The 115,343-nt window shown below is 72.4% G+C and carries 98 protein-coding genes (2 of these 98 only partly in view); 55 read left to right on the top strand and 43 right to left on the bottom strand.

Annotation, left to right across the window (positions count from 1 at the left end):
• From ACZ69I_RS07015 to ACZ69I_RS07050, 8 genes are all read left to right on the top strand, one after another.
• Positions 1–530: the end of an N-6 DNA methylase gene (locus tag ACZ69I_RS07015; RefSeq protein WP_470830823.1), read on the top strand. The gene continues 532 nt to the left of window position 1, outside the view; 530 of the gene's 1,062 nt are visible here — the last part of the coding sequence; the start codon falls outside the window, past its left edge; its stop codon occupies positions 528–530.
• A 152-nt stretch (positions 531–682) separates the two neighbouring features.
• Positions 683–1,321: a hypothetical protein gene (locus ACZ69I_RS07020; protein WP_470830824.1), complete on the top strand. Its 639-nt coding sequence runs from the start codon at positions 683–685 to the stop codon at positions 1,319–1,321.
• On the top strand, positions 1,314–3,002 hold the full coding sequence (locus tag ACZ69I_RS07025) for a ParB/RepB/Spo0J family partition protein (RefSeq protein WP_470830825.1): 1,689 nt from the start codon (positions 1,314–1,316) through the stop codon (positions 3,000–3,002). Before ACZ69I_RS07020 ends, ACZ69I_RS07025 begins: the two co-directional genes overlap by 8 nt.
• 126 nt (positions 3,003–3,128) lie before the next feature.
• A complete protein-coding gene (locus tag ACZ69I_RS07030; RefSeq protein ID WP_470830826.1) occupies positions 3,129–3,335 on the top strand; it encodes a hypothetical protein in 207 nt (68 codons plus the stop codon).
• A gap of 113 nt (positions 3,336–3,448) precedes the next feature.
• Positions 3,449–4,264 (top strand): hypothetical protein, encoded by an 816-nt coding sequence (locus tag ACZ69I_RS07035; protein ID WP_470830827.1) that lies wholly within the window; start codon positions 3,449–3,451, stop codon positions 4,262–4,264.
• Positions 4,264–4,614: a hypothetical protein gene (locus ACZ69I_RS07040; protein ID WP_470830828.1), complete on the top strand. Its 351-nt coding sequence runs from the start codon at positions 4,264–4,266 to the stop codon at positions 4,612–4,614. The genes ACZ69I_RS07035 and ACZ69I_RS07040 overlap by 1 nt, the downstream gene beginning before the upstream one ends.
• A gap of 52 nt (positions 4,615–4,666) precedes the next feature.
• Positions 4,667–5,716 (top strand): YgjP-like metallopeptidase domain-containing protein, encoded by a 1,050-nt coding sequence (locus tag ACZ69I_RS07045; protein WP_470830829.1) that lies wholly within the window; start codon positions 4,667–4,669, stop codon positions 5,714–5,716.
• Positions 5,713–6,168 carry a hypothetical protein gene (locus ACZ69I_RS07050; protein ID WP_470830830.1) on the top strand — a complete coding sequence of 152 codons (456 nt, stop codon included), beginning with the start codon at positions 5,713–5,715 and terminating at the stop codon, positions 6,166–6,168. Before ACZ69I_RS07045 ends, ACZ69I_RS07050 begins: the two co-directional genes overlap by 4 nt.
• Before the next feature lie 45 nt (positions 6,169–6,213).
• On the opposite strand, the gene ACZ69I_RS07055 is transcribed toward ACZ69I_RS07050, so the two are convergent.
• On the bottom strand, positions 6,214–7,014 hold the full coding sequence (locus ACZ69I_RS07055; RefSeq protein ID WP_470830831.1) for an SAM-dependent methyltransferase: 801 nt from the start codon (positions 7,012–7,014) through the stop codon (positions 6,214–6,216).
• Positions 7,015–7,211: 197 nt separating this feature from the next.
• Here ACZ69I_RS07055 and ACZ69I_RS07060 point away from each other — a divergent pair, with 197 nt between their 5' ends.
• Complete coding sequence (locus ACZ69I_RS07060; RefSeq protein ID WP_470830832.1) at positions 7,212–7,544, top strand: hypothetical protein; 333 nt, start codon at positions 7,212–7,214, stop codon at positions 7,542–7,544.
• A gap of 835 nt (positions 7,545–8,379) precedes the next feature.
• Here the strand turns inward: ACZ69I_RS07060 and ACZ69I_RS07065 are convergent.
• The 3 genes from ACZ69I_RS07065 to ACZ69I_RS07075 all read right to left on the bottom strand — a co-directional run bounded on the left by ACZ69I_RS07065 (position 8,380) and on the right by ACZ69I_RS07075 (position 10,069).
• Positions 8,380–8,778 (bottom strand): hypothetical protein, encoded by a 399-nt coding sequence (locus tag ACZ69I_RS07065; protein ID WP_470830833.1) that lies wholly within the window; start codon positions 8,776–8,778, stop codon positions 8,380–8,382.
• Between the two features lie 266 nt (positions 8,779–9,044).
• Positions 9,045–9,572: a hypothetical protein gene (locus tag ACZ69I_RS07070; RefSeq protein ID WP_470830834.1), complete on the bottom strand. Its 528-nt coding sequence runs from the start codon at positions 9,570–9,572 to the stop codon at positions 9,045–9,047.
• Positions 9,569–10,069, bottom strand: coding sequence for a hypothetical protein (locus ACZ69I_RS07075; RefSeq protein ID WP_470830835.1), 501 nt, complete (start codon positions 10,067–10,069; stop codon positions 9,569–9,571). The genes ACZ69I_RS07070 and ACZ69I_RS07075 overlap by 4 nt, the downstream gene beginning before the upstream one ends.
• A 178-nt stretch (positions 10,070–10,247) precedes the next feature.
• Here ACZ69I_RS07075 and ACZ69I_RS07080 point away from each other — a divergent pair, with 178 nt between their 5' ends.
• On the top strand, positions 10,248–11,492 hold the full coding sequence (locus ACZ69I_RS07080) for a helix-turn-helix domain-containing protein (RefSeq protein WP_470830836.1): 1,245 nt from the start codon (positions 10,248–10,250) through the stop codon (positions 11,490–11,492).
• The gene (locus tag ACZ69I_RS07085) at positions 11,428–11,865 is read left to right on the top strand and encodes a GNAT family N-acetyltransferase (RefSeq protein ID WP_470830837.1); all 438 of its coding nucleotides are present in this window, start codon (positions 11,428–11,430) and stop codon (positions 11,863–11,865) included. The genes ACZ69I_RS07080 and ACZ69I_RS07085 overlap by 65 nt, the downstream gene beginning before the upstream one ends.
• Before the next feature lie 257 nt (positions 11,866–12,122).
• Here the strand turns inward: ACZ69I_RS07085 and ACZ69I_RS07090 are convergent, their stop codons facing one another.
• Positions 12,123–12,383: an ANTAR domain-containing protein gene (locus ACZ69I_RS07090; RefSeq protein WP_470830838.1), complete on the bottom strand. Its 261-nt coding sequence runs from the start codon at positions 12,381–12,383 to the stop codon at positions 12,123–12,125.
• 317 nt (positions 12,384–12,700) lie between these two features.
• Here ACZ69I_RS07090 and ACZ69I_RS07095 point away from each other — a divergent pair, with 317 nt between their 5' ends.
• Positions 12,701–12,883, top strand: a complete 183-nt coding sequence (locus tag ACZ69I_RS07095) for a hypothetical protein (RefSeq protein WP_467672461.1) — start codon at positions 12,701–12,703, stop codon at positions 12,881–12,883.
• A 129-nt stretch (positions 12,884–13,012) separates the two neighbouring features.
• On the opposite strand, the gene ACZ69I_RS07100 is transcribed toward ACZ69I_RS07095, so the two are convergent.
• Positions 13,013–13,729, bottom strand: a complete 717-nt coding sequence (locus ACZ69I_RS07100; protein WP_470830839.1) for a hypothetical protein — start codon at positions 13,727–13,729, stop codon at positions 13,013–13,015.
• 461 nt (positions 13,730–14,190) lie between these two features.
• On the opposite strand from ACZ69I_RS07100, the gene ACZ69I_RS07105 reads away from it, so the two are divergent.
• The 9 genes from ACZ69I_RS07105 to ACZ69I_RS07145 all read left to right on the top strand — a co-directional run bounded on the left by ACZ69I_RS07105 (position 14,191) and on the right by ACZ69I_RS07145 (position 27,812).
• Complete coding sequence (locus ACZ69I_RS07105) at positions 14,191–15,645, top strand: cytochrome P450 (protein WP_470830840.1); 1,455 nt, start codon at positions 14,191–14,193, stop codon at positions 15,643–15,645.
• Positions 15,646–15,942: 297 nt separating this feature from the next.
• Complete coding sequence (gene snpA / locus ACZ69I_RS07110) at positions 15,943–16,623, top strand: snapalysin (RefSeq protein ID WP_467672467.1); 681 nt, start codon at positions 15,943–15,945, stop codon at positions 16,621–16,623.
• A gap of 87 nt (positions 16,624–16,710) precedes the next feature.
• Complete coding sequence (locus ACZ69I_RS07115; protein ID WP_470830841.1) at positions 16,711–18,660, top strand: transglycosylase domain-containing protein; 1,950 nt, start codon at positions 16,711–16,713, stop codon at positions 18,658–18,660.
• A gap of 59 nt (positions 18,661–18,719) precedes the next feature.
• On the top strand, positions 18,720–19,634 hold the full coding sequence (locus ACZ69I_RS07120) for a MerR family transcriptional regulator (protein WP_470830842.1): 915 nt from the start codon (positions 18,720–18,722) through the stop codon (positions 19,632–19,634).
• A gap of 133 nt (positions 19,635–19,767) precedes the next feature.
• Positions 19,768–21,519 carry a trypsin-like peptidase domain-containing protein gene (locus tag ACZ69I_RS07125; RefSeq protein ID WP_470830843.1) on the top strand — a complete coding sequence of 584 codons (1,752 nt, stop codon included), beginning with the start codon at positions 19,768–19,770 and terminating at the stop codon, positions 21,517–21,519.
• A complete protein-coding gene (locus tag ACZ69I_RS07130) occupies positions 21,516–24,005 on the top strand; it encodes a tetratricopeptide repeat protein (RefSeq protein ID WP_470830844.1) in 2,490 nt (829 codons plus the stop codon). Before ACZ69I_RS07125 ends, ACZ69I_RS07130 begins: the two co-directional genes overlap by 4 nt.
• Positions 23,954–25,372, top strand: a complete 1,419-nt coding sequence (locus ACZ69I_RS07135) for a VWA domain-containing protein (protein ID WP_470830845.1) — start codon at positions 23,954–23,956, stop codon at positions 25,370–25,372. The genes ACZ69I_RS07130 and ACZ69I_RS07135 overlap by 52 nt, the downstream gene beginning before the upstream one ends.
• The gene (locus tag ACZ69I_RS07140; RefSeq protein WP_470830846.1) at positions 25,369–26,535 is read left to right on the top strand and encodes a hypothetical protein; all 1,167 of its coding nucleotides are present in this window, start codon (positions 25,369–25,371) and stop codon (positions 26,533–26,535) included. The genes ACZ69I_RS07135 and ACZ69I_RS07140 overlap by 4 nt, the downstream gene beginning before the upstream one ends.
• A complete protein-coding gene (locus ACZ69I_RS07145; RefSeq protein ID WP_470830847.1) occupies positions 26,532–27,812 on the top strand; it encodes an extracellular solute-binding protein in 1,281 nt (426 codons plus the stop codon). The genes ACZ69I_RS07140 and ACZ69I_RS07145 overlap by 4 nt, the downstream gene beginning before the upstream one ends.
• Before the next feature lie 9 nt (positions 27,813–27,821).
• Here ACZ69I_RS07145 and ACZ69I_RS07150 read toward each other — a convergent pair whose 3' ends face one another.
• Both ACZ69I_RS07150 and ACZ69I_RS07155 read right to left on the bottom strand, forming a co-directional pair.
• Positions 27,822–29,672 (bottom strand): MFS transporter, encoded by a 1,851-nt coding sequence (locus tag ACZ69I_RS07150; RefSeq protein ID WP_470830848.1) that lies wholly within the window; start codon positions 29,670–29,672, stop codon positions 27,822–27,824.
• Between the two features lie 188 nt (positions 29,673–29,860).
• Positions 29,861–32,188 (bottom strand): D-alanyl-D-alanine carboxypeptidase family protein, encoded by a 2,328-nt coding sequence (locus tag ACZ69I_RS07155; protein ID WP_470830849.1) that lies wholly within the window; start codon positions 32,186–32,188, stop codon positions 29,861–29,863.
• Between the two features lie 349 nt (positions 32,189–32,537).
• On the opposite strand from ACZ69I_RS07155, the gene ACZ69I_RS07160 reads away from it, so the two are divergent.
• The 3 genes from ACZ69I_RS07160 (at position 32,538) to ACZ69I_RS07170 (ending at position 34,902) form a co-directional block, all read left to right on the top strand.
• Positions 32,538–33,302, top strand: coding sequence for a GOLPH3/VPS74 family protein (locus ACZ69I_RS07160; protein WP_467672487.1), 765 nt, complete (start codon positions 32,538–32,540; stop codon positions 33,300–33,302).
• A 318-nt stretch (positions 33,303–33,620) separates the two neighbouring features.
• Complete coding sequence (locus ACZ69I_RS07165) at positions 33,621–34,478, top strand: helix-turn-helix domain-containing protein (protein WP_470830850.1); 858 nt, start codon at positions 33,621–33,623, stop codon at positions 34,476–34,478.
• Between the two features lie 214 nt (positions 34,479–34,692).
• Positions 34,693–34,902 carry a DUF397 domain-containing protein gene (locus tag ACZ69I_RS07170; protein WP_470830851.1) on the top strand — a complete coding sequence of 70 codons (210 nt, stop codon included), beginning with the start codon at positions 34,693–34,695 and terminating at the stop codon, positions 34,900–34,902.
• A 138-nt stretch (positions 34,903–35,040) separates the two neighbouring features.
• Here the strand turns inward: ACZ69I_RS07170 and ACZ69I_RS07175 are convergent, their stop codons facing one another.
• A complete protein-coding gene (locus ACZ69I_RS07175) occupies positions 35,041–35,880 on the bottom strand; it encodes a hypothetical protein (protein WP_470830852.1) in 840 nt (279 codons plus the stop codon).
• A gap of 90 nt (positions 35,881–35,970) precedes the next feature.
• On the opposite strand from ACZ69I_RS07175, the gene ACZ69I_RS07180 reads away from it, so the two are divergent.
• Both ACZ69I_RS07180 and ACZ69I_RS07185 read left to right on the top strand, forming a co-directional pair.
• Positions 35,971–36,765 carry an SDR family oxidoreductase gene (locus ACZ69I_RS07180; RefSeq protein ID WP_467672495.1) on the top strand — a complete coding sequence of 265 codons (795 nt, stop codon included), beginning with the start codon at positions 35,971–35,973 and terminating at the stop codon, positions 36,763–36,765.
• A gap of 297 nt (positions 36,766–37,062) precedes the next feature.
• The gene (locus tag ACZ69I_RS07185) at positions 37,063–38,640 is read left to right on the top strand and encodes a sodium:solute symporter family protein (RefSeq protein ID WP_470830853.1); all 1,578 of its coding nucleotides are present in this window, start codon (positions 37,063–37,065) and stop codon (positions 38,638–38,640) included.
• A gap of 409 nt (positions 38,641–39,049) precedes the next feature.
• Here the strand turns inward: ACZ69I_RS07185 and ACZ69I_RS07190 are convergent, their stop codons facing one another.
• Positions 39,050–40,525: an MFS transporter gene (locus ACZ69I_RS07190; protein ID WP_467672499.1), complete on the bottom strand. Its 1,476-nt coding sequence runs from the start codon at positions 40,523–40,525 to the stop codon at positions 39,050–39,052.
• A gap of 139 nt (positions 40,526–40,664) precedes the next feature.
• On the opposite strand from ACZ69I_RS07190, the gene ACZ69I_RS07195 reads away from it, so the two are divergent.
• Complete coding sequence (locus ACZ69I_RS07195; protein WP_467672501.1) at positions 40,665–41,090, top strand: MarR family winged helix-turn-helix transcriptional regulator; 426 nt, start codon at positions 40,665–40,667, stop codon at positions 41,088–41,090.
• 18 nt (positions 41,091–41,108) lie between these two features.
• On the opposite strand, the gene ACZ69I_RS07200 is transcribed toward ACZ69I_RS07195, so the two are convergent.
• Positions 41,109–42,227 (bottom strand): ADP-ribosylglycohydrolase family protein, encoded by a 1,119-nt coding sequence (locus ACZ69I_RS07200; RefSeq protein WP_470830854.1) that lies wholly within the window; start codon positions 42,225–42,227, stop codon positions 41,109–41,111.
• A 248-nt stretch (positions 42,228–42,475) separates the two neighbouring features.
• A complete protein-coding gene (locus ACZ69I_RS07205; RefSeq protein WP_470830855.1) occupies positions 42,476–45,805 on the bottom strand; it encodes a tetratricopeptide repeat protein in 3,330 nt (1,109 codons plus the stop codon).
• Between the two features lie 178 nt (positions 45,806–45,983).
• Between ACZ69I_RS07205 and ACZ69I_RS07210 the strand changes: the two genes are divergently transcribed.
• The 3 genes from ACZ69I_RS07210 (at position 45,984) to ACZ69I_RS07220 (ending at position 50,445) form a co-directional block, all read left to right on the top strand.
• Positions 45,984–47,414 (top strand): FG-GAP and VCBS repeat-containing protein, encoded by a 1,431-nt coding sequence (locus ACZ69I_RS07210; protein ID WP_470830856.1) that lies wholly within the window; start codon positions 45,984–45,986, stop codon positions 47,412–47,414.
• 80 nt (positions 47,415–47,494) lie between these two features.
• Positions 47,495–48,880 carry an FG-GAP-like repeat-containing protein gene (locus ACZ69I_RS07215; RefSeq protein ID WP_470830857.1) on the top strand — a complete coding sequence of 462 codons (1,386 nt, stop codon included), beginning with the start codon at positions 47,495–47,497 and terminating at the stop codon, positions 48,878–48,880.
• Between the two features lie 116 nt (positions 48,881–48,996).
• The gene (locus ACZ69I_RS07220) at positions 48,997–50,445 is read left to right on the top strand and encodes a hypothetical protein (RefSeq protein WP_470830858.1); all 1,449 of its coding nucleotides are present in this window, start codon (positions 48,997–48,999) and stop codon (positions 50,443–50,445) included.
• Positions 50,446–50,483: 38 nt separating this feature from the next.
• On the opposite strand, the gene ACZ69I_RS07225 is transcribed toward ACZ69I_RS07220, so the two are convergent.
• Positions 50,484–53,096 (bottom strand): bifunctional FO biosynthesis protein CofGH, encoded by a 2,613-nt coding sequence (locus ACZ69I_RS07225; RefSeq protein WP_470830859.1) that lies wholly within the window; start codon positions 53,094–53,096, stop codon positions 50,484–50,486.
• A gap of 105 nt (positions 53,097–53,201) precedes the next feature.
• The gene (locus ACZ69I_RS07230; RefSeq protein ID WP_467672515.1) at positions 53,202–54,065 is read right to left on the bottom strand and encodes a TIGR03619 family F420-dependent LLM class oxidoreductase; all 864 of its coding nucleotides are present in this window, start codon (positions 54,063–54,065) and stop codon (positions 53,202–53,204) included.
• Between the two features lie 103 nt (positions 54,066–54,168).
• Between ACZ69I_RS07230 and ACZ69I_RS07235 the strand changes: the two genes are divergently transcribed.
• Together ACZ69I_RS07235 and ACZ69I_RS07240 are read left to right on the top strand one after the other, a co-directional pair.
• Positions 54,169–54,615: an ankyrin repeat domain-containing protein gene (locus ACZ69I_RS07235; RefSeq protein WP_467672517.1), complete on the top strand. Its 447-nt coding sequence runs from the start codon at positions 54,169–54,171 to the stop codon at positions 54,613–54,615.
• Between the two features lie 96 nt (positions 54,616–54,711).
• Positions 54,712–56,256: a CehA/McbA family metallohydrolase gene (locus ACZ69I_RS07240; RefSeq protein WP_470830860.1), complete on the top strand. Its 1,545-nt coding sequence runs from the start codon at positions 54,712–54,714 to the stop codon at positions 56,254–56,256.
• A gap of 56 nt (positions 56,257–56,312) precedes the next feature.
• Here ACZ69I_RS07240 and ACZ69I_RS07245 read toward each other — a convergent pair whose 3' ends face one another.
• The 6 genes from ACZ69I_RS07245 to ACZ69I_RS07270 form a co-directional block, all read right to left on the bottom strand.
• Positions 56,313–57,797 (bottom strand): aldehyde dehydrogenase family protein, encoded by a 1,485-nt coding sequence (locus tag ACZ69I_RS07245; RefSeq protein ID WP_470830861.1) that lies wholly within the window; start codon positions 57,795–57,797, stop codon positions 56,313–56,315.
• The gene (locus ACZ69I_RS07250) at positions 57,794–59,533 is read right to left on the bottom strand and encodes an N-acyl-D-amino-acid deacylase family protein (RefSeq protein ID WP_470830862.1); all 1,740 of its coding nucleotides are present in this window, start codon (positions 59,531–59,533) and stop codon (positions 57,794–57,796) included. Before ACZ69I_RS07250 ends, ACZ69I_RS07245 begins: the two co-directional genes overlap by 4 nt.
• A 281-nt stretch (positions 59,534–59,814) precedes the next feature.
• Positions 59,815–60,942, bottom strand: coding sequence for an LLM class flavin-dependent oxidoreductase (locus ACZ69I_RS07255; protein ID WP_470830863.1), 1,128 nt, complete (start codon positions 60,940–60,942; stop codon positions 59,815–59,817).
• 136 nt (positions 60,943–61,078) lie between these two features.
• Positions 61,079–61,864 carry an SDR family NAD(P)-dependent oxidoreductase gene (locus ACZ69I_RS07260; RefSeq protein WP_470830864.1) on the bottom strand — a complete coding sequence of 262 codons (786 nt, stop codon included), beginning with the start codon at positions 61,862–61,864 and terminating at the stop codon, positions 61,079–61,081.
• A 51-nt stretch (positions 61,865–61,915) separates the two neighbouring features.
• The gene (locus ACZ69I_RS07265) at positions 61,916–62,839 is read right to left on the bottom strand and encodes an LLM class F420-dependent oxidoreductase (RefSeq protein WP_470830865.1); all 924 of its coding nucleotides are present in this window, start codon (positions 62,837–62,839) and stop codon (positions 61,916–61,918) included.
• Positions 62,840–63,323: 484 nt separating this feature from the next.
• The gene (locus tag ACZ69I_RS07270) at positions 63,324–64,553 is read right to left on the bottom strand and encodes an amidohydrolase family protein (protein WP_467673037.1); all 1,230 of its coding nucleotides are present in this window, start codon (positions 64,551–64,553) and stop codon (positions 63,324–63,326) included.
• 306 nt (positions 64,554–64,859) lie between these two features.
• Between ACZ69I_RS07270 and afsR the strand changes: the two genes are divergently transcribed.
• The 3 genes from afsR (at position 64,860) to ACZ69I_RS07285 (ending at position 68,598) form a co-directional block, all read left to right on the top strand.
• Complete coding sequence (afsR, locus tag ACZ69I_RS07275) at positions 64,860–67,838, top strand: SARP-family global regulator AfsR (protein ID WP_470830866.1); 2,979 nt, start codon at positions 64,860–64,862, stop codon at positions 67,836–67,838.
• Between the two features lie 205 nt (positions 67,839–68,043).
• The gene (locus ACZ69I_RS07280; RefSeq protein WP_467672533.1) at positions 68,044–68,211 is read left to right on the top strand and encodes a sigma-like protein; all 168 of its coding nucleotides are present in this window, start codon (positions 68,044–68,046) and stop codon (positions 68,209–68,211) included.
• Between the two features lie 189 nt (positions 68,212–68,400).
• The gene (locus ACZ69I_RS07285; protein ID WP_470830867.1) at positions 68,401–68,598 is read left to right on the top strand and encodes a hypothetical protein; all 198 of its coding nucleotides are present in this window, start codon (positions 68,401–68,403) and stop codon (positions 68,596–68,598) included.
• Positions 68,599–69,165: 567 nt separating this feature from the next.
• Here ACZ69I_RS07285 and ACZ69I_RS07290 read toward each other — a convergent pair.
• Positions 69,166–70,056 carry a hypothetical protein gene (locus ACZ69I_RS07290; RefSeq protein ID WP_470830868.1) on the bottom strand — a complete coding sequence of 297 codons (891 nt, stop codon included), beginning with the start codon at positions 70,054–70,056 and terminating at the stop codon, positions 69,166–69,168.
• A gap of 71 nt (positions 70,057–70,127) precedes the next feature.
• On the opposite strand from ACZ69I_RS07290, the gene ACZ69I_RS07295 reads away from it, so the two are divergent.
• The gene (locus ACZ69I_RS07295; protein ID WP_470830869.1) at positions 70,128–70,781 is read left to right on the top strand and encodes a hypothetical protein; all 654 of its coding nucleotides are present in this window, start codon (positions 70,128–70,130) and stop codon (positions 70,779–70,781) included.
• A gap of 72 nt (positions 70,782–70,853) precedes the next feature.
• Positions 70,854–71,246, top strand: coding sequence for a VOC family protein (locus ACZ69I_RS07300; RefSeq protein ID WP_470830870.1), 393 nt, complete (start codon positions 70,854–70,856; stop codon positions 71,244–71,246).
• Here the strand turns inward: ACZ69I_RS07300 and ACZ69I_RS07305 are convergent.
• Complete coding sequence (locus ACZ69I_RS07305; protein WP_470830871.1) at positions 71,227–72,843, bottom strand: FadD3 family acyl-CoA ligase; 1,617 nt, start codon at positions 72,841–72,843, stop codon at positions 71,227–71,229. The two genes, ACZ69I_RS07300 and ACZ69I_RS07305, sit on opposite strands and share 20 nt — an antisense overlap.
• A gap of 134 nt (positions 72,844–72,977) precedes the next feature.
• On the opposite strand from ACZ69I_RS07305, the gene ACZ69I_RS07310 reads away from it, so the two are divergent.
• The 4 genes from ACZ69I_RS07310 to ACZ69I_RS07325 all read left to right on the top strand — a co-directional run bounded on the left by ACZ69I_RS07310 (position 72,978) and on the right by ACZ69I_RS07325 (position 76,442).
• The gene (locus ACZ69I_RS07310; RefSeq protein ID WP_470830872.1) at positions 72,978–74,129 is read left to right on the top strand and encodes a lipid-transfer protein; all 1,152 of its coding nucleotides are present in this window, start codon (positions 72,978–72,980) and stop codon (positions 74,127–74,129) included.
• 203 nt (positions 74,130–74,332) lie between these two features.
• Complete coding sequence (locus tag ACZ69I_RS07315; protein WP_470830873.1) at positions 74,333–74,785, top strand: Zn-ribbon domain-containing OB-fold protein; 453 nt, start codon at positions 74,333–74,335, stop codon at positions 74,783–74,785.
• Complete coding sequence (locus ACZ69I_RS07320; protein WP_470830874.1) at positions 74,782–75,573, top strand: enoyl-CoA hydratase/isomerase family protein; 792 nt, start codon at positions 74,782–74,784, stop codon at positions 75,571–75,573. Before ACZ69I_RS07315 ends, ACZ69I_RS07320 begins: the two co-directional genes overlap by 4 nt.
• Positions 75,574–75,773: 200 nt before the next feature.
• Positions 75,774–76,442 carry a hypothetical protein gene (locus ACZ69I_RS07325; protein WP_470830875.1) on the top strand — a complete coding sequence of 223 codons (669 nt, stop codon included), beginning with the start codon at positions 75,774–75,776 and terminating at the stop codon, positions 76,440–76,442.
• Between the two features lie 21 nt (positions 76,443–76,463).
• On the opposite strand, the gene afsK is transcribed toward ACZ69I_RS07325, so the two are convergent.
• Together afsK and ACZ69I_RS07335 are read right to left on the bottom strand one after the other, a co-directional pair.
• Positions 76,464–78,842 (bottom strand): protein serine/threonine kinase AfsK, encoded by a 2,379-nt coding sequence (gene afsK, locus ACZ69I_RS07330; protein ID WP_470830876.1) that lies wholly within the window; start codon positions 78,840–78,842, stop codon positions 76,464–76,466.
• 205 nt (positions 78,843–79,047) lie between these two features.
• Positions 79,048–79,881 (bottom strand): VOC family protein, encoded by an 834-nt coding sequence (locus tag ACZ69I_RS07335; protein WP_470830877.1) that lies wholly within the window; start codon positions 79,879–79,881, stop codon positions 79,048–79,050.
• A gap of 157 nt (positions 79,882–80,038) precedes the next feature.
• On the opposite strand from ACZ69I_RS07335, the gene ACZ69I_RS07340 reads away from it, so the two are divergent.
• Positions 80,039–80,686, top strand: a complete 648-nt coding sequence (locus tag ACZ69I_RS07340; RefSeq protein WP_389714348.1) for a TetR family transcriptional regulator — start codon at positions 80,039–80,041, stop codon at positions 80,684–80,686.
• 91 nt (positions 80,687–80,777) lie between these two features.
• On the opposite strand, the gene ACZ69I_RS07345 is transcribed toward ACZ69I_RS07340, so the two are convergent.
• Positions 80,778–81,251 (bottom strand): nitroreductase/quinone reductase family protein, encoded by a 474-nt coding sequence (locus tag ACZ69I_RS07345; RefSeq protein ID WP_470830878.1) that lies wholly within the window; start codon positions 81,249–81,251, stop codon positions 80,778–80,780.
• Positions 81,251–82,528: an acyl-CoA dehydrogenase family protein gene (locus ACZ69I_RS07350; RefSeq protein WP_470830879.1), complete on the bottom strand. Its 1,278-nt coding sequence runs from the start codon at positions 82,526–82,528 to the stop codon at positions 81,251–81,253. Before ACZ69I_RS07350 ends, ACZ69I_RS07345 begins: the two co-directional genes overlap by 1 nt.
• A gap of 179 nt (positions 82,529–82,707) precedes the next feature.
• Here ACZ69I_RS07350 and ACZ69I_RS07355 point away from each other — a divergent pair, with 179 nt between their 5' ends.
• Positions 82,708–83,889 (top strand): thiolase C-terminal domain-containing protein, encoded by a 1,182-nt coding sequence (locus ACZ69I_RS07355; protein WP_470830880.1) that lies wholly within the window; start codon positions 82,708–82,710, stop codon positions 83,887–83,889.
• Positions 83,890–83,927: 38 nt separating this feature from the next.
• Positions 83,928–84,632 carry a pyridoxine/pyridoxamine 5'-phosphate oxidase gene (locus tag ACZ69I_RS07360; protein ID WP_470830881.1) on the top strand — a complete coding sequence of 235 codons (705 nt, stop codon included), beginning with the start codon at positions 83,928–83,930 and terminating at the stop codon, positions 84,630–84,632.
• Positions 84,633–84,650: 18 nt separating this feature from the next.
• On the opposite strand, the gene ACZ69I_RS07365 is transcribed toward ACZ69I_RS07360, so the two are convergent.
• Together ACZ69I_RS07365 and ACZ69I_RS07370 are read right to left on the bottom strand one after the other, a co-directional pair.
• Positions 84,651–85,562 (bottom strand): GNAT family N-acetyltransferase, encoded by a 912-nt coding sequence (locus ACZ69I_RS07365; protein ID WP_470830882.1) that lies wholly within the window; start codon positions 85,560–85,562, stop codon positions 84,651–84,653.
• A 36-nt stretch (positions 85,563–85,598) separates the two neighbouring features.
• On the bottom strand, positions 85,599–86,057 hold the full coding sequence (locus ACZ69I_RS07370) for a Zn-ribbon domain-containing OB-fold protein (protein WP_470830883.1): 459 nt from the start codon (positions 86,055–86,057) through the stop codon (positions 85,599–85,601).
• A gap of 284 nt (positions 86,058–86,341) precedes the next feature.
• Between ACZ69I_RS07370 and ACZ69I_RS07375 the strand changes: the two genes are divergently transcribed.
• From ACZ69I_RS07375 to ACZ69I_RS07385, 3 genes are all read left to right on the top strand, one after another.
• A complete protein-coding gene (locus ACZ69I_RS07375) occupies positions 86,342–87,499 on the top strand; it encodes a flavin-containing monooxygenase (protein WP_470830884.1) in 1,158 nt (385 codons plus the stop codon).
• 491 nt (positions 87,500–87,990) lie between these two features.
• Complete coding sequence (locus ACZ69I_RS07380; RefSeq protein WP_470830885.1) at positions 87,991–90,216, top strand: acetate--CoA ligase family protein; 2,226 nt, start codon at positions 87,991–87,993, stop codon at positions 90,214–90,216.
• A 28-nt stretch (positions 90,217–90,244) separates the two neighbouring features.
• Positions 90,245–91,138, top strand: a complete 894-nt coding sequence (locus ACZ69I_RS07385; protein WP_470830886.1) for an enoyl-CoA hydratase/isomerase family protein — start codon at positions 90,245–90,247, stop codon at positions 91,136–91,138.
• Between the two features lie 92 nt (positions 91,139–91,230).
• Here the strand turns inward: ACZ69I_RS07385 and ACZ69I_RS07390 are convergent, their stop codons facing one another.
• Positions 91,231–92,100 carry a hypothetical protein gene (locus tag ACZ69I_RS07390; RefSeq protein ID WP_470830887.1) on the bottom strand — a complete coding sequence of 290 codons (870 nt, stop codon included), beginning with the start codon at positions 92,098–92,100 and terminating at the stop codon, positions 91,231–91,233.
• A gap of 83 nt (positions 92,101–92,183) precedes the next feature.
• On the opposite strand from ACZ69I_RS07390, the gene ACZ69I_RS07395 reads away from it, so the two are divergent.
• Positions 92,184–92,885, top strand: coding sequence for a flavin reductase family protein (locus tag ACZ69I_RS07395; RefSeq protein ID WP_470830888.1), 702 nt, complete (start codon positions 92,184–92,186; stop codon positions 92,883–92,885).
• 83 nt (positions 92,886–92,968) lie between these two features.
• Here the strand turns inward: ACZ69I_RS07395 and ACZ69I_RS07400 are convergent, their stop codons facing one another.
• Positions 92,969–94,306, bottom strand: a complete 1,338-nt coding sequence (locus tag ACZ69I_RS07400; protein WP_467672575.1) for an MFS transporter — start codon at positions 94,304–94,306, stop codon at positions 92,969–92,971.
• 71 nt (positions 94,307–94,377) lie between these two features.
• Here ACZ69I_RS07400 and ACZ69I_RS07405 point away from each other — a divergent pair, with 71 nt between their 5' ends.
• A complete protein-coding gene (locus ACZ69I_RS07405) occupies positions 94,378–95,409 on the top strand; it encodes a GlxA family transcriptional regulator (protein WP_467672577.1) in 1,032 nt (343 codons plus the stop codon).
• Here the strand turns inward: ACZ69I_RS07405 and ACZ69I_RS07410 are convergent.
• The 4 genes from ACZ69I_RS07410 to ACZ69I_RS07425 all read right to left on the bottom strand — a co-directional run bounded on the left by ACZ69I_RS07410 (position 95,341) and on the right by ACZ69I_RS07425 (position 100,004).
• Entirely contained in the window at positions 95,341–96,273 is a 933-nt protein-coding gene (locus tag ACZ69I_RS07410) for an MFS transporter (RefSeq protein WP_470830889.1), read from the bottom strand. The two genes, ACZ69I_RS07405 and ACZ69I_RS07410, sit on opposite strands and share 69 nt — an antisense overlap.
• Before the next feature lie 438 nt (positions 96,274–96,711).
• Positions 96,712–97,761 carry a Zn-dependent alcohol dehydrogenase gene (locus ACZ69I_RS07415; protein ID WP_470830890.1) on the bottom strand — a complete coding sequence of 350 codons (1,050 nt, stop codon included), beginning with the start codon at positions 97,759–97,761 and terminating at the stop codon, positions 96,712–96,714.
• Between the two features lie 12 nt (positions 97,762–97,773).
• The gene (locus tag ACZ69I_RS07420; protein WP_470830891.1) at positions 97,774–99,075 is read right to left on the bottom strand and encodes an acyl-CoA dehydrogenase family protein; all 1,302 of its coding nucleotides are present in this window, start codon (positions 99,073–99,075) and stop codon (positions 97,774–97,776) included.
• Between the two features lie 14 nt (positions 99,076–99,089).
• Positions 99,090–100,004, bottom strand: coding sequence for an SDR family NAD(P)-dependent oxidoreductase (locus ACZ69I_RS07425; RefSeq protein ID WP_470830892.1), 915 nt, complete (start codon positions 100,002–100,004; stop codon positions 99,090–99,092).
• Positions 100,005–100,088: 84 nt separating this feature from the next.
• Here ACZ69I_RS07425 and ACZ69I_RS07430 point away from each other — a divergent pair, with 84 nt between their 5' ends.
• A complete protein-coding gene (locus ACZ69I_RS07430) occupies positions 100,089–101,027 on the top strand; it encodes a cyclase family protein (protein WP_470830893.1) in 939 nt (312 codons plus the stop codon).
• A gap of 362 nt (positions 101,028–101,389) precedes the next feature.
• On the opposite strand, the gene ACZ69I_RS07435 is transcribed toward ACZ69I_RS07430, so the two are convergent.
• From ACZ69I_RS07435 to ACZ69I_RS07445, 3 genes are all read right to left on the bottom strand, one after another.
• On the bottom strand, positions 101,390–101,992 hold the full coding sequence (locus tag ACZ69I_RS07435; protein WP_467672589.1) for an ATP-binding protein: 603 nt from the start codon (positions 101,990–101,992) through the stop codon (positions 101,390–101,392).
• A 529-nt stretch (positions 101,993–102,521) separates the two neighbouring features.
• Entirely contained in the window at positions 102,522–103,361 is an 840-nt protein-coding gene (locus ACZ69I_RS07440; RefSeq protein ID WP_470830894.1) for an acyl-CoA dehydrogenase family protein, read from the bottom strand.
• 7 nt (positions 103,362–103,368) lie between these two features.
• Positions 103,369–104,511, bottom strand: a complete 1,143-nt coding sequence (locus tag ACZ69I_RS07445; RefSeq protein ID WP_467672593.1) for an acyl-CoA dehydrogenase family protein — start codon at positions 104,509–104,511, stop codon at positions 103,369–103,371.
• Between the two features lie 186 nt (positions 104,512–104,697).
• Between ACZ69I_RS07445 and ACZ69I_RS07450 the strand changes: the two genes are divergently transcribed.
• The gene (locus tag ACZ69I_RS07450) at positions 104,698–106,269 is read left to right on the top strand and encodes a class I adenylate-forming enzyme family protein (RefSeq protein WP_470830895.1); all 1,572 of its coding nucleotides are present in this window, start codon (positions 104,698–104,700) and stop codon (positions 106,267–106,269) included.
• Between the two features lie 22 nt (positions 106,270–106,291).
• Here the strand turns inward: ACZ69I_RS07450 and ACZ69I_RS07455 are convergent, their stop codons facing one another.
• Positions 106,292–106,804 (bottom strand): EF-hand domain-containing protein, encoded by a 513-nt coding sequence (locus tag ACZ69I_RS07455; protein ID WP_470830896.1) that lies wholly within the window; start codon positions 106,802–106,804, stop codon positions 106,292–106,294.
• Between the two features lie 174 nt (positions 106,805–106,978).
• On the opposite strand from ACZ69I_RS07455, the gene ACZ69I_RS07460 reads away from it, so the two are divergent.
• Positions 106,979–107,443, top strand: a complete 465-nt coding sequence (locus ACZ69I_RS07460) for a hypothetical protein (protein ID WP_467672599.1) — start codon at positions 106,979–106,981, stop codon at positions 107,441–107,443.
• A gap of 16 nt (positions 107,444–107,459) precedes the next feature.
• Here the strand turns inward: ACZ69I_RS07460 and ACZ69I_RS07465 are convergent, their stop codons facing one another.
• Positions 107,460–107,834 (bottom strand): STAS domain-containing protein, encoded by a 375-nt coding sequence (locus tag ACZ69I_RS07465; protein ID WP_467672601.1) that lies wholly within the window; start codon positions 107,832–107,834, stop codon positions 107,460–107,462.
• A 287-nt stretch (positions 107,835–108,121) separates the two neighbouring features.
• Here ACZ69I_RS07465 and ACZ69I_RS07470 point away from each other — a divergent pair, with 287 nt between their 5' ends.
• Both ACZ69I_RS07470 and ACZ69I_RS07475 read left to right on the top strand, forming a co-directional pair.
• A complete protein-coding gene (locus ACZ69I_RS07470) occupies positions 108,122–108,706 on the top strand; it encodes an RNA polymerase sigma factor (protein WP_467672603.1) in 585 nt (194 codons plus the stop codon).
• Positions 108,703–109,992, top strand: coding sequence for a zf-HC2 domain-containing protein (locus ACZ69I_RS07475; protein WP_470830897.1), 1,290 nt, complete (start codon positions 108,703–108,705; stop codon positions 109,990–109,992). The genes ACZ69I_RS07470 and ACZ69I_RS07475 overlap by 4 nt, the downstream gene beginning before the upstream one ends.
• Before the next feature lie 15 nt (positions 109,993–110,007).
• Here the strand turns inward: ACZ69I_RS07475 and purU are convergent, their stop codons facing one another.
• Both purU and ACZ69I_RS07485 read right to left on the bottom strand, forming a co-directional pair.
• Positions 110,008–110,889 (bottom strand): formyltetrahydrofolate deformylase, encoded by an 882-nt coding sequence (purU, locus tag ACZ69I_RS07480; protein WP_470830898.1) that lies wholly within the window; start codon positions 110,887–110,889, stop codon positions 110,008–110,010.
• An 81-nt stretch (positions 110,890–110,970) separates the two neighbouring features.
• The gene (locus ACZ69I_RS07485; RefSeq protein ID WP_470830899.1) at positions 110,971–111,471 is read right to left on the bottom strand and encodes an SCO4402 family protein; all 501 of its coding nucleotides are present in this window, start codon (positions 111,469–111,471) and stop codon (positions 110,971–110,973) included.
• 118 nt (positions 111,472–111,589) lie between these two features.
• Here ACZ69I_RS07485 and ACZ69I_RS07490 point away from each other — a divergent pair, with 118 nt between their 5' ends.
• Positions 111,590–112,864, top strand: a complete 1,275-nt coding sequence (locus ACZ69I_RS07490) for an ABC transporter substrate-binding protein (RefSeq protein WP_470830900.1) — start codon at positions 111,590–111,592, stop codon at positions 112,862–112,864.
• Positions 112,865–112,908: 44 nt separating this feature from the next.
• Here the strand turns inward: ACZ69I_RS07490 and ACZ69I_RS07495 are convergent, their stop codons facing one another.
• Positions 112,909–114,876, bottom strand: a complete 1,968-nt coding sequence (locus ACZ69I_RS07495; RefSeq protein WP_470830901.1) for a DNA polymerase III subunit gamma/tau domain-containing protein — start codon at positions 114,874–114,876, stop codon at positions 112,909–112,911.
• Between the two features lie 159 nt (positions 114,877–115,035).
• A protein-coding gene (locus ACZ69I_RS07500) for a transcriptional regulator (protein ID WP_467672611.1) crosses the window boundary here: on the bottom strand, positions 115,036–115,343 show its end. The gene runs 1,081 nt beyond the window's last position; only the last 308 of its 1,389 coding nucleotides appear in the window; the start codon falls outside the window, past its right edge — the gene reads right to left on this strand; its stop codon occupies positions 115,036–115,038.

Below are 115,343 nucleotides of genomic sequence, written 5' to 3' on the forward strand. Positions count from 1 at the left end.
CGTTCCTGCGCTCGGCGACGGACGTTCTGTCGCCGGTGATGATGTGCCTGCGTTCCCACGGCGCCCGGCAGGGGCTGGGCGAGTACCACACCCCGGCGCCAGTGGCCGATGCCATGGCCGACATCGTCGCCGCGGGGCAGGTCATGGACATCAAACTCGCGGTTGACGAGCCGCGCGGTGGTGAGCACATCCACGACCCGTGCGCGGGCAGCGGAGGACTGTTGCGCTCGGCCGCGCAGCACCTGCGCGAGAGGGGCCTTGACCCCGCCGATTTCCAGTGGTCGATGGTGGACATCGACGCGATCGCAGCGGGCTGTGCGGCAGTCAACGCGATCGTCTGGGCATTGGGGTCTCGCGTGACCGTGGCGTGCGCGGATGCGCTGGCGAACCCAAACGCCGTCCAGGATGCGATGCAGCAGGCGCGCGCCGTCTTCGAGCACCGCGACGAAGTGCTCGGCCGGGCGCGGATCATCGCCGCCCTCCGCCAGGCGCGCGGCCTCATGGGCGCGGCCCTCACAGACGCCGCCTAGCTCCGCACCCCCCTGACCTGCGCAAACGGGTTTGACCCCATCCCATCGGAGAGTAGAATTTACTTATTGGTTGGGGTGAGAACCCCAACCAGCAAGACCCCTCCCGCCCGCAGGCAGCACGGCAGTTGCCCTCTTCAGAGAAGGACACCCTCTTGGACACCACCGCACCGCAGCCGGACGCCGTCGACCAGGAAGACCAGGGGCCGGTCAGGCTCTCCTCGGCCGACCTGCACCAGCTCGGCAACTCCCTGGCCGCCGAGCTCGATGACTGGGAAGCCACCACCGAGTACGTCCCGCACGGGAGCGAGGGCCTGCACCTCGTCGGCCCAGATGGCCGGGCCATCGGACTGCGGCTGCTGTTCGACGGCCGGGCGCTCCAGACGTTCGCCATCGGCGGCGCCCCGCCCGCTACGACGGCCACCGAGACGGTGGCCGCCCCGCTGGCCGAGGGCGTGCGCTACAGCACCGGCGTCACCTTCACCCACGAGCAGAGCCTGCTGGAGGCGGCCTTGACGGCCATCCGCACCGTGCTGGTTCCTGCCTTCGACGGCCACCGCCCGGCCCTCACCTCGCGCGGGCGCCGCCCGGTCCAGGACTCCTCCGCCGCCACGCCCGAGCAGGCCCCCACGCCCGCCGAGCCCGCCGCCGCGCCCCCGAAGGCGCGTGCCCGCAAAAGCACCGCCAAGGCCAAGACGGCCCCCAAGTCCGGTGCCCGGAAGGCCGCCGTGAAGCCGAAGGACGCCACGTCACCGCGCCGCACCAGCAAGAGGTCCACCACCTCCCGTGGCTGATGCCGCAACCACCTCAAGGAGCATGATGACGACTACCAAGACCACCGAGCCCGACGTCACGCAATCCGCTGTTGGCATCGAGGGGTTCGCCGGAGCCTTTGCCTGGATCGACCCGCGCACGCTGGTCATCGATCCCTACAACCACCGCAAGTCGCCGACAGCGGCCGCCGACAGCGACCGTGAGCCGAAGGACAGCGAGGTGGCCGAGGCCAGCCCGGACGTGGCGGACACGACCGTGCCGGATGCGGAACTGATCGCGTCCGTGGAAGAGATCGGCGTGCAGACTCCGCTGCTGCTGCGCCCGCAGGACGATGGTGTGACGCTCGGCGTGATCTTCGGTCAGCGCCGCTGCAAGGCCGCCGTACTCGCCGCGGAGAAGGCCATCGCCAAGGGCCGCCCCTTCCGCATGGTCCCGGCGATCATTCGCACCGACCTGGCGGGCGTGGACGACGACGCGCTGACGCTCAGCCTGATCGAGAACAAGCACCGCACGGCGCCTTCCGCACGCGATGACCTCGCGGCCGTCCGTCAGCTCTCCCTGATGAGCATCAGCAAGACCCGCAAGGCGAAGCACACGCGCGCCCTGGGGCTCACACCGAAGCAGGTCAAGGCGGCCGAGAAAGCCGATCAGCTCAGCGACGCCACCCTGGATCGCGCCCTGGCCTATGACTTCGACTTCGTCGAGATGGCCGATCTACACGAAGTCGAAGAACTCGAGTACGCCATCGACTGGCTGCGCCACGCCAAGCGGCGCGACACCGAGGAGGGCAGCGGACAACACGGCCACTGGGCACACGAAATGCAGGAGCTGCGCGCCCGCAAGGCCGACCGCGCGGCGTACAAGAAGGTCCGCGAAGAACTGAAAGCGGCCGGCGTGCCCTTGGTGGACTACTGCTGGGACTGGACGCGTACCCCTGCTCGCCCGCTCACCGATCTGGTGACGGCCGATGGCGCCGCCCTGGACGCGGAGGAGCACGCCGCATGCCCCGGGCATGCGGCTTTCCTTGACCGGGACGAGCCGGTGGCGGTGTGGGTGTGCCAGGACTGGAAGAAGTGCGGGCACCAGCTCAGCCCCAAGGCGCCGAAGGACGCCAGGGAGAACAAGAGCCGGGAGCAGGAGAAGGAGGAGCGGCGCACGGTCATCGCCAACAACAAGGCGTGGCGGGCAGCGAGGCCGGTGCGGCACGAGTTCCTGACGAGGCTCTGCACGAAGAAGGGACACGCTTCCTCTGCGGCCTGGTCGGTGATCTTGTCGACGCTGACCGGCACCATGTACCTGTTCGAGCACTTCATCGAGACCCACGACACGGAACTGATGGCCTCGTTCCTGCGGGTTCCGGACCCGAACGCGCAGCGCAGCAGCAAGTGGGATCGGGTCAAGGCCCCCTTCGCCGACGTGATCGCGGCGACTCCGGCAGCCCGGCGCTGGCAGATTCTGCTCGCGCTGACCTGTGCCGCCTACGAGCAGCAGGCGATGGGCGACAGCGCCTGGCGCGGAGAGCCCGGCAACGAGACCACCGAGTGGCTGGCCTTCTTGAAGGCGGAGGGCTACGCCCTTTCCGACATCGAAGCCGAGACCCTGGCGAGGGGCGAGGAGCAGGCGAAGCAGCGCGCGGAGGCTCTGGCTGCGCAGGAGGACGAACGCGCGCAGGACGAGGAAGCCGAACCCGTTGCCGCCTGACCGTCCCATCCCAGGAATGCCCATGATCACCTTCACCGTCCGCCCACGCCGCAACGGCGCCTCCGAACTGCGCCGCCAAAGCGCACTCGGTTCGCACAGCCGCCGCGAGCAGCACGGGGAGCGCACGTGAACTTGGCTGAGTACGCCGACTCGTTGGCTGACGCGATCGAGCTCAACGCGATGCGGCTGCGCCAGCTGCGTCAGGAGCGGGCCCGCGCCCTGGCCGATGGCGCCCCGGCCGCTGCGGCCGAGTACGCCGAGCGCATAGAGGACCTGGCGGCCGACCACCACTATCTGCGCCGCAAGCTCGACGAGCTGCGCCGCTACACCTGACCCCCTGCTGACCTGCATGTTTCGGGTTTGACGCCCCCTCGATAGAGAGTAGAGTTTAGTTAACTTCTGGAGGGGGCGTCACCCCGCACAACCCACCGAACGGACCACTCCCCATGACCACCAGCCCCGACCACGCCGACCGCATCACAGCCATCACAGCCCGCCTGGCCGCCGCGAACCTGCCACTCCTCGAACTCCACCGCACCCACTGGACCAAGAACGGCGCGCTCGTCGACGCCGACGACCCCGAAGCCGTACACACCTCCCTCGAACTCCTAGAACCCAATGGCGCCCGCGTCGCCGAAGTCCTGTGCAACCACGCCCCCGACGACGAGCAGCCCGCCCAGGCTCTCGCCGCCGCCATCACCGCCGCCGAACTCCTCGTACACGCCCCGGCCGACCTCGCCTTCCTCCTCGGCCTCGAACAACCAGACCAGCCGACGCCCCGCACCTACGGCGCATCCGTCTCCGGGAAGCCTCACCTCGTCACCGTCACCACCTGGCCGACCGACCCCAACCAACTCGTCCTCACCCACTGCGGGCGCCTCGCACTGCGAGAGATCCCCGAGCCCGTCCCCGAACACCTCTGCGGCAGCTGCCGACGGCTACTCGATCACGACCTTCGGCAGCGATCCGTCGACCGCCAGCACCACCAACGCCACCTCGAACCGGTGCGCCACCAACTCGCAGCCGAGATCCGCCGCCAGCAGGCCCACCTCCCAACCGACACCGACGCTCCAAGCGGCCAGGTCACGCCTCACGACAACGACGCCGAGCAGAACGCACTCATCCAGGGGCCGCTTCTCGCCCTCGCGATCACCCTCGGTGAGCCCGGCGACCTCGACGCCGCCCAGCAGTACGCCGCAGCCCGCGGGCACACGGAACAGCGAACATCTGCGCCGCCACAATCCGTGAGGCGAGGCCACTGATGGCCGCCCCGCATTCCGAGCGCGGCTTCATCGTGTCGGTCCCCATCACGAACAGGGTCGCCGCCGCCAGCTTCCGAGAGCGAGACGCCTTCGCTCTGCCCGAAGCACCCGATGACCACTTGATCGCTCAGTCCATCCAGTCCCACCCCACCGTGGGCACGCGCCTGACCATCCACGCCCTGGGCAGGACGGCACCGCTGACCGTGCATCCCGAGGAACCGCTGCTCCCCCTTCGGATGCTGCGCGCCTTCGAGCTGACCTGCCAGCTCTGCACGGCACGCACGCACCGGGTCCTCGACCTCGTGCTCCACGGCACCCCGCAGGCATGGGTCTGCGGCTCCTGCGCCTAGCTCCCGCCCAGCGGGGGCACACCGGCATCACCCGAAACAGGAAACTTAGATCGTGACCTATAACAGCGAGCGTGTGATCACCGTCGGCACCGCCCGCATCCTCATCCGCACCAGCCACCGCACCACCCTCGCGCTCACCGTCAACAAGGACGGCGCCATCATCGTCCACGGTCCGCACACCATCACCGACACGGACGCCAGCACCCTCGTCGAACGCCGCCGCTCCTGGATCTACCAACAACTCACCCACCTCGCCGCGACCACTCCAGACGCCCCGTCGAAGCAACTCGCCACCGGCACAGCCTTCGACATCCTCGGGCGCCCGCACCGGCTGCACATCGTCCCCAACTGCAAGCAGAACAGCCCCCTGCACCTTCACCAAGGCAGCGCATCCGAGGGACAGCTCCACCTACAGGAGAGCGCCGCCCGCGAACCGGACAAAGCGCGACGAGCCATCATCAATCTCTACACCAGCGCCGGTCGGAAATGGCTCGAAAACGATCTCCCTCAGATCTCCGCAAGCACCGCGAACAAGCCCTTAACCGGCACCTTCTCCAACCGCATGCGCACCACCTGGGCCCGCCACCACCCGACTCGCGGCCTCACCCTCCACTGGGCCACAGCACAACTCCCGCCCCCACTCCTCCACGAACTCATCCACCGCACCCTCGGCCTCCACACCGTCGCCAGCAACCACGACCTCAACAACGCTCTCCGCGCCCTGTGGCTCGGTCAACTCCTCACCCCCACCCGACCGACGAACACCAACTGCCCCAGCTGCGGAGCCTTCCCCGACACACTGCACGCCGACCACTGCGACATCGCCCGCTGCGCCCACACCGGCCTCCAGCGCAACGACTGCCATCCCGGAAGTACCTGCAACACCGCCTGGACCGGCCAGTTCCCCGGCCAAGCGGAATGCACGACCTACGGCTTCTACTGCCGCCCCACCCCCGGCGGTTACGAACCCTGCACCGCCGACACTCCCGGCGCCATGCACGACTTCAACCGCCTCTACCGCGAATGCCGCTGGAATCCCGAAACGCAGCGCATGACGCTGCCCCCCCACCCGCACCACTTCAAGGAAACGCACCACCCGTGACCACAACACGAGCCCCCCGCGCCAACGCACAACGCCCCGGACTCGGCGCCACCTGGCAGGCAATCTGGACCGTCACCTACTACGAAGCAGCCGACGACGGAACCGGGCGGGCACCCGACGCCCGCTGCTGGACCACCGAGCTCGAAGCGCACCCACTGACCTCGAACCGATACATCGGTCACCAGGTGTGGCTGTACATCAACCGCGAACGCCCCGACATCCCCGAAGTCGACCTCCACAACCCGCACATCCAACTCCAGGGCTACACCGCCGGCGAGCCCGGCGAGCTCGGCAACCGGCCGCGAATACACGGAGTACGCTGCACACAATGCGGCTCCCCCAACGTCGAGTTCACCGCACGCACCTGGGCCAACTGCCGAACCTGCGGCAAGGGCCAACCGCAGAGCGAGGCCGCGCTGTGCTCCTCACGCTGTGAGGAGTGCTCACCCTAGACAGCACGTCGCCCCGCGGGCCGCGCCCCGGGGCGACGAAGGCCGTCAAGGCTTGCGTGCCACCGCCCCGTACATCGCGATCGCCCGGTCATCGACACCATCCTGCTCAGCCCCCGGGCGCCACTTGTGAACCTGGGTGACGCCCGGCTCCACCAGGTCCATCCCGTCGAAGAACGAGGTGGCGGTCGTCAGGTCCCGCAAGGCCATCGGCATGCCCTGCTGCGCGTACTCCTCGGCGACCCGGCCGACCTCGCCGGGCGCAAAGTCGGCGGTGCCGATGGTCATCGCCAAGAAGCTGCCCGACGGCAGCGGATCCAACAGTCTCTGCACCAACCGCCGGTCGTCCGGCGGCAGGATGAAGTGGAGTATCCCGATGACCAGCAGGCCGACCGGCTCCTTCAGGTCGATCAGCGCGCGGAACTCGGGGCTGCCCAGGATGGCGTCCGGGTCGTGCATGTCGGCATCGACGTACGCGGTCGCCCCTTCGGGAGTGCTCTGCAGGAGAGCGCGGGCGTGAGCCAGGACGATGGGGTCGTTGTCGACGTAGACCACGTGGGACTCCGGCGCTACCTGCTGCACCACCTCGTGCAGGTTGGGGGCGGTGGGCAGACCGGTGCCGATGTCGAGGAACTGCCGGATGCCCTGCTCCTTGGCGAGGTATTGCCCGGCACGGTGCATGAACCGGCGGTTCTCCAGCATGTGCACAGGCAGCGCCGGCCAGTGCTCGCACATCTTGTCGCCCGCCTCAACGTCGACGAGGTAGTGGTCCTTGCCACCCAGGATGTAGTCGTACACCCGCGCCGAGTGCGCCGTCGAAGTATCGATCCGATCGCCTGCGCTGTGCATGGGCCTCTCCGCTCTTCACCGCTGCCTTGGCCCTCGACGCTACGCCGGACCGCCACCCGACCCGCCTGATGCCGTCACCGCACCACCGTGAGGGCCAAAAGCCATCGCACCACCAAGAACCCGCGTCACCGCGACAGCGTCCCCCCGACGCTCCAGTGGCACGATGACACCGCCACCGAGACAGGACGGAAGACCAAATGAGCGAGCTCGAAACCCTGCGCGAAGCTATCCGCGCGGAACTCGACAGCCTCTGGAGCGACCTCGACGCGGCCCGCCCCAATGCCCTTAACGGTCACTGGTCCATGCGCTGCGACTCCCTCACCGACCGCATCAAGAAGCTCACCGCACTCGTCGGCCCGACCCCGTGGCGCAATGTCGAACTCTCACTGCTCGAGGACGGCATCTACCAGCGGGTGCATGCCGAGCTCGGAGTGGAGGCGCCCGTCGACATGGAAGCGGTGGCGCAGGCCCGTGCGAGGCTCGATGAGGACCGCGAACGCCTGCAGCAAGGGCAGAAGAGCAGCAGGTAGTTTCCACAAGCCGCGAACCATGAACGGGAGTCGCTCAAATGCTCAACCGCGACTACCTGCACCTTCATCCGCGGCTCTTCTTATGGGATGCGGCACACGCGTGAGAGAGGCGTTCCGGGGGACACACGGGGGACAGAACCCCGAGGATGACCGAGGAAAGATAGGGACAGGCGGGGTAAGAACTCCCGGGCTGACCGAGGCCCCAGCTCCTCCGTGAACAGCCGTCTGACCTGCACTTATAGCCTCTGACCTGCGGGAACGGGTACGGTCGCCTGAGGACGACGAGACTGGTTCGGGTCGTGCTCCTAAAGCGGGTGTCGCAGGTTCGAATCCTGCCGGGGGCACCAGGTCAGAACGACAAAGGCCCAGGTCACGGAGCAAGTCTCCGGGCCTGGGCCTTAGTTGTGTGCGCTCTGGCTGCGCCCTCTGCCCCTGCGGCATATGCCAGACCGCAGGGCTAGAGCCCTCAAACGGGGCGACAGGGAACGGACAGGGCTCTCGCGGGGTGTGAAGCTCGAGCAACTTCCCCGATGCATCGCGCCCGCCGCCTCAGCCCACAGGTGGTCCACACCCCGTCCTTGACCGTCATCCAGCGGGAGTGCCGGACCCCTCGCACATCTCGCGCCCCCTCTCCGTTCGGCTGGTGCGGGGGCATCGGCTGCCCCGGCTTCACCCCGGAGTAGGCGCCGCACTTCTGACAGACCCCCGAGCAGAGCCCGGGATCGCACCGGTGGCCTGGCTGTCGTTCACACATGATCAGCTCTCCTTTTGAGTGGAAGGATGGATCTGATTGGTGTGATGCACTCCGCCGCCCGGCCGAAGCCTGCGGCGAGGGTCAGAGCTTGCGGACGAAGGTCCGTTCGCCGTTGTGCCACAGCACCGTGACGCCCTGCTGAATTTCGCCCTCACGGGTCGACCAGGCGTCGATAGAGGCGATCTCAGCAGACTCTGCCGCGCCGATCACGCCAGCCAGCCACGCATCCGGCGCGCCCGTCACCGGGGCGGCGACGAACGGCGCCGGCGTTGCCTGAACGTCCGCCGTGGGGGCGCCGTGCTTCGCACCCTCGGCGAGCTGGCCGTACACCTGCCACCGCCCCTCGCGCCCGGCGACGGTGACGGCCAGGCCGTAGGGGTACGCGGTTTCCCCTGCCTCGGCAAGGGTCTGCACACGCTGGACGTCGGGCGAGTTCTTCAACAGGTCGACAGCGAAGTCTTGGAACGCGGCGGGGCGCATTTGTGATCACTCCTCTCGTGGCGGCTCAGCCACCCTATGAGCGGGTGCCGACAGATCACGGGCTACTCGCCTCGCCGCTCTCAGTGCAGCGCTCTCCGGCTGGATCGGGCAGCGACACGGGCAACCCAGGGTGGGCCCGACAATGAGCCGGGCGCCCTCGACGGTCACGGTGGTCGTCTCCTGGCAGTCGTGCAGCCCGCCGTCCGTCTGCTCTGTCAGGAGCGCGCGTAGGCATGGCGGACACGGGACGCGGACCGGCGACTCGCTCATGACCCGAACCCACCGCACGGCGGATAGCGGAGCACATCTCGCAGGCGCCGGCCGAGCTCGGACACCCGCATCGCCAGCACCAGCGGGCTGGGGCACTCGCCGTCCTCGTCGCCCAAGGCGTCGTGACATCCGTCGATGGTTCGCTGGTGGGAGTGCCACGCCATGCTGCCCTCACCCGCTGCGTCGGCGGCGGCCGCCGCGGCGGGCAGACGGCGCCGGATCTCGTGGCGCAGCCTGCGACCGACATCACTCAGCGTCTCGGCAGGGGGTAGCACGCGGCACGCGGCGAACGCCGCGGTGAGGAGAACGTCAACGTAGCCGCCCCCGTTACACGGTCGGCATGCGCGGGGGAACCAGCGAGAGACTTCGTCGAGGCGGGTCAGCTTGTGCGGGCCGAGGTCGACAGCGGTGTCGGTGCTCAGGGTGACGCCGCAGAACACGCAGCTGGTCCCGCGCAGTTGAGCGTCGGAGAGCACGTTGACCGACGGCAGCAGCGGGACTGAGAGGCGGTCGGTGAGGGTCACGGATGGCCCCCCGCACGCGTGCCGATGGCGATGAGTGCGGCCACGGCCGGTACGGGGCACAGGGCGCCCACGGTGTGGGGGCGCACGGCCCAGTGCAGGCCAACCGGTGCGGTGAGATCGGCGGCGGGGACGCCGAGGAACTGGCCGGTGCCGAGCATGGGCGCGGTAGTGCCGTAGGCCCATCGGGCGGGCGGGCAGGGCTCGGTGAGCGCGTGGTAGATCTGCAGTGGTCTGTTGCGGATCACGGGGCCGTTGAGCAGCTCGGCGAGCGTCCGGGCCACGATGTCCACGTCGGTGCTCCCGACGCCCGCGTGAACTGTCTTCGCTGGAAGGCACACGGCGTTGAACCGTGTGCCGAGCGGCAGCAGCGCGGCGCCCCGCTCCCTCCACTCCCGGTGAGCCTGCTGCGGCTCTTGCTGGGCGCGCGCCAGCCAGTCGAAAGCGGCGCCCACCAGTGCGCTTCTCGCAGCCGGGGCACGCCCCGTACTGTCCGCCATGTCGACTCCTCGTCAGTCGGCCATGCCCCGGGGCCGGTTGCCCGGTCGCCGGGGTGCGCCATTTCCTGTCGGCGCTCAGGCCCTCACCTGTAGCGTTGTGTACACGGACAGCGATCACTAGGACCGTCGTGTCCGCCACCGTCCGCAAGGGAGCGGACAGCGGACACCGGAGGCGTCCATGGCTGAAACCTTCGGCAAGGCGCTGCGCCGATGGCGCGGCGGCCGAAGCCTGCGCGATGTCGCCACGCTCGCATCCTGCGGGAAGAGCTACGTCGCTGACCTCGAACAGGGCCGCCGCCATCCGGCAGCTCAAACGGCACGAGCTCTCGACGACGCGCTCGGCGCCGGCGGGGAGCTGATGGCGCTGTCCGAGTCCCGATCGGGCCGGTCGCCGACCGATCAGGCGGACGCCCTTCAGGCTGGTCTGGACGAGGTGCTCGCTGCGGGGCCACTCGCAGACAGCAGCCTCGATGAGATCGAGTGGACGGTGGCCCGGCACGGGCGAGCCACGCGTTACCGGCCTGAGGGCGCGCACTTCCCTGACCTGCTCGCCGACTTCACGGATCTACGGGTCCTTCTCGCCCACCGGCATCCGCATGCCGCCCGGCGGCGCCTTCTCGTCGCCACAGCCCAAATGTCTGGGCTCACCGCGCTCACCCTGCTCAAACTCGGCGACGAGCGGGCCCTGTCCTGGTGGCGTACCGCACGCAAAGCCGCAGCCGCCGCTGGCGACCGGGCGACCCTGTCGTGGGCGTATGCGCAGGAGGCGTATCAGGCTTATTACGGCGGAGACATGTACGGCGCCGTCGAACTGGCTGCCCGTGGTCAGCAGCTGGCGGGCGGTCTGCCGTGCGTCGGTCCGGCATTGGCCGCGCCGCTGGAGGCCCGCGCGCACGCCCAACTCGGCGACCGCTCCCAGTCGATGCGGGCCCTCGCAGCCGCTGAGGGAGCCCTGGAGCGGCTGCCTGCGGCCGAGCAGATCGGCAGCGCCTTCGGGTACAGCGAGTCGCAGCTCCGCTTCCATGCGGGCAACGCCCTGACACACCTTGGCGAGACGGCGCGGGCCCGCGCCGAGCTGGTGCGTGCAGCCGAGTTGTACCCGGCTGCCGAGCAAACGGACCGGGCCCTCGTCTTCCTCGACATGGCCATGTGCACCGTGACCGAGGGTGACCCCGCCGGCGCTGCCGACCAGACCACACGGACCCTCACGGACCTGGAACTTGAGCACCGCACCGCGCTGATCATCTACCGAGCACAGGAGGTCGCCGCTAAGGTGCCGCCTGGTGCACGTGGAGTGCACGAGGTGCGGGCGCTGCGTGAGTTCCTTGCGCTGCCCCCAGGCGAGACGGAGCGCAGGGGTGGAGATCAGCAAAGCGACAGTGGCCGACATAGAGGTGCTCTCGGTACTCCTCGGGGAGATTGAGGAGTACTACGGCGGCGAACCGGTGCCCGGTGACCCCGACCAGATCCGCGCAGCCCTGTTCGGCAACCCGCCCGCGGCCACCGTGCTCCTCGCCCGCGACGGTGCCGATGTCCTTGGACTCGCCTCGTACTCGCGGCTATGGCCGGCCGCCGGCGCAGACACCTCGCTGTACCTGAAAGAGCTGTACGTGAGGACGGCAGCGCGGCGCCGCGGTGTAGCCCGCACGCTCATGGACGCGGTGCGGGAGGAGGCCCAGGCGCTGGGCTGTTCCCGCGTCGAGTGGACCGCTGACACGGACAACCCGCCTGCGCTGGCGCTGTACGAGGCGCTCGGCGTCCCGCAGCACCGGGGCAAGGTGTTCTACCGGGTCTGAGCCGCAGACACGCGAAAGGGCTCCCTTCCGCCCGACTTCAAGTCCTGGCGGACGTCGCCCAGGCAGCGGACGACCTCCCCGGTGGTCCACTGCTCGTCAGCCACGTGTGCGGCCTCCCGTGAGATCCCCAGCGTCGCCGATACAGACGGAGGCGTCGGCGCTCGCCGCCACCCACGGGCGTGCCGGTGGGCAGCCCCCAGCCCCCACAACACATCGAGGCCTGGCCGGTGCCGGCCGGCCAGGCCTCTCTTCCAGGGCTACCCGCCGGGCCCGTCCGGCGTCGGGGCGTCCGTTCGGGCGGCCAGGGCCGTTGCGAGTGTGGAGCGGACTTCGGGGGGCAGGTCCGCGCCCTGGCCCCACGACACGATGAGGTCGGCGATCGAGCGCAGCTTGGTGTTGGTGTGCTGGGACACCTCCTGCAGGACGTCCCATCCCTGCTCGGGGGAGAGCCGTCCCAGGGCGACGATGACGCCGATCGCCTGGTCGACCGTGGCGTGCGAGACCACGGCTCGTTTCAATTGGTCAACTTGCTCCACGAGGTGCGCGACGGTCTTCGCTGACTGCTCGACATGCTCAGGCTCATTCAAATCGACTCTCCGGTACGGGGTCTGGGGACCGGTACGCCGTCGGCGTATGGGCGCCATCCTGCCGGAAAACCACTCGACCAGCGCAAAGACCCCCTCCTCCACATGAGTGGGAGCGGGGGTGGGGCACGGATTCCGCGGTGGGCGGGACATGGCGGCCGTTCGGATGATTTGAGGCTCAGGGCGATTGCTCGCCGGTCCGATTCGGGGAAGCCCGTGGTGTCCCTTCACCCCTCTCAGAGAGGCCACACATGCGTATCCGCACTGTTTTCGCTGCTGCCGCAATCGCCGCCCTCACCGTCCTGGGCGGCGCGGGTGCCGCGTCCGCCAACGACGGTTTCGACGGCTTCGACGGCATCAGCAACGGCAACGGCATCGGCACCCACATCTCCGAGACCTCCGTTGCCGCCTTCGGCGACCTGGTCATGGACTGACCGGTCCCCGTGTCTCGGCGTCGGTGACATCTGTGGTGACCGGCAGCTGATGTGCAGTGGCATGCGTCCCCTCTCTCCCTGTCGGGGAGAGGGGACGCACACGCATGTGCCGGGTACGGGTCGGCCCGGTCAGGTGCGGATCCGGACCCCGTACCGCGTACGCATGCGGCGCAGCTCCCACAGGGCCACCGCCGTGACCGAGACGGGGCCGCCCAGCACCGCGCACCACTGTGCCGCCGGCGGGCCGTGCGGCAGGCCGCCCTCCAGCGCGACGCTGCACACCGTCAGTTCCCAGACAAGTACGACGGTGAGCACGGCCGGGAGCGCGGCGTGCACGGTGGACGTGTTGAAGGCGTAGCGGGCCGCGTAGGCCGAGGCGAAGAGCAGGAACGGCAGGAGCCAGATCAGGCCGAGCAGGAGGGCGAGCGCCACCAGGCCGTTCACGAGCGTGCCGTAGTTCTGCTTCAGGAGCAGGGCGCTGCCCGCCAGTACGAGGCCCACGCCGGCCAGGATCCCGACGTACCAGCCCACGGCCTTGAGCGGTGTGCGCAGGCGGGAGCGGAGCTCGGTCCGGTGCTCGGCGGGTACGTAGCGGATGAAGCCGAGGACGGCCAACGGGCCGGTGAAGATCAGCAGCAGCGGGGCGAGGATCAGTTTCACGACACCGTCGTTGGCCACACCGCTCCAGCCCTCGTCCGCCCCGTAGGTGTAGATCAGGTAGAGGGTCGCGGCCGTGCCCGCGAGCGCGCGCCACAGCTGGACCCGGGACACCAGGCGGTCCGCGACGTGGCCCGCGCCCGGCCGGTTGAAGATCGCCTCGGCCCGGCGGCGGGCGGAACGGATCACCGGGATGAGCGGTGAGACGAAGAGGAAGCCGAGGCCGGAGCGTCGTCGCCGGACGGGCTGGGGGTGGGGGTGGGGGTAGGGGTGTGGATGTGGGTACGGGTGTGGGCCCTGGTGCGGGGGCATGGGTGGGTACGGGGACGCCGGTGGTGGGACGTACGGGTGTGGGGCGCCGCCGCCCTGGGGCGGGGTCGTCCGTGGTGCCCAGCCCTGCTGTCCCTGTCCCCCGTGTGCCACTGCTGCCCCTCGTCTTCCCGCGCCGTATGTCCGGATCGCTTCCGGATCGCCCAGGGATCGCTTCCGAATCGCCTCTGAGCGGGCGCAGTTTACTGGCCTGAATCCGACGGAGGGCACCTTCGCGCAGCGCTCGTCGGGAACCCGCCCGTACGAGGGGCGGTTACTCCGGTACGCGCCCCGGGCCGGTGGTGTGCGCCGACGACGGTGAGGAGCGGTGACGGGTGGACATGGGGATTCCTGGGCCTGAGCCGCGGGACGACGGTGGCGTCGGGGCCATCGCGGCGGCGGGCGGGCTGCACCTCTACCAGTTGTGGCTCCATGCGCGGTACGGGCCCGTCGCACGGTTCCAGTTGCCGGGCGCCGGCACCGCCGTGTCCGTCGCCGACCCCGAGCTGCTTGAGGCCACCGCCCGGATCGACGAACGGCCCGCAGCGCTGTTCGACTTCCTCTCGCCGTTGTGCGAGGCCGGGAACTTGCAGGTCGTCGGGGCCGAGGAGCACGGGCCCTGGCGGCGCGTGCTGCTTGAGGTGCTCGCCGGGCGGCCGTCCCACGAGCGGCACTTCGGGGAGTTCGTCGCCTTGGTGGAGGGGCTCGCGGACCGGTGGGGCGCGCTGGGCGACGGTGCGGCCGTCGGTCTGCAGAAGGAGCTGACCGCGCTGTCGCTGCGGATGATCTGCGCGTACGCGCTGGGCGTCGACGACCGGGGTGTCGTCGATCCGGACGGGGTCGTCGAGGCGTTCGAGACCGTGCTCACCGAGTCGTTGGGGCAGCAGTATCAGGTGCCGGGGGACGAGGAGGACCGGGCGAAGCGGGTCGAAGGCGCGCTGCGGTATCTGCGCGCCACCGTCGACCGCGTCCTCGACGCACGTCAGGGCGGCGCAGGGAACACAGGGCGCGCAGAGGCCACCGCACGGACCGACAGGACCGTCAGGACCGTCAGGACCGTCAGGACCGTCAGGACCGTCAAGAGCGACAGGAGCGACAGGAGCGACAGGAGCGACAGGAGCGACAGGGCCGACAGGAGCGACCTCATCGGCGCCCTCCTCGACGCCCGCATGTCCCCCGCCCGCATCCGCGACACCGTCATGGTGACGATGCTCGCCGCCCACCACACCACCGGCGTCGCCGTCTCCTGGACCCTGCACCTGCTCGGGCGCCATCCCGACGTCACCGCACGCGTCGTCGAGGAGCTGGACCGGGTCCTCGGCGACCGTGCCGTGCCCGACTACGCCGACCTGCGGAGGCTCACGTATCTGGACATGGTCCTGAAGGAGTCGATGCGGCTCCGTCCGCCGGGGCCCTACGGCGCCCGTGAGACGACGGAACCGCTCGTCGTCGGCGCGTACGGGATTCCGGCCGGGACCACCGTCTTCTACCCCTTCTGGGCGGTCCACATGAACCCCGACCACTGGCCGGAACCCGAGCGGTTCCTGCCCGAGCGGTTCAGCCCGGACGCGGTGGCGGCGCGGCCGCGGCTCGCCTACATCCCCTTCGGGATCGGGCCGCGCAGCTGTGAGGGCGCCCAACTCGCCATGGTCGAGGCCGAACTCACCCTGGCCGTCCTGCTGAAGCGGTTCCGCTTCCGGCCCGTGCCGGGGCACGAGGTGACGCCCGTCGAGCGGTTCGTGCTCTGGGCCGACGACGACATCCGCATGACCGTGAGCCCACGGGTTCCGGAGTAGACCGGCGCCGTCCGGTAATAGCGCACCGGCGCCTCGATCTCGGGCCCGTCCGGTTCCGTGCCCGGTCCGGCGAGGGGGGCCAAAACCGCAAATACCGTCCCCCCAACGACAGTTGATGTCATCGGGCTATCACGAAATGGCATCGGTACGAACACGCCCCGCCTTCCCGATACTCGTCCCGACCGGAGGCCGCACCCGCAGGCCCCCTGTCCCGGGACCCCGGGCACCCCGCGTACCGGCCCGTCCCGGCCACCCCCACGGCCCGTCCGCGGGCCATCCCGGAAGGGACACACCCCCATGAACAGATCCAGGACCAGCCTCGCCGCCGCCCTCGGCGCGGCCGCGCTCGTGGCCTCGCTGGCCGCCGCCCCCACGGCGTTCGCGGCACCGGCACCGGCGCCGGAGTCCGTGCAGCCCGCCGCCGCGACCAGCACGTCGTCGTACACGGGCGGCGACCAGGCCGCCAACCGGGAGTTCTTCGCCGCCGTCATGAAGTCGGCGCTGAAGAAGCAGGCGGCGCAGCCCGGCATCCAGGTGGTCACGGTCCGGTACAGCACGACCCGGGCCCCCAGCTTCCGCAGCCAGATAGCGCAGAGCACCCAGATCTGGAACTCCTCGGTCTCCAACGTGAAGCTGCAGGAGAGCAGTTCGGGCGCCGACTTCTCGTACCGCGAGGGCAATGACTCCCGGGGCTCGTACGCCTCCACGGACGGGCGCGGCCACGGGTACATCTTCCTGGACTACCGGCAGAACCAGCAGTACAACTCCACGCGCGTGACGGCCCACGAGACGGGGCACGTGCTCGGTCTGCCCGACCACTACTCGGGCCCGTGCAGCGAGCTGATGTCCGGTGGCGGACCCGGCACGTCCTGCACCAACGCGTACCCCAACGCGCAGGAGCGCGCGCGGGTCAACAGCCTCTGGGCCGCCGGTGTCGCCGTACTCAAGGACCAGGGCGAGCTGACGAAGGTCCGCTGATCCCGCGGCCTCCCCGCGGGCGGGCTGTTACGTACCGCTAACGGCCCCGGGGCCAACCCGGCCGCGTCCGGCGCGCTCTCCTCCGGCATGGGGACACATGCTCAGGAGAAGAAGTCGCGCCGGCGCGGCCGACGGCGGCTCGTGGACTACCCGCGCACCGGCCGGAGCGGCATCCGCCGCTGGCTCCCGTCGTGGCGCCTGCTCCTCGGCACGGCGGGGCTCTTCGGCACCGCCGTCGCCGTGCTCTTCGTCTGCGTGTACGTCAGCGTGGACATCCCGGACGAGAACGAGGCGGCCCGCCGCGAGGCCAACGTCTACTACTGGTCCGACGGCACCCAGATGGTCAGCACCGGCGAGGTCAACCGGCAGAACGTGGAGCTCGACCAGATCGCACCGTCCGCCGTGAACGCGGTGATCGCCGCCGAGAACGAGACGTTCTACGAGGACTCCGGGGTCTCCCCCAAGGGTCTGGCCCGCGCCGCGGTCAACATGGTCCGGGGGCAGGAGACGCAGGGTGGTTCCACCATCACGCAGCAGTACGTGAAGAACACCTACCTCTCGCAGGACCAGACGGTCACGCGGAAGGTCAAGGAGTTCGTCATCGCGCTGAAGCTGGACCGCAAGAAGAGCAAGGACGAGATCCTCAAGGGGTACCTCAACACCAGCTGGTTCGGGCGCGGCGCCAACGGCATCGAGGCCGCCGCCCACGCCTACTACGGCATCCCCGCGAAGAAGCTGAACCCCAGCCAGGGCGCGCTGCTCGCCGCCATGCTCAAGGGCGCCGACCTGTACGACCCGGCGGTCGGCGCCGCCAACCACGAGCGGGCGCGGGAGCGCTGGGCGTGGATCCTGGACCGGCAGGTCGGGGCCGGTCTGATGACGAAGAAGGAGCGGGCGAAGTACCGGACCTTCCCCGAACCGCGCAAACGGTCGCGCTCCACCAGCCTCGGCGGCCAGACCGGCTACCTCGTCGACGTCGCCAACCGGTACCTCAAGCAGCGCACCGGCCTCGCCGACCGGGACCTCGCCCGCGGCGGCTACGAGATCCACACCACCTTCGACAAGGGCAAGGTGCGCGCCCTGGAGCGCGCCGTGCGCCGCGTCCTGGCCCGCGACACCGACCCGGACGAGCGCCCGGCCGACCGGCACGTGCAGGTCGGTGCCGCGTCCGTGCGGCCCTCCGACGGAGCGCTCGTGGCGCTGTACGGCGGGCCCGACGCCACCGCGCACTTCACCAACAACGCCGACACCTCCGGCGTCCCCGTGGGCTCGGCCTTCAAGCCGTTCGTGCTGGCCGCGGCCCTGCAGCACGGGACGGCCGTACGGGAAACCCCGGTCACCGAGGCCGGGCTCGCCCGCGCGCCCGACCCGGGGCCGGGCAACCTGGCCGACAGCTATTACGCGGCCGACGGCACCCTGCGCCCGGCCACCGGCGACACCGGCGCCGACCACCCCACGCTCCGGCGGGCCCTGGCCTTCGGCGGCAACGCGACGTACGTACGCCTCGGCGAGGACGTCGGCCGGGACGAGGTCCGCCGCACGGCCATCGACGCCGGGCTGCTGCGGCAGAGCATGGCCCGCCTGGAACCGGCCTTCTCCATCGGCACGTCGACGCCCAGCGCGATCCGGATGGCCACCGCGTACGGGACCTTCGCGGCCGACGGGATCCGGCACGACCCCTACGCGGTGACCAAGGCCCTCAGGGACGGAGAGAGCCTGCCGGGCCTGACCCCGCCCTCGGCGAGCCGCGCCCTCGACCCGCAGGTGGCCCGGCAGGTCACCGACGCCCTGCGCGAGGTCGGCAAGGACCTGGGCACGGACGTGTCGGCGGGCCGCACCGGCGACCAGGACCGCCTCAAGTCGGCCTGGTTCACCGGCTTCACGAAGAACCTGTCGACGGCGGTCACCCTGTTCCGCCTCGGCCCCGACGACCCGCAGCTGCTCCCCCTGTCCGGGGTCGGCGGCAAGAAGTCCCGGCGCGGGAACGTGCTGCCGCCCCGGATCTGGCAGGAGTACATGGCGGGCTCCCGGAGCTGAGCGTTGACCTTGCCCCTGGGGCAGACCGCACCTTCTGCGTCATCGGGCCGACCGGCCCGATGACGGAGGATGACCTGGTGAACGTGGAACCACGACGGTCGGCGCGGTCCGGCGACGGCCTGCTGTCCATCGGCGAGTTCGCCGCCCGCGCGCGGCTCTCCCCGAAGGCCCTGCGGCTGTACGACCGGCTCGGGCTGCTCGCGCCCGCCCACGTCGACGAGGTCAGCGGGTACCGCTCCTACCGGCCCGGCCAGATCGAGCGCGCCCGCACGGTCGCGCTGCTGCGCCGCCTCGACATGCCGCTCGCGGCCATCGCCGAGGTCGTGGAACTGGACGGGGAGCGGGCGGCGCGCGTGCTCGACGGCTACTGGGCCGGGGTCGAGGAGCGCTTCGCCGAGCAGCGGACGCTCGCGCGGTACCTCCGTGGACGACTGTCGGGAAGGAATGCCGAGTTGTACGCGACGTTCGAAGTGCGGACCGTGGACGTACCGGAGATGTACGTCATCAGCGAGACCAGGCACGTGCGCGGCGGCGAACTGCCCGCCTGGATCGGCGCCTCGGCCGACCGCCTGGAGCGGGCCGCCGAGGAGTGCGGGGGCGTCGCCGCCCCGCCCTTCGTCGTCTACCACGCCGAGGTGACCGAGGAGAGCGACGGACCCGCCGAGTCCTGCGTGCCGGTCGTGGACGTGCGGGCCGCCCGCGCGTGGGCGGCGCGGCAGGGCCGGGCGTCGGACGTCCGGGTGCGGGTGGAGCCCGCGCACCGGCTCGCCTACACCCGGATCACCAAGGCGCAGGTCTCCTATCCGCAGATCATCGCGGCGTTCGACGCGGTGGAGGCGTGGGTCGCCGGGCAGGGGCTCGCCCTGGCCGGGCCGTGCCGTGAGGTGTACTTCGCGGACTGGGCGCGGACCGGGCCCGATGACCAGGTGTGCGATGTGGCGTTCCCGGTCGCGCAGGTGTTCCCGGGCGGGTAGCCCCGCGTACTCCCTCCGCGTGCAGCCGAGGCGCCTTTGGCCTCCCCCGCACCTATTCTGAGGAAACATGGAGGGGGATGCGGAAGCTGCGGACGGGGGCGTCAACTCTCCGATGGATCATTCGAGTTGGCGTGTGCGGTTGCGACGGTGGGCGGCCTCGGGGAGCGGCGACGTCCTGGGCGCCGGAGTGCTGTTCGGCACCGACCGGGTCCTCACCTGCGCCCATGTGATCCGCGACCCGGCGACGGGCCGCCGCCCGGACCGCGTACAGGTCGAGTTCCCGCTGCTCCAGGGCCTGGAGCGGACCCCGCACCGCACCGCGACCGTGGAGGCCGGTCACTGGGTGCCCGCCTTCGGCAAGGCGCAGGGCGACCTCGCGGTGCTCGTCCTCGACGGCCCCGCGCCCCTGCCCTCGCCGGTCACCCTGCACCGCACGCTCGACTACCGGGGGGCCACGGTCCTCATAGACGGCTTCCCGGCGCACCGCTCGGGCGGCCAGTGGCTCACCGGCGCGTGCCGGGGGCCCGGCGGCGAGGGCGACGAGCGGGTGCAGATCGACCTCACCGGGGCGGGTGCGGAGGCGGGTCCGGCGCCGCGCCTGCGGGGCGGGTTCAGCGGGGCGGGCGTACGGGAGGAGGGCACGGACCGGCTCCTCGGCATCCTGGCGCAGGCCGACGAGCGGGGCGAGCGCGGCTACATGATCCCGGCGGCCACCGTCGCCAAGTACTTCCGGCGCTTCGCCGAGCGGTACGTGACCGGGCCGCACGCCATCCCCGGCCACCGCGTCGTCTCGGCGGACGCGGCCCGCACGGCCCGCCCGCACGGCCTGCAGCGCACCGTCACCCGCTGGCTGAACGCCGAGGCGGACGCGTGGGACACCGAGGTGCTCTTCATCGCCGAGGACGACGACCGGGCGCGGCAGGCCCTCTACGTCGTCCTCAACATGGCCGACCGCGAACGCTCGCCCCAACTTCCGGTGCGCCCGGTGGAGTTGGCGGAGCGCGGCGACTCGCTGCTGTCCCGCGCCGGCATCGCGCCGCGGGTCGGCAGCATCGCCCTCGCCCTCGACCTGGAGGGCGCCGCGCTCGACGACCCCGACCGGCCGGAGCTGCGCGAGGCCCTCGCCGTCCTGCGGCACGAACTGCGCCACGCGGGGCGCGGAGACACCGCTCCCCGGCGGCGTCCCGCCGTCGCCGTCCTGCACACGGACCGCTCCGCCACCGATCCGGCCACCGCCGCCCGCGTACTCGGTGAACTGGCCGACGCGGGGGCGCGTCTGCTGCTCGTGGTGCGGTCGAGCTCCCATGGATTCACCTACGCCCTCGCGGAGCGGCTGCTGCCCGCCGAGCGCGCCGCGCAGTGGCTGCAGCGGATCGGCACCCGCGTCGACGAACTCGCCGACACCGAACGCACTGCCCGGCGCCTCTTCCACCGCGTGGAGCCGCACGTCGTCGACCCGCCGGTCGCCACCGCGTACGCGGCGCGGGCCGCGCTGTGGACGGTGCAGCTCAGCAACGAACTGCGGCCGTCGGCCGGGCGGGGCGGGCCGCGCCTCCTGGAGAAGCTCTCGTACGCCGAACAGGCCGTGGAGACCTATCTGCTGCGGGCCGAGCGCGCCGAGAGCGGGCTGCGCGGGGTGCTCGACGAGCACCTGCGGCTGCGCGGGCTGCTCCGGGACCATCTGGCCCGGCTCGCCCGGCGCGGCCTCGCCGAGCACCCCGACGCGGTCGGCCCCTACCGCGAGGCGCAGCGGCTCCTGATGGCGGGCCCCTGCCCGCTGGCCGACGCCGACCGGGCGGTCGCGGCGTTCACGCGGGTGGTGCGGCGCCTGGCGGACGGGGCGCCGGAAGCGGACCTGGACGCGGAGAAGGGCGGTGAGGCGTGACGCCCGTCAAGTCCTGTCCGCATCCGGGCTGTTCGGGCACCGTCACGCCCACCGGCTACTGCCTGGCCAGCGGCGAGCGCGTCGATCCGCGGACCGGGCTGCACTCCGCCGTGGACCGCCCGGCGAGCGACACCGGCCCGGCGGCCGGAACCGGCTCCGGCGACCGCTCCGGCGCCCAGGAGCCCGACGGCCGGGAGCCCGGCGCCCAGGACTCCGGCCCCCTCCAGTCCGACCCCCTGGACCAGGAGTCCTCCCAGCACTGGATCGTCGAACCGGGCTTCACCACCGGGCCCCCGCCGCGCCCCGCCCGCGTCGACCTGCCGCCCGAACACCCCGACCCCACCGTCCTGCCCGAGATCACCCTCCTGGACCGCGCGGACAGCGGCGGCCCCGCGCCGGACGCCCCGGGCGGCCTTCCGCTGCCGCCCGGCACCCTGCTCGCGGGCCAGTACCGCCTGGTGCGGCCGCTCGGGTACGGCGGGATGGGCGAGGTCTGCCTCGCCCACGACACGAAGGTCGACGACCGCGCCGTCGCCGTGAAGATGCTGCACGCGGAGCTCGCCACGGACTCGTACCGCCTCCTGGAGGGCGAACGCAAAGAGCTGGTCGAGCTCAACCACGACGGGTTCATCCGGGTGTTCAACTACGGGCACCACTCCGGCGTCGGGGACTTCCTCGTCCTGCAGTACGTCGACGGGCTCAACCTCGAAGAGGTCAGGGACCGCGCGCACGCCCACCCCGAGGAGTTCGGCCGCGAGCGCTTCCTGGAGTTCGTGCTCGCGTACGGCGTGCGGATCCTGGCCGCGCTCGCGCATCTGCACGCCCCCGAGCGCGGCAAGGTGTACGGCGACCTCAAGCCGCCGAACGTGATGCACGACGGCTCCACCACCAAGCTCGTCGACGTGGGCAGCGTGCGCCGCGCGGGCGCGCCCGGCCTCACCACCGCCCCCTTCCGCGCGCCCAGCGTCGGCGCCCGCGGCGAATCCGCCCCGCAGGACGACCTGTTCAGCCTCGGCGAGACGCTGCGCACCCTGTGCGGCATCGGCGCGACCCGGCACGACCTGGCGGACCTGGCGGCGCTCGCCCCGCTCGACGACGCCGTCGCGGACCACCGCGGGCTCGGCCTGGTCTCCCTCGCCCGGGTCCTGCGCCGTGCCACCCGCACCGGTCGCGCGGGCCGGTTCGCCACGGCCAGGGAGATGGACGAGCAGCTGCGCGGCGTCTTCCGCGAACTGCGCTCGCTGCGGACCGGGGCGGAGACGTTCGAACCCTCGCCGCTCTTCCTGCAGTCCGCGCACGCCCTGGACGGCGGGCTCGGCGCGGCCCCCGAGGTGTCGCGCTGGGCGGCCTCCCCGCTGTCGCCGCCCCGCTACCCCGCCCCCGATCCGCCCGAGGTGGCCCGGCGCCTGCCGGTGCCGCGCCCCGACCCCGACGACGACCACCACGGCGAGCTCAGCAGGCTCAGCGACGACGACCCCGAGGCGCTGCTCCAGCACACCGGCGACTGGCGGGACTCCCCCGAGGTGCACCTGCTGCGGTGCAGACTGCGGCTGCGGACGGCGCCGCGCACCGACCGCGGACCGCTCACCGGCGCCGAGACCGCGCTCGCGCTGGCCGAGGACGCCATAGGCCCCGCCCACGCCCCGTACGACTGGCGGCTCGACTGGCACCGGGGCCTGCTCGCGCTGGCCCGCTCGCGGGTGGCGGAGGCCCGCGGCCACTTCGACCGGGTCTACGCCGCGATCCCGGGCGAGTACGCGCCCAAGCTGGCGCTCGGCTACTGCGCGGAGCGGCTCGACCGGCGGCACGAGGCCCTGACGTTCTACGAGGCGGTGCGGCTGCGCAACCCCTCGCTGGGCAGCGCCGCGTTCGGTGCCGTGCGGGCACGGCTCGCCCTGGGCGGACCCGACGCCCTCACGGCCGCCATCGCCGCCCTCGACGCGGTGCCCCAGCACTCCCGGCACCGCACCGCGGCCCGTACGGCGGCGGTGCGCATCCGCGTCGACCACGCCAGGGACGCGGCCGGGCTCGGCGCGGCGGTGCGGGCGCTGGCGCAGCTCTTCTCGGCGCACGGCCTGACCGACGAACAGTCCCGCGTACGGATGAAGGCGGAGGTGTGGGGCGCGGCGCACCGCCTGCTCGCCGCGGGCGGAAGTGGCGAGGGCGGGGGCGGCGACGAGGGGGGTGGGCTGACGGCCGCCGAGCTGCGGGCCGTCGCCGCGCACGCCGACCCGCTGCTCGAATTCCCGGCGGACGAACGGGGGTTGCGCACCGACCTCGCCGGTTTCTACCGGGGCCTCGCCCACCAGGCGGCCCGCGACGCCCCGGCCGCGGCCGACGACACCGGCACCCCGCTCGCCGAGCTCCTCCTGGACCGCGCCTACGCGGTACGCCCCTTCGGACTCCGGCACTCCCGACTCGGCAAGGACACCCCATGGCTGGGCAGGAAACTCAGGAACCGGCCGCCTCGGTCGCCCTCGAAGTGAGCCAGGTCGTCGAGCTGCCCCGCCCCCGCTCGCCGGGCGCGGCGGAGACGGCCCGGATGTACGCCGTCCTCACGGTCACCGTGCGCCGACCCGGCGCGGCGCCCGCGCCACCCGGGCCCACCGCGCGCCCGCGGCTCGCCGAGGTCCTGCTCATCGACCACTCCTCGTCGATGGTGATGCCGCCGAGCCGGCTCGCGGCCGCCCGCGCCGCCGCCGTCAGCGCGCTGGCCCGCATCCCCGACGGCTCGCTGTTCGCCCTGGTCGCCGGGGGCGACAGGACCGCCATGATCTATCCGATGCGGCCCGGCCTCGCCGTCGCGCACGCCGAGTCGCGGGCCGCCGCGCAGGCCGCCCTGCACGACTGCACGCCGGGCGGCGGCACCGCGATGGGCACCTGGCTGGAGCGCGCCAGACACCTCTTCCACGACCTGCCCGCCCCCGGCGCGGGCGGTTACGTACGCCACGCGCTGCTGCTCACCGACGGCAAGAACGAACCCGGTTACGAGACGCGCGCCGAGCTGCGCGAGCGCGTCGAACGGTGCGCGGGCGCCTTCGCCTGCGACGTCGTCGGCATCGGGGACGCCTGGGAGACCGAGGAACTCCTGCTGATCGGCACCGCGTTGGGCGGCCGCACCCGCGCCGTCGCCGACCTGACCCGGCTGCCGGACGAGCTGGCGGCGCTCACCGGGCAGGCCGCCGACCGCGACGTCACCGGCCTGCGGCTGCGCCTCCACCACCGCGCGGGGGTGCGCCCGTACTCCTTCGAGCAGGTCCATCCGACGCGGGCCGCGCTCAGCCCCGACCACGTCGACCTGTCCGGCGCGGCCACGGGCGCGGGCGGACCCGTCGAGGAGTACGGCCTCGGGCCGTGCGGCGAGGAGACCCGCGCCTATCTGCTCTGCGTCGGCGCGCCGTACGATCCGGCGCAGCTCGGCAAGGAGCTCCTGCTCACCGACGTCGAGCTCGACACGGACGGCCCGGCAGGTCTTGAACTCCCGGCGCCACAGCCCGTGTTGATGCGCTGGACCGACGACGCCGACCTCTACAGCCGCCTCGACCCGCAGGTCGCCCACTACCGGCACGAGGAGGAGCTGCACCGCACCTTCGAGGAGGCCTGCGCGGAGCTGAAGCACGGCAGGCGCCCGGCCGCCGAGACGCTGCTCGGCACGGCCTGGCGGCTCGCCGCCGAAGCGGGCGACACCGCCATGCAGGAGCATCTGCGACGCCTCGTGCGCGTCCGCGACTCCGCCCGGGGAACGGTCGAACTCCGCGACCGGATCGCCAGGTTCGACGTGGAGGCGGCCCGTATCCAGTCGAGCACGACCGTCCTGCCCGGCACCTTCCCGCCCTCCGGCGGCACCCCATGACGGCCCGCCGCCGCACCGCCCGGCTGATCGCCTCCGGCGTACTGCGCGGGCTGCTGCGGCACGTCCGGCCCGCGCCGCTCGCCGAACGGCCGCACAACCGCGCCTACTTGCGCGAGCGGCTCGTCGCCCTGCCCCTGCTCACCGTCGTCGCGGCCGCCTCGTTCGGCTGGGCGTACGCCGGAATCCGCGACGACTCGGCGGCCCTGCGCGACAGCTTCACGCCCGCGCTCGTCGGCCTCGCCGAGGCCGAGACGTCCCTGCGCATCGCCGACCGCGAGGCCGAGCAGAGCCTGGCCGCCGGGGAGGCGGTCCAGCTCAGCGGCCTGAGCAAGCGGTACAGCACCCGCACCACGCGCGCCGTGCAGCGCCTCAACCAGGTGGCCCGCAGCGGCGCCCTGACCACCGCCGAGCGCCAGGAGCTCGACGTGGTCTCCGGGCTCGTCGTCGACTACGGCACGTGGATCGCGTTCGCGCAGAACAACGTCGCCGACCCGGCGCTGCGCGGCGCCGGGCTCTCGTACGCCCGCAGCATGCTCTGCTCGGCCCCCGCGACCGCCGGGCGGGCCGACCCGGACGGCTACCCGAGGTGCCGCCCAGGCACCGGTTCCGACGCGACCGCCGTCGTCGACCGCATCGCCACCCTGGAGAACCACCTGCGCGACCGGCTCGCGGACCGCGCGGCGCTCGGCGCCCCGGTGATCGCCGCGGCCGTGCTCGCCGCGCTCGCCCTCGCCCTGCTCGCGTTCGGCCTGTGGCGCACCCAGCTCTTCCTCCACCACCGCCTGCACCTGTACGTCAGCGTCCCGCTCCTGGTGGCCGCGGTGCCGCTGCTCGCCGTGCCCTTCCTGACCGCCGACGCCGTCCTCGCCCACCGCGCACAGCAGCGGGTGGTGGCCACCGCGGGCGACCTGGCCGACCGGACGTCGCCGGTGATCGAGTCGGCCGCCGACGACCATCCCTTCGGCCGCCGGGACCCGCTGCTCATCGCCTCCCTCGACGCCCGCGCGCGCGACGACCTGGCGGCGGGCCGCCTCGCCGCACTGGACGGGGCCGCGCCGATGGTGACGCCCGTCGGCCTCGCCTGCGCCGTCCTCACGGGCGTGACGCTCCACGCCTACCGCCGCGAGTACGTCCTCATCTCCCGCCCGGGAGCGGCCCCGTGAACCGGCCGCGCCACACCGTCCTGCGGGCCTTCCTCGCCGCCTGTCTGCTGGCCGTCACCGGCGCCTGCGGCGGCGCGCGGCCCGAGACGCTCGTCGTCCTCGGCCCCTGGACGGGCCCCGAGGGCGAGGCCTTCGAGGCGATGCTGCACCGCCTGGACGACGGCACCGGCAAGACGTACACCTACCAGGGCACCCGCTCCCTGCGCGAGACGCTCGGCGCGCAGCTGGAGGCGGGCGACCCGCCGGACGTGGCGATCCTCAACAGCATCGGCGAACTCACCGAGTACGCCCGCGCGGGCCGCCTCACCCCGCTCGGCCGCGCCGCCACCGCCCGCGCCTACCCGCCCTGGACCCCGCCCCTCTCCGTGGACGGCATGCGGCGCACCTACTGGGTGCCGCTGAAGGTCGACCTCAAGAGCCTGGTGTGGAGCAGGAAGGGGCGGTCGGCCGCGGCGCCCGCGTGGTGCGTGGGCCTCGCCTCGCAGGCCACCTCCGGCTGGCCCGGCACCGACTGGGTGGAGGACATCCTGCTCCACCAGGCGGGCCCGACCGCCTACACGGAGTGGGCCACCGGACACCTCAGCTGGCACGACCCGCGCGTCCGCAGGGCCTGGACGACCTGGGCGAGGCTCCTCGGCGACCGCTCCAAGGCGTCGGTCGACCAGTCACTGACCACGTCGTACGAGGGGACGCCCGACCCGGCGAAGGGCGGCGGCCCGCGCGGCCTCCTCGACTCCCTGACGCCCCGCTGCACGCACGAGCACCAGAGCGCCTTCATCCGCTACCTGTACGCGGACGAGCGGGTCCGCGTCGATCCGGCCGCGGGCTTCCTCGGCGGCCGTTCCGCCCACGACGGCGCCTACGAGGTGGCGGGCGACATGGCCGCGGTCTTCACCCGCGATCCGAGCGCGCGCGCCCTCGTCGACCGTCTTTCGGGCCGGCGGGCCCGCACGCTCTGGCGGGCCGAGGCGAGGGCGGAGCTGCGGCCGCTCTTTCCCGACGCGACCGATCCCCAGCCCACCGATCCCACCGGCCGGCGCATCGCCGGGATACTCACCACCGGCGCGCGGACGCTGTGCTTCGACGCCTCGGACGTGATGCCGCCGGGCCTGCGCGACGCGTTCCACCGGGCCGTCCTGCAGTACTTCAGGGACCCGTCCGACGGCCGGCTCGAAGAGCTCCTCGACCAGCTCGACACGGTGCGCGCGGCGGCCGCCGCGGACGCGGGCCCCGGGCACCTGCCCACGTCCGGGATCTGCGCGCCGCCGGGCGGCTGACGGCCCTCGTCAGCGGCGCATCTCCTCCGGGCAGGGCGTGCCGCGGGGCAGCTGGTAGGGCGAGCCGAGCCGGTAGGTGCCCGCCTTCGGCGCGAGCAGCTCGACCCACTCGTCGCCGTTGTGGTCCTCCTCGGCTTCGAGCAGACAGCCGTTGACGTTGGCGTACTCCCTGGGCTGCCGGTCGTCGCGCTCGCGCTGCCGCTTGGACGCCTCGGTCTCCCGGGGCCGCTCGACGCCCTTGCCCTTGGCGTCGACGACGCTCAGCCACGGCGAGTACGGGATGCGGATCAGGACGCGGCCCGGCTCCTTCACGCGCAGGGTCATCTCGCCCTGCTCGGCGCGCTCCACGACGGCGTGCGGTCCCGCGAGGGCGATCGGGTCGGTGACCTCGTACAGCTTCCAGTTGGAGTCGACCCACACCTGCTTCAGGTACGGCAGGCCGTCCGAGATGAGCTGCGTCTCGCGCTTGCCGCCGTCGCCGTCGGGCTCGCCCTTGGGGACCGCCACGTAGTGCACGGCCCAGCGCTGCAGCCACTCGTGGTAGTTCGCGGAGTTGAGGGTGTCGTCGTAGAAGAGCGGGTTGCGCTCCATGTCGGCCTGCCGGTTCCAGCCACGGGCGAGCTGTACGTACGCGGGGAGCGCGGACGCCTCGCGGTGGCTGCGGGCCGGCACCACCTCGACGCGGCCCTTGGCGGCGCCCCGCTCCTTCAGCTCGTGCACCAGCGGCGCGACCTCACGCGTCCAGGAGGCGTCCGACGAGGTGTGCACGATGTCGTCGACGGCCTTGTAGCCGATCCACCCGGTGAAGCCCGCGAACGCCACCACGATCACGTACCACTTGCGGGACTTCGGCACGGTGTAGGGCAGCGCGGCGAGCAGCGCGACGCCCGCGAAGGACATCGCGAGGCGCGAGATGTTGGAGCCGATCTGCGAGTTGATCAGCCAGACGCCGAGCACGAACGCCGCGTACACGGCCGTCGTGATCCGTACGGTCTTCCACTCCCGCGGCACGGCGAAGTAGACGAGCCCGGCGAAGAGCAGCGGCAGCGACGCCGAGCCGAACGACATCGGCTGGGTGCCGGAGAACGGGAAGAGCCACGCGGAGAGACCGACGACGATGGCGGGCGCGATGCCCAGCGCGTAGGCCCCGGGGTAGCGCTTGCTGAGGAACAGCGCGACGGCGACGAGCCCGACGAAGAGCCCGGCCACCGGGCTGCCCATCGTCGCGAGCGCCGCGAACGGCGCCGCGACCAGCGCCTTCGCCCACCGCTTGTAGCGCCAGCGGTGGGGCCAGCAGAAGACGGCGGCGACGGCCATGAGCGCGAACATCTGCCCGAGGCCGTACGTCACGCGCCCCGACACCGCGTTGCACAGCAGGGCGAAGACGCCCGCGACGGTGGGCCAGAGGAGCCGCCGCACCGCACGGCTGCGCATCAGGATCAGCGTGAGCAGCGAGGCGGATACGGTCCCCGCGATCATCATCGTGGTCCGCACGCCGAGCACGGACATCAGGTACGGCGAGATGACGCTGTACGACACGGGGTGCATGCCGCCGTACCAGCCGAGGTTGTACGCGGAGGCGGGGTGCCGTCCCACGAACTCGGCCCAGGCGTCCTGCGCCGCGAGGTCGCCCCCGCTGTTGGCGAAGACGAAGAACCAGACGACGTGCAGGACGGCGGCGACCGCCGTCGTGATCGTCACCGGGTGACGGAGGAAGCGCCGCGACCGCGAGGGGGCGGGCCCGTCCTCGGATCCGCGGCGCTGGCCCGGCAGCTGTATTCGCGTACCGCTGCGGCGGCCCTCGCCCGTGTCAGGCGCGGCGGCGTCGTGATCGGCGCGCGTCGGCTCCGCTGTGGCCACTGGAGGTTCTCCCCGTGTCGTCCGTGTTTCCGGAGTACCCCGGGTCCGTGCCGACGAGAGTTCGTCCCGGAACACTCGTTTTCCGCCCCGGCGTACTACCCCCCGAGTTTGTGACGCTAGCACGCGGGCACGGGAGGATACCCGGGGTGGGGCATCCTCCCGTGGCGGTCCGACGGGTTCTCGCCGGGTCAGCCGACGCGGGTCAGCTTGGCGCCGAGGCCCGGCTCGGCCAGGTCCTTCTGGAGCGCGACCGGCACCTCGACGGCGTCGCCCTTGCCCTTGCCGTCGCCCACGTGCAGCACGCCGACCTCGGTGCCCGCCTTCGCCGAGTGCGGGACGGTCTTGCCCTTCTCCTCGTCGAGCATCAGCTTGACGGTCAGACCGGACCAGCCCACCGCGGAGACGTCCTTGGTGGCGACGACCGGGGTCGTGCCGCCCAGGCCGTCGTCGACCTGGCCGACGACGGCGCCCTTCTTCACGATGGTCTTGGCGGTCAGCGCGTCCTGTCCGGCCTCGATGAGCTTGCGGGTGACGCCGGTGACCTCGTCGATGTTGGCGACGCCGTTCCTGCCGTACTGGCCGAGGGCGGCGCCGATGATCGTCTGCTTCTTGCCGTCGACCAGCTTCTCCGCCGCGAAGAGGATGTTGCCGCCCGCCGCGGTGGTCGTGCCGGTCTTGATGCCGATCGCGACGGTCGGGACGAGCCCGAAGAAGTTGTTCTGCTTGTCGCCGTTGAGGTCCTTGTAGCTGGGCTGGCGGGAGATCTCGTTGAAGACCGGGTTCTCCATCGCGGCACGGCCGAGCTTCACGAGGTCCTCGGCGGTGGAGACGGTCGTCTTGTCGAGGCCGCTGGGGTCCGTGTAGTGGGTGTTCTTCATGCCCAGCTCCTTGGCGGTCTTGTTCATCTTCTCGACGAACGCGTCCTCGGAGCCGCTCTTGGTGTCCCAGCGGGCGAGCAGCTTGGCGATGTTGTTCGCGGACGGCAGCATGACCGCCTGCAGCGCCTCGTACTCGGTGATCTTCTGGCCCTCGGTGACCTTGACGACGGACTCGTTCTCCGCCTTGCCGGTCTCGTAGTGCTTCTGCGCGGCGGCGTCGACCGGGATCTTCGGGCCGTTGTCGCCGCCCTTCTTCAGCGGGTGGTCGCGCAGGATCAGGTAGACCGTCATGACCTTGGCGATGCTGGCGATCGGCACGGGCTTCTGGTCACCCGCCGTACCGAACGTGCCGATGCCGTTGACGTCCATCGCGGCCTGGCCCTGACCCGGCCACGGCAGGGACGGCTTGCCGCCCTCGAAGGAGACGGTCTCGCGCGCGGTGAGCTGCAGCGTGGGCGTCGGCAGCGGTCGTACGGCCTGTACGACTGCAAAGACGACGATCATGAGCAGGACCAGCGGCGTCCAGATCTTGACCCGGCGCACGGCGGTGCGGGTCCGCGTCTCGGGCGGCGGCGGGGTGTTGGTCAGCTCGGCGAGCAGGTCGATCGGCGGCTTGGGCGGCAGCGGCTGCTGGGTGGTCCGCTCCACGGGCGGGGGCGCCTGGGGAGTGGCCGGGGCGGGCTTGGACGCGGCGGCCGCGGCGGCGCCCTCGGGGCCGGGCTTCGGGTCCGCCTTCGGGGTGGCGGTCTTCGCCTCCGGCTTCGGGGGCGTCTTGGAGCCCGTCGTGGGCGCCGTCTTCGGGGCCGTCCTGGCGGACGGCTCGTCGAGGGGCTTCAGCGCGACGAACTTGCTGGTCCGCTCGGCCTCCGTCTCGGACTTCCCGGTGTCCTTCGCGGTGCCCTTCCCGGTGCCCTTCGCGTCTTTGCGGTCGCCCAGCTTGAGCATGGTGGTGGGCTGGTCGACGTCCTTGCCGGGCTTCTTCGGGGTCGCCTCGGCGGCCTCCTCCGAGGACGGCATCTTGAAGACCGCGGTGGCCTGGTCCACGCCGGTGGACTTGGGGGCGTCGCCCTTGGCCGGGGGCTCTTCGCTCTCGGCCGGTGCGCTTTCGCCCTTGGTCGGTGCGGCGTCCTTCTTGACCGGAGCGTCGTCCTTCTCGGCCGGAGCGACACCCTTCTTGACCGGAGCGTCTTTGCTCTTTGCCGGAGCGTCGTCGGCCGCGGCGGCCGGGGTGACCGGGCCGTCTTCGCTCTTTGCGGGAGCGTCGTCGTCCCCGGCGGCCGGGGCGACGTCACCCTTCGCCGGGGCGTCGCCCTCCGCAGAAGCGTCACTGCCGGCCGAGGGCTCGTCCCCGGCCGGTTCGTCGCCCTCGGGCGTCTCCTCGGACGTCTCCCCGGGCGTCTCCTCGTCCGAGGTCGCGACCCACGCCGCCACCGCGTCCCGCAGCCGCGCGTCGCCGTTCGCCTGTCCCTCGGGGGCAGCCTCGTCCGCCGCGTCGTCCTGCGCCGCGTCCTTCCCCGCACCCTCCGCGCCGTCCTCGGAACCGGACCGGTCGGAACCGGCCCCCTTCCCTGCGACGTCCTTCGTCGAGAAGACCGCGGTCGCGTTGTCCTCCCGAACCTCCGGCGTCTCGCGGGTCATCGCGAGACGCGGGTCTCGTTCCTCCGGCGCCGGCTCAGAAGAATCCGCCGCAGTCGGGTTCCCCGACGACTTCCGCTGCTTCGACCTGTCGGGGGTCTCGCCCGCCACCGATGCCTCCTCGTACGCCATGCCGTATGCCGATGCTGAATGCTGACCGTGTGCTGACCGTGCGCAAAATCGGGTCGGACCCCCCTGTCCGAACCGTGTACCAGTGTCCTGTGTGAGGGCTTAACCCCCGTGGTAGACGAGAACGACATACCTACTGGTTCCCGTACATCCCGCCCACGCGCTCTCGACAGACCAATGTGAGAGGGGTCACCCTGTCATTCATCCACGCGGGGAGGCATGGATGGGCAGGAGCCGCAGAACAATTCCGGAGGAGCTTCTGCTGCTCGCTTTGGACCCGGCCACGGGTACCACGGCGCAGCCGCAGTCGCTCGACCTCGGTCTGGCCGGAGCACAGCTAGTGGAGCTGGCGCTGGCCGGACGGATAGCCCCAGACGGGGATCGTATCGCCGTGGTGATGCCACGGCCGACCGGAGATCCGACTCTGGACTCCGCACTGGAACTGCTGCGCAGGCGCGGCAGCCCGGTTCGGGCGGTCCACTGGATCGGCGGGCCCCGACTGGGGCTCCGCCAGACGTACCTCTCGCACCTGGAGCGGTGCGGCATGGTTCATGCCGTGGCGGGCCAGATGTGCGGGGTACTGCCGACGACTCGCTACCAAGCGACGGAGACGGCGATCAGCCGGGAAATCAGGTCCCGGCTCGATTCGGCGATCCGCACCGGCGTACCGCCGGACCCGCGGACCGCCGCGCTCGCCGCACTGGCCCACGCGGTCGGTCTCGGCAAGCATCTGTACCCCGGGAACGAGGGGCGTTCATCGCGCTCCCGGCTCCGGGACCTGATCAGGCACGACCCGATGGGCGGCCTCGTGGCGCACGCCGTGATGGACGTCCAGAACGGCGTGGCGGCTCAGCCGCGCCGCAGCGCCGCACCGGCGGGCCCCACGGGGCCGGGCGGAGGGCGCCAGCCGGCCAGGGCGACAGCGGATCCCGGTGGGGTCCCGCTGCAACCGCGCCGCGGATCCATGGCACGCGCCGTCGCTCACTGAGCGCAGCGCGGCCCGGCACCACCATCACGTAACCGCTCAGCACCACCGCACCAGCGCCGCGCCGCAGTCCCCAGACCCGGTTCGGGAGCCGCTGGGCCGCGCGGGGAGGCGGTACCGGAGGACGGACGACGACACCTCCGTACCACCACCCCGCGCGGCCGCACGCCCGCGGCGCCGCAGGGCGGGACGGCACACCTCGCGCACCCGCCCTCACGTCCGCATATCCGCTGTTTCCCAGCGGTGTCAGCCCAGTTGGTGGCACTCTGCTGAGCAGTAGATACGCAAAGCAGAGGCAGGCAAGCCGGAGGTGCACGTCCCGTGGCGTCCAATGTCAATCCCACTGTCAGGCGACGCCGGTTGGGCCAGGAGCTCCGTCGGCTCCGCGAGCTCAAGGGCATGACGGCCGAGGAGGTCGCCGAGCGCCTGCTCGTCTCGCAGTCGAAGATCAGCCGCCTCGAGAACGGCCGCCGCTCGATCAGCCAGCGTGACGTCCGCGATCTCTGCGGCGTCTACGAGGTCGAGGACCACCGCGTCGTCGACTCGCTCATGCAGATGGCCAAGGACTCGCGCCAGCAGGGCTGGTGGCACTCCTTCGGCGACATCCCGTACAGCGTGTACATCGGTCTGGAGACGGACGCGGCGTCCCTGCGCGTGTACGACCCGCAGGTGGTCCCCGGTCTGCTGCAGACCCGCGCGTACGCCGAGGCGCTCATCACCGGCGCGCTCCCCGAGACCACTCCGACCGACATCGAGAAGCGCGTCCAGGTGCGCATGCGGCGCCAGGAGCGCATCGCGGCGCCGGACAGCCCGCTGCGCCTGTGGACCGTGCTCGACGAATCGGCGCTGCGCCGCGTCGTCGGCTCCCGGCATCTGATGCGCGACCAGCTGGAGCACCTCGTCGAGCAGTCCCAACTGCCGCACGTGACGGTCCAGGTGATTCCCTTCGAGATGGGCGCCCACCCGGGGCTCAACGGTCAGTACGCGATCCTGGAGTTCCCCGACGCGGCCGACTCCAGCGTGGTGTACATCGAGGGCGTCACCAGCGACCTGTATCTGGAAAAAGCGAATGATGTCCAGCAATACAGCGTCATGTACGAGCACTTGCGGGCCCAGGCGCTCAACGTCGAGCAGTCCAGACAGCTCATCGCGGAGATCGCGAAGGACTACGCACGCTGACGTGAGGACGTGTCCGCGTGAAATCGGCGCACGGTACACCCTTGTGTCGTCGGCGCGGAAGACCCCCCTGGAATATGCCATCCGGTTGAGTGAACGATCCCTTCACGCCACGATGTTGGCGAGTAGCGTCATTCACGCCATCGAGCAAGAGCGGTGGCGTCACCGCAGCAATGCGGCGACAGCAACTCAACAACGGGAAAAAACCGGAGCGAACATGGCAATCCAGCAAGGCGCCTCGCACACGTGGGCCAAGTCCTCCTACTCCACCGGCAACGGCGCGTGCGTCGAGGTCAAGTCGCCGGTGCGGCGCGGCATTTCGGTACGTGACTCCAAGGTCGTCGAGGGCCCGGTCCTCGCCTTCCCCGCCGAGTCGTGGAACGCGTTCGTCAGCGAGGTGAGCAGGGGGGCTGCCGACCTCGCGTGAGACCACAGCGCACACCGGCAGCGGCACAACCGCATCAGCAGCACCGCATGAGCACCATCGAAGGAGCCCTCTCGACTGGCCCGCCGTCCCGGCCGAGGGGGCTCGGCCCCGCCCGCGCCGCCGGCGCGGCCCGGACCGTCAGCGCAGCGCGTCGACGTACGTGTCCGTGCCCGGCACCGTGGGCACGAACGGCGCCACCAGCTCCACCCGCCCCAGCCCCGACTCCGCCACCGCCTCGTCCCGCCCGGTGAACCATGCCTCCCAGCAGTCCCGCGGGTCCTCCTGGAGGAACCAGAGCAGAGTCAGCCGGGTGTCGACGCCCTCGACCTGCTTCACATACGTCATCCGGTCACCGGGCAGCGGCGTCGGGCGGAACAGCGTGACCAGCGCGGCGGGCGAGCCCACGAGGGCGCGCGGCAGGTGCCGGGCCCGCAGCCACTCCAGGAGTTCGTCCCGTTGCCGCGGCCCCTCGGCGTCGATGACCTCAAGAACCAGGCCCTCGTACGGGTGGTCGAGCGCGTGGAAGTCGCGCGGGCCCGCGGCGCCGTCCCGGTAGACGGTCGCCTCGTGGTCCTGGAAGGCGGTGAAGACGTGGGTGCGGTCCTGGTAGACGCGGCCGTCCCGGTTGAGCCGCTTGTTGATGCCGACGGTCCACTTCATGTGGTCGTCGTAGCGCCCCTCCGTCACCCAGTACGTGGAGAGGTAGCACCCCGCGGTGACGGGCTCGGCGACGGCGGACTTGGCGGGGTAGCGCAGGAGCTGGAGCTCGCGCGTGGCCACCCAGCGGCGCCCCGCGTACATCCAGGGCATGGCCATCGCACCGGCGTAGTAGTGGTCGTCCTCGTACCAGCGGTTGTACGCGTACTCGTGCCCCGGGTGCGGTTCGACCATGGTGATCAGGGCGTGCCCCGGGTGCACTCCGTAGGGCCCGACGGCGGCCAGCTCGGCGTAGACGTCACTGCGGGTGTCCTCGCTCATGCTTCTCCCCTGCCTCCCTCTTCCTTCCTCCGGTGGACGCCCATACTCTGACGCCCCGTCAGCAAAACTGCCAGAGCCGGGAGGCGCACCGTGGAGTCCTCGCTCCTCGAGTCACAGACCGTCGTCGTCTCGGGCGTGGGCGCCGGGCTCGGCCACCAGGTCGCGGCGGCCGTCGTGCGCGACGGCGGGAACGCCGTCCTCGGCGCGCGCACGGAGGCGAACCTCGCCAAGACGGCCGCCGAGATCGACCCCGGCGGCGCCCGCACCGCGTACCTGCCCACCGACATCACCGACGAGCGGCAGTGCCGGGCCCTCGCCGAGCTCGCCCGCGAGCGCTTCGGAGGTGTCGACGCGGTCGTCCATGTCGCCGCCTGGGACAGCTACTTCGGCGGGGTGGAGGACGCGGACTTCGCGACCTGGCAGCAGGTGATCGACGTCAACCTGCTCGGCTCGCTGCGCATGACGCGGGCCTGCCTGCCGGCCCTCAGGGAACGGCGGGGCGGTTCGGTGGTCTTCATCGGCACGCAGTCGGCGGTCGCCTCGCCCTCGCAGGTGCGCCAGGCCGCGTACGCGGCGTCGAAGGGCGCGCTGACGTCGGCGATGTACTCGCTCGCGCACGAGCTCGGCCCGGACCGGATCCGGGTCAACACCGTCCTTCCGGGGTGGATGTGGGGGCCGCCGGTCCAGGCGTACGTCCAGTTCACGGCGCACACGGAGGGCGTGTCCGAGGAGGAGGTGCGGGATCGACTCGCCGCACGCATGGCGTTGCCGGACCTGGCGACGGACGGGGACGTGGCGGACGCGGTGGTGTTCCTGGCGTCGGACCGGGCTCGGGCCATCACGGGGCAGTCCCTGCTGGTCAATGCCGGCGAACTCATGCGGTAGCCCGCGGTCCGCCGGTCCGCCGGTCCGCCGGGGCTGGTCGCGCAGTACCCCGCGCCCCTTTGCAGGGGCGCTTTTTTCGTGCCCTCCCGCTCGCTCGCCGCTTATTCATACTCATGAACACAAGTCAGCAAACAGAACGATTTTACTCGCCCTTGACCTCTCGGGCGGTTGTCGTCGGCGTGCGCCCGAACCCACGATGAGCGGGCGCTTCCGGGCCGTTCCCGGCCCCAGCGGCCGGTTCTTGCGGAGTGCGAGCCAGCTGTGCGCAGTTCACCAGGCGGACCCCTGGAGGGCCATATGAACAGTCTCGACTGGGCCGTGCTCATCGGCTACTTCGGCGTGATGGTCGCGATCGGCCTGTGGTCCCACAAGCGGGTCGACAACGTCAGCGACTTCTTCACCGCCGGAGGCAAGATGCCCTGGTGGCTCTCCGGCATCTCGCACCACATGTCCGGGTACAGCGCCGTGATGTTCACCGGGTACGCGGGCATCGCGTACACCTACGGCGTGACGTCCTTCGTCACCTGGTCCTTCCCCATCGCGCTCGGCATCGCCATCGGCGCCCGGCTCTTCGCTCCCCGCATCAACCGGCTGCGCTCCCGGCTGCACGTGGCCTCGCCCCTGGAGTACCTCAAGAACCGCTACAACCTGGGCACCCAGCAGGCGCTCGCCTGGTCCGGCATGCTCCTCAAGATCGTGGACGTCGGCGCCAAGTGGGCGGCGATCTCGACCCTGTTGTCCGTCTTCACCGGCGTCTCCCTCAACCAGGGCATCCTGATCACCGGCGTGATCACGGCGATCTACTGCACGATCGGCGGTCTGTGGGCCGACGCGCTGACCGAGCTCGGCCAGTTCGTCATCCAGCTCCTCGCCGGTGTCGCGATGTTCGTGGCGGTCGTCTCCGAACTCGGGCCGCACGGCGGCTTCTTCGGCGTCTGGGACGAGCCGGAGCTCGCGGGCCACGGCAAGCCGCTCATCGGCCCCTACGGCACGGTCTTCCTGCTCGCCTTCCTCTTCATCAAGCTCTTCGAGTACAACGGCGGCATGCTCAACCAGGCGCAGCGCTACATGGCGACCGCCAACGCCAAGGAGGCCGCGCGCTCCGCGAGGCTCTCCGCCATCCTGTGGCTGGTCTGGCCGGTGGTCCTCTTCTTCCCGATGTGGATGTCACCGCTCCTGGTGGACGCGAAGAAGCCGGACGGCTCGGACGCGTACGCCCTGATGACCGAACAGCTGCTCCCGCACGGGCTGTTGGGCCTGGTCATCGTCGGCTTCTTCTCGCACACCATGGCGATGTGCTCCTCCGACGCCAACGCGATCGCGGCGGTCTTCACGCGGGACGTGGCCCCGGCGTTCTCCGCGAGGGCGCGGGCCTGGACGGAGCGGAAGGGGCTCATCGCCGCGCGCCTCACGACGGTGATCTTCCTGGGGCTGTCCATGGCGGTCGCCACGCAGGTGAACTCCCCCACGTTCAAGGACATCATCACGGTCGTCATCAAGTGGGTCGCCGGTCTGATGGGGCCGATCGCGATCCCGATGATGCTGGGCCTGCTGCGTACGTTCAGGAAGTCCGGGCCGACCGCGGCGCTGACCGGCTGGGCGCTCGGGCTGCTCGCCTTCTACCTGGTCAACTACCCGATCGACGACGCGATCGAGGGCGGGGTCGCGCTCCAGTACCAGGTGTCGATACCGCTGGCGGTATCGCTCTTCCTCTACGTCGTCGTCGGGTGGCTCAAGCCGGAGGACACGCCGGAGCGGGATGCTCTGATCGAGCGGATCAATACGGATACGGATACGGATGACGGTGGGTCCGGGTCCGGGTCCGCGGGGGCGGTGGCGGCCGTGCCTGCTCCTGCGGAGACGCGGGGCGAGTGACGGGGGCGCCCCCCCGCACGCGAGAAGCCGCAGACGCGTCTGCGAGGGGCTCGGCAGACGCGGCTGCGGCTCTTCCTTGGTTGCGCGCGCCGTTCCCCGCGCCCCTGACGGGGCGCCGACGTACGCCTTTTTTAAGGGGCGCGGGGAACTGCGCGCCCAGCACACAAAAAGCCGCAGACGCGACTGCGGGCAACCCGGCAGACGCGGCTGCGGCACTTCCCTGGTTGCTCGCGCCGTTCCCCGCGCCCCTGACGGGGCGCCGATGCGCGCCCTTAAGGGGCGCGGGGAACTGCGCGCCCAGCACACAAAAAGCCGCAGACGCGTCTGCGGGCAACCCGGCAGACGCGACTGCGGCACTTCCCTGGTTGCTCGCGCCGTTCCCCGCGCCCCTGACGGAGCGCGGTACCAGTTAGACGCCGACCCGCTCCGGCGTCGGCGCGGGCTGCCGCGGGCGTGGCGCGTGGACGGGCGTCAGGCCCACCAGGGCCACCGCCACGACCAGCACGAAGGCCGCCCCGGCGATGGCGAAGCTCAGCGTGAACTGGCTCTCCTGCGGGAGCGCCGGCATGCCCGCCGGCAGCGGAATCGTCTTCGACGCGAGCAGCGACGTGATCATCGCGCTGGCGATGGCGCTGCCGACCGAGCGGGAGATGGAGTTGATGCCGTTGGCGATGCCGGTCTGGTGCGCCGGGACGCTGGCCACGATGAGCGCCGGCATCGACGCGTAGCCGAAGCTGATCGCCAGGCCGATGACCATGCCCGCGCCGATCACGGACGCACTCGTGCCGTGCGCCAGGGTCAGCCAGGCGAAGCCGATGACGCCGAAGGCGGCGCCGGTGGCGAGCGTGACGCGCGCGCCGATCCTGCGGACCAGGATTCCGCCGAACTGGGCGCCGATCAGCGAGACGATCGTGGTCGGGAGGAGGTAGACGACGGACGCCCCGAGGACCGAGGCCCCGAACCCGTAACCGGCCACGCTCTCCGGCATCTGCACGAGGTACGAGACGCCGATGAACTGGGCGAACATCGCGAAGCCGAGCAGCAGTCCGGCCAGGTTGGTGAAGAGGACGGGTCGGTGGGCGAACATCTTCATGTCCACCATCGGCTCCTTGACCTTGAGCTCGGTCAGGACCCACACGCCCGCCATGACGACGGCGCCCGCGAAGGAGCCGAGGGTGCGACCGGAGGTCCAGCCCCACTCGTGGCCCTGCGAGATCGGCAGGAGCAGCAGGACGAGGAGGACCGCGAGGGTGCCCGCGCCCAGCCAGTCGGTGCGGCCGCCCGTCTTCGAGCGCGAGGCGGGCACCGCGAGGACGACGCCGACCAGCGCGAGCACGGCGAGGACGACGGCGAGCCAGAACACCCGGTGGTAGTCGGGGTCGGACCCCTGGGTCAGCAGCCCCGCACCCACCAGGGCGAGCCCGCTGCCGAACGCCAGGGTGCCGCTGACCAGGGCCATCGCGCCGTGGAGCTTGGCGGGCCTGATCTCCTCGCGGAGCACGGAGAGCGCGAGCGGGAAGATCGCGGTGGCCGCTCCCTGCATGATCCGGCCGACGATGAGCCAGGTCAGGGAGGTCGTGGTGGCGGCGAGCACGGAGCCCGCGATCATCACGAGCAGGACGCCGATCAGGGTGGGCTTCTTGCCGTGCTGGTCGCCGAAGCGGCCGAGCAGCGGGGTGAAGACGGCGGCCGAGAGCAGGGTGGCGGTGGTCACCCAGCTCACGCCCGCGGTGGTGGCGTCCAGGTCCTTCTGGATGATCGACAGGATCGGCACGACCAGGGTCTGCATCATCGAGACGACCATGGCGGCGAGCCCGAGCACCAGGACGACGGCGGTCTGTCCGGTGGGTTTCGGCGGGGCCGCGTGCTGCTGTGCGTGGGACACGGTGGCTTCTTCTCCAGCTGCTCTACTGCGTGAGGCCTCGATACTTGAAGACCTCGATACTTGAGCACTTCAAGTAACTTGTTAGAAGGTAAGCCTCAATATTTGAGATCGTCAAGTTTTATGGCGTAAGGTGGCTCACATGCCTGGAACACCGAGCGTCGACAAGGCCCGGCTCATGGAGCTGCTCGCGGTGTCGCTCCGTGCCTATTACGGGGATTTCACGGAGGCGGCGGCGAGCGAGAACCTGACGGCGAGCCAGGGCAAGACCCTGAGCGTGCTGCGCCAGGGGCCCGCCGCGATGCGGGTCCTCGCCCGGACACTGTCCTGCGACGCCTCGAACATGACCGGGATCATCGACCGCCTGGAGAAGCGCGGCCTGGTCCACCGGGAGCCGAGCCCCACCGACCGCCGCGTCAAGAACGTCGTCCTGACCCCCGAGGGCGAGCGGGCCGTCGACGCGATCCGCGCCAACATGCACGCCACGCTGGCGGGCCTCGACAAGCTGGACGCCGCCGAGCGCGCCACCCTCCACGACCTGCTGAGCCGCACCTTCGACGCGGCCTGACCAGCCGCTAGCCGCCGGTCACGCCCGCGGGTAGCGGGCCAGCCACCCCGGCGACGAGAGCGCGGGCCCGTGCAGCGCGGGCCCCTGCGTCATCTCCATGGCGAAGTCGTCCGCCAGCTCCAGCATCGTGGGCCGGCCCTCCAGCTCCGTGAGCCACCCCGGCGGCAGCGCGGTCTCCCCGTGCAGCGCGCCGAGCAACGCCCCGCACAGCGCGCCGCACGCGGCCGAAGGGCCGCCCTGGTTCACGGCGAGCCGCAGCCCGTGCCGGATGTCCTCGCCGACCAGGGCGCAGTACACGGCGGCGGCGAGCACGCCCTCGGCCGTCCCGTCCGTACCGAGCTCCTCGACGCGCGCGGGCGTCGGCATGCCCTGCCGTACGGCGCCGAGCGCGTGCCGGAGCGCGTCGGTGACCGGCTGGTGGCCGGGGCGGGTGGCGAGCAGGGCGAGGGACCGCTGGATCGCTCCGTCGAGGGACTCCCCGCGGGCGAGGCCGTGCACGATGACGGCGTGCGCGCCCGCCGCCAGGTGTGCGGTGGGGTGGCCGTGGGTCTGGACGGCGCACTCGACGGCGAGCTGCAGCACGAGCTGCGGCTCCCAGCCGACGAGGAGCCCGAAGGGCGCGGATCTGACGGCGGCTTCGGCGCCGCGTTCGCCGGGGTTCTTGGGGACGTCGAGGGTGCCCATGATCTCGTCGCCGAGCCCGGTCAGGCAGGCGCGGGCCGGGTCGCGCCGCGCGTACAGCCACTCCTCGCGGGCCAGCCAGCCGTCCTCCTTGCGCCGCTCGTCCGGCCCCCAGTCGCTCTGGGTCGCGGCCCAGCGGCGGTAGGCGCGGTGCAGGTCGGTCGGCGGGTGCCACGCGCCGGTGTCGCGCCGCACCTGGGCGCGTATGAGCCCGTCGACGGTGAACAGGGTGAGCTGGGTGGCCGCGGTGACGGCGCCCCGCCGCCCGTACGCCGGTACGGGCCCGGTGATCCCCTCGGCCCCGTGCGCCTCACGTACCGCGTCGAGGGAGAGTCCGTCGACGGGTGCGCCCAGGGCGTCCCCGAGGGCGGCGCCGAGGAGGGTGCCGCGCACGCGGCTGCGGAAGTCCTGCTGCTCGGCGCGGCCCCAGACACCGGTGGCTGCTGCGGTACCCACGCGGGCCTCCCTCCGTGCAGACGTGCGGCGACGTGCAGTGACGTGCGGGCGATGACGTGCTCCGACGCGGCTCGGCGCGCCGTGCCCTTCGGCAACTTTGCAGCACTGTAATCGACCGCGAACGATCGATTCAGTCGCCAAGTGGTATGCGAAGAGTCGCCCGTGAGGCGGCTTTTGAACGACGTTCACGGGAGCTTCGCACTTGCTACGGATTCGCCGCGCTGCCGTCACCTTCCGGACCGCCCCGCTCAACCCCGTACGGCGTACCGGGCCCGCACCTCGTCCCGTGCCGCGGTCACCCTTCTCAGGCACGGCTCCAGGCGTCCGCGGTCGCCCGGACTGTCCCGCAGGTGGCGCAGGTCCGCGGCGAGGTCCGCGAGGTGCTCCCACCACCGGCACGGGACGAGCAGCGTCGCGAGGCGGGCGTCCAGCTCGGTCCAGTCACCGAGGCCAGCGGCCACCCGTACGCCGAGGAACGCGCGGGTCCGCGCGGAGAACTCCGCGCCGAGCACGAGCGGTTGAGCCGCGCGCCACAGCGGAACGGCGGCCGCCACACCGTCGCGCCCGGCCACGGCCAGGGCGAGCGCCACCGACCCCCGCGCCGCGTCGAGAGGACGGAGCCGCTCGGCGGCCAGGACCGCCGCGTCCCAGTCCCCCGCGGCGCGGTGCGCCCTGGCCCGCGCCGAGAGCGCCGCACCGGTCCCCGCCTCCTCCTCGGTGAGGCCGGACAGGGCCGCCAGCGCCTGCGCGGTGCGCCCCCGATGCAGCTGGATGCGGCAGGTCAGAGCGGCCACCCAGGCGGGCTCGGCGCCCAGCTCGACACAGCGGGAGAGGCCGGTCACGGCCTGGTCGAGGTGGCCGGCGGCCAGGTGGACTGCCACCCGGTTCACGTGGAGCGCGACCTCTTCCGGCGCGAGGCCGATCGCCCGGTCCAGATCACCCAACGCCTCGCCGAACAGGCCGAGTTCAGAGCGTGCCTTCGCTCTGTTCGCGCGGACCCGGGCGTCGTCGGGAGCCAGCTCCACCGCCCTGTCCAGGGTGGTGAGGGCCTCCTCGAAGCGCCCGAGCCCCGAGAGCACGGCACCCCGGCCGCTCCACACCTGCGCGTCGTCCGGCGTCAGCTCGCCCGCCCGGTCCAGGTCCGCGAGCGCGTCGTCGTCGGCTCCCAGGCGGCGCAGCACCGCGGCCCGCGCGACCCGCACCCAGGACACGTCCGGGTGGCGTTCCACCACCGTGTCCCAGTCCGCGCGCGCCTCCTCGTACCGCCGCAGCCTGCCGAGCAGCACGGCCCGGCTCCCGTACACGGGCGTGTAGTCGGGGTCGAGTTCCAGCGCCCTGCGGTAGTCGGCGAGGGCGTCCTCGTCGCGGCCCGCGTCGCGCAGGGCGTCACCGCGCTGCCAGAACACCCAGGCCTCGTCGTCGGCCCCCTGGGCGACGGCGCTGTCCAAGTCCCGCAGCCGCCCCTCCGGTTCACCCATGGCCCCGAGCACCTGCGCCCTGAACACGAGCACCCACGCGGCCTCCGCGCCGTTGGCCAGCGCCCGGTCCAGGTCCTCCAGCGCGAGCTCGTACCGGCACAGGGACGTACGGGCGACGCCTCTGGCCGCCAGGGTGTCCGCGTCCTCGCCGTCGATCTCCAGCGCCCGGTCCGCCTCCCGCTCGGCGTCCTCGAACCGGCCGAGGGACCAGTGGGCCCAGGCGCACTCGCGCAGGTACAGGACCGAGCCGGGTTCCAGGGCCACGGCCCGTCGCGCGTCCCGCAGCGCCTCCTCCTTCCTGCCCTGCCGCAGCAGCGACCAGGCGCGCAGGTTGTGCAGCATCGCCTGATCCGGGTGGAGTTCGAGCGCCCTGGTGAACTCCGCCACCGCCTGCTCGTGCCGGCCGAGGTCCCTGAGGTGCCGTCCCCGCAGGGAGCGGACGGCCGCCTCGCCCCGGGGGTCGAAGTCGATCCGGTCGAGCAGGAGCCACAGCGCCTGCGCCGTGCCGCCCTCGTCCAGGGCGTGCAGCAGATCGCGTCCCCACTCCCCCACCGCCTCGGCGTCCGCGTCCTGGCCCACCGCCTCAAGGGCCCGTGCCCACCGCCGGGCCACGTCCTCCCCCTTGCCGCACGCCATGAGGATGTCGACCACCACCTCCGGCAGCGAGCTCGCCCCCTGGGCGCAGAGCAGGTGGTAGCTCTCCGCCAACCGCAGCTCCCGCCAGCCGTCGTCCGCCCACCGGTCCTCCCGCGCGAGGCGCGCCTCCGCCTCCGCGCGCCACTGCCCGAACGTCTCGTGCAGCTTCCGGTGCCGCTCGGCCCACCCTCTCGGCGACCGGCCGCGGAGCAGCCGCAGCATCGGCGCCCGCACCGCGTCGTGGTACCGGGCGCGCCCGCCCCCGGTGTGGACGAACGGCAGGCCCCGCAACCAGTCGAACAGGGGCATCACGTCCTCGGCCGCACAGTCCACGGCGGCGCCGAAGACGTCCGCGTCGAGTCCGCGCGGCAGCGCGCAGGCGAGCGCCGCCTCCCGGCGGGCCGGGTCCGGCTCCCACTTCAGGAACCGCTCGACGGCCGTCGCACTGGGATCGCCCACGTCGTCCGCGTCGGCGGGACGGCTCGCGGCGAGCGTCGAGACCAGGACCGGCAGGCGCCCGGAAAGCCGCAGGACCTCCTCGACGACGGGCTCCGCCGTGATCCCCCTGGCCGCGAGCAGCCCGCGCGCCTCGGCGTCGGTGAACGGCTCCAGCGGCAGATCGGCCACGAAGCCCGCGGAGTCGCCCCAGAGCGCGGCGTCGAAGGGCCGTTGGCCCGCCGTCACGATCACGGTGTTGGCGGGCAGCGTGCCGTACCGCTCCGTGGTGAGCACGTCGTGCAGCCAGCGGTCGAGGAACGGCGCGGTCCGCTCGTACGTGTCGAAGAACAGGACGAGCCAGGGCGCGTCCGCGGCCACCCGGCTCAGTTCGCCGAGGAGCACCGGGGTGAGCGCCCGCTCCGGAGAGAGCAGCGCCTGCGTGTCGTCGTGAGCGCGCAGCCGGTTGCCGATTCCGGCCCGCAACCGGTCCGCCCCTTGCGCCAGTTGTGCCGGGTCGAGTGCTCCGACGAAGGGACCCACGCCCGGCACGAGTCCCAGTCCGGCCAACCCCGCGCGAGCGGCCGCCATACTGCCGGCGGACGCCACCGGGCCCGGCCCCGACGGCGGGTCGCCCACCGCCGCGAGGGCCGCGAGCGACTCGGCCTCCTGGCGGCGCTCCCGGTACGCGGCGAGCTCCCGGTCGAGGTCCTTGCACCGCCGGCCCTGCCGGGCGAACTCGGCGCCGATGGCGGCCATTACCTCGGGCACGCTGGCCGCGGCCTCGTCGACGTACGCGGTCAGGGCGCCGCGCTCGCGGGCGATCTGCTCCAACTCCCGGACCAGGAAAGTCTTTCCGACCCCGCTCAGGCCGTGCACGTGGAAGAGGAAGCAGTGCCGCTCGTCCTCCACGGGCAGGTCGAAGTTCTCCCGGAACGAGCCGAGTTCACCGCGCCGTCCGACGAATCCCGACCGCCTGCGCCGCCGCAGAACCTCTTGCAGGGACATCCCCGCGGGCCGTGCCACCACCGTAGAACCCTCCCCTGCCCCCGCGGCCGGTCTCCCGCGCGCCTGCCGGGCGCGAGGTGAACAACAGGGGTCGTACGGCAAACGTCCGGATCACGTAACGGAGTTCCTGCAGTGTGCAACCTTCCTCCGCGAGGCGCTGTCTCCTCCTACGTCACAGACGTTCGCCCCAGGAGGATCCGTGCCCCGCCGCACACTCATCAGCGCCATCGCCGTCGCCGCGCTGACCGCCCCTCTCGCCGTCTCTGCCACCTCCGGCACCGCGGCGGCCGCTCCACGGCCGCCCCGCACGCCGGTCACCGACTTCAACCACGACGGGTACGCCGACCTCGCCGTCGCCGCGCCCCACGGCACCGTCGACGGCGTCGAGAAGGCGGGCTACCTCTCCATCGTCTACGGCACCGCCTCCGGGCCCGGCACCGAGCACCACCAGCGCATCAGCCGCGCCACCCCGGGCGTCCCCGGCGAACTCCGCGGCACGTACGCCTTCGGCGCCCAGACCCTCCCCGCCGACCTGGACGGCGACTCCTACACGGACCTCCTCGTGACGGGCGGCGACGACAACGGCAACAGGGCGACCGTCCTGTGGGGTTCCAAGGACGGTCTGACCGGCAAGGACACCGTCCTGCCCCACGACTACTCCGAGTTCGCCACGGGTGACTTCAACGGCGACGGCAAGCGTGACCTCGTCGTCAACGACACCCCGAGCGACGACCCCGACGTCTCCGGCATGACCATCCAGTACGGCCCGTTCACCCGCGCCGGCAAGCCCGCCGCCAAGGACACCATCACCACCGGCGACGGGCCCTCCGGTCTCGCCCGCTTCATCACCGGCGACCTGACGGGCGACGGCGTCGACGACATCGTCACCACGCACGGCTTCGAGGAGATGACGCACGACGCCCGCTTCTGGAAGGGCGGCCGCAGCGGTGTCGGCCACACGTACAAGGCCCTCGGCACGGCCTACAGCGGCACCGTCGGCGACGTCGACGGCGACGGGTACGGCGACCTGATCACCCGTGACATCGGCGGCGTCACCGAGGTCATCGACTCCCACCCGGGCAGCATCACGATCCAGTACGGCAGTTCGGCCGGGCCGACCGACGCGCGCAGGAAGGTCATCACCCAGGACACCGCGGGCGTCCCCGGGGCAGGCGAGGAGAACGACGCGTTCGGCGCCTCGCTCAGCGCGGGCGACGTGAACGGCGACGGCAGGGCGGAGGTCGCCGTCGGCGTCCCCGGCGAGAGCCTCGGCGCGAGCACCGGCACCGGCGCGGTCGTCCTGCTCAAGGGCGCCTCCAAGGCCGACGGCGGCATGACGGGCAAGGGAGCCGTGGCCTACAACCAGTCCACGGCCGGCGTGCCCGGCGTCTCCGAGACGGGCGACGACTTCGGCCGCCAGGTCCGCCTCACCGACCTCGACAAGGACGGGAAGGCCGACCTGACCGCCACCGCCCCCGGCGAGGACGGCACCCACACCGACTCGGGCGCCCTGTGGAACCTCTTCGGCTCCGCGAGCGGCCTGACCACCGCGGGCGCGGGCACGCTCGCCCCGGCGAAGCTCGGCGATCCCGAGAAGGGCGCCGAGTTCGGTCTGCTGCTCGGCAGCTGACCACCCCACGACCACCTGACCGCACGACCACACGACACGATTTCTCTGGAGGACCAGTGCGTCGCTCTCTCATCACCGCCGTGGCAGTCGCCTCGCTCACGGCACCGCTCGCCCTCGTCGCCGCGGGCTCGGCCTCGGCCGCGCCCACCCCGCCGAAGGCCCCGGTCACCGACTTCAACCACGACGGGTACGCGGACCTCGCCATATCGGCCCCGGGCAACTACGACAACGACGTGCCCGGCAGCGTCACGATCGTGTACGGCTCGGCGAACGGCCCGGACAAGGCGCACGCCGTCACCATCAGCCGCGCCACGCCCGGCGTACCCGGATCGGCGTCCGACGGCGGGCACTTCGGCAACCACACGGCCGCCGCGGACCTCGACGGCGACGGCTACACGGACCTCGTCGTCAACGGCGGCAAGAAGGCCGTCGTCCTGTGGGGCTCCGCCCAGGGGCTGTCCGGTGAGGGCAGCGTCGAGCTGGCCTCGAACGGCGCGCGCGTCGCCGCCGGCGACTTCAACGGCGACGGCAAGCGGGACCTGGTCACGGCCGAGTACCCCGAGCCCGAGGACCCGATGGACAACGACGACGCGGGCATGACCATCGCGTACGGCCCGTTCAAGCGGGACGGGAAGGCCGCGAGCAGCCAGCAGATCGTCACGAGCCAGACCTTCGGCCCCGGCGACTTCGTCGTGGGCGACGTGACCGGCGACGGTACCGACGACATCGTCAGCAGCCACGGCTTCGAGGAGATGGCCCACAAGAGCCAGCTCTGGAAGGGCGGCAAGGACGGGGTGGCCACCACCTCGCAGAAGCTCGTGCCCTCCGTCGGCGGCGCGGTCGCGGACATCGACGGCGACGGCTACGGCGACTTCGTCACCCGCGACATCGGCGACAACTTCGAGGACATGCCCTCCCAGAAGGGCGCGATCATCGTCCGCTACGGCGCGGCGTCCGGCCTCTCGGACCGCACCACGAAGATCACCCAGGACACCGCGGGCGTGCCCGGCGCCGGTGAGGCGGGCGACGAGTTCGGCTCCTCCATCAGCGCGGGCGACGTGAACGGCGACGGCTTCGCCGATGTGGCCGTCGGCGTCCCCGGCGAGGACATCGAGACCACCGCCGACGCCGGCAGCGTCGTCCTCCTCAAGGGCTCCCGCACCGGTCTGACCGGCACCGGGTCGCAGGCCTTCGACCAGTCCAAGCCCGGTGTCCCCGGCGCCTCCGAGAAGGGCGACAAGTTCGGCAGCCACGTCCTGCTCTCGGACCCGAACAAGGACGGCAAGGCCGACCTGACGGTGGCCGCGCCCGACGAGAACGGCGACGTCGCCGACACCGGTGCGATCTGGCACCTGCGCGGCTCCGCCGCCGGTCTGACCGTCACGGGCATCGACTCCTTCGGCCCGGCGGCGGTCAACGCCCCGGCCACGGCCGGTGTCCGGTTCGGCGACGGCCTGGCGGGCTGACACCCGCGGCACGGGCGACACCCGGTGAGGACCGGGTAGAACCCAGCAGAACCCGATAGAACCCAGTACAACCCGCAGTATCCGCGAGCGCCCGTGAGTGAAGGGACCCGGACGCGATGCGCACACCTCGCCGACGCATTCGGCCCTGGTGGGCCGCCGTCGTGTTCGTGGCCCTGCTCGCGGGCGCCGTCGTGTTCGGCCGGGGCACGGGGGACGACGACTCCCCCGCCTCCCCCGCCCCGGCCCTCGGCAAGCGGATCGTCACCGACTTCGACGGGGACGGCCACGCGGACCTCGCCGTGCCCGCCCCGCTCGGCACGGTGGACGCCGTGCGGCGCGCGGGCAGCGTCACCGTCGTGTACGGCTCCTCGCGCGGTCCCCGTACCCGGCACCCGCAGGTGATCAGCCGCGCGGCGAAGGGCGCGCCGGGCGCCGCCGCGCGGGCCGTGGACGGCGTCGGCTCCGGCACCGTCGCCCGCGATCTGGACGGCGACGGCTTCACGGATCTGACGCTCGGCCCGGACGGCGGGAACAGGACCGCCGTCCTGTGGGGTTCGCGCACCGGCCTGCGCACGGCGGGCACACTGCCCGCGACGGACCTGCACGGCGGCGACTTCGACGGCGACGGCCACGCGGACCTCCTCGCGGAGAGCTACCGTCCCGGCCGCCCGGGCGTGACGGTGCTGTACGGCCCCTTCTCGCGCACCGGCGAGCCGCGCCGGACGGACTCCGGGATCGAGGGCTCCTGGGGCGACCGCGAGGCGCCGCGCGACATCACCGTGGGCGACCTGACCGGCGACGGCCGCGACGACGTCGTCACCTCGCAGGGCTTCGAGGAGATGCAGTACCGCAGCCGCTTCTACCGGGGTGACGACGACGGTCTGGAGCACTCCTCCGAGGAGTTGGGCGTGTTCGGCGCCAACGGCACCGTCGGCGACTTCGACGACGACGGCTACGGCGACCTCGTCCTGCGTGACGTCGGCGAGGTCTCCGAGGAGTCCGACCTGAGCCCCGGCGTCCTGCGCGTCCTGCGCGGCTCCCCCGACGGGCCGCGGGGCGACCCGCGCCGCATCGACCGCGCCACCCCCGGCATCCCGGGTGCCCGCGGCGCGGTCGACCGCTTCGGCGCCGCCCTCGCGGCGGGCGACCTGACCGGCGACGGCACGGCCGACCTGGTCGTCGGCGCCCCCGGCGCGGATGGTGGCGCGGGCGGCGTGGTGCTCGTGCCGGGCGGCCGGGCGGGGCCGACGGGCGCGGGGGCGCGGGAGTTCGGGCAGGACGGTCCGGGGCTGCCGGGCTCGTCGTCGCGGGGCGACGCGTTCGGTTCGGCGCTCCTGTGCACCGATCCGAACGGCGACGGGAAGCCCGAGCTCGCGGTCGGCGCGCCCGGCGAGGACGGCGCCGTGGCGGACTCGGGCGCGGTGTGGGTGCTCCCGGCCGCGTCGGCCGTGCGGGGCACCGTGGTCTCCTTCGGCCCCGCGGCCGTCGGCGCCCCGGAGCGGGGCGCCGAGGGCACGGAGTCGGACGAGAGGGGCACCGGCTTCGGCGGCTCGTTCCCGCGCTGAGAACCGTGTCGTACCCCCGGTCGCCCGTCGCCCGTGTCCTAGGAGTCGAGCACCGGAAGGAGCTCCGGCAGGTGGCCGTCCGAGGCGGCCGCCGCCCGCTGCCGCTCCTCGGGCACCTCTCCGTACAGCGTCGTGCGGGGCTTCGCGGGGCGGCCCGCCGCGTCCGCGATGGCGACGAGGTCCTCGATCGAGCGGTAGGAGCCGTAACTGGAGCCCGCCATGCGGGAGATGGTCTCCTCCATCAGCGTCCCGCCCAGGTCGTTCGCGCCGGACCTGAGCATCTCGGCGGCGCCCTCCTGGCCGAGCTTCACCCAACTGGTCTGGATGTTGGGGATCAGCGGGTGCAGGAGGACGCGCGCCATGGCGGTCACCGCGCGGTTGTCGCGGGTGGTCGGGCCGGGCCGGGCGATCCCCGCCAGGTAGACGGGTGCGTTGGTGTGGATGAAGGGCAGCGTCACGAACTCCGTGAAGCCCTCGACGCCCTTGGCGAGGGCGGACTCCTGCAGGGCGGCGAGGGTGCGGAAGTGGCCGAGCCAGTGCCGGGGCTGGTCCACGTGCCCGTACATCATCGTGGAGCTGGACCGGATGCCGAGCTCGTGGGCGGTCGAGACGACCTCTTTCCACGTGGCCGTCGGCAGCTTGCCCTTGGTGAGGATCCAGCGCACCTCGTCGTCGAGGATCTCGGCGGCGGTCCCCGGGATCGAGTCGAGCCCCGCCTCCTTGGCGGCGGCCAGCCACTCGCGGATCGAGAGGCCGGTGCGGGTCGCGCCGTTGACGACCTCCATCGGCGAGAAGGCGTGCACGTGCATGCCCGGCACGCGCTCCTTCACCGCCCGCGCGATGTCGAAGTAGGCGGTGCCCGGCAGGTCGGGGTGGATGCCGCCCTGCATGCACACCTCGACGGCGCCGACGTCCCAGGCCTGTGCGGCCCGGTCGGCGACCTGGTCGAGGGAGAGCGTGTAGGCGTCGGCGTCCGTCCTGCGCTGGGCGAAGGCGCAGAAGCGGCAGCCGGTGTAGCAGACGTTGGTGAAGTTGATGTTGCGCGTGACGATGTACGTGACGTCGTCGCCGTTGACGCTCTTGCGGATGTCGTCCGCGACGGCGCAGAGCGCGTCGAGCGCGGGCCCGTCGGCGTGCAGCAGCGCCAGCGCCTCGTTGTCGGTGAGCTTCGTGGGGTCGTCGGCGGCCTGCTTCAGGGCGGCCCGCACGTCGCCGTCGATGCGGGAGGGCACCATGCCGGGCGCGGCCTGTTCGCGCAGCGCCTCCCAGTCGCCGTACACCTCGTCGAAGTCGTCGCGCCGGTCCGAGGTGCGGCCGTCCGTGTCGATGGTGCGGTGCAGGTCGGTGCGGCCGGACGAGGCGACGTACCCCTCGTCGGGCTCCTGCCAGGGGTGGCCCTCGACCACCGCGTCGGGCCGTGCGAGGCCGGTCTCGGGGTCGGCGAGGGCGCGCAGGTGCGGCAGGAGGCGCGGGTCGAGCCAGGGCTCGCCGCGCCGCACGAACTCGGGGTAGACGCAGAGGCGTTCGGCGAGAGTGAAGCCCGCTGCGGCGGACCGCTCGGCGAGCTCGGCCAGCCGCGGCCAGGGCTTCTCGGGGTTGACGTGGTCGATCGTCACCGGGGACACGCCGCCCCAGTCGTCGATGCCCGCGCCGATGAGCCGCCCGTACTCGCCCGCGATGAGGTTCGGCGGCGCCTGGATGTTGCCCGCGGGGCCCATGATGTGCCGGGCGACGGCGACCGTCGCGACGAGGTCGTCGATCTCGGCGTCGGGCATGCCGCGCATCGCCGTGTCCGGCTTGGCGCGGAAGTTCTGGATGATCAGTTCCTGGACGCCGTGGTACGAGCGCGCGACGCGGCGCAGCGCGAACAGCGCGTCGGCGCGCTCCTCGTACGTCTCGCCGATGCCGATGAGCAGCCCGCTGGTGAACGGCACCGACGAGCGCCCCGCGTCCTCCAGGACCCGGAGGCGGACGGCCGGCTCCTTGTCGGGCGAGCCGAAGTGCGGCTGTCCCGGCTCGCTCCACAGCCGCTCGGCGGTGGTCTCCAGCATCATCCCCATGCTGGGCGCGACCGGCTTGAGCCGCTGGAAGTCCGTCCAGGTCAGGACGCCCGGGTTGAGGTGGGGCAGCAGCCCGGTCTCCTCCAGGATGCGGATCGAGATGGCCCGTACGTACGCGATGGTGTCGTCGTACCCCTCGGCCTCCAGCCACTCGCGCGCCTCGGGCCAGCGGTCCTCGGGCTTGTCGCCGAGGGTGATGAGGGCTTCCTTGCAGCCCAGTTCCGCGCCGCGCCGGGCAATGTCGAGGACCTCATCGGGGGACATGAACATGCCGTGGCCCTCGCGCCGCAGCTTGCCGGGCACGGTCACGAAGGTGCAGTAGTGGCACTTGTCACGGCAGAGGCGGGTGAGCGGAATGAACACGCTCTTCGAGTACGTGATGACGCCGGGGCGGCCCGCGGCGGCGAGCCCCGCGTCGCGCACCCGGGCCGCGGACGCGGTGAGGTCGTCGAGGTCCTCGCCCCGCGCCTGCAGCAGGACGGCGGCCTCCGCCACGTCGAGCGCGACGCCGTCCCTGGCCCTCCTGAGCGCGCGCCGCATGGCGTTCGCGGTGGGTCGTCCGGCCTCCGAGGGCTGCGCGCTGTTGGTCATGTCTCCGAGCATACGAGCGATAACTCCTGCCTCATGCAGATACTTCCGCCTGCTGAACTTCCCATGACATCGCAGGCCCCACCGCCGCCGCCGGCACCGGCCGGCTCAGGGGCCCAGATACCGCCCGAGCCCGTCGAGCGCCGCGCACACCTCCGCGTCCCCGCCCGGCGGCAGCTGCACGATCACCTCGTCGACGCCGAGCTCCCGGTAGTACGCGAGCTTGCCGGTCTCCGGCTCGACGGACGTCACCGCCACGTACAGGTCGCCGAGCTCGCGGCCCGCCTCCGCCCACGCCGAGCGCAGCACGGGCAGCGCGTCGCGCAGGCCGCTGCCGCCGACGGGCATCCAGCCGTCCGCGTACTCCGCGATGTGTGCGAAGAGCCCCGGCCCCGCGGCCCCGCCGACCAGCGTGCGCGGCCCGAACAGCGGCCCCTTCGCGAGCCGCTTGCGGGGCGTGCGGCGGGGCTTGGGGTGCACCTCGCTGGCCCGCACGGCGCCGAACTCGCCCTCGTACGGCTTCGGGTGGTCCGCCCAGAGCGCCCGCATGACCGCCATCCGGTCGCGCACCACCGCCCGGCGCCGGGGCCACGGGACGCCGTGGTCCTCGGCCTCCTCGCGGTTCCAGCCGTAGCCGATGCCGAGCGTGACGCGGCCGCCGGACAGGTGGTCGAGGGTCGCGATCTGCTTGGCGAGGTCGATGGGGTCGTGCTGGGCGACCAGGGCGATGTTCGTGCCGAGCGTGATCCGCTCCGTGACGGCGGCGGCCTGGGCGAGGGCGACGAAGGGGCTGAGCATCCGGGCGCACTCGGGCGGCAGCTCACCGCCGGGGTAGGGGGTCTCGCGCGGTAACGGGATGTGGGTGTGCTCGGGAAGGTAGAGCCCGGCGAAGCCCCGCTGCTCCACTTCCCGGGCCAGGCGTATCGGCGTGATCGTTCTGTCGGTCATGTAGAGCGTCGCGGAGATGCGCACGATTCCTCCGAGCGTGTCCGGGAGTGTCGGTCGGTCCGGGGCACTCTTCCTATCTCCGGAAACCCGGTTGGTCCATGCCCGTGCGCTCATTAACCTGACGCCGGTGAACAGACGGAAGCAGAAGAAGCTCACGCACCGCCTGGTCTGGGCGGCCGCGGTCGGCGACACGTACACCGTGCGCAGGGTGCTGCGGTCGGGGATCGACCCGGAGCTGCCCGAGGCCGACGGCACGACGGCGCTGTACGCCGCGTCGGTGCACGGCGCCGCCTCCACGGTGCGGGCGCTGCTGCGGGCGGGCGCCAGGCCCGACACCGAGAGCGAGGGCATCACGGAGGGCACCCCGCTGTGCGCGGCCGCCGCGTGGGGCCACCTCGACACTGTGCGCGAACTCCTGGCCCACGGCGCCGACCCGGACCTGCGCGAGGACCACGGCACGGGGAGCACGCCGCTGTGGTGGGCGCGCAACGGCGCTTCCGGGCCGCACCCGGAGACCGAGGCCGCGCTCCTCGCGGCGGGCGCCGACGGCGAATCGGTCGGCAACCGGGCGTAAAGGCGTCAACCCCCTTCCTTTGACGTGCAGTTCACGGCTCAATACCAGGGTTGCCCGCACCACCCACGTCACCACCGAACCCTGGGGAGCCGCAGCATGTGCGAGGACCACCCGCAACACGGCGGAATGAACCGGCGCGGACTGTTCGTGACGGGAGCCGCCGCCACGCTTACGTTGGGCAGCGTGAGCTTCGCGAGCGGCGCCGAGCGGCGCGCCCCCGCGCGGGACGAGGCGCCGGGGACCAAGGAGACCAGGACGGTGCGCGGCACGCTGCCCACCGGCTCCCCCGACTACGTGTACCTGCCGGTCGAAGTACCGCGCGGGGTATCCGAGTTCCGCGTCGCCTACACCTACGAGAAGCCCGCCGTGCCGCCCGGCACCCAGGGCAACGCCCTGGACATCGGCGTCTTCGACGAGCGCGGCACGGAGCTCGGCGGCAAGGGCTTCCGCGGCTGGTCCGGCGGCGCCCGCACCGAGTTCTTCATCCGCGCCGACGAGGCGACCCCCGGCTACCTGCCGGGCCGGGTCCGCGAGGGCACCTGGCACATCGCGCTCGGCCCGTACACCGTCGCCCCCGACGGCCTCCCCTACGAGGTGACGATCACCCTCACCTACGGGGCGCCCGGTACGACCCCGAAGCCCTCCTATCCGCCGGAGCGCGCCAAAGGCCGCGGCCGCGCCTGGTACCGCGGCGACTGCCACCTGCACTCCGTGCACTCGGACGGCAAGCGCACGCTCGCCGAGATCGCCGCGCTCGCCCGCGCGGCGGGCCTCGACTTCATCAACAGCTCCGAGCACAACACCCACGCCGCGCACGCCCACTGGGCCGAGCACGCGGGCGGCGACCTCCTGATCATGCTCGGCGAGGAGGTGACGACCCGCAACGGCCACGTGGTCGCGCTCGGCGTCGACCCCGGCACGTTCGTCGACTGGCGCTACCGAGCCCGCGACAACCGCTTCGGCAGGTACGCGCGCAAGATCCGCGACGCGGGCGGCCTGGTCGTCCCCGCCCACCCGCACGCCACCTGCGTCGGCTGCAACTGGAAGTTCGGCTTCGGCGAGGCGGACGCGATCGAGGCGTGGAACGGCGCCTACACCCCGGACGACGAGATCGCCCTCGCCGACTGGGACAGCCAGCTCGTCGCCTCCGTGCGCGGCGGCAAGCCGTGGATCCCGGCGATGGGCAACAGCGACGCGCACCGCGACCCCGACCGCATCGGCGGCCCGCAGACCGTCGTCCTCGCCGACGACCTGACCCGCGAGGCCATCCAGGACGGCATCCGGCGCGGCCGCTCCTACGTCGCCGAGTCGAAGGACGTCGCGCTCACCTTCTCGGCAGCAGGCGGAAGGGGCCGCCACGCGGGCATCGGCGAACGCCTCGACGTGGGCCTCGACGCCCCGGTCACCGTCCGCGTCGAGGTCGAGGGCGCGCCCGGCTGCACGGTCCGCCTCGTCACCGACCAGGGCGTCCTCCACACGAGCGCGCCGCTGCCCGCCTCGGGCAGGGGCACGGTCGAATGGCGCACGACCGCGGCGTACGCGGCGTACGTACGGGCGGAGGTCCGCCACCCCGCGACGGCGCCCCCGCTCCCCGGCGCCCTGACGGCGTTCACCAACCCGATCTTCCTGGGCCGGGTGTAGAGCCGCCCGCCCGCCTCAGAACCCCTGCCACACCCCTGCCGGGGTGAGGCGCTCCCTCACCCCGGCCAGACGATCGACTGCAGCTCGCTGTACGCGTGCAGGGCGTACGACCCCACGTCCCGCCCCACCCCGCTCTTCTTGAAGCCGCCGAACGGCGCCTCCATGTTCCGGCCGATCGTGTTCACGCCGACGCCGCCCGCGCGCAGCCGGCGGGCCACGCGGAAGCCGCGGGCGACGTCGCCCGACCACACGTAGTCGATGAGGCCGTAGTCGCTGTCGTTGGCGAGGGCGACGGCCGTCTCCTCGGCCTCCTCGGGCCCTTCGGCGTCGAAGGGGACCACGGCCACGACCGGCCCGAAGATCTCCTCGCGGACCACCCGCATGTCGTTGGTGCAGTCGGCCAGGACGGTCGGGGCGACGTAGAAGCCCTTCGCGGACGCCGGACGCTCACCGCCCACCACGAGCCGCGCCCCTTCCTTGCGCCCCGCTTCGACGTACGCCTCGATCCGGTCGCGGTGGGCCGCCGAGATGACGGGCCCGACGACGGTGCCCCGCTCGCGCGAATCACCCACCTTCAGATACCCGGCGTAGGCGGCGAGCTTCTCCACCACCCGCTCGTACACGCCGCGTTGCACGATGACGCGGGTCGGCGCCGTACAGATCTGCCCGCTGTAGAAGGAGAACGTCGTACCGACGGCCGCCACCGCCGCATCCAGGTCTGCGTCGTCCAGGACGATCGCCGCGCCCTTGCCGCCCAGCTCCATCAGCTGCCGCTTCATGTCGCGGCCGCACACCTCGCCGATGCGCTGCCCCACGGCCGTGGAGCCGGTGAAGCTCACCATGTCGACGTGCGGGGAGGCGACGGCCGCCTCGCCGACGGCCACGTCCGTGCCCGAGACGACGTTCACCACGCCCGGCGGGGCCCCCGCCTCCGCGAGCGCCGCCGCCATCGCGTACACCGACAGCGGGTCCTGCGGCGCCGGTTTCACGACGACCGTGTTGCCCATCGCGAGGGCGGGCGCCACCTTGCCCGCGGGGTTCGCCCAGGGGTTGTTGTACGAGGTGACGCAGGTGACGACACCGACCGGCTGCCGGACGGCGAGCGCCCCCACGACCCCGGCCCTCCCGAACGGCCCGGCGTCGCTGATCTGCGGCGGCAGGCCCTGCTCGACGGGTTCGAGCGCCCCCTTCGCGTACCGCTGGAAGCGCGCCACCGCCACCGCCACCTGCATGCCGCGCGCGGTGGCGGTCGTCGCGCCGCTCTCGGCCCCGGCCAGTTCCGCGTACGCGTCGAAGTCCCGCCGCAGGACGGCGGCCGTACGCTCCAGGATCGCCGCCCGCTCCTCCGGCTTCGTCCGCGACCACCCCTCGAACGCCTCCCGCGCCGCCGCCGTCGCCGCGTGCACCTGCGCGGCGCTCGCCTCGGGCGCGAGCCCGACGACCTCCTCGGTCGCCGGGTCCACCACCTCGTAGTGCCCGCCGTCGGGCTCGGTCCACTCGCCGCCGATGAAGAGCCGCCGGGCCCGCGCGGACCCGCTCACCTGGTGCTCACCGTCCTGGTGTCGCGCCCGGAGCGCAGGACCTTGCCCGGCACGGCGCCCGTCACCACGTCCCCGCGGATCGCCTCGACCCCATTGACCCAGACCGCCTCGACGCCGATCGCCTTGGAGTCCAGGCGCGGGCTGTCGCCGGGCAGATCGTGTACGAGGGTGGCCTTGCCCGCGTCGATCCGCTCGGGATCGAAGAGCACCAGATCGGCGTGGAACCCCTCGACGATCCGCCCGCGCTCGCGCAGCCCGAAGAGCCGCGCGGGATCATCGGTGAGCATCTTCACGGCCTGTTCGAGACCCATCAGCTGCCGCCCGCGCAGGCAGTCCCCGATGAACCGGGTCGTGTACGGGGCCCCGCACATGCGGTCCAGATGCGCGCCCGCGTCCGAGCCGCCCAGCATGACGTCCTCGTGCTGCCAGGTCTCGGCGCGCAGGGCCCAGGAGTCCGGGTCGTTGTCGGTGGGCATGGGCCACAGCACGGTCCGCAGCCCGTCGTTGGCGCAGATCTCCACGAGGCAGTGGAACGGCTCCTGCCCGCGCTCGGCCGCGATGTCCCCGACCACCCGCCCGGTGAGCCCCTCGTTCGCCGCGGAGTACGTGTCTCCGATGACGTACCGGTCGAAGCGGGCCAGGCGCCGGAAGACGCCCGCCTCCTTGCTGCCCGCACGCCGCAGCATCCCGGCACGGACGTCCGGGTCCCGCAGCCGCGCGATCCGCTCGCCCACGGGCAGGCCGAGCACGTCGCCCCAGCCCGGGATGAGGTTGAGGGCGCAGAACGTGCCGAGCGACATGTTCATGGGCGTGAGGATCGGCATGGTGAGCGCGACGACGCGGCCGCCCGCCTTGCGGGCTCGCTCACTCGCCACGAGCTGGCGGGGCACGCGTTCGGGCACCGCGGCGTCGATGGTGAGCACGTTCCAGTTGAGCGGCCGGCCCGCCGCCGCGCTCATCTCCACGAACAGTTCGATCTCGTCGTCGCTGAACTGATCGAGACACCCGGCGACGATGGCTTCGAGCTGGGTCCCCTCGTGCTCGGCGACGGCACGGCTGAGGGCGAGCAGCTCCGCGGGCCGGGCGTGCCGTGAGGCCACCGGCTGCCCGTCACCGTCCGAGTGCGAGGACGACTGCGTGGTGGAAAGCCCCCAGGCCCCCGCGTCCATGGCCTCGTGGAAGAGCCGCAGCATCTCCTCCATCTGCTCACCGGACGGCTGCCCGCCGACCGCGTCCGCGCCCATCACGTACCGCCGCAGCGCGCAGTGCCCCACCATGAACCCGGCGTTGACGGCGATGCGCCCGTCGAGCGCCTCCAGATACTCCCCGAACGAACTCCACGTCCAGGGTGCCCCCTCCTCGAGGGCGACCAGCGACATGCCCTCGACCTTCGACATCATCCGCCGCGTGTAGTCGGCGTCACCGGGCCGCTCCGGGTTCAACGGCGCGAGCGTGAACCCGCAGTTGCCGCCCGCGACCGTCGTCACGCCGTGGTTGAGGGAGGGCGTCGCGTACGGGTCCCAGAAGAGCTGGGCGTCGTAATGCGTATGAGGATCGACGAACCCGGGCGCGAGCACCCGCCCCCGCGCGTCCTCACTCCCCCGCGCCTCCTCGCCGACGGCACCGGGCTCGGCGATGAGGGCGATGCGCCCGTCCCGTATCCCGACATCGGCGACGAAGGCGGGGGCACCGGTCCCGTCGACGACGGTCGCACCCTTGATGAGGTGATCGAGCATGACGTCCCTTCCAGGCGAAGGCGAAGGCGAACAGGTGGATCGACGACAATCAGCCCGTCCGACGCGAAGCTTGAGGACGAGCGGGGAACACCCAGCGGGCCCGGCGCTTGAGGACGACCCGGAATAATCAGCCCGTCCGGCGCTTGAGGACGAGCCCGCAGGGCGACAACGGGGCCCGGGGCAGAGCCCCGCGACGGCAACCACCAAACACCGCCGCCCGCCCGGCGAGGGCCCCGGCCTCCGTCCGGGAGAGGAAGCCGGGGCGGCTCAGAGAGAAGGACTCACGCCCCCGCAGCGGACCGGAACCGAGAAGTCCGGTGCACCGGATCCGTATCGATCTTCGGAATCACATGCTCACCGATCAACTTGATCGTGTTCTTCGTGTCCTCGGGCGAGATCCCGATCGGCAGCCCGAAGCTGAGCTGATCCGCCCCCGCCTGCTCCCACCGCTTGCACTGGGTGAGGACCTCGTCCGGATCGCCGCAGATCATCAGCTCCTCGGCGATGAGCAGCTCGATGATCTCCTCGGTGTATTCGGGGAGGAGTTCGGGCCACTGGGGAATGCCCTCGGGGCGCGGGAAGGTGTCGTGGTAGCGGAAGAGCAGGGACTGCAGATAGTTCAGCCCACCGCTGACGGCGATCTCGACCGCCTTCGCGTGGGTCTCCGCGCAGATCGCCGTCGACGTCACCATGACGTTGTCGTTGACGAAGTCGCCGATGGCCTCGGCCTCCTTGACGGCCGACTTGTAGGACTCGAGGACCCACTCCATGTCGGAGACCTTCTGCACGCTGAAGCCGAGGACCCCGAGCCCCTTCTTGCCCGCCATCGCGTACGAGGGCGGGGACCCGGCGGCGTACCACATGGCCGGGTGCGACTTCCCGTACGGCTTGGGCAGGATCTTGCGGGGCGGCAGCGACCAGTGCTTTCCCTGGAAGCCGACGTACTCGTCCTGGAGCCACATCTTGGGGAACTCGGCGATGGTCTCTTCCCAGATCTCCTTGGTGTGGTTCATGTCCGTGATGCCCGGCATGAAGCCGAGGATCTCGTGCGAACCGGCACCGCGCCCCGTGCCGAACTCGAAGCGTCCCGCACTGAGATGGTCGAGCATGGCGACCTTCTCGGCGACCTTCACCGGGTGGTTGACGGGCGCGAGCGGGTTGAAGATGCCCGAGCCCAGGTGGATGCGCTCGGTGGCGTGCGCGAGGTACCCGAGGAAGACGTCGTTCGCGGAGAGGTGCGAGTACTCCTCCAGGAAGTGGTGCTCGGAGGCCCAGGCGTACTTGAAGCCCGACTTGTCCGCCTGGATGACGTACTCGGTCTCCTCGATGAGCGCCTTGTGCTCCGCTTCGGGGTCGACCTTGGCCCGCTGGGCGGGCACGTATCCCTGTACAAAGAGACCGAATTCCAAGGAGGTTCACCGTCCTCGTGAGGTTCTGACGGTTTCTGACGACCCGTCAGATCGTGATGCGTCGACTGTTCCACCGGCGCGATGGGGCGTCAATAGCTGATACGGCGTCAGGAACGTGGAACCGGGCGGAGCCGGGTCAGACGATGCTGACTCCCGCGAGCCAGCCGCCGTCGATGACGAACGGCTGCCCGGTGATGTACGCCGAGTCGTCCCCGGTCAGGAAGAGCGCCAGCGCGGCCACCTCCTGCGGCAGCCCGATCCGCCCGAGCGGCACCAGCTTCTTGTACAGCCCCCCGACCGCCTCACGCGCCGCCTCCGGGTCGGCGGTCGGGTCGAGCTGCGCCGGGTTGGTCATGGGGGTGTCCACCGCACCCGGGCAGACCGCGTTGACCCGGATGTTCCGTCCCGCGAGCTCCAGGGCGGCGACCCGGGTCAGCCCGAGGATGGCGTGCTTGGTCGCGGCGTACGCGCCGACGAACGCCATGCCCGTGAGCGCCGTGTACGAGGCGGTGTTCACGATCGTGCCCCCGCCGGCGGCCGCGATCTCGGGCGCGACGTTGCGGATGCCGAGGAAGCAGCCGATCTGGTTGACCCGGATGATCTGCTCGAACTCCTCCAGCGGGGTGCTGACCAACTCGTTGAACCGCAGGATCCCCGCGTTGTTGACGAGCCCGTCGATCTTCCCGAACGTGTCCTTCGCGGTGGCCACGGCCCGCTGCCAGTCCGCCTCCTCCCCGACGTCCAGATGGACGTACGCCGCCGACTCCCCGCCCAACTCCGCGGCGAGCGCCGCCCCTTGCTCGTCGAGCACGTCGGCGACGACGACCTTGGCGCCCTCCGCCACGAAGAGCCGCGCCTCCTGCTCTCCCTGCCCGCGTGCCGCGCCGGTCACGATGACGACACGGCCGTCCAGCTTGCCCATGCGGTGCTCCCTGCTGGTCGTTGAGGTCTGCACTGGTCGTGAGCTCTGCGTCTACTCATTGAGGTGCGGCGCCACGTCCGCGGCGAACGCCGCCATCTGGTCGGTCAGTTCGGTACGGCTCCGGCTGCGGAACCGCACCTGGATCTGGTCGACGCCCATCGCCGCGTACTCCCGCAGGGACTCGGCGATGGCATCGGGCTTGCCGGTGAGCGTGCGGCGGCCCACGGGCCGGCCGGGGTCGCCCACGTAGAGGGCCTCGGTGATCGCCCCGACGGTGATCGGCTCCTCGATCCCCGCCTCCTCCCGCAGCCCCCTGAGCCGCGCGATCTGCGCGGGCAGCTCGTCCCGCGGGTCGCCCTGCGGCAGCCAGCCGTCGGCCCGGGTCGCGGCGCGGCGCACGGCGGCGGGCGAGGAGCCGCCGACCCAGATGGGCACGCGGGCCTGGGCGGGGCGCGGCCGCTGCCCGAGCCCGCTGAAGTCGAAGCGCGCGCCGTGGTGTTCGGGGTACTCGTCCGGGCCGAGCGCCGCCTTCAGCGCGTCGACGGTCTCGTCGAGCAGGGCGCCGCGCCGCTCGAAGTCGACGCCGAGCACCTCGAACTCCTCCGGTACGTGTCCCGCCCCGACCCCGAGGATCAGCCGGCCGCCGCTCAGCCGGTCGAGGGTCGCGTACTGCTTGGCGGAGAGGAGCGGGTGGCGCAGGCCGACGATGGCGACGTGACTCATCAGGCGGACGTGCTCGGTGACGCCCGCGAGGAAGGAGAGCGTGGCCACGGGGTCGTACCAGACGGTGCTCATCGCGTCGGCGAGACGGCGCGGGATGGCGACGTGGTCGCAGCTCGCGATGTAGTCGAAGCGCTCGCGGTCGGCGGTACGGGCGATCTCGGCGAGGTCTTCGGGGGTGGCGGTGGCTTCCCACTCCTCGGCGTACAGGGAACTCTGCGACTGGATCGGAAGCTGCATTCCGTGAACGAGCATGGCGTCTCCACTGGGGTGTCGACGGGGGCGTGGGCGGCTGCGCTGTGGCGGGGGCGCCTTGTGTGCTTCTGGGGGGGGGGAGGTGTGGGCGGCTGGGCGTTGAGTGGGGGTGCCTTGTGTGCGGTGGGTGGGGCGGGGCCGCGGGGGTATGTGCGTACTCGCTATCCCTGCGTCGCGCTGCACGGACAAAGACGCCAGAGCATGCTCGGTGCTCCGTTCGCACATACCCCCACGTCCCCTCGGGCCGGTCGGCGGCAGACAGGCCGGTGGGGGTGCCTGGCTCCCGCGGGCAACCCGGCGGGGGGAACCCCGCTCCCGCAGACGGCCCAGCGGGGGCAAACCCCCGCCCACCCGCCCCTACTCCCGCCGCACATCGCGGGGCAAACGGGTGGGTGGGTGGGATAAATCCGTCGCGGAGCGGCGGTCCTGTTCGTACCGCCACGGGCAAAGCAGAACAAACCCCCACCCCCCTAGCCCCCACCCCCTAAGCCCCGCCCCACAACCCCTCCGCACTCAGACCGAGCAGGTCAATCGCATTGCGGCGCACGATGCGGTCCACCACGCCCCCCTCCAGATGCCCCATCTGCTCCTCCCCCACCTGCCGGGACTTCGGCCACGTGGAATCGGAGTGCGGGTAGTCCGTCTCGTAGAGCACGTTCCCGACCCCGATGGAATCGAGGTTCTTCAGGCCGAACGCGTCGTCGAAGAAGCACCCGTAGACGTGCTCGGCGAAGAGCTCGGACGGCGGTCGCGTGACCTTGTCGGCGACGCCGCCCCACCCCCGGTTCTCCTCCCAGACGACGTCCGCGCGCTCCAGGATGTACGGGATCCAGCCGATCTGCCCCTCCGCGTACATGATCTTGAGGTGCGGGAAGCGTTCGAACTTGCCGCTCATCAGCCAGTCGACCATCGAGAAGCAGCAGTTGGCGAAGGTGATGGTGGAGCCGACGGCGGGCGGCGCGTCCGCGGAGGTGGAGGGCATCCTGCTGGACGAGCCGATGTGCATGGCGACGACCGTGCCGGTCTCGTCGCAGGCGCGCAGGAAGGGGTCCCACTCGTCGGTGTGGATGGACGGCAGCCCCAGGTGGGGCGGGATCTCGGAGAAGGCGACGGCCCGCACCCCGCGGGCGGCGTTGCGGCGCACCTCCGCGGCGGCGAGCTCGGCGTCCCAGAGGGGGATCAGGGTGAGGGGTATGAGGCGGCCGTGGGCCTCGGGCCCGCACCACTCCTCCACCATCCAGTCGTTGTACGCCTGGACGGCGAGGAGCGCGAGCTCCCGGTCCTTGGCCTCGGTGAAGGTCTGCCCGCAGAAGCGCGGGAAGGTGGGGAAGCAGAGGGCGGACTGGACGTGGTTGACGTCCATGTCGGCGAGGCGGTCGGGGACGCTGAAGGAGCCCGGCCGCATCTGCTCGTAGGTGATGACCTCCAGTTTGATCTCGTCCCTGTCGTACCCGACAGCAGTGTCGAGGCGGGTGAGCGGCCGGTGCAGGTCTTCGTAGATCCACCAGTCGCCGATGGGCCCTTCCTCCCCCTTCGCCCCCATCACCGGGGCGAACTTCCCGCCCAGGAACGTCATCTCCCTGAGGGGCGCGCGGACGACGCGGGGCCCGCGGTCCTGGTACTTGGACGGGAGCCGGTCCCGCCAGACGTGGGGAGGTTCGACCGTGTGGTCGTCCACCGAGATGATCTTCGGGAAGGTCTCCGGGCTCTCCATGGTCTCCATGTGGCCCACGGTAGCGCCGATCTGACGACCCGTCAGCTACTCGTACGCGGACGCTCCGGGTGACCCCGGCGCCACCCGGCCGACGCCCCTCGGCCACCCGGCCGCCTCCCGTGGCGGGAAAGCGATGCGGAATGTCGTGCGAGGACCCTGTGAGAGCCGTCTCGCACGGCTGACGCATCCGCCATGAACAAGGCAAACTGGCGGGGAGCAAGAACCGAGCGGCATGTACGGAGCACCACGCGGGCGGGCAGACCCGCGACCGGCAGGATCGGGAACGGCAGGGCGGCAGGGGGAGCGATGGTCGATGTACCGCGAGTACCGGAGCAGCGGCGTCCGGCCTCGGGGAACACCCCCGAGGAGCGGACCGAGGGGCACCCCCCCGAGGTCCCGGCGTCGCGCTTCAGCGTGCTCGGACCGGTGCGCGCGTGGCACGGCACGGAACAGCTCAACACCGGCTCCCCGCAGCAGCGGGCGCTGCTCGCGGCCCTCCTGCTGAGGGACGGCCGTACGGCCACGGCCGCGGAGCTGATCGACGCCCTCTGGGGCGAGGAGCCGCCCTCGCAGGCACTGGCAGCGGTACGTACGTACGCGTCCCGGCTCCGCAAGGTGCTGCCTCCGGGAGTCCTCGTCAGCGAGTCCGGGGGCTATGCGATCCAGGCGGTCGACGGCGCCCTGGACCTGGCCGCGGCGGAAGACCTCTGGGCGGCCGCCGAGAAGGCCCGCAGCACCGGCGACCTGTGCCAGGCGCGCACGCTGGTCAACCAGGCGCTGGACCTCTGGGACGGCGAGCCCCTGGCCAACGTCCCCGGGCCCTACGCCGACACCCAGCGCACCCGCCTCGACGAATGGCGCCTGCAGCTCCTGGAGACCCGCCTGGACATGGACCTCGAACAGGGCTGCCACGCGGAGGCGGTCTCGGAGCTGACCGCCCTGACCGCGGCGCACCCGCTGCGGGAACGGCTGCGCGAACTCCTGATGCTCGCCCTGTACCGCAGCGGCCGCCAGGCCGAGGCCCTGGCCGTGTACGCGGACACGCGGCGCCTGCTCGCGGACGAGCTCGGCGTGGACCCGCGCCCGGGTCTGAAGGAACTCCAGCAGCGCATCCTGCAGGCCGACCCCGGCCTCGCGGAGCCCTCCGCCCCCGCCCAGGAACCGGCGGCGACGGTGGTGCGCCCGGCGCAGCTGCCCGCGACGGTCCCCGACTTCACGGGCCGCGGCTCCTTCGTGGACGAGCTGAGCGACATCCTCTCCAGCGCCGAGGGCCGGGTGATGGCGGTCTCCGCGCTCGCGGGCATCGGCGGCGTGGGCAAGACGACCCTCGCCGTGCACGTCGCCCACGCGGCCCGGACCCACTTCCCCGACGGCCAGCTGTACGTGGACCTCCAGGGCGCGGGCGCGCGGGCGGCGGAGCCGGAGACGGTCCTCGGCGCGTTCCTGCGCGCCCTCGGCACGGCCGACTCGGCGATCCCGGACTCCCTGGAGGAGCGCGCGGCCCTGTACCGCTCGGTCCTCGACGGCCGCCGGGTCCTCGTCCTCCTGGACAACGCCCGCGACGCGGCGCAGGTCAGGCCGCTGCTGCCGGGCATGGAGGGGTGTGCGGCCCTGGTGACGAGCCGGGTGCGCATGGTGGACCTGGCGGGCGCGCACCTGGTGGACCTCGACGTGATGTCCCCCGAGGAGGCACTCCTGCTCTTCACCCGCATCGTCGGCGAGGAGCGCGTCACCTCGGAGCGCGAGGCGGCCCTGGACGTGGTGGCGGCGTGCGGCTTCCTGCCGCTCGCCATCCGGATCGCGGCGTCCCGCCTGGCGGCGCGCCGCACCTGGACGGTCTCCACGCTCGCGGCGAAGCTCGCCGACGAGCGGCGCCGCCTGGACGAGCTCCAGGCGGGCGACCTCGCGGTCAAGGCGACGTTCGAACTGGGCTACGGCCAGCTGGAGCCGGCCCAGGCGCGGGCGTTCCGCCTCCTCGGCCTCGCGGACGGCCCCGACCTCTCCCTCGCGGCGGCAGCGGCGGTCCTGGACCTGCCGCTCGACGCGACCGAGGACCTCCTGGAATCCCTGGTCGACACGTCCCTGGTGGAGTCGGCGGCACCGGGCCGCTACCGCTACCACGACCTCGTACGCCTCTACGCGCGTTCGTGCGCCGAACGCGACGAACAGCCCCCGAGCGAGCGGGACGCGGCGATGTCGCGGCTCCTTGACTTCTATCTGGCGTCGGCGGCGCGGGTCTATGCGATCGAGCGGCCGGGGGACCGGACGGTGGACCACCTGGAGGTCACGCGACACGCGGGCCAGGACTTCACGGACGACACGAAGGCCCTGGACTGGCTCCACTCGGAGGCGGCCTGCATCCTGGCGTGCGTGCAGCAGTCCCTGGGGCCGCGGACGCTGCGGCGGGCGGTGGACCTGCTCCTTGCGTCCAAGGACCTGACGGAGTCCGGGGCGAGTTCACTCCGCTATGAACTGGCCACCTCGGCCGCGCGGGACGCGGCCGCGTCCTTGGGGGACGCGCATGCGGAGGGCCGGGCGAGGGTCACGCTCACCCAAGTCCTCAACAACGCGGGGCGCTTCGAGCGGGCCGCGGCGGAAGCGCGCCGCGCCGCGGAACTCGGCAGGGAGTCGGGTGACCCCTGGACCTGCGGCAACGCGCCCAACGAGCAGGGGATCATCGCGAACTGCATGAACCAGCACGCTGCGGGCGAGGCGTTCCTGGTCACGGCGATCGAAGCGTTCCGCGCGGACGGCAACCGCCCGGGCGAAGCCAGCGCCCTGTGCAACCGTTCCCGAAGCCTCGACTCGATGGGCCACACCTCAGCGGCGATCGAGCTCGTCAGGCAGGGGATGGCCATCTACGACGAGCTCGGTCTCACCTTCCGCCTCGCCAACGCCCGGTACGCCCTCGGAATCGCCCTCACCCACGCGAAGCGCTTCTCGGAGGCGCTGGACCAGCTCAACCAGGCCTTGGTGGTGTTCGCGGAGAACCGTCAGCGACTGTGGGAGGGGACCACCCATTACCGCATCGCGCACGTCCACCTCTCGGACCGTCGTCCGGCCCAGGCGGCACAGCACGCGGAGCAGGCCCTCACCACAGGGTGCATCGGGGGCGACTGGATGCGCGCCAACGTGCTGACCCTGCTGGGCAGGTCCCTCGACAGCCTCGGGCAGGTCGACCGGGCCCGGGCCTGCTGGCTCGAAGCACTGGCCCTGCACAGCGGCGCGGGAACGGCGGAGGCGGAGGAAGTCCGGGAACTCCTGCATCCGATCGCGGCGGCCTGACGGAGGACGCTCGGGGCGTTCATCGAACGTTTATGGGCTGATGCCACTCTCTACTCAACGATCCGTCGCGTCGGGGGGCAGACGGGTCGCCTTGGGCCTCACAGATAAGGTGAGCGGCCCTGGAACGCCCGTTCGGCGACCCTCGGGGGAGTTGCCGAATGGGCGTTCTGCCCCAGCGAACCGTCTATTCCATGGGAGTACGACCATGAGCGACGCCACGAAGAAGCAGGACATCACCACCATGGGGGACAGCCACCAGCCCGCCCCGCCCAAGGACGGCAAGATCACGACCCTGGGCGACAGCCACCAGCCGGCGCCCCCGGCTCTCCTGGACGACAGCCACCAGCCGGCCCCGCCGGCCACGGACGCCTAAAGACTTCATTTCCGACGGGGGTCGGCCGCGGCGGCGCGGAGGGGAAGCCGCCGCGGCCGACGCATGTCCAGAACCGGGTACCAGGAGAGGGACCACGCGCACGCCCCGCCGTCGGCGGAATCGAACGTTCGGTCGCCTCGTCAGTAAGGTCGTTCGACGTTGCAAGTCCACCCCGTCAGAGGAGTTGGAATGACACGCGCCAAGAGGTTCCTCGTCAGCGCCGCCATCGCGGCGGCCACCGCAGGCGGAGCCGCGGCCCCTGCACTCGCCGACAGCCACGCCCCGAGCCCGCCCGGTGACAGCCACACGCCGATCGTCGCGCAGGACAGCCACGCCCCCACCGGCCCGCTGGGCGACGGGCACGTACCCGCTCCGTCGCAGGACTGACCCAGGGCCGGACCACGCACCACCCCAACGGGGCCGAGCACACCGCTCGGCCCCGTTCCGCTGCCCCCGGCCAACCGGCCCGTGCACAAGCCTTCCCGTAGCGCCCCGCCCGTCGTTCAATGGAGAACAACCGAAAGCACCACATACGTATGTACGTGGTCGACGGCCCTTGCGGCACCGGGGCGTGCGGGAGCGCCCCGGTTCGGAACCGGCCGCAAGGGCGCAGGCCGGAGCTGTTCATGTCGGTGGCACAGCTCCGGCCGTCCACGATCCACGGTTGGCCGGTACGGATCGGGCCCAGGTCGTGGGGCATGCCACCGGAACGGACCCCGTATCGGATCGGCACCACTCCCTCGTCGAAGGGAAAGGGGAAACCGTCACGTCCGGGGTCCCGGGACTGGGGAGAGCGGCGGCCACCGCGCTCGCGGAACCGCCGCGGACTCTTCTCCCCTGTGAGGCTAGGCCCGACCGGCGCGGCGCGGAAGACCGGACACCGCACCAGGGCCACTGCGCCGAACGCCCGACGCGGAAGCGGTATCGCGGCCGCAGACCTCGTGCGTCCGGACGTCAGAGCGACAGGTGCGCCGCCAGGGACGTCTTCACCGCCGCGACGAACGCGTCCCGCGTCTCCTCGTCGAGGAGGTCCAGGGAGAGGTACGGGTTCAGGTCCTCCAGCTCGACCAGGAGCAGTTCGCCGGACGGCGCACGGCACGCGTCGACGCGCTGGATCCCGTGCTCGATCGCGTTCCAGTCGACGAAGCGCTGGGCGAAGGCGAGGTCGGCGGACGTGGGCTCGTAGCGCCGCAGGTCCCAGCGGCGGGCCGGGTCGGGGGCGTGCAGGGCGTACTGGAAGGTGCGGTCGACGAAGTAGAATGAGACCTCGTACGTGAAGTCGATGCGCGGCTGGATCAGGATCCCGGAGCCGCCGGGCCCCCGGGACGCGTCCGCGAGGGCCGCCAAGCGGCCCCTCGGCACGAACTCGAGGCCTATCGAGTCCGCGCCCGCCTTCGGCTTGACCACGTACGTGTCCGTCACCGGGAGGCGGTCCACCTCCCCGGGGTCGTCGACCGTGGGGATCACGGGGTAGCCGGCGGCCGTGAGGTCGAGCAGGTACTGCTTGCCGACCATGTCGGCCCTGCCGGTCAGCTGGTTGTGGACGCGGAAGCCGCCGCGCGCCGCCCGCTCCCTGAAGTCGTCCCACGCCGCCTGGTAGTTGAGGACGGGGCCGCTGTTGCGGACCATGACCGTGTCGAACGCGCCGGTCTCCATCAGGCGCGCCGCGTCCAGCGGGTGGCACAGGGCCACGTCGAAGTCCTCGCGGAGGCGGGCGGTGAGGTGGATGTCCTCGTCGCAGTAGCGGCGGCCCTTCGCTTCGTAGGCGAGATCCGTGACGAAGAGGATCCGAGGGCGGGGGCCAGGGTGGGAGTGGGGGCGGGAGTCCGGTCGTGCGGGGTGCATCGCGCAATCGTTGCAGAGTCGCCCGCGGAGCCGTTGCCGGGGCTCGGCACGCCCGTGGCACAGTCATGAACATGGTCACCTCATCGACGACGCCGTACCGAAGACGCCTCGCCGCCTCCGCGCTGCTGCTCGGCGCCGCGTTAGCCCTCACCGGCTGCGGCGACGAGGAGGGGCGCCACCCGGCCACCGCCGCCGGGACCCCCGACGGGACGCCCTCGGCCGCCCCCTCCGCCACGCCCTCCGCCCCCGGCCCCACCTCCTCCGGCGTCTCCCCCGGCGCCTCCCCCTACGTGGAACCCGGAGTCGTCGACGGCGCACCCCACAACCGCGAGAACAACGCCTACCGCCGCCCCGGTGAGATGTCCGCGGCGGACGAGAAGGCCGCGCAGACCGAGGCCGCCCGCATGGAGCCCGTCCTCAAGCGGCTCTGGCGGCAGCGTAAATGGGACCCGGAGAGCGTGCGCGCCGAGCTCACCGGCAGGCTCGGGTACGAGATCCGCGAGACGACCAGCGGGGGTGAGCTCCTCGGCGGCGAGCTCGACGTGCGGGAGATGTACTCCCGTGACGAGAACGGCGAGGACGTCACGCCCGAGGGCGCGATGATCGGGCTCTACGTAGGGGACGGCGCCTGCGTCACCGCCTTCGTCCAGGAGACGAACTACGGCGCGCAGGCCACCGGGCCCTACCCGGAGACCGGCTGCGTCACGCCCCCGACCGGGCACTGAGGACCCGGCGCCGGGCGGATACCGGGCGGATACCGGGTGGACAGGAGCGTCCGTTCCGTCGATAGTCCGGCCATGACCTCTCTCGTGCGCCACCTCACGTTCGACGCCCAAGACCCCTACTGCCAGGGGGCGTTCTGGGCCGAGGTCCTCGGCGGCGAGCTCGCCGACGACGACTTCCCCGGCGACCCCGAGGCCCAGGTGAGGGCGGCCGGCCTCACGCTGCTCTTCGTGACCGTGCCGGACGGCAAGACCGTCAAGAACCGGCTGCACGTCGACCTCCAGCCGCAGGACCGCGGCCGCGACGCGGAGGTCGAGCGGCTCCTCGCGCTCGGGGCGACCCAGGTCGACGACCGGCGCCGTCCGAACGGGCGGGGCTGGGTCGTCCTCGCCGACCCGGAGGGCAACGAGTTCTGCGTGGAGTGCAGCGCGGCCGAACGGGCCGCCCTCAGCGCGGCCGGCCAGTAGCGCGCCCCCGCAGCTCCCCCTTGACCACCTTCCCGCTCGCGTTCCTCGGCAGCTCCGCCACGAACTCCACCGCGCGCGGGACCTTGTAGTTCGCCATCTCCCTGCGCGCCCACGCGATCAGGTCGTCCGCCGTCACGAGGGACCCCCGGCGCCGCACCACGTACGCCTTGCCGACCTCGCCGAGCCGCGGGTCCGGCACCCCGATCACCGCGACGTCCGCCACGTCGGGGTGCGTGCCGAGGAGCTGCTCTATCTCGGCGGGGTAGGCGTTGAAGCCGCCGACGATGAACATGTCCTTGATCCGGTCCGTGATGCGGAGGTTGCCCTCGGCGTCGAGGACGCCCACGTCGCCCGTGCGCAGCCACCCGTCGGGCGTCACGCACCGCTTCGTCCCCGCCGGGTCCTCGAAGTAACCCTGCATGACGTGGTGCCCGCGGACGAGGATCTCGCCCGGGTGGCCCGGTGCCAGCGGCTCCCCCGAGGCCGTCACCACCCGTACCTCCGTGTCGGGGATGGCGCGCCCCGACGTCGCCGCGACGACCTCGACCGGGTCGCCGCGCCGGCACATCGTGACGATGCCGCTCGCCTCCGAGAGGCCGTACGCCGTCAGGACGGTGGCGATGCGCAGCTCCGCCCGCAGCCGCTCCACCAGCCGCAGCGGCACCACCGCGGCGCCGGTCACCACGAGCCGCAGCGCGGACAGGTCGTGCTGGTCGCGCGCGGGGTGGTCGAGGATCGACTGGTGCAGGGTGGGCGGACCCGGCAGGACCGAGATGCGTTCCGCGGCGACGTTGGCGAGGACGGTGTCGACGTTGAAGACGGGCTGCGGGACCATCGTCGCGCCCCGCATGAGGCAGGCGATGACGCCCGCCTTGTAGCCGAAGGTGTGGAAGAACGGGTTCACGATCAGGTAGCGGTCGCCCTCGCGCAGCCCGGCCAGGTCGCTCCACACGTCGTAGCAGCGCAGCGTCTGGGCGTGGGTGATCACGGCGCCCTTGGGGCGGCCCGTGGTGCCCGACGTGTAGATGATGTCCGAGGGCACGGAGCCGTCGACCGACTCGGCGCGGGTGCGGACCGCCCCGCCGGACACCGGGTCGCCGCTCGCCAGGAAGTCCTTCCAAGTGCGGAAGGACTGCGGGGCGTCGTCGGAGAGCACGACGACCTGCTCCAGGTGCGGCAGGCCGGGCAGCGGGCCGTCCCCGGGGCCCTCGGCCGCCGCGCGCCGCAGCGAGGCGACGTAGGAGGTGCCGAGGAACGTGCCCGTGATGAAGAGGAGTCTGGCGCGGCTGCGCGCCAGGACGTACGCCGCCTCCGCGCCCTTGAAGCGGGTGTTGAGGGGGACGAGGACCGCGCCGGCCGAGACCGCGCCGAGTGCGGAGACGATCCAGTCGAGGGTGTTCGGCGCCCAGACGGCGACGCGGTCGCCGGGTTCGACGCCGTTGGCCATGCAGGCGGCCGCGGCCCGCTCGACGCGCTCGCCCAGTTCCCGGTACGAGACGCGGGTGCGGCCCTCGACGACCGCCTCGCGCGGCCCGTACCGCTCGGCGGCCGCCCGCACCAGTCCCGGGATGCTCCCCCACTCCAGGTCGCCGCGCATCGCAAGCCCCTCCCGACATGTAGCTGACTACCCGTCAGATTAGCGGTAGCCTGACGCCCTGTCAGCAGGCCGGACACGCCTGCGGCATGGCGTCGGACCGCAACAGGGCCCGCAATCCGGAGGTGCCGCTGCCCATGGCTTCACTCAAGGACGCTACAGCGATCGTGGGGATAGGACAGACCCCCTTCGCCAAACAACTCCCGCAGAGCGAGAAGGAATTGGCGTGCCGCGCGATCGTCGCCGCGCTCGACGACGCGGGCATCCCCCCGTCCGAGGTCGACGCCTTCGCCTCGTACACGATGGAGGAGACCGACGAGGTCGAGGTCGCCAAGGCCGTCGGGGCGGGCGACGTGACCTTCTTCAGCAAGGTCGGTTACGGCGGCGGCGGTTCGTGCGCGACCGTCGCCCACCTCGCCGCCGCCGTCGCCACCGGACAGGCGTCCGTCGGCGTCGCCTGGCGCTCCCGCAAGCGCGGCAGCGGACCGCGCCCCTGGAAGAACACCGCGGTCCAGCTCCCCACGCCCGCCCAGTGGACCCGCCCCTTCGGCCTGCTCCGCCCCGCCGACGAGATCGCCATGCTGGCCCGCCGCCACATGCACGAGTACGGCACGACCCGCGACCACCTCTTCAACGTCGCCCTCGCCTGCCGCAACCGCGCCAACCAGAACCCGGCGGCGATGATGTACGAACGCCCGCTGACCCGCGACATGTATATGACGTCCCGCTGGATCAGTGAGCCGCTCTGCCTCTTCGACAACTGCCTGGAGACGGACGGCGCGCTGGCCTGCGTGATCGTCCCGGCCGCGCGGGCGCGCGACTGCCGGCAACGGCCGGTGTACGTCCACTCCGTCGCCCAGGGCCTGCCCGCCCAGCACCACGGCATGGTCAACTACTGGAACGACGACCCGCTCTCGGGACCGGCCTGGACGGCGGCCCGACACCTGTGGAAACAGGCGGACTTCGGCCCGCAGGACGTGGACGTCGCCCAGATCTACGACGCGTTCACCCCGCTCATCCCGCTCTCCCTGGAGGGCTACGGATTCTGCGGCCGGGGCGAGGGCGGCGCCTTCACGGAGGGCGGCGCGCTGGAGAGCGGCGGCCGCCTGCCGATCAACACCGGAGGCGGCGGCCTCAGCGAGGCGTACGTCCACGGCTTCAACCTCATCAACGAGGGCGTGAAACAACTCCGCGGCACGAGCACGGCCCAGGTCCCGAACGCGTCGACGTGCCTGGTGACGGCGGGCGAGGGAGTCCCCACGTCAGCAGTACTGCTGCGGTCCCCGTAAGGGGCGCGGAGGCGGTGCCCTCAGGGGCGCAGAGGCTGTGCTTCGAGGCGCGCAGGGACTGCGCTTCCAGGGGCGCGGGGAACTGCGCGACCAGCCACGACGAACCCGCACCCGACACCGAACCCCTCAAGGGGCGCGGGGAACCGCGCGAACAACCACAACAAGACCCGCACCCGGCAAGGGACAGGGACAGGGACACCCACATGACAGACGCGACCCCGACAGAAGCCCTCCTCACCCCCACCACCGACGACGACGGCGCCCCCTTCTGGACCCACGCCGCCCGAGGCGAACTCCGCATACAGGCCTGCACCCCCTGCGGCGCACTCCGCTTCCCGCCCAGACCCTGCTGCCCCCACTGCCAGTCCTTCGACAGCGAATGGCGCAGGATGAGCGGCCGCGGCCGCATCTGGTCCTACGTCTTCCCGCACCCGCCCCTCCTGCCCGCCTACGCCGCACAGCCCGGCTACAACGCGATCGTCGTCGAACTCGCCGACGCCCCCCGCATCCGCCTCGTCGGCAACCTCGTCACCGCCCCCGACGCCGCCCTGAACTCCGTCCCCCCGGAACGGCTGCGCATCGGCGCGAAGGTGCAGGCCGTCTTCGCGGACGTCGGCGGCGTCGTCGTGCCGCGCTGGGTCCTGGAGCGGCCGTGACACCGCCACCGGGGGCCGGGCTGCGCACGGCGGTCGACAAGGACACGGGCGTGGCGGTCCTCACCCTGGACCGCCCGCGGCGCCACAACGCGATCGACCTCGACACGGCCACCCAACTGGCCGCCGCCTGGCGGCAGTTCCGCTACGAAGACGCCGTCCGCGCCGTGGTGGTGACGGGGGCGGGCGAGAAGGCCTTCTGCACCGGCATCGACCGCACCGCGGAGGTCCCCCAGCCCACCTCCCCGTTCACGATCGACGATCCGCTGCTCACGATCGGCCCGAAGGCGAACGACCTCTGGAAGCCGGTGATCGCCGCGGTCAACGGCATGGCGTGCGGCGGCGCCTTCTACCTCATCGGCGAGGCCGAGTTCGTCGTCGCCGACGAGCACGCCACGTTCTTCGACCCGCACACCACCTACGGGATGGTCAGCGCGTACGAGTCGATCCACATGGCGCAGCGCATGCCGTTCGGCGAGGTCGCGAGAATGGCCCTGATGGGCACGGCCGAGCGGGTCTCCGCGCGCCGCGCGTACGAGACGGGCCTGGTCTCCGAACTGACGCCCACGGGCGGCGCGTTGACGGCCGCCGTCCGGGCGGCCACCACCATCGCCTCGTACCCCACCGAGGCGGTGCAGGGCACCGTGCGGGCCCTCTGGTCGGCGCGGGAGGCGGCCCGCACCCAGGCGCTGGCCCACGCGCCGCACCTGATCACGCTGGGAAACCTGCCACCGGACCGCCAGGCGGCCCTGTTCACGACCCGCCGAGGCAGTGACTTCCGTACAAGGTGACGCCCCCACGCACCACCCTCACCCGCGCCGCGGGCACAGCCGCGGGCGGAGGGCAGCTCGCTCCTCCTCGTCCATGGGGGCCGGTCCGCCGCCTGGCGAGGGTCACGCACCCGGCGTAGCGTCGATCTTGAGAGCCGCGTACGGATGCGAGCCGCGCACGGATGCGCAGAGCGAGACGCACGCACAGGAGGCAGCCCGCCATGATCCGCAACGTCGTCGGGTCGGTCCTCGCTCTCATCGGAGCGACGGCCGCCGTATGGAGCCCCTTCCGAGCCTGGTACGACGGCCGTCACGGGCGTGACTTCCGCATCGACGAGCTGTTCTCCGGCGGGGGCATCACGGGCGCGGGGGCGGAACTGTTCGCCTCCCTCTTCCTACCGTTCGCCTTCGCGGCGCTGCTCACCCTGATCGGCCTGGTGCTGCGGTCCCGGCTCCTGGTGGCGCTCGCGGGTGTGGTCGTCCTCGGCTTCACGGTGCTGTGGATGGTCCGGCAGGGCCAGGCGGCGGGCGAGCTGACCGTCGCGGGGGACGGCTCGGGCCTGGGCCAGGGGCTGCTGGGCAGTCTCGGCGGCGGCGTGCTGTTGCTGCTGGCCGCGGTCCTCATGAGCGGACGCGCGCGGCGCGGCTCCCGGGCGCGGGGGCGCGGACGCCGGGAACCGGAGGCCGTGGAACCGGCGGCCGCGGAACCGGCCTCGGGCGCGTACGCGGACCCGGAGCCGCACCCGTACGGGGCGCGGGAACCGCACCCCTACCCGTACGGGGCGCGGCCGGAACCGCCCCCGTACCCGTACGAGGACCAGGCCCCTGCCCCCTACCAGGACCACCAGGACCACCAGCCGCCGAAGCCCCCCAATCCCCCGGAGCGGTGACCGGACGGCGGCCAGGCGCCGCTACCTGGGCGACGTCCCCGTACCCCGCTCCGCGTCCAGCGCGTACACGCACCGGTCCTTGCTGCACGCGTAGACGACGCCGTCCCGCACGACCGGCGCCCCGGTGATCTCCCCGCCCGTGGCCAGCTTCCAGCGCAGGCGGCCGTCGTCCGCCTTCAGGGTGTAGAGCAGGTGGTCCGTGGAGCCGAAGTGGATGCGCCGGTCGGCGACGACGGGCGCGCCGACGACCTCGCCGCCCGCCTGGAAGCGCCATTTCGGCGTGCCCGTGACCGCGTCGAGGGTGTAGAGGCCCTTGCCGCTGCCCACGTGGACGTGGCCGTCCGCGACGAGGACCGGTTCGATCGAGGAGCGGGACTCCGTGGCGATGCGCCAGCGGTCGCGGCCGTCCGTCGCGTCGAGGGCGTAGACCGTGCCGAGGTAGTCGGCGAGGTAGACGCCGCCGCCCGTCACGGCGGGTCCCGGCGCGAAGGCGGGCGGGCAGAGGAAGGCGGCCGGTGCCTCGAAGTGCCAGCGGACGTGGCCGCTGATCACGTCGATGGCGAGGACGCGGGTGCCGGCGGCCACGTACACGTAGCCGTCCTGTGCCTGGCTGAGCCGTACCGGCACGCCGCCGCAGGAGGCCGCGTCGCCCACGGGGTAGGACCAGCGTTCGTCGCCGGTGCGCGCTTCGAGCGCCCGCAGCCGGGCGCCCTTCCAGACGTAGACCGTGCCGTCGATGACGAGCGGCCCGGCTTCGGGCGTCTCGAAGTCGGTCTGGGCGCCGGTGATCTCCCAGAGCTTCTCGCCGTTGACGGCCTCCCAGGCCTGGACGCCGCCGCCGCGCGTGCCCGTGACGACCGTGCCGCGGTCGGCCTGGAGGGAGTACACCCAGGCGTCGGTCGACAGGCGCCAGAGGTCGGAGCCGTCGGCGCTGTCGAGGGCGTAGAGCGTGGGGCCGTCGGAGGCGTGGATGCGGCCGTCCGCGACCGCCATGGACCAGGCGACGTCCCGCGTCTTGAAGCTGCGGCGTCCCGTGCCGACGTCGAGGGCGTGCACCTCGAAGGAGGTGACGTAGACCAGGTTGCCCGCGACGGCGGGGGTGCCCCAGACGTCGTTGGACATCCGGAACCGCCACGGCCGCCACGACGCGGGGCTCGCGTCGGGCGCGGGGGCGGGCGCGGGCACCGCGGCGGCCGCCGGGTCGACGCCGTTGCCGCCGGCCCGGTGGGTCGAGGAGCGCGACCAGGAGGCGGCGAGTCCGGAGTCGCGGGGCACAGCGCCGGGGCCGCGGGCGTCGGCCACCCGCGGCCCGGGCCCGATCGGCACCTTCGCCCCGGCGAGCCGCACCGGACCCGCGTCGGGCATGCCGCCGAAGGGTGCCCTGGACGGGGCGGGCGGCGGCTGCTGCGGGGGCGGCGGCGCGGTGACGGAGGCGGCGGGCGCCGCGCCCCGGCCGCCGCTGCGGCCGGCGGACGCGGGCACCCGGGCGGGCGGGCGGCCGCCGCGGCGGGCCTCGATCAGCGCGACGGCCCGCTCGGGCAGCCACGCGGAGGCCGTGCCGCTGTCGTCGTTGTCGGCGCTCTCGGAGGCGAAGAGGTGGGGTGCGAGCTGGGCCTGGAGGTCGGCGGGGGTGGGCCGGAGCGCGGCCTCCATCTGCATGCACGACTCGATGAGGGGGCGCAGCTCGGCGGGCAGCCCTTCGAGGTCGGGACCCTCTCTGAGCAGCATGAAGACGGTCTCGACGGGGTTGGCGCCGTGGAACGGCGCATGCCCGGTGGCCGCGAAGACGAGGGTGGACCCGAGCGAGAAGACGTCGCTGGCGCCGGTCACGCTGCGGGAGTCCTTGGCCTGCTCGGGCGACATGTACGCGGGCGTGCCGACGGCGACGTTCGTCATGGTCAGCCGGGTGTTGGAGACGCCGGACGCGATGCCGAAGTCGATGACGCGGGGCCCGTCCTCGACGACCAGGACGTTGGACGGCTTGAGGTCACGGTGGACCAGGCCCGCGCCGTGGATGGACTCCAGGGCCTCGGCCACGCCCGCCGCCAGCCAGCGCACCGCCTGGGTGGGCAGCGGCCCGTGTTCATTCACTATTTCTTCGAGGGAGGGCGCGGGGACGTACGCCGTGGCGAGCCAGGGCACGGCGGCCCGCGGATCGGCGTCCACCACGGCGGCCGTGTAGAAGCCGGACACGGCGCGGGCGGCCTCGACCTCGCGCGTGAAGCGGACACGGAACAGCTGGTCCTCGGCGAGCTCGGTCCGCACCGTCTTGATCGCCACGCGTCGCCCCGACGCGGAGCGCGCGAGATAGACCAGTCCCATGCCACCGGCACCAAGTCGGCCGAGGACCTCGAACGGGCCGATCCGCCTCGGATCGTGCTGCGTCAGCTGATCCACCACTTGCCTTGCCACCTCCCCGTACGCGGCCGTCGAGAGGACAGCCCCGTGCAGCGTCTCACCACCGAGCCGCTACGGCGGCACGCACCCTGATTCTTCCTGTCCGAGCCGGTCGTTGCGAACCCGGGGCGGGATCGGGGTGTCTCCGGACAAAACCCCACCTCTGATCACCGCAGGGCGCCCGTTCGGGCCCCCGGGACACGGGTTCTCAGTCCTGGAGGACGGCGAACGTCGCCCCTTGATTGTCCGTGAGGACCGCGACGCGGCCGTACGGGGTGTCGGAGGGCGGCGCCTGGACGCGGCCGCCGAGCCGGGTCGTCGTGGCGGCCGCGGCGTCGGCGTCGTCGACGCCGAAGTAGACGAGGAAGTGCGCGGGCATCCGCGCGGGGCGGTACCGGTCAAGGGCGCCGGAGCCCCCGGAGGTCCCGGCCGCGGGGAGCAGACTGCGGCCCCCGATCGCCGTGTCCGGACCCGGCTCGGCACCCGCGGGCGACCAGACGCGGAAGTCCTCGCCGTCGAGGTCGAGGTCGACGCCGCCGTATCCGAAGACGCCCTCGTAGAAGGGGTCGACCAGCTCCTTGTCCCGCGAGTAGACCTCGGTCCAGCAGTACGAGCCGGGCCGCTGCCGCTCGCTGAAGCCCTGGTGCGTGCCGGCCTGCCAGAGCCCGAAGACGGCGCCTTCGGGGTCGGCGGCCAGGCCCATCGTCCCGAACGGCCCGACCGGCCTGGCCTCCGTGATCATCGAGCCGCCCGCGGCCTTGATGCGCCCGGCGAGGGCGGCCACGTCGGGCGTCGCCAGGTACACCGTCCATACGGTGGGCATGCGGCCGTCGGCCTTGGGAGCGAGGGCGGCGACGGGCAGGCCGTCGCGGTACGCCTGGGCGTACCGCCCGTACTCCTCGCCCGCGCCCGCGTCGAAGGTCCACCCGAAGAGCTCACCGTAGAACCGCTTGCCGCCCGCGACGTCGGGGAGCATCGCGTCGGCCCAGCAGGGCACGCCCTCCGCGTATCCGCCCCCTGTGTCCTGCTCTGCGTAGTCCATGCCAGTCAAGCTAATGGCCCGCCCCGGCCTCCGCAGCGCGCACATTCGAACGTATGGCCCATTCCGGTGGGGTGAGCCCTCCACCGCGCTCACGCGCCCCAACCCCATTTGCACTCGGCCGAATCGCGCTCCGATCACCCCTCGGTAAGCTGACGGCATGACAGGACAGGTACGTACCGTCGACGGCCGCGTGGCCGGTCGGCGCGGTCAGGCAACGCGACAGAAGCTGCTCGACTGCCTCAGCGAGATGCTCAGCTCCTCGCCCTACCGGGACGTCAAAGTCATCGACGTCGCCCGGAAGGCCGGGACTTCACCCGCGACCTTCTACCAGTACTTTCCGGACGTCGAAGGCGCCGTCCTGGAGATCGCCGAGCAAATGGCCGCGGCAGGCGCCGAGTTGACCCAGCTGCTCGACGGGCGCTCCTGGGTCGGCAAGGCCGGCTGGCAGACCTCCCAGGACCTTGTCGACGGCTTCCTCGACTTCTGGCGCAAGAACGACGCGATCCTCCGGGTCGTCGACCTCGGCGCCGCGGAAGGCGACAAGCGCTTCTACAAAATCAGGATGAAGATCCTCAACTCGGTCAACAACTCCCTTACGGACACCGTCAAGGAGCTGCAGGCCAAGGGCAAGGTCGACAAGGACGTCAGCCCCGCGGCCATGGCGGGCTCCCTGGTCGCGATGCTCGCCGCCGTCGCCTCGCACCAGCGCGGATTCCAGACGTGGGGCGTGAAGCAGACCGAACTGAAGCCGAACCTCGCCCTGCTGGTACATCTGGGCGTAACCGGCAAGAAGCCGACGAAATAGCCCTGGCGGGCACCCCTCTCCCACCCTCCCGCGTCCTGTCAGCCCGACGGCGGATCACCCCGGTGATCCGCCGCTGTGGTCTGTACACCCTTCAGCGGCGCTCCAGCCGGAACAGCCGGATCTCCCGGTCCACGCGGGCCTGGTACGTGGCGTACGGCGGCCAGAACTCCAGCGCCGCGGCCCAGACCTCCGCCCGCTCGGCACCACCGAGCAGCCGCGCCCGTACGGGTATGTCGGCGCCCCGCCAGCTGATCTCGGCGTCGGGTTCGGCCAGCAGGTTGGCGGTCCACGCCGGATGACCGGGCCGCCCGAAGTTGGACCCGATCAGCACCCACGTACCGCCGTCGTCCCCGGGCATGCACGCCAACGGCGTACGCCTCGCCAGCCCGCTCCTCGCCCCGCGCGCCGTCAGGATGACGCCGGGCAGCATCCGCGCGCTCAGCAGCACCTTGCCGCGGGTCAGCCGGTGCACGGCGCGGTCCAGCGCGGGGATGAAGTGCGGGGCGAGCTTCGCGAAGGTCCGGGTGGACGACATCTTCTGCACCAGCCGCAGCCCGGGCGCCATCAGACGACTCCCCCGAGCCGAACGCGACTCCCGCCGTCACGCCCCTCACGCGCCACCCGCTCCGGTCCCCCGCTCTCCCACCGCGCCACGAACAGACCGGCCCGCTCCGCCGCCCGCGCCCGCAGCCGGTGAACGGGCCCGAAGAGCAGCTCGTCGCCGGACGCCCGCTTGAAGTACAGGTGCGCCTCGTGCTCCCAGGTGAAGCCGATCCCGCCGTGCAGCTGCACCGCTTCCGACGCGGCGGTCCGCAGCGCGTCGAGCGCCTGGGCGAGCGCGAGCCCACCGGCCCGTTCGGCGCCCTGCCCGCCGAACCCGGCGGCCTCCGCGCCCGCGGCCCACGCCGCGTAGTAGGCGGCCGACCGGGCCGCCTGCACCTGTACGTACACGTCGGCGAGGCGGTGCTTGACCGCCTGGAAGGAGCCGATCGCGCGCCCGAACTGCTCGCGCTCCCGGACGTATTCGACGGTACGTTCAAGGGCCCGGTCCGCGGCGCCGACGGCCTCGGCGGCGACGACCGTGGCCGCGACATCCCCGACGGCGGCGAGCGCGCCGGGCACATCGGCTTCCTCCTCACCCAGCAACTCCGCCTCGACATCGCGCATTTCGACCCGCGCCTGCGTGCGGGTCTCGTCCAGCGCGGTCTGCCGCGTCCGCACCATGCCGGTCGCGTCCTCGCGCACGAGGAAGAGAAGCGTGCGGGACCGGGCGAAGCCGCCCGCGTGCGCGGCGACCACGAGAAGCCCCGCGCTGTGCCCGTCGACGACCTGCTCGGCCTGCCCGTAGAGCCGCCAGACCCCACCGGCGAGACGCGCCTGCACGCCGCCCGCGCGCCCCCCGCCCGCCCAGTCGCCGCGGTTGTCCCCCACGAGGCCGAGCGCCGTGGCGAGCCCGGCGCCCGGGACGGCGAGGGCGGCGGTCAGCCCGCCCGCGGCGATGCGGGGCAGGAGTGCGGCGCGCTGCTCGTCGGTGCCGAGGGTGAGGACGAGCGGGGCGGCGAGGACGGCGGTGCCGAAGAGCGGCGTGGGCGCCAGAGCGAGCCCCAACTCCTCTGACCCAAGGGCGAGTTCAGCGGCAGTACAGCCAACCCCTCCGTACGCCTCGGGGATCGCGAGCCCGGGCAGCCCGAGCTGCTCGGCGAGGGCGGTCCACAGGGCGGGATCGTGACCGGCCGGGGTGCGCACGGCCGCCCTGACCTCGTCGGGCCCGCACCGCTTGGTGAGCATTTCGCGAAGGGTGCGGCGGATCTCGCCCTGCTCCGCACTGAAGGCGGCGTCCATCGGCAGGCTCCTCCCCCGGGCACGGGACCCGGACCCGAATCTGACGGGCCGTCATGTTAGGCCGAGGACACGGATATGCACAGAGCGGGAGCGCGACGACACACGGACGGACGGACACCCGCCCCCCCAAGAATCGACCCCCTAACCCACAACCCGCGACCTGATGTACCGTCAGATTCATGGTTGCCCCACCCCGCACCCCACCCCGCAAGGTCGCCGTGGTCGGTGTCGCGCTCTCGGACTGCGGCCGGGTCGACGAGGCCACGCCCTACGCCCTGCACGCCCAGGCGGCCCGGCGCGCGCTCGCCGACTCGGGGCTCGGCCGCGAGGTGATCGACGGCATCGGCTCGGCGGGCCTCGGCACGCTGGCGCCGGTCGAGGTGGCCGAGTACCTCGGGCTCGCCCCCCGCTGGGTGGACTCGACGTCGGTGGGCGGGGCCACCTGGGAGGTCATGGCGGCGCACGCGGCCGACGCGATCGCCGCGGGCCACGCCAACGCCGTCCTCCTCGTGTACGGATCGACGGCCCGCGCGGACATCAGGGCGAGGCGCCGCACGTCGAACCTCTCCTTCGGCGCGCGCGGCCCCCTCCAGTTCGAGGTCCCGTACGGCCATTCCCTGATCGCCAAGTACGCGATGGCCGCCCGCCGCCACATGCACGAGTACGGCACGACGCTGGAGCAGCTCGCGTCGGTGGCCGTGCAGGCGCGGGCGAACGCGGCGACCAACCCCGACGCGATGTTCCGCACCCCCATCACCGTCGACGAGGTCCTCGACGGCCCGATGATCGCGGACCCCTTCACCAAGCTGCACTGCTGCATCCGTTCCGACGGCGGCTGCGCGGTCCTGCTCGCCGCGGAGGAGTACGTGCGGGACTGCGCGTCCGAACCGGTGTGGGTGCTCGGGACGGGCGAACACGTCTCGCACACGACGATGTCCCAGTGGCCCGACTTCACGGTCTCCCCGGCGGCGGTCAGCGGCCGCCTCGCCTTCGAGCGGGCCGGGGTGCGGCCCGCGGACATCGACATCGCGGAGATCTACGACGCGTTCACCTACATGACACTGATAACCCTGGAGGACCTCGGCTTCTGCGCGAAGGGCGAAGGCGGCCCCTTCGTGGAAAAGGGCCGCCTGCTCCGCGACGGCGCACTCCCCACCAACACCGACGGCGGCGGCCTCTCCGCCCAACACCCCGGCATGCGCGGCCTCTTCCTCCTGGTGGAGGCGGCCCGCCAACTCCGCGGTCAGGCAGGCGCCGGCCAGGTGAGACGCCCCGATGGCACCCTGCCCGAACTGGCGGTGGCGTCGGGGACGGGCGGCTGGTTCTGCTCGTCGGGGACGGTGGTGCTGGGACGGGGCTGACGTGCCGATTCGAAGCCCCGAAAGAGGACAATCGCCGTATGACGACGACACCGCCCGCGGGCCCGGCTCCCGGAGACCGCCCCGCGTCCGAGTTCCAGAAGCTGTTGCGGGCCCAGCGGGTCTGGGACGTCGAACTGCCCGGCTTCGACGCCGCCAACGCGCCCGCCGCACCCCTCCCCCTCTTCCACGCGTGGTTCGCGGAGGCGGTGGAGGCCGGACAGGCCGAGCCGCACACCATGAATCTGGCGACGGTGGCGGAGGACGGCGGCCCCGATGTACGGACCGTGATGCTGCACGGTGCCGACGCCCACGGCTGGCACTTCGCCTCGCACGCGACCAGCAGGAAGGGCCGCCAGCTCGCGGCCCGGCCGGAGGCGGCCCTGCACTTCTACTGGCCGGCGCAGGGACGGCAGATCCGGATCAAGGGCCGGATCACCACGGCACCGCACGCCGAGAGCCTCGCCGACCTGCACAAGAGATCGACCGGCGCACTGGCCGCGGCACTGGTCGGCCACCAGAGCGAAGTACTGGAATCCTACGAGGAGTTGGAGGCCTCATCCGCCACCGCCTGGGAGCGCGCGCAGGCGGAGCCGGACGCGGACGCCCCCACCTGGACCCTGTACGTGCTGGACCCGCTGGAGGCGGAGTTCTTCCAGGGGGACGCCCGGCGCCGTCACGTACGGCTGCGCTACAGGCGGACGGAGCCGACCTCCGACTGGACCAGGGAACTCCTCTGGCCCTGACAGGACCGCCCCGGACCGTCACAGCCCGCCGCGCCCCCGGAAGCCGTGCTGCGCGAAGTCGCGCACGGGCCGGTATCCGATGCGCTGGTAGAGACCGTTACTGACGGGGTTGGCCAGATCCGTGAAGAGCAGGACCTCGGCCGCGCCCGCGTCGAGGGCGGCGCGGGTGACGGCGACGGTGGCGGCGCCGCCGTAGCCGCGGCCGCGGAGCTCGGCGGGGGTGTAGACGGGAGCCACCCGGACCTGGCCCGCGATCCGCAGCGTGGCACCGGCCATGGCAACGGGACGGCCGTCGGGGGTCCCCCAGAGGGTGACGCCTCCGTAGGAGAGACGGGTGTCCACCCAGTCGCCGGAATTCATCGCGGGCGGCTCTCCGACGGCTTCGGCGAACTCCTGGTGCCAGCGGACCAGCAGGTCCCGGTCCGCCTCGGTGGCGAGACGGGCCCGCCCGGCGGGCGCGGGCTCGGGCGGGGTGAGGGTGCCGAGCCGGTACAGGCGCTGCCGGGTGTCGAGCGTGCCGATGGCGCCGGTGTGCCGCTCCCAGGCCCGGGCGAAGTGCTCGGCGGTGGCCTGCTCGGCGGTGACTCCCGGCAGGTCGGGGTCGGCGTCGGCGAGCCGCCGGGCGAGGGCGTCGGCGGCCTCGGGGGTGACGGGGCTGAGCGAGAGGTGGTGCGGCGGGGTCCGTACGAAGGCGCCCTGGACGGCGCCGTCGGCGTCGGCGCAGACGCCGAAGAGGGGCGCCCCTTGCCCGTACGCCTGGAGCCCACGGAGACGCAGCATCTCGGTGACGCTGAGCAGGACGGTGTGCAGGGCGGGCTCGGAGCGCAACAGCTGCCCCGCGCGCCCCATGAACGCTTCGAGGTCGTCGCTCAACCACCAGGACGACCGGGGACGTGAGGACACGGAGGGCACGACGTCATCGAAGGGCATGAGTCATGGTCGCCCGAATCCCCCCGCCTCGGCCTCTCAATTTCTCCCAGCCTCCGCCCCCGTATCCGCCCCGGAGCAAGGCGGCCGAAAGACGGCAACGGCCACTCCACCCTCCTCCCGAAAGGTCACCTCCACCGCCATCCCGACCCGCAGCGCGCTCTCCTCGCAGTCGACGATCGCCGTCATCATGCGCGGGCCCTCGGCGAGGTCGACGACGGCGGCGACGTAGGGGACGCGGCTGCCGAACGGCGGGAGGTCGTTCCGGTGCACGACCGACCAGGTGTAGAGCGTGGCCCGCCCGGTCGCCCGCTCCCAGGTGACGTCCTCGCTCCAGCAGTGCGGGCAGAACTCGCGGGGATAGTGATGGGCCACGCCACACGCCGCACACCGCCGGACGAGCAGTCGCCCCTCGGCGGCGGCGTCCCAATAGACGCGGGTGAAGGCATCAACGTCGGGAAGATCGAAGCGCGCCGTGTCGCGCTGGTCCGTACCCATCACACATCTCCGATCACGTCGTAACGATGCCGTTCCCGCACCCGCCCGCTCCCCGAGGGCCGGGGAGGCACGAACCGAAGAGCCCACACCCACAATCCGGCCAATCCACGCACCACCACCAAGCCCCGCCCCCACCCCACCACCTGACGGAGTGTCAGTTCACCGCACCCGCACCCAACACACAAGAGCGGAACCCCCACCCCTCCCCACCCCCGTGATCAATTCGCAATCGGTTTCGGACTTGACCGTCACCCATCAAGTAATCACGCGGTTACTCTCCAGTCATGGCCGACTCGACCCCTCCGCTTACGCCCCGCCAGGACCGCCCCGTGTACGTCATCGGCGGCGGCCCCGGCGGCCTCGCCGTCGCGGCGGCCCTGCGCGCACGCGGCGTCCGCGCGGTCGTCCTGGAGAAGTCCGAACGCGTCGGCGCCTCCTGGCGCGGCCACTACGACCGCCTCCACCTGCACACCACGCGCCGCCTCTCCGCCCTGCCGGGGCTCCCGATCCCCCGTTCGTTCGGCCGCTGGGTGTCACGCGAGAACGTCGTCCGCTACCTGGAGAAGTACGCCGAGTACCACCAGCTCGACGTCGTCACCGGCGTCGAGGTGACCGGCCTCGAACGCACCGCCGACGGCACCGGCTGGCTCCTGCGCGCCACCGGCGGCCGCGAGCTGACCGGCAGCGCCGTGGTGGTCGCCACCGGCCACAACCACACCCCCCACCTGCCGGACTGGCCCGGCCTCGACACCTACACCGGCGACTTCCTGCACGCGGCCGACTACCGCAACCCGACCCCGTACACCGGCAAGGACGTCCTCGTCGTCGGCGTCGGCAACACGGGCGCCGAGATCGCGGTCGACCTCATCGACGGGGGCGCGGCCCGGGTCCGCCTCGCGGTACGCACCGCGCCGCACATCGTGCGCCGCTCCACAGCGGGCTGGCCCGCGCAGCTCTCCGGCATCCTGTGCCGCAGGCTCCCGGTCGCACTCGTCGACCGGCTCGCGAAGCCGATCACCAGGCTCGGCGTCCCCGACCTGTCGGCGCAGGGCCTGCCGCGCCCGGACACCGGCCTGTACGCACGGGCCAGGCAGGGCGCGATCCCGGTACAGGACGTCGGCCTGATCGACGCCGTCCGCAAGGGCAGGGTCGAACCGGTCGCCGCCGTGGAGTCCTTCGAGGACGGCAAGGTCGTCCTCGCCGACGGCAGCAGGATCGCCCCGGACGTCGTCATCGCGGCCACGGGTTACCGACGCGCCCTCGAAGGCCTGGTCGGCGACTTCGACCTCCTCGACGCACGCGGCCGCCCGACCCCCCACGGCCGCCGCACCGCACAACAGGCCCCGGGCCTGTACTTCACGGGTTTCACGAACCCGATCAGCGGCATGCTCCGCGAACTGTCCCTGGACGCCCGGAAGATAGCGAAGGCGATAGCCCGCTAGCCCGACACGGAACGCCCCGACGGAGGGTGCGCTCGCGGCACCGAGCACCCCCCGGGGAGACAAAGAGAGGCGCCCCCACCCGCCCGCACAGGGAAGCGCGCGCGAGGGGCCGTGGGGGGTATGTGCGAACGGAGCACCGAGCACACTGTGCCGCCGTTGTCCGCACGACGTGACGCAGGGATAGCGAGTACGCACATACCCACCGCGGCCCCGCCCCCACCACACCCCGGCCCAGGGAAAGCCGCACCCGCTGAACCCCACCCCAGCCCCCCACCCTCCCTTCACGCGCCCCACCCCCACCCCGACGGCTGATTCGCGACCTTGGCAACCCCCGGACGCTACGGTTCCGTAGACATCACGGGCCACGCACACGCACCCCGGCCCCGCCCCCCGCGCCAGGCTTTGCCTGCAGCCCCATTCCTGACACAGCGTCAGTTCAGTAATCTGACTATGCGTCAGTTAAGTGCTGTCACACAGGAGCGGGCGGACCGATGCTTGGATCGACACACGGCACCTTCACCACCGACCCCCGCCGCGCGCATGTTGTGGCCTGCGGCGAACTCCCCACCGGCGCCGTCCACGGCAGGGCCGTCACGGCGGACGACCTGGACGTCAGCGGCCGGCCCCTCTACGCCGGCGTACCCGACCTCGACCGCTTCTTCCGCCCGGCATCCGTCGCCGTCGTCGGCGCATCGGACGCCGACGGCCGCCCCAACACCGGGATCACGCGCCAGCTCATCGCCTGGGCCGAACGTGTGGGCGCACGTCTGCACCCCGTACACCCCACCCGCAGCACCGTCTTCGGCATCCCCTGCGTCCCCTCCGTGGCGGACCTGCCGGAACAGGCCGACCTGGCCGTCCTCCTGGTCGGCGACCCCCTCCCCGTGATCGAGCAACTGGCGGAGGAAAAGATCAAGTTCGCCGTCGCCTTCGCCTCCGGCTACGCGGAGACCGGCGAGGAGGGCGCGGCCGCCCAGACCCGCCTGGCGGCAGCCGTCCAGCGCTCCGGCCTCAGACTGCTCGGCCCGAACACGAACCTCAACGCCTTCGAGAAGTTCCGCGAGGACCTGGAAGGCCCGGCCATCGCACTGATCACCCAGTCGGGCCACCAGGGCCGCCCCGTCTTCGCCCTCCAAGAGCTCGGCATACGCCTCTCCCACTGGGCGCCCACCGGCAACGAGGCCGACCTGGAGACCTCCGACTTCATCTCCTATTTTGCCGAGCGCCCCGAGGTCGGCGCCATCGCCTGCTACGTAGAGGGCCTCAAGGACGGCCGCGCCTTCCTGCTCGCCGCCGACCGGGCGGCCCGCCGTGGCGTACCGGTGGTCGCCGTGAAGGTCGGCCGCACCGAGACCGGCGCCCGCACGGCCGCCTCACACACCGGCAAACTGACCGGCGCCGACACCGTGGTGGACGCGGCGATGCGGCAGTTCGGCGTGATCCGGGTCGACGGACTCGACGAGCTGCAGGACACGGCCGCGCTGCTGGCCCGCGCCCGCCCGCCGCAGGCGCCCGGCGTCGCCGTCTATTCGATCTCGGGCGGCACGGGCGCGCACTTCTCGGACCTGGCGACCGAGGCGGGACTCACGCTGCCCACGCTCTCCGACGCCAAGCAGGCGGAGCTGCACCAGTGGATACCGGAGTACCTGAACGTCGCCAACCCCATCGACAACGGCGGGCACCCCGTCGGCGACTGGCGCGGCCGGAAGATCATCGACGCGATCCTGGACGACCCCGAGGTGGGGGTGCTGATCTGCCCGATCACGGGCCCGTTCCCGCCGATGAGCGACAAGCTCGCGCAGGACCTGGTGGACGCGGCGGAGCAGACGGACAAGCTGGTGTGCGTGGTGTGGGGCTCGCCGGTGGGCACGGAGGAGGCCTACCGCACGACCCTCCTGGGCTCCTCGCGCGTCGCGACGTTCCGCACCTTCGCCAACTGCATCACAGCGGTGCGCGCCCATCTGGACCACCACCGCTTCACGTCCGGCTACCGCTCCCCGTTCGACGAGGCGCCGCGCACCCCGTCCCCTTCCTTCCGCAAGGCACAGGCCCTGATGCGACCCGGCCAGCAGCTCAGCGAGCACGCGGCGAAACAGCTGCTGCGCGCGTACGGGATTCGCGTGCCGAGGGAGCAGTTGGTGACCAGCGCGGCGGCGGCCGTACGGGCGGCGGGGCTCGTCGGCTATCCGGTCGTCATGAAGGCGTCGGGGCCACAGCTCGCGCACAAGACCGAACTGGGCCTGGTGAAGATCGGCCTGACGTCCGCGAGCCAGGTGCGCGACGCCTACCGGGAGCTCACAGACACGGCCCGCTACGAGGGTGCGGCGCTGGACGGCATCCTCGTCTGCCAGATGGTGGAGCGGGGGGTGGAGATGGTGGTCGGCGTGACACACGACGCGCTGTTCGGGCCGACGGTGACGGTCGGGCTCGGCGGCGTACTCGTCGAGGTCCTGCGGGACGCGGCCGTACGGGTGCCGCCCTTCGGCGAGGACCAGGCGAAGGCGATGCTGTCCGAGCTGCGGGGCCGTGCGCTGCTCGACGGGGTCAGGGGCGCGGCGCCCGCGGACATCGACGCGCTGGTCGAGGTGGTGCTGCGGGTGCAGCGCATGGCGCTCGAACTGGGCGACGACATCGCGGAGCTGGACATCAACCCCTTGATGGTGCTGCCCCGGGGCCAGGGAGCGGTGGCCCTGGACGCGTTCGCAGTGTGCCGCTAGGCGCACCCACACGAAACGGAGCCACCTCATGCCGGCCTCAGCCTCCCCCGACCCCAACGCCATCCCGAACCCCTCAAACCCCTCAACCCCCCCGAACCCCCACCACCAACACACACACCAACCCCCGTCCCCCCTGGCTTCATTGATACTCCACACCACTGACAACGCGGTCTCGTGGATCACGCTCAACCGCCCCGAGGCCATGAACGCCGTCACCTGGGACCAGCGGGAACGTGTCATCGCGCTCCTCGATGAGGCATCCGGCGACCCGGCGGTGCGGGCGGTGGTGATCACCGCGACCGGCAGGGGTTTCTGCGCGGGCGCCGATCTGCGCGGAGCGCCGTCCACGGGCGAGCGCGTGCCGGGGGACGTGGCCCGCACCATCAAGCGTGGCGCACAGCGGCTCGTCTCCGCGGTCCTCGACTGCGAGAAGCCGGTGATCGCCGCGGTGAACGGCACCGCGGCGGGTATCGGCGCGCACCTGGCGTTCGCCTGCGATCTGGTCGTGGCGGCCGAACAGGCGCGGTTCATCGAGGTGTTCGTGCGCCGAGGACTCGTACCGGATGGCGGTGGGGCCTATCTGCTGCCGCGGCTGATCGGCCCGCAGCGGGCCAAGGAGCTGATGTTCTTCGGGGATGCCGTGTCCGCCGCCGAGGCCGAACGGATGGGCCTGGTCAACCGCGTCGTACCGGCCGACGAGCTGGAGAAGACGGCGCGGGCCTGGGCCGAGCGGCTGGCGGCGGGCCCGACCCGTGCGCTCGCCCTGACCAAGCAACTGGTGAACGCGTCACTGGAGTCGGACCGGGCGACCGCCTTCGCCGCCGAGGCGGCGGCCCAGGAGATCAACATGACGACGGCGGACGCGAACGAGGGGGTGGCGAGCTTCGTGGAGCGCCGCGCGCCCTCGTACCGAGGACGCTGACAGACCAACGGCTGACCCGCCACCACGAGCCACCACCCCAAGAGCAACCGCAGAAGGCCGCACGCCCGCCCCCAAAAGGCCCAGACCGAACCTCATCGCTCCCGATGCAGTATTTCGAGCTCGGGCGAGTCCATGGCCCCGGAGTTCACGAAGAGTTCGGGCTCGCCCTCCGTGCCACCGACGAGCCAGGTCTGCCGCTCTCCGCACCCGCCGGGCCCGGGACCCACCTCAACGGTCGGCCGCTCCGAGAACTCCTCGACGCCCATGCTCCACATCCCACCGGCCCCACCGCAGGTCGCCAGCTCGGCGCGATGGTCCGCGTACAGCCGGAAGAGAACCTTCCCCCCGTCCTCATTCCGCCACGCACCGGCCACCTGCGCCGGGGAGAGCCGCGGAGGCTCGTACTCCTCGATGAGCCCGGTCACCGTGGCGAGGACGGCCCCGCCGAGGAGGGCCGTGGACAGGCCGACCGAGATGAGTCCGGACAGGATCCAGACCTTGCGCAGGGGCCTGCCGAGACGCGCCTCGCGCCGACGGCAGTACGCGACGTTCAGCGCGGGGACGAGGCCGCTCGCCGTGAAGCACGACGCGAGCAGGAGGAAGGGCCCGCCCAGCAGGGCGAAGAACCCGGCCCACGTCGCGCCGACGACCGGCAGGCACCCCACCGACCAGGCCCATTCCGTACCGCGACCGCTCCACGCGGCGCCCCGGCGCCCGAGCCAGACGGCCGGGAGCGTGAGTACCGCCGAGTGCAGCAGGCCGAGGACCGGCAGCAGCAGCGGCGCGAAGAGGACGGCGCAGAAGAGGCCGAAGTACGGACCGCCCCCGAGGCCGTGGTCGTCATCGTCGAGCGACAGCACGAACACCATCAGCCCGGCCACCGGCAGCTGCGCCGCACATGTCGCCCCGGCGGCCCGCATATCCGCGTCGCCCCAGGTCCGACGCGTTTTCCCCCACTTCATGGGAGTGAAGATACGCGTGGGACAGCAGCGATCCGGCCACGCCCTTCACATCTGACACCCCGTCAGCTTCAATGGACGGTGTGATGGGACACGCAGGGATGGCGGCCACCGCCGTTCGATACCTCAGGTCGGTCGGGGCCCGCACCACAACGGCCCCCGTCGAGGTTCTACCGCGCCCTCAACTGCGCGCGGTCGCCGACGACGAGCGGGCGCCGCTCGACCGGAACGAGTTCCGGCGGGTGCTCGGCAACTTCGCGACGGGCGTCACCGTGATCACGGCACCGCCGACCGAGACAGGGACAAGAGCAGAGACAGAGACAGAGACGGCGAAGCCGCCAACAGCAGACGCAGCCCCCGAAACAGGCCCCGAAACAGGCCCCGCCGGCTTCGCCTGCCAGTCCTTCGCCTCGCTCTCCCTGGACCCGCCCCTGGTCTCCTTCATGGTGGCGCGTACGTCGACGACGTGGCCGCGCATCGCGCGCGCGGGCGTCTTCTGCGTGAACGTCCTCGGCGCCGACCAGGGCGAGCTGTGCCGCGGCTTCGCGGTGAGCGGCGCCGACAAGTTCGCCGGGGTGGTCTACGACGCGGCGCCGGTGTCCGGCTCGCCGCGGCTCGCCGGCGCGCCCGCCTGGATCGACTGCACGATCCAGGCCGTGCACACCGGCGGCGACCACCTCATCGTGGTGGGCCGGGTGGACGCCCTCGGGACGGCCGAGGGCGAGGCGGGGGACGCGGGGGACCCGCTGCTCTTCCACCGCGGACGATTCGGCCGCTTCACCCGCTGACACCGCGCGCACAGCCGACACCGCGCGTACGGCCGACACCGCGCGCACACGTACAGCCGTCACCGCGTGTCCGGGGGGGCGCCTCACACCGCGACCGCCACACCCTCCCCCTCCCCCTCCCTCTCCCCCGGCACCCGCCGCCGGATCACGAGCACCATCAGCGCCGCCGCCGCGCACAGCGCCCCGGAGGCGTACCAGACCACGTTGTACGAGCCGAAGGCGTCCCGCGCCACACCGCCGAGGAACGCGACCAGGGCGGCGCCCACCTGGTGCGAGGCCAGCACCCAGCCGAAGACGATCGCGCTGTCGTCGCCGTACTGCTCGCGGCACAGGGCCAGGGTCGGCGGGACGGTGGCGACCCAGTCAAGGCCGTAGAAGACGATGAAGAAGATCATCGGCGGATGGACGTTCGGGGCGAGCAGGACCGGCAGGAAGAGCAGCGAGACGCCGCGCAGCGCGTAGTACACGGCGAGCAGGCGCCGGGAGTCGAAGCGGTCGGTGAACCAGCCCGACGCGACGGTCCCGATGATGTCGAAGATCCCGATGACGGCCAGCAGGGAGGCGGCGGCCCTGACACCCATGCCGTGGTCGTGGGCGGCGGGCACGAAGTGGGTCTGGATGAGCCCGTTCGTCGAGGCGCCGCAGATCGCGAAGCTGCCGGCGAGCAGCCAGAAGGGACCGGTGCGGGCGGCCTTGACGAGCGCCGTGACCGCGCGCCGGGCGGCGCCGGGGACGGGCGCGGGCTTCTCGACGTACTCCGTCGCCCCGTAGGGCTTCAGGCCCACGTCGGCCGGGTGGTCCCGCAGCAGCAGCCAGACGAAGGGGACGACCGTCAGGGCGGTGAGCGCGACGGTGACGGCGGCGGGCCGCCACTCGTACGTCTCGACGATCCAGGAGAGCAGCGGCAGGAAGATCAACTGCCCCGACGCGGACGCCGCGGTGAGGATTCCGCTGACCAGACCGCGCCGCTCGGTGAACCACCGGTTGGTGACGGTGGCCGCGAAGGCGAGCGCCATCGACCCCGAGCCGAGCCCGACGAGCAGACCCCAGCACAGCAGCAGCTGCCACGCGGAGTCCATCCACACGGTCAGCCCGGACCCGCACGCGATCACGACCAGCGCGACCGCGACGACCCTGCGGATGCCGAAGCGGTCCATGAGCGCGGCGGCGAACGGCGCGGTCAGCCCGTACAGCGTGAGATTGACGGAGACGGCGAGGCCGACGGTGCCGCGCGACCAGCCGAAGTCCTCCTTCAGCGGGTCGAAGAGCAGACCGGGCAGCGAGCGGAACGCCGCGGCGCCGATGATCGTCACGAAGGTGACGGCAGCGACGAACCACGCGCGGTGGATACGGGGAGTACGGCGCTGGGGCGCGCCGGGCGGGGAGGAGCTCCGCGCGGGCGTCTCGGTTGTCTGGGTCACGTCATACAGCATCGGGAGACGGTCCGTCCCGAACGAGTGGCCCGGGGGCCAGCCTTCGCTAGGATCGGGCCATGACCCTCCCGGCCCCGACCGAAGAGCCCACCGGAACGGCCGACTCGGCCGCACCGGCCACGCACCACGTCGTGGTCCTCGCCCTGGACGGCGTGATCCCCTTCGAACTGGGCATCCCCCAGCGCATCTTCACGGGAGCGCGCACCCCCGAACAGCGCCACCTCTACTCCGTGGTGACCTGCTCGATCCGCCCGCCGGGCCCCGTCCGCACGGACGCCGACTTCGCGATCCTCGTCGAGCACGGCCCCGAGGCGCTGGCCGGCGCGGACACGGTCGTGATCCCGGCGTCGTACGAGCTCGGCCCGGTCTACGAGGAGGGCCGCCTCACGCCCGAACTGGCCACCGCCCTCGCCCACATCAGGCCCGGCACGCGGCTGGTCTCCATCTGCACGGGCGGGTACGTCCTGGCCGCCGCGGGCCTCCTCGACGGCCGCCCGGCGACCACGCACTGGTCCTCGGCCGACCACTTCCAGCAGCTCTTCCCGCGGGTCGAGGTGGACCCGGACGTGCTGTTCATCGACGACGGCGACGTGCTGACGTCGGCGGGCGTGGCCGCGGGCATCGACCTCTGCCTCCACGTCGTACGCCGCGACCACGGCACCGCGGTCGCCAACGAGGTGGCCCGCCGCACCGTCGTACCGCCCCACCGCGACGGTGGCCAGGCCCAGTACATCCACCGCCCGCTGCCCGAACCGCGGTTGGCGACCACGCGAACCGCGCGGGCCTGGGCGCTGGGCCGCCTCGACCAGCCGCTGCAACTGCGCGACATGGCGGAGCAGGAGGCGATGTCGGTCCGCACGTTCACCCGGCGGTTCCGCGAGGAGGTGGGCGTGAGCCCCGGCCAGTGGCTGACGCAGCAGCGGGTGGAGCGGGCCCGCCACCTCCTGGAGTCGACCGAGCTCTCCGTCGACCAGGTGGCGCGGGACGCGGGCTTCGGGACGGCCCAGTCGATGCGGCAGCACCTACAGGCGGTGGTCGGGGTCACCCCCACCACGTACCGCCGAACCTTCCGCGACGTCACCACGGGCTGACTCCCCGGCCGACTCCCCGGCCTCGACGACCACGCCCTCCCCCCGCACAGCCTCCGCGCCCCCAGCCTCCGCGCCCCCGGCCTCCGCACCCACGGGCTTCGCCTCCCCCAGCACCCCGATCACGGTCAGCACCACCCCGAGCCCCACCCCCGCCAGAATCGCGGTGGACGGCGGGACCACGCTCAGCAGCCCGCCCGCCAGCGAGCCGCTCGCCGCGTATCCGGCGCCCACGGAGGCGTACATCACCGAATAGCCCGCCGCGAGGGCGCTGGGCGGCAGCACCTCGCGCAGCGAGAGGTTGCGCGTGAGCATGGCCCCCGCCTGCAGCACCCCGGCGACGACCAGGACCGCGAGGAGCCACCAGACGCCGGGCAGCACGGCCACCAGCGCCAGGCACCCGGAGACCGAGAACATCAGGACCATGCTCTGCGTCCGCAGTCGGCCGGGCCAGCGCCGCAGCCCGTAGACGAACGAGCCCACGGCCGAGCCCACCGCGAGCCCCGCCAGCAAGGGGCCTGCCCAGCCCACCTCGATGCCCCGCTGCTCGAGGAGCGCGGGCAGCACCAGTTCGGCGAGGGCGAGCATCGACAGGCTGGCCGCGCCCGTCACGAAGACCGGCCAGGCCCGTACGAGGATCCGCGCCATCGACTCGCCGCCCCGGCCGCCCGCGTCCGAGTCCCACCCCGCGGGCAGCAGCCAGAGCCCGGCCGCGGAGGACGCCATGAGCGCGCCCGCGAGGAGCAGCGGCAGGGCGGCGGACACCCCCAGCGCGAGCCCCGTCACGGCCGCGGGAGCGACCGCCCACACGGCGAAGGTCAGCATCGACTCGACGGCCAGGGCCTGGGCGACGGCCCGATCCGGCACGAGTCCGGTCAGCAGCGCGCGCAGTCCGCCCGGGGCCGGGCGGGCACTTCTCCCTCGCCTCTCCCTGCGGACCGGACAGGACCGCCGCTTCGCGGCGGAGCTATCCCACCCACCCACCCGTTCACCCCGCGCCGTGCAGCAGGAGTAGGAGCGGGGCGCTTGCCCGCAAGAAGGACCGGCCGGAGCACCGGAGTAGGGGTCAGCCCCACCGGCCTGTCTGCCGCCGAACGGCCCGAGGGGACGTGGGGGTATGTGCGAACGGAGCACCGAGCACGCTCTGGCGTCTTTGTCCGCGCAGCGCGACGCAGGGATAGCGAGTACGCACATACCCCCGCGGCCCCGCCCCACCCACCGCACACAAGGCGCCCCCACTCAACGCCCAGCCGCCCACACCTCCCCCCCCCCAGAAGCACACAAGGCGACCCCGCCAGACACCCGTCAGAACGTCAGAACCCCCCGCGCCACCCTCCCCGCCCCCGCGTCCTCCACCGCCTTGGCGAAGTCCTCCACCGCGTACGTGGTCGTCACCAGCTCGTCAAGGAGGAGCTGCCCGCTCCGGTACAGCTCCGCGTACAGCGCGAAATCCCGCTGCGGCCGTGAACTCCCGTACCGGCAGCCCAGGATCGACTTGTCCAGGAACATGGACGCGACGACGAACGACGCCTCCGCCCCGGCCCCCGGCATTCCGAGCAGCACCGCCTGTCCGTGCCGGTCGAGGAGGTCGACCGCCGCACGGACCAGCTCGACGCGGCCCACGCACTCGAAGGCGTGGTCGGCCCCGTGGGGCAGCACCTCCCTGACGCCGTCCGTCGACGCGAAGAAGTGCGTGGCCCCGAACTGCCGCGCCACCGCCTCCTTCGCCGGGTTCGCGTCGACCGCGACGATCGTCGAGGCGCCCGCGATCCGCGCGCCCTGCAGCACGTTGAGCCCGATGCCGCCCGTGCCGATGACCACGACGGAGTCGCCGAGTCCGACCCGGGCACGGTTCAGCGCGGCGCCGACCCCGGTCACGACGGCGCACCCGATCAGCGCCGCGGACGTGAACGGGACGTCGTCCGGGATCCGCACGGCCTGCACCGCCTTGACGATCGTGCGTTCCGCGAAGGCGGAGTTGGCCGCGAACTGGTACACCGGCTTGCCGCCCCGTGAGAACGGCTGGTCAGGCGTGCCGATGGCCTTGCGGCACATGGTCGGCCTGCCCCGGTCGCAGTCCGCGCAGGCCCCGCAGCTGGCGATCGTGGACAGCGCCACGTGGTCCCCGGGCCCCACGTGCGCGACCCCGGCGCCCACCGCCTCGACGACCCCCGCCCCCTCGTGCCCGAGCACCACGGGCGGCGGGAACGGAATGGTCCCGTCGATCACGGAGAGGTCGCTGTGGCACAGCCCCGCCGCGGCGACCGCGACCAGCACCTCCCCCGGCCCCGGGTCCCGTATCTCCAGGTCGTCGACCACCTCGGCCCGCGTTCCGTCGAAGACAACGCCCTTCATCACGCACGCCCCTCACCGAGGCCCCCTGGCCTCTCTCGGCAGACCGAGCACCCGCTCGGCGATGATGTTCCGCTGCACCTCGTCGGAGCCGCCGTAGATGGTGTCGGCGCGGCTGAAGAGGAAGAGCCTTTGCAGGGCGTCGAGTTCGTAGGGTGCCTCGGCGCTCCAGTCGACGGGACCCACGGCTGCGGCCGCGCCCCGCACGGCCATGGCGAGCTCCCCGAGCCGCTGATGCCACCGCCCCCACAGCAACTTGGCGACACTGGGCGCCCCCGCGCTCCCAGCACCGGACCCGGACCCGGCCCCGGCCCCGGATCCGTTCCCGGACGCCGAACTCCCCAGCGTACGCAGCGCGTTCCACCGCATGACCCGCAACTCCGCCCACTGCCGCACCAGCCGCTCCCGCACCACGGAGTCCGCCACCGCGCCCGAGGCGACCGCCTCCCGCAGGACGCCCGCCAGCTCCTCCGCGAAGCCGATCTGCTGCACCAGCGTGGAGACTCCCCGCTCGAACCCGAGCAGCCCCATGGCGACCCGCCACCCGTTGCCGACCCCGCCGACCACGTGGGCGCCACGCGCGCGTGCACCGTCGAAGAAGACCTCGTTGAACTCGGCCGTCCCGGTCAACTGCTGGATGGGCCGTACGTCGACGCACCCGGGCTGGTCCATCGGCACGAGGAGCAGGGACAGTCCATCATGCCCGCGCCCATTCCCCGCGGACCCCGCCCCCGCAGCCTCTTTCCCCGCACCCCCCTCTCCCTCCCCCGTACGCGCCAGCACGAAGCACCAGTCCGCCTCCCGCGCCAGCGAGGTCCAGATCTTCTGCCCGGTGACGCGGAAGTCCGCCCCGTCCCGCACGGCCCGCGTCCGCACCGCCGCGAGGTCGGACCCGGCCCCCGGTTCGCTGTACCCCTGGCACCACAGCGCCTCGCCGCGCGCGATCGGCGGCAGGAACTCGTCCCGCTGCTCCTGGCTGCCGTACGCGAGGAGGGTCGGCGCGAGCAGGTTCTCCCCGATGTGCCCGGAACGTCCGGGCGCCCCGGCCCGCGCGTACTCCTCGGCCCAGACAACCTGCTGGGTCAAGGTGGCACACCGGTTCCCGTACGCGCCCGCACTCGCCTGCCACCCGAGGCCGATCCACCCGCCCCGCCCCAACTCCCGCTCCCACGCCCGCCGTACCGCGCCCCCCTCGTGCTCGCTGCCGGGCCCGCCCCGCCCCACCGCGGACGCGAAGTCGCCGGTGAGGTGCGCGGCGAGCCAGGACCGCGCCTCGGCGCGGAACTCCTCGTCCTCGGGTCCGAAGCCGAAATCCACCGCCCCGCCCCCGTCTACGCGTTCGGCCGTTCCCGGCCGGCCGCCGCCTTCGCCATGGCCTCGATGCGCGCAAGCAGCGGCATCGGGTCGGTGCCCACCGTCCCCGGCAGGAAGTCGGCGATCCTCTCCGGTGTCCAGGGGCCGTCCGCCGCGTACCCCGCGCGCAGCTCCCTCGGCTGCGCCCACACCGCGATCTTGGGCCCGGCGATCGTGTAGACCTGCCCGGTGATCTCCTCCTCGCGGGCGCGCTCGCTCAGCAGGTAGACGACGAGCGCGGCGACGTCCTCCGGTTCGCCGATCTCCTTGAGTTCCATCGGCACGTTGGCGGACATCCGCGTACGCGCCACGGGGGCCACGGCGTTGGCGGTCACCCCGTACTTGTTCAGGCCGAGGGCCGCGCTCCGCACCAGCGAGATGATGCCGCCCTTGGCCGCGCTGTAGTTGGCCTGTGCGACGGAGCCCTGGTGGTTGCCGCTGGTGAAGCCGATCAGCGTGCCCGCGCCCTGCTTGCGCATCACCGCGGAGGCGGCCCTGAAGACGGTGAACGTCCCCTTCAGGTGGGTGGCGACGACCGGGTCCCACTCCTCCTCGGACATGTTGAACAGCATCCGTTCCCGCAGGATCCCGGCGACGCAGACCACTCCGTCGATACGCCCGTACTCGGCGAGCGCGACGTCGACGATCCGCTGTCCGCCCGCCATGGTCGAGACGTCGTCGGCGACGGCGACGGCCTCGCCGCCCGCCGCCCGGATCTCCTTGACGACGGCGTCGGCTATCTCGCTGGTCGGTTCGCCGCCCGCCATGGAGACGCCGTAGTCGTTGACGACGAGCTTCGCCCCCTCGGCCGCGGCGGCGAGCGCGACGGCCCTGCCGATGCCGCGCCCGGCGCCGGTGACGGCCACCACCTTGCCTGCCAAGAAGTTCCCCACGTCCGGCCCCTTCCCGCGGTTTCTGACGGACCGTTAGATTCTATGACCCGTCAGACGCCGAAAGACAAGCCCCGCGGAGGACTCATGTCACGTCCGAACTCGCTGCCTGCGGAGTTCCACGACATCGCCAAGCGCGTGAACAACTGGGGGCGTTGGGGGGCCGACGACGAGATCGGCACGCTCAACCTGGTCACCGACGCGGTGGTCCGCGCGGCCGCCGGCGAGGTCCGGACCGGGCGCCGCGTCCCGCTGGCGCTCCCGCTGGAGGAGGACGGCGTCCAGACGGGCCTGATCCGCGGCCGCGTGAACCCGCTGCACACCATGGTGCAGATCAACCAGGAGCTCTTCGGTCCCGGCACGGTCGCCACCAGCGACGACGCGGTGACGATGGGGCTGCAGACGGCAACCCACTGGGACGCGCTCACCCACGTCTCGCACTCCGGGAAGATCTACAACGGCCGCCCGGCGGACACCATCACGGCCCACACCGGCGCCCGCTTCTGCGGCATCGAGAAGGCGCGGCACGTCGTCTCGCGCGGCGTACTCCTGGACGTGGCGCGCGCCAAAGGACTCGACCGGCTGCCCGGCGATCACGCGGTCACCCCCGAAGACCTGGACGAGGCCGAGGAGTTCGGCGGCGTCACGGTCCGCGCGGGCGACATCGTGCTCGTCCGCACAGGGCACCTGCGGGTCCTCCTCGCGGGCGACAAGCACGCGTACGGCTATCCGTCGCCCGGCCTCTCCGTGCGCACGCCCGAGTGGTTCCACGCGCGGGACGTGGCGGCCGTCGCGAACGACACCCTGACCTTCGAGATCTTCCCGCCGGAGATCGAGAACCTGTGGCTGCCCGTGCACGCGCTCCACCTGGTCGAGATGGGGATGCTGCAGGGCCAGAACTGGAATCTGGAAAACTTGTCCACAGCCTGTGCAGAAGTTTCCCGCCACGCGTTCCTGCTCTCCGCGATGCCGGAGCCCTTCGTCGGCGGGACGGGCACACCGGTGGCCCCGGTGGCCATCCTCTGAACCGCACCCGGGCCGCCACAGCCCCGCACCCCGGCCGCGGACGGCGGCGCTGCGGACGGCGGCGCGTCGGCTGTCGCCCCGAGCGCGCCGCCGCGCACGCCGCCATCCGGCTCCGGCGCTCGGCCCCGCCCCGTGCGACCACGAGGGGGCTGACGCCGCGTCGCGACCCACACCTCGCCGAGGACCTCCCGTCACCGAGCGCCCTCGACGTCCCCTCGCGGCGAATCGCTGCACATAAGCGTGATCAATCGGACACGCTACGTCAACACCCGGCCGGGGATTGGCGGCCTACGCCCCGCTCTGCCCCACCCGCGCACGGGCGCGCGCACCGTGGCACACGAGGGCGCATACGGGCCTCGGGATCACACCGCTTCGTACGCGACGTCCGTGTCCCCGTAAGCCACCCTGTTGTAGGCCGCCGCCCCATGGACGGCGCCGTCGCAGGCCGTCATGCCGCGCGGGGTCGAGCCGTAGACCCGCGGTGCCGCCTCGTGGACCGCGACGCCGCAGGTCGACCCGTCATGGGTCGTCCCCTCGAACGTCACCGCCGGGACGCCGGAATCGCACCGGTCCACCTCGCACCAGATGCTCTTGCCCGCGCCCTCGGGCTGCCAGCCCCAGCGGTCGGCGAGACCATCCACCAGTTCCAGGCCGCGGCCGTTGGTGTCGTCACCGTCGGCGTGCCGCTGCGCGGGCGGGCGGGCGCTGCTGTCGGCCACCTCGACCCGGACCGTTCCCGGCACGTCGGCGGGGACGCCGGGAAGCAGCATGCGCAGGACGGCCGGGCAGCCGGTGTGCACCACGGCGTTGGTCACGAGTTCGGAGATCAACAGGATCAGCGTCTCGGCGACGGGCTCATCGGCCTCTATCCCCGAGCCGGCGAGCCGTGAACGGGCCCAACGCCTGGCCCGCCCCACTTCTGCGGGGTCGGCCCCGACCTCCAGTTGAACTTGAAGCACCTGCACCGCTCACACCATCCGAACCGGCGGACACATCGCCTCGCGACTCCACAGGGTCACGGAACGTGATCCCCTTGGGAGACAGCATGATTGACGTTCAGTCACCCCAACAAGCGCTTCGGGCATATTCCAGCGCGAAGGAGTACGCGTGCTGCATACTGTGCGACGCACATCGCAGGGGGTCGAACAGGCCGGGGTGAAAACCCGCCCCGCACCGCGAGCGGCGCGCATCGCCGGGCCCGGCGCCGCCACCTGGGCAACACCGGCATGGCTCGGCCTCTGAACCACTCGCATCCCACACAAGGTACCCGAGCCGGACACCGACTCCATGCCGTGACGAGTCACGCGTAGGACACAACCCGATATCGACGCTCCGTAGCCTTCACCGGACGGGCTTGGCGTCACGAAACAGCCGACAAAGCGCACGATATCGGACAGACCAATTTTCGGCATCCGGCCGATCCGGCCCCCGGCGGTGCCCCTTTCACCGCCCCTTCGCCCCCTCGGAGCTTCCTCCAAAGGTTTCGCGCATCCCTCAGAGCGCCGCGGCCAGCTCCTCCTCGGCGTCGCGCGCCGTCCGGCCCAGCTCGGCTCGCACCCAGGCCCGCTTGAGGTGCAGATGCACGTCGGACTCCCAGGTGAACCCCATCCCGCCGTGCACCTGGAGGCAGTCCCGCGCGTTGCGTACGGCCGCGTCGTCGGCCAGCAGCTTCGCGGCCGAGGCGGCCAGCGCGTCCCCGGTCACGGCGGCCGCGTAGACCGCACTGCGGGCGAGCTCGGCCCGCACCAGCATCTGCGCGCACAGGTGTTTGACGGCCTGGAACGCGCCGATCGGCCGCCCGAACTGCTCACGGCTGCGGGCGTGTTGCACGGCCGCCTCGCACGTACGGGCGGCGCTGCCCAGCTGTTCCGCCGCGTACAGGAGGACGCCCCGGTCCAGGTGTCCGCCGTCGGGCACCCGGTGCAGCGGCGTCAACGGGTCGACGGAGCGCAGCGGCACGGCGCCGGTCACATCGCCCAGGACCACGTCCGCGTCGTCCAGCCACGGCACCAGCGAGCCGTCGACCGAGGTCACCACGACGTCCCCGGAGGCGGCCCCCGGGACGGCGCCCGCCGCGAGGAACGACGCCACGGCGGGCCCGGGCAGCAGCACCCGCCCCGCCTCCTCGAAGACCAACACCGCCTCCGGGAGCCCGAGTCCGACCCCGCCGTCCTCCTCGGGCAGCGCGAGCGAGAAGAACCCCGCACCGCCGAGCGTGCGCCAGAGCCCCCGGTCGACCCGGTCCGTGGCCTCCCGCAGGGCGAACCGGCCCGCCAGGAGCTGCCGCATCCCGTCCCGCAACGCGCGCTGGTCCTCGCTCAGTTGAAAGTCCATCCGCCGCTCACCGCCCCTTCGGGAGGCCGAGGATGCGCTCGGCCACGATGTTCTGCTGGATCTGCGAGGTCCCCGCGGCGATCGTGTACGAGAGGGCCGAGAGGCGGTCCAGGGTCCACTCCTGACCGAGGTCGAGGGCGCCCGCGCCGAGCACCTCGGCCGCGGCGTCGTACAGCTCCTGGCGGGCGTGCGAATACCGCAGCTTGAAGACCGAGCCGCCCGCTCCGGGCACCCCGCCGGTGCGCTGCGCCTCGCTCACGTTCCACTGCGTGAGCCGCCAGAGCGCCGAGAACTCGGCGTTCAGCCTGCCGAGCCGGCGCCGCAGTGCCGGGTCGTCCCAGCGGCCGTTCCCGCGGGCCTCGCGGGCCAGCTCGCCGAGGACGCGCCGGCAGGCCACCACCTCGCCGACGAAGGCGGTGCCCCGCTCGTAGGACAGGGTCACCATCGTCACGCGCCAGCCGTCGTTCTCGTCGCCCACGCGGTGGGCGACGGGTATCCGCACCTCGTCGAGGAACATCTCCGCGAACTCCGTGGACCCGGCGAGGGTGCGCAGCGGCCGCACCGTGATCCCCGGGGCGTCCATCGGCATCGCGAGCCAGGTGATGCCCCGGTGCTTGGGCACCGACTCGCTCACCGGCGTCGTACGCACCAGGAGCTCACACCAGTCGGCGACCTCGGCGTGCGAGGTCCAGATCTTGGACCCGCTCACCACGTAGTGGTCGCCGTCGCGCCACGCGCGCGTGCGCAGCGACGCGAGGTCGGACCCGGCGTCGGGCTCGCTGAACCCCTGGCACCACACCTCGTCGCCGCGCAGGACGGGCGGCAGCCACCGTTCGCGCTGGGCGGGCGTGCCCTCGGAGGCGATGGTCGGGCCCGCGTGCAGCAGGCCCACGAAGTTGGCGCCCACGTAGGGCGCGCCCGCCTTCTCCGTCTCCTCCAGGAAGATGAGCCGCTGCGTCGGGGAGGCGTCCCAGTGCACCTCTCCGTAGCCCGCGTCGTACAGCAGGCGCTGCCACGCGGTGTCGTAGGCGCGGCGGCCCGGCCAGTCGTGCGGCGAGGGCTTGGCGGGGAGCTTCGGCAGAACGAGCGAGAGCCACGCGCGCAACCCGGCCCGGAAGGCCTCCTCCTCTTCGGTGTACGTGAGGTCCATGCGGCTCCTACGGGTCCGGGGGTGGCGTCGAGCGCACGATCTGACGAACCGTCAGGGAGCAGGCTAGCCGCGCGCCTCTGGACCGACAAGGCGCCGGGGCTTACGCTCGCGGCACACCTGACTGGCCGTCAGTTCCGGTCGCCAGGACCGCGTGAGTGCCGCGTGAGACCGGGAGGGGATCGCACGATGACCGTGCGCAACGAGACCGCGTACGAACTGGCCGGGTCCCGCACGCTCTGGGAACTGATCGCGCGCCGCGCGACCCTCACCCCCGACCGGCCGGTGCTCCTCCAGACCGCCGCCGACCCCCGCGACGACCGCACGCTCACCTTCGGCGAGCTGCACGACCGCGCCGAGCGCGTCGCCGCCGGGCTCCACGCCATGGGGGTGCGGCCCGGCACGGTCGTCGCCTGGCAGCTGCCCACCCGGATCGAGACCGCCCTGCTCTCGTTCGCCCTCGCCCGCCTCGGCGCCGTCCAGTCGCCGCTCATCCCCTTCCACCGCGACCGCGAAGTCGGCTTCGCGCTGCGGGAGTCGAAGGCGGAGTTCTTCGCCGTGCCCGGCGTCTGGCGCGGCTTCGACCACACGGAGATGGCCCACCGGCTCGGCGCGGGCGCGGAGTTCGAGGTCTTCGAGGCGTACGACGCGCTGCCCGACGGCGACCCGTCCGTACTGCCCCCGCCGCCCTCCGACGGCACGGCGGTGCGCTGGATCTACTGGACCTCGGGCACCACGTCCGACCCCAAGGGCGTGCTGCACACGGACCGTTCGCTGCTCGCGGGCGGCTCGTGCCTGGCCCACGCCCTGCACCTGACGGAGTCGGACGTCGGCTCGATGGCGTTCCCCTTCGCGCACATCGCGGGGCCCGACTACACCGTCATGCTGCTGCTCTACGGCTTCCCCGCGGTCATGTTCGAGCACTTCGCGCTGCCCGCCGCCCTCGACGGCTACCGGCGGCACGGCGTGACCGTGGCGGGCGGCTCGACGGCGTTCTACTCGATGTTCCTCACCGAGCAGCGCCGGATGCCGCACGGCGAGCGCGTCATCCCGACCCTGCGCCTGCTCGCGGGCGGCGGTGCGCCCAAGCCGCCGGAGGTCTACCACGCGGTGGTGCGCGAGATGGGCTGCCAACTCACGCACGGGTACGGCATGACCGAGGTGCCGATGATCACCATGGGCGCCCCGGACGACACCGCCGAGAACCTCGCGGCGACCGAGGGGCTGCCGCCGGAGGGCATGGAGATCCGCGTCACCGACGCGGACGGCACGGAACTGCCGCCCGGCACGGACGGCGAGGTGCGGCTGCGCGGAGAAGCGGTCTGCCGGGGCTATCTGGACCCGGCGCAGAGCGCGGCCGTCTTCGATGCCGACGGGTTCCTGATCACCGGGGACCTCGGCCACCTCAGGAAGAGCGGCCATCTGGTGCTGACCGGGCGGGCCAAGGACATCATCATCCGCAAGGGCGAGAACATCTCCGCCAAGGAGATCGAGGACCTGCTCCACCAGCATCCCGCCGTGGGCGAGGCGGCGGTCGTCGGCCTGCCCGACCCCGAGCGCGGGGAGCGGGTCTGCGCGGTGGTCGAACAGCGGGCGGGCACGGGCGCGTTGACGCTGGCGGCCGTCACCGCGTACCTGCGCGGGGAAGGCCTCGCCCCCTACAAGCTGCCGGAACAGCTGGAGCTGGTCGAGGCGCTCCCCCGCAACGAGACGCTGCGCAAGGTCCTCAAGTACAAGCTGCGCGAACGCTTCGCGGACTGACCCGCGCCGTCTGCCGTACGGCCTACTCGGGGACCGTGAAGTACTCCGCGAAGGCCTGCACGATCTCCTGCTCCGTGACCCGGCCGTCGCCGTCCGCGTCCAGCGCGGCGGCCGACGCCGCGGCGATGTCCTCGGGCACGCCCAGCGCCTTGAGCGCACGGCCTGCCGCCTCCGGACTCATCGCGCCGTCCGCGCCGCCGTCGGCGACACCGATCACCGCGTGCAGGAACGGCCGGGCGATCTCGGCGAACCGGTCGGGGTTGTCCCGCAGCCGCTTCACGGCGCCGCCCACGAACTCGTCGCGGGTGATCCGCTGGTCCCCGTCGCGGTCCGCGATCCCGGCCATGCCCTGCCAGAACGCCTCGGCCCCGATGTAGAGGGCCTGCCCCTGCTCGGACCGCGCCGTCGCGCCGAACTCCGTGCACAGGGCGGCCGCCGCCGTGCTGAAGTCCTCACGGGAGATGTAACCGTTGCCGTCCTGGTCGAAGGTGGCGAACCGGGCCGCGATCCTACGCTCGTACTCGGCACTGTCCATGATCTTCGGGCCGCCTCACTTCCGCGGTTGGGTGCATGCTTGCCGGGGGTGTTCCCCGGCAGCGAGCGTACGACGTCACGAGTGCCCGGAGACGGGAAAGCGATGCTTGTGCCAAGACCGCCGGAATTCCGGGACAAGGGTGTGGCACGGGTGTGATGTGGTGCACTGTCCTGCGTGGAAGCGGTCGCGGCGAGTGTCATAGCGGTACTGGGAACCCTGCTCGGCGCGGGGATCACCCATTCCTTCCAGCGCAGGGCCATCGAGCGCACGGAGCGTTTCACCCGGGGCGAGAAGCTGCGGCAGGAACGGATCGACGCGTACAGCGCGTACGCGGGAGCGCTGATCAACTACCAGCGGGTCATCGTCGACCGCTGGTTCAGCAGGACCGAGGGCCGTCACGAGGAGAGCGAGGAGTCGCGCTTCCGGTCCTACGAGATGCGGTCCGAGGCCCAGGAGGCGCTGTTCCGGGTGCAGTTGCTCACCCATGACGACGAGCTGGTGCGGCTCGCCTGGGAGACCCTCGACCAGATCGCCCAGGTGCACAGGACCGACGACCGCGAGGAGATGTCCGCGCGTCGCCGTGCCTCGCGCGAGGCCATCAACTCCTTCGTGACGCTGGCGAAGCGGCACGTCGCGTGAGCCGGGTCGGGCGGACCTAGGCCGACAGCGGGGTCGCCCCGTCGTCGAGCGCCGCCGGTACGTCGGGGAAGACCTCGAAGAGCCGGCGCACGCCGAGCGCCGCGAGGACGCGGTTGACGTGCGAGCCGTCCTCGGCGCCCTTCGCGGGCAGTATCAGCCGCAAGTGGCCCTGGAAGGAACGGATCAGGCGGCGCGTGGCGATCAGCACGCCGACGCCGCTGGAGTCGCAGAAGAGCACCTCGGAGAGGTCGAGCACGATACGGCGGCGGCCGTCGGCCACGGCGTCGTGCACGCGCTGGCGCACCACGGGCGAGGTCAGGAGGTCCATCTCGCCGGAGACGCACAGCACGGCCCAGCCGTCCTGCTCGCCCACCGTCACCTTGAGCGTCACGCGCCACGCCTCTCGCTCGCCCTGCCCTGCCTGTCACTCGTTCCGGAGCTAACCGGAAGCAGTCCCTACGTTTCGTTCTGCCTCGGCTGCCCCTCCACTCCCCATATGAAACACCAGCAAACCCTCGTCAATATCATCCGGCCTCCCGCAGGGGGCCCGCTTTGCCGCAAACGAGAGAGTTCCCTCAGCGCGGCCGACTACATTCGAAGGGGAGCCACGGACGCGAAACGACGAACGGGAAGTACCGTCGGAGTAGGCAGAACAGGGCAAGCGCACGAGGGGGCCGCATGCCGAAGGACGCGCCGCGGCGCTGGGACCGCCGGATGCAACAACGGCTCGCGCACGGGGAGGCCGCCGCACTCGGCGAGCTCTACGACCGCTTCGCCTCGCTCGTGCACAGCCTCGCCCACCGCGTCCTCGACGACGAGTTCGCCGCCGACCGCATCACCCGCGAAGTGTTCACCCACGTCTGGGAGAACCCCGACGCGTACGACCCCCGGCAGGGCCCGCTGCGCTCCTGGATCGCCACGCTCACCCACCGGCACGCCGTCCGCAGGCTCCGCCAGACCGAGTCCGCCGCCCTCGCCCGCGGCGGCGAGGGCACCCCGGAGGAGCTGGAGCGCAAGGTGCGCCGCGCCTCCGCCGCGGCCCGCGCGGACTACATCGTCACCGCCATGCCCACCCCGCTGCGGGCCGCCCTGGAGCTCGCGTACCTCCACCGGCGCGACTACCGCCAGACCGCCGCCGACCTCGGCGTCACCGAGGACGAGGCCCGCCGCAGGCTCCGCCTCGGCCTGCAGCTCCTGTCCACGGCCAACGACACCGGCGACCCGTCCGCCGGCGCCGCCCGCGGCACCGGGACCGCGCTGTGACCGGCTCCGACCGCCCGGACCCCGCCGAGGGCGAACCGCACGAGACCGAGGCCACCCCGCGCATACCGATGCCGCGCTCCTCCGTGGAGGACACCGGCAGGCCCGTGCCCGCCTCGCCCCCGGCGCCGCTCGTCCTGGAGCACCGCGTCCTGAAGTCCCTCCTCGGCGCCTGGGCGCTCTCCGCGTGCTCCGCCGAGGAGGCCACCGCCGTCGAGGAGCACCTGGGCGACTGCGGCCCCTGCGCGGACGAGGCCCTGCGGCTGCGCGACGCCGTCGGCCTGCTGCACCCCGAGGAGAGCCTCGACCTCGACCCGGGCCTGCGCACCCGCGTCCTGGAGAGCTGCCTGGGCAGGCGCCCGCCGCGCATCCCGGTGCCCGAGTGGGCGGTTCCCTACGACGCGGAGACCGCCCGCCTCGACGCCCTGCTGCAGGACATCGGCGACGCCGAGTGGCACGCCCCGGTGCGCCTTCGCTGGTTCGACGCGGACGGCCCGGTCAGCAGGAAGACCACCGTGGCCGGTGTCATCGCGCATCTGCTCGCGGTCGACGGCATGGTCGGGCTCGCCCTCGGCCTCGACGACCCGCTCGGCACCGACGTCCGGGTCGAGCACGATCCGGACCACCGCACCGAGGCGTTCTGGCGCGCCTCGTACTTCCCGCCCACCCGCGCGGTGCGCACCCCCTGGCGCGAGCAGACGCACGATCTGGTCCGCACGGTGTCGTTCGCTGGCGACGGCTCGGGGCGGCTCCCCGTGCCGTACGGAACGGTGGCCGTGCCGGGCGCGGGCGGCGGCGCGGACCCCGAGGCGCGCGAGACGGTCGAGCTCCCGCTGCGGGACGCCATGGTGGACCGCGCCTTCGAGTGCTGGATCCACGCGGGCGACATCGCCCACGCCGTGGACTATCCGTACGTGCCGCCCGCGCCCCGGCACCTCCACCACATGATCGACCTCGCCGCGCGGCTGCTCCCAGGGACGCTGGCCGGACGCCGCCGCTCCGGGCTCGCCTCGCCGGTCCGCCGGCTGGTCGCGGCGGGTGCGCCCGGCCGCAGCCTGCGCCTGGAGATCGAGGGGCTCGGCGGCGGCGAGTGGCTCATCCCGCTCGACTCGCCCGCGGCGGTCGCCTCACGCGAGCACGAGGTGGCCCATGTGGCGCTGGACGGCGTCGAGTTCTGCCGCCTGGCCGCGGGCCACGTCTCCCCGGAGGAGGCGGCAGCGGGTCAGGACGGCGACCGCGAGGCCATCCGCGACGTGCTGTTCGCGGCGGCGTCACTGAGCCGGATGTAGCCCCGCGGACACGGGCTAGGCGAAGACGACCGTGCGGCGGCCGTTCAGCAGGATCCGGCGCTCCGCGTGCCACTTCACGGCCCGCGCCAGCGCCTGGCACTCCACGTCGCGGCCGATCGCGACCAGCTGGTCGGGGGTGACGCCGTGGCCGACCCGCTCGACCTCCTGCTCGATGATCGGCCCCTCGTCGAGGTCGGCGGTCACGTAGTGCGCGGTGGCACCGATCAGCTTCACACCGCGCGCGTGCGCCTGGTGGTACGGCTTCGCGCCCTTGAAGCTCGGCAGGAACGAGTGGTGGATGTTGATGATCCGCCCGCTGAGCTCCTTGCACAGGTCGTCCGAGAGGACCTGCATGTACCGGGCGAGGACGACCAGCTCCACGTCGATGGAGCGCACGAGTTCCAGGAGCTGCGCCTCGGCCTCGGGCTTGTTCTCCTTCGTCACCGGGACGTGGTGGAAGGGGATGTCGTACGAGGCGACGAGCTCGGCGAAGTCCGTGTGGTTGGAGACGACCGCGGCGATCTCCACCGGCAGCGCGCCGGTCCGGGAGCGGAACAGCAGGTCGTTCAGGCAGTGCCCGAACTTCGACACGAGCAGGACGACCCGCATCCGGTCCTCGGCGCGGTGGATCTGCCAGTCCATGTGGAAGGAGTCGCCGATGGCGGCGAAGCTCGCCCGCAGCTTGTCGACGGTCACCGGCGCCTCGGCCGAGAAGTGCACGCGCATGAAGAACAGTCCGGTGTCGTGGTCGCCGAACTGCTGGCTGTCCTCGATGTTGCAACCGGTCATGAAGAGGTAGCTCGACACGGCGTGCACGATGCCCTGCTTGTCGGGGCAGGAGAGGGTGAGGACGTACTGCTCAGCGGGGGCGGCGGGGGCGGTGGACTGCTCGTTCATGCGGCCAAGGTTCCCACAGCGGAGACCGCCGTGGGCAATCGTCCCGCCGGTCGGACCCCCGGTGCGTCGCCGGAGCCCGTGTCACGCGGAGCGCGTCAGGATCCGCAGCACTTCGAGGGTGCGCGGCGGCTCGTCCGGGTCCTCCCCGTCGCCCGCCGCCATGCGTACGTGCGCGTCGCGCGCCGCGTGGACCGCCTCGGGCCACCCGGGGTGCTGCAGGTAGACGGAGACCATCGCGTCGGGCCCGACCTCGTGCATGATCCGCAGGACCCGCAGGACGGCCGTGTCGACGAGGGCCGCCTCCTGCGGGTCGCGGAAGATCGTGCCCACGTACTTCTCGGCGGACCAGTTGTCGAGCCAGGTGTCCTCGACGAGGCGGTACACGGCGTCGGTCACGTCCCCGTACTCCTCGCGCCCCGCGAGCCAGCACTCCCGCTGGAACTCGGGGTCGGAGAGCATGTGCAGCGCCGAGCGCACGTTGCTGCGCCAGCGCCACCACGGCATGTCGTTGGTCGGCATACCGCCCATGGTGCTGGAGCGACGGCCGCGACGGGAAGACTTCTCCGAACCTTGCACGGTCATGGATCGTACGTTCCCACCCCGCGCACGCGAACCGGACCCCGCCCGTTCACCGTCATGTCACTGTCCGTTGAGAACGCGTCACTCCACGGTTGGCCGCGCGACGGAATCGTGCAGGGACATGACCGGCCGGCGACGCACCTTCCTTCCCCGCCCCACCCGCACCGCCCTGCTCTCCGCGGCAGCCGTGGCGGCGAGTACGTCCCTGATAACCGGTTGCGGGGTCATCCCTGGCACCACGGGGGGTTCCAGGGATGACCCGATCACCGTCATGACCTGGGCACCCGAGAAGACCAAGGCCACCAACAAGCCGGGCGTCCCCGCCATGGCGCAGGCCTACGCGCGCTGGGTCAACGCGCACGGCGGCCTCGACGGCCACGAGCTCAAGGTCCTCACCTGCAACGACCACAACGACACGGTGGGCGCCGCGGACTGCGCGCGCGAGGCGGTCGACAACGACGTGGCCGCGGTCGTCGGCGCCTACAGCCAGCACGGCAGCTCCTTCCTCGCCCCGCTGGAGGGTGCGGGCATCCCCTACATCGGCGGCTACGGCATCACCGACGACGAGTTCAGCAGCCCGCTCTCCTACCCGGTCAACGGCGGCGAACCGGCCCTGCTCGCCGGCAACGGCCGACAGCTCGCCGCCCGCTGCGCCCGCGTCTCCCTCGTACGCCCCGACACCCTCGCGGGCGACGAGCTGCCCAAGCTCCTCAACCAGGGGCTCGCCGACGGCCACCACAGGCCCGTCGCGGACATCAGAGCCCCCGAGGACGGCACCGACCTCACCCCGCAGGCCGAGCAGGCCCTGAAGTCGGCGGGCGCCGAGGACGGCTGTGTGACGGCGGCGCTCGGGGCGCGCACGGACACCTTCTACGACTCGTTCCGCCGCACCAGGGACGACTACCCGCCGGTCCGGATCTCCTCGGTCCTCGGCAGTGTCGACCAGTCCCTCATCGACCGCACCGGCGGCGCGAGCGGCCCCTACGAAGGGGCGTACGTCACCGGCTGGTACCCCGCGACGGGCGACCCCCGGTGGTCCGGGATGCGGGAGGTCATCCGCGAGCAGGCGTTCGGCGACAACCGGGTCGACCCGGCGGACGCGGGCGTACAGACGACGTGGATCGCGTACACCGTCCTGAAGCAGGTCGTCGAGTCGCTCGACGGCGGCGACGTGTCGGCCCGCACGCTGCGCCGCGCCCTCGACGGCGGCCTGCGGGTCGAGACGGGCGGCCTCACTCCACCGCTGAGCTGGCGCTTCGAGGACCTGCTCGCGGCCAGCGAGTTCCCGCGCCTGATCAACTCCGGCGTCACGTTCCAGGTGGTGCGGGACGGGCGACTCGTCCCGGCCCGCAGGGGCTTCGTGAACGTGGAGAAGACGCTGGAGCAGACGGCCTAGGGCGGCGGGCCCCGGGGACTGTCGCCGGGGTCTGGCGCCCAGGGTCAGAGCTGGGTCCTGTTGCGCTCGGTCAGGCCGTACTTGCGGGCGATCGCGTTCCAGTGGTGGGCGGCCTGCTCCTTGGCGGTCGTCGCCGCGCCGCTCTGCTGGTTGCCCGCCGCGGCCTGCGAGGTGTTGCGGGCGTGGCCCTTGTGGCAGCCCTTCTTGCCGCCCACCTGGTCCGCCCAGGCCGCGTAGTGGTTGTCCGCCGCGGCCGAGGCCTTCCATGCCTTGTTGAGGGAGGCGGTCAGCTGGTCGTTGGCCGGGAGCTTGTCGACCTTGAGGGAGGCGAGCCGGGTGACGAGGCCGTTGCGCTGCCTGGCCGCGTCGCGCAGGTCCTTCGCCGACCTGCCGAGGTTCTGGCACTTCCCGACGTTGCGTACGGCGGCGATCACCGTGTCACGGCTGTTGTTGCTGTCGGCCAGGAGCTTGTCCAGGGCGACGGCCTGGTCCTTGACGGGGTCGGCGGTCGGCGAGGGCCGCTCGTCGGGCTCGGAGGACGCGGAGACGGACTGGCCGTCGCCCTCCTTGTCGTCGTCACCGCCACCGGAGCTGAGGAGGGCGCCCGCCCCGATGCCGAGCACGGCGATGCCGACGCCGACGGCGGCGATCAGCGGCACCTTCGAGCCGGTGCGGCCGCCGGGCCTGCCCCCGCCGCCGTGACCGCTGCCGCCGGGCTCGGGCAGGGGCGCGGGCGCCGGGCCCTGGGCCTGGACGCGGGGCATCTGCTGGGTGGAGGCGGGGCCTTCGGCCGCGGGCTCGGCGCGGAAGAGGCTGTCGAACTCGGCGGGCGGCTGCCGGTCGCCGGGGGCGCCGGGGCGGATGCCGTAGGGGGCCGCGGCGGGCTCGGGCGGGGCGCCCTGACCGGTGGGGGCGTGACCTGCGGACCCCGTGGGGGCGTTTCCGCCCGGTATGGGGGCTATGAACTGGGTGGGGTCGCTGTCCGACGCGGCGCCGGGCATGGCGCCGGGAATCGGCGTACCGGTACGGCCCAGGAACTGCGTGGCGTCTGCGGCGGGGGCCTCGGGCGGCAGGGCGCCGGGGGTCACCGGAGGCAGGTACTGCGTGGCACCCTCGTCCGCCGCGGACGGGGCCGCGGGCACCGGGGGTATGTACTGCGTGGCCTCGCTGTCGGACGGCGCGCCCGGCGCGGCGACGGGCGGCAGCGGCATGCTCCGCGGGGTGGTCACGGCGGCGGGCAGCTCCTGTGCCTGCCTCGGCGCGGCGGGCGGCAGGGGCTGCCCGGTCTGCGGCGCGGCGTGCGCGCCCGGTCTCGAAGGCGGCACGGCATGGGCGCCGTGCGCCTGCTGCGGCGCAGCGTGGGAGCCGTGCGCCGCCTGCGCCCCGTGCGCGCCCCGGCCGCCGTAGGAGGGGTCGTGGGAGGCGGGCCGGTCCTCGGCGGCGTGCGCGCGGTGCGAGCCGTGGCCGGGCTGCGCCTGCGGGTCGTAGGCCTGCCGGCCCGGGTAGGCCTGCTGGCCCTCCTGACCGGCGGTGTAGTCGGACTGCCCCTGCTGACCGGCGGTGTGGCCGGGCTGCTGCCCCGCGCCGTACGCCTGGCCGCCGTAACTCTGGCCGTCGTACGCCTGCTGCTGCCCGTAGCCCTGCTGCCCGTAGTCCTGGCCGCCGTAGCCCTGGCCGCCGTACGCCTGCTGCTGCCCGTAGCCCTGCCCGCCGTACTGCTGGGCCTGGGCGGGGTCGGGGGCCGTGCCCTCCGCGGGAAGCGGCTGGGCGGGGGTCTGCTGGGGCGGCGCGCCCCACTCCTGGCCCTGACCGGGCGGCGGCGGTCCGGCCGTCTCGGGCCCCCAGGGCTCGCCCCACGGGCTGCCGCCCGCCGGGGCACTGTGCCGGCCCGCGGTGCCGGGGAACAGCGGCTCGCTGCCGTCAGCGGGCAGCACGACGCCCTCGTGGGCGGGCCGGTCCGCAGGTTGCTGCGGATCGGAGGAAGCAGCGCCCTGACCGCTCTGCTGCGTCACCGGGACTCCTACACATGGGGGACCTACGGAACCGTCGGGTCACGCTACCGGGTCGCCACATCCCTCTGCCACGCAGCTCAGAACGCCGCTCTCCGCCGGGCGGCGGCAGTAACGGAACCGCCTGCCCAGACGCTGTTCAGGGGCGCGTTCGCGAGTTCGTCACGCCGCCTGTACGTCGAGGCGCGCCCCGAACTCCCGTACCACCGGCTCCTCCCGGTAGGGCTCAAGACGGTCCTGGAAGTCCTCCAGGTACTCCGCGCCGCGGTTCGACCGCAGCGTGCCGAGCAGTTCGACGGCTTTCAGGCCGGTGTGGCAGGCCTGCTCCACCTCGCGCCGCTGCACCTGCGCCGTGGCCAGCAGGACGAGGCCGATGGCCCGGCGCCGCGCCCGTGTCTCGGGGTGGCCGTCCAGGGACTCCTGGGCGCTGCGCGCCGCCGCGTCGGCCTGCCCCAAGTCCCGGTGACAAT

This window comes from Streptomyces sp. NPDC036815, assembly GCF_055609205.1.

Coding starts and splice junctions, on each gene's coding strand:
- afsR (WP_470830866.1), top strand. CDS start 64,860: ATGGTCGATGTACCGCGAGTACCGGAGCAGCGGCGTCCGGCCTCGGGG.
- ACZ69I_RS07340 (WP_389714348.1), top strand. CDS start 80,039: ATGACAGGACAGGTACGTACCGTCGACGGCCGCGTGGCCGGTCGGCGC.
- ACZ69I_RS07135 (WP_470830845.1), top strand. CDS start 23,954: ATGGCTGGGCAGGAAACTCAGGAACCGGCCGCCTCGGTCGCCCTCGAA.
- ACZ69I_RS07380 (WP_470830885.1), top strand. CDS start 87,991: ATGCTTGGATCGACACACGGCACCTTCACCACCGACCCCCGCCGCGCG.
- ACZ69I_RS07040 (WP_470830828.1), top strand. CDS start 4,264: ATGGCCGCCCCGCATTCCGAGCGCGGCTTCATCGTGTCGGTCCCCATC.
- ACZ69I_RS07195 (WP_467672501.1), top strand. CDS start 40,665: ATGCCTGGAACACCGAGCGTCGACAAGGCCCGGCTCATGGAGCTGCTC.
- ACZ69I_RS07445 (WP_467672593.1), bottom strand. CDS start 104,511: ATGGACCTCACGTACACCGAAGAGGAGGAGGCCTTCCGGGCCGGGTTG.
- ACZ69I_RS07355 (WP_470830880.1), top strand. CDS start 82,708: ATGGTTGCCCCACCCCGCACCCCACCCCGCAAGGTCGCCGTGGTCGGT.
- snpA (WP_467672467.1), top strand. CDS start 15,943: ATGAACAGATCCAGGACCAGCCTCGCCGCCGCCCTCGGCGCGGCCGCG.
- ACZ69I_RS07265 (WP_470830865.1), bottom strand. CDS start 62,839: ATGCTCGTTCACGGAATGCAGCTTCCGATCCAGTCGCAGAGTTCCCTG.
- ACZ69I_RS07405 (WP_467672577.1), top strand. CDS start 94,378: ATGACCCTCCCGGCCCCGACCGAAGAGCCCACCGGAACGGCCGACTCG.
- ACZ69I_RS07170 (WP_470830851.1), top strand. CDS start 34,693: ATGGCAATCCAGCAAGGCGCCTCGCACACGTGGGCCAAGTCCTCCTAC.
- ACZ69I_RS07375 (WP_470830884.1), top strand. CDS start 86,342: ATGGCCGACTCGACCCCTCCGCTTACGCCCCGCCAGGACCGCCCCGTG.
- ACZ69I_RS07345 (WP_470830878.1), bottom strand. CDS start 81,251: ATGGCGCCCGGGCTGCGGCTGGTGCAGAAGATGTCGTCCACCCGGACC.
- ACZ69I_RS07300 (WP_470830870.1), top strand. CDS start 70,854: ATGACCTCTCTCGTGCGCCACCTCACGTTCGACGCCCAAGACCCCTAC.
- ACZ69I_RS07395 (WP_470830888.1), top strand. CDS start 92,184: ATGGGACACGCAGGGATGGCGGCCACCGCCGTTCGATACCTCAGGTCG.
- ACZ69I_RS07490 (WP_470830900.1), top strand. CDS start 111,590: ATGACCGGCCGGCGACGCACCTTCCTTCCCCGCCCCACCCGCACCGCC.
- ACZ69I_RS07385 (WP_470830886.1), top strand. CDS start 90,245: ATGCCGGCCTCAGCCTCCCCCGACCCCAACGCCATCCCGAACCCCTCA.
- ACZ69I_RS07455 (WP_470830896.1), bottom strand. CDS start 106,804: ATGGACAGTGCCGAGTACGAGCGTAGGATCGCGGCCCGGTTCGCCACC.
- ACZ69I_RS07450 (WP_470830895.1), top strand. CDS start 104,698: ATGACCGTGCGCAACGAGACCGCGTACGAACTGGCCGGGTCCCGCACG.
- ACZ69I_RS07335 (WP_470830877.1), bottom strand. CDS start 79,881: ATGGACTACGCAGAGCAGGACACAGGGGGCGGATACGCGGAGGGCGTG.
- ACZ69I_RS07095 (WP_467672461.1), top strand. CDS start 12,701: ATGCGTATCCGCACTGTTTTCGCTGCTGCCGCAATCGCCGCCCTCACC.
- ACZ69I_RS07485 (WP_470830899.1), bottom strand. CDS start 111,471: ATGACCGTGCAAGGTTCGGAGAAGTCTTCCCGTCGCGGCCGTCGCTCC.
- ACZ69I_RS07220 (WP_470830858.1), top strand. CDS start 48,997: ATGCGCACACCTCGCCGACGCATTCGGCCCTGGTGGGCCGCCGTCGTG.
- ACZ69I_RS07310 (WP_470830872.1), top strand. CDS start 72,978: ATGGCTTCACTCAAGGACGCTACAGCGATCGTGGGGATAGGACAGACC.
- ACZ69I_RS07120 (WP_470830842.1), top strand. CDS start 18,720: ATGACGGAGGATGACCTGGTGAACGTGGAACCACGACGGTCGGCGCGG.
- ACZ69I_RS07185 (WP_470830853.1), top strand. CDS start 37,063: ATGAACAGTCTCGACTGGGCCGTGCTCATCGGCTACTTCGGCGTGATG.
- ACZ69I_RS07325 (WP_470830875.1), top strand. CDS start 75,774: ATGATCCGCAACGTCGTCGGGTCGGTCCTCGCTCTCATCGGAGCGACG.
- ACZ69I_RS07430 (WP_470830893.1), top strand. CDS start 100,089: ATGTCACGTCCGAACTCGCTGCCTGCGGAGTTCCACGACATCGCCAAG.
- ACZ69I_RS07360 (WP_470830881.1), top strand. CDS start 83,928: ATGACGACGACACCGCCCGCGGGCCCGGCTCCCGGAGACCGCCCCGCG.
- ACZ69I_RS07270 (WP_467673037.1), bottom strand. CDS start 64,553: ATGGAGAGCCCGGAGACCTTCCCGAAGATCATCTCGGTGGACGACCAC.
- ACZ69I_RS07175 (WP_470830852.1), bottom strand. CDS start 35,880: ATGAGCGAGGACACCCGCAGTGACGTCTACGCCGAGCTGGCCGCCGTC.
- ACZ69I_RS07365 (WP_470830882.1), bottom strand. CDS start 85,562: ATGCCCTTCGATGACGTCGTGCCCTCCGTGTCCTCACGTCCCCGGTCG.
- ACZ69I_RS07065 (WP_470830833.1), bottom strand. CDS start 8,778: ATGCGCCCCGCCGCGTTCCAAGACTTCGCTGTCGACCTGTTGAAGAAC.
- ACZ69I_RS07250 (WP_470830862.1), bottom strand. CDS start 59,533: ATGCTCGATCACCTCATCAAGGGTGCGACCGTCGTCGACGGGACCGGT.
- ACZ69I_RS07240 (WP_470830860.1), top strand. CDS start 54,712: ATGTGCGAGGACCACCCGCAACACGGCGGAATGAACCGGCGCGGACTG.
- ACZ69I_RS07280 (WP_467672533.1), top strand. CDS start 68,044: ATGAGCGACGCCACGAAGAAGCAGGACATCACCACCATGGGGGACAGC.
- ACZ69I_RS07415 (WP_470830890.1), bottom strand. CDS start 97,761: ATGAAGGGCGTTGTCTTCGACGGAACGCGGGCCGAGGTGGTCGACGAC.
- ACZ69I_RS07160 (WP_467672487.1), top strand. CDS start 32,538: ATGGGCAGGAGCCGCAGAACAATTCCGGAGGAGCTTCTGCTGCTCGCT.
- ACZ69I_RS07350 (WP_470830879.1), bottom strand. CDS start 82,528: ATGGACGCCGCCTTCAGTGCGGAGCAGGGCGAGATCCGCCGCACCCTT.
- ACZ69I_RS07105 (WP_470830840.1), top strand. CDS start 14,191: ATGGGGATTCCTGGGCCTGAGCCGCGGGACGACGGTGGCGTCGGGGCC.
- ACZ69I_RS07315 (WP_470830873.1), top strand. CDS start 74,333: ATGACAGACGCGACCCCGACAGAAGCCCTCCTCACCCCCACCACCGAC.
- ACZ69I_RS07305 (WP_470830871.1), bottom strand. CDS start 72,843: ATGCGCGGCGACCTGGAGTGGGGGAGCATCCCGGGACTGGTGCGGGCG.
- ACZ69I_RS07115 (WP_470830841.1), top strand. CDS start 16,711: ATGGGGACACATGCTCAGGAGAAGAAGTCGCGCCGGCGCGGCCGACGG.
- ACZ69I_RS07225 (WP_470830859.1), bottom strand. CDS start 53,096: ATGACCAACAGCGCGCAGCCCTCGGAGGCCGGACGACCCACCGCGAAC.
- ACZ69I_RS07080 (WP_470830836.1), top strand. CDS start 10,248: ATGGCTGAAACCTTCGGCAAGGCGCTGCGCCGATGGCGCGGCGGCCGA.
- ACZ69I_RS07440 (WP_470830894.1), bottom strand. CDS start 103,361: ATGGACTTTCAACTGAGCGAGGACCAGCGCGCGTTGCGGGACGGGATG.
- ACZ69I_RS07390 (WP_470830887.1), bottom strand. CDS start 92,100: ATGAAGTGGGGGAAAACGCGTCGGACCTGGGGCGACGCGGATATGCGG.
- ACZ69I_RS07470 (WP_467672603.1), top strand. CDS start 108,122: ATGCCGAAGGACGCGCCGCGGCGCTGGGACCGCCGGATGCAACAACGG.
- ACZ69I_RS07155 (WP_470830849.1), bottom strand. CDS start 32,188: ATGACCCGCGAGACGCCGGAGGTTCGGGAGGACAACGCGACCGCGGTC.
- purU (WP_470830898.1), bottom strand. CDS start 110,889: ATGAACGAGCAGTCCACCGCCCCCGCCGCCCCCGCTGAGCAGTACGTC.
- ACZ69I_RS07370 (WP_470830883.1), bottom strand. CDS start 86,057: ATGGGTACGGACCAGCGCGACACGGCGCGCTTCGATCTTCCCGACGTT.
- ACZ69I_RS07285 (WP_470830867.1), top strand. CDS start 68,401: ATGACACGCGCCAAGAGGTTCCTCGTCAGCGCCGCCATCGCGGCGGCC.
- ACZ69I_RS07060 (WP_470830832.1), top strand. CDS start 7,212: ATGAGCGAGCTCGAAACCCTGCGCGAAGCTATCCGCGCGGAACTCGAC.
- ACZ69I_RS07260 (WP_470830864.1), bottom strand. CDS start 61,864: ATGGGCAAGCTGGACGGCCGTGTCGTCATCGTGACCGGCGCGGCACGC.
- ACZ69I_RS07075 (WP_470830835.1), bottom strand. CDS start 10,069: ATGGCGGACAGTACGGGGCGTGCCCCGGCTGCGAGAAGCGCACTGGTG.
- ACZ69I_RS07290 (WP_470830868.1), bottom strand. CDS start 70,056: ATGCACCCCGCACGACCGGACTCCCGCCCCCACTCCCACCCTGGCCCC.
- ACZ69I_RS07295 (WP_470830869.1), top strand. CDS start 70,128: ATGGTCACCTCATCGACGACGCCGTACCGAAGACGCCTCGCCGCCTCC.
- ACZ69I_RS07035 (WP_470830827.1), top strand. CDS start 3,449: ATGACCACCAGCCCCGACCACGCCGACCGCATCACAGCCATCACAGCC.
- ACZ69I_RS07055 (WP_470830831.1), bottom strand. CDS start 7,014: ATGCACAGCGCAGGCGATCGGATCGATACTTCGACGGCGCACTCGGCG.
- ACZ69I_RS07140 (WP_470830846.1), top strand. CDS start 25,369: ATGACGGCCCGCCGCCGCACCGCCCGGCTGATCGCCTCCGGCGTACTG.